At 69.8% G+C, this 94,263-nt stretch carries 86 protein-coding genes and 9 pseudogenes; 51 read left to right on the forward strand and 44 right to left on the reverse strand.

What is annotated here, in order from left to right:
- The first annotated feature begins 1,062 nt into the window (after positions 1-1,062).
- Positions 1,063-1,599, forward strand: a complete 537-nt coding sequence (locus QRN89_RS34945; protein WP_290353427.1) for an SMI1/KNR4 family protein — start codon at positions 1,063-1,065, stop codon at positions 1,597-1,599.
- A complete protein-coding gene (gene lepB, locus QRN89_RS34950; RefSeq protein WP_290353429.1) occupies positions 1,596-2,246 on the forward strand; it encodes a signal peptidase I in 651 nt (216 codons plus the stop codon). The genes QRN89_RS34945 and lepB overlap by 4 nt, the downstream gene beginning before the upstream one ends.
- Positions 2,247-3,072: 826 nt before the next feature.
- Here lepB and QRN89_RS34955 read toward each other — a convergent pair.
- Positions 3,073-3,945 (reverse strand): serine hydrolase, encoded by an 873-nt coding sequence (locus QRN89_RS34955; protein WP_290353430.1) that lies wholly within the window; start codon positions 3,943-3,945, stop codon positions 3,073-3,075.
- Between the two features lie 1,444 nt (positions 3,946-5,389).
- Here QRN89_RS34955 and QRN89_RS34960 point away from each other — a divergent pair.
- Entirely contained in the window at positions 5,390-5,728 is a 339-nt protein-coding gene (locus QRN89_RS34960) for a MerR family transcriptional regulator (protein ID WP_290353431.1), read from the forward strand.
- 205 nt (positions 5,729-5,933) lie between these two features.
- Here QRN89_RS34960 and QRN89_RS34965 read toward each other — a convergent pair whose 3' ends face one another.
- Complete coding sequence (locus tag QRN89_RS34965) at positions 5,934-6,356, reverse strand: hypothetical protein (protein ID WP_290353433.1); 423 nt, start codon at positions 6,354-6,356, stop codon at positions 5,934-5,936.
- Positions 6,357-6,601: 245 nt separating this feature from the next.
- Between QRN89_RS34965 and QRN89_RS34970 the strand changes: the two genes are divergently transcribed.
- The 3 genes and pseudogenes from QRN89_RS34970 to QRN89_RS35925 all read left to right on the forward strand — a co-directional run.
- On the forward strand, positions 6,602-7,564 hold the full coding sequence (locus QRN89_RS34970) for an AraC-like ligand-binding domain-containing protein (RefSeq protein ID WP_290353435.1): 963 nt from the start codon (positions 6,602-6,604) through the stop codon (positions 7,562-7,564).
- Between the two features lie 840 nt (positions 7,565-8,404).
- Positions 8,405-9,052, forward strand: coding sequence for a dihydrofolate reductase family protein (locus tag QRN89_RS34975; protein WP_290353437.1), 648 nt, complete (start codon positions 8,405-8,407; stop codon positions 9,050-9,052).
- A gap of 86 nt (positions 9,053-9,138) precedes the next feature.
- Positions 9,139-9,401 (forward strand): annotated as a pseudogene (locus QRN89_RS35925) (IS21 family transposase); the annotation flags it as partial.
- Between the two features lie 196 nt (positions 9,402-9,597).
- On the opposite strand, the gene QRN89_RS34980 reads toward QRN89_RS35925, so the two are convergent.
- A complete protein-coding gene (locus tag QRN89_RS34980) occupies positions 9,598-10,851 on the reverse strand; it encodes an MFS transporter (protein WP_290353439.1) in 1,254 nt (417 codons plus the stop codon).
- 38 nt (positions 10,852-10,889) lie between these two features.
- On the opposite strand from QRN89_RS34980, the gene QRN89_RS34985 reads away from it, so the two are divergent.
- The gene (locus QRN89_RS34985) at positions 10,890-11,489 is read left to right on the forward strand and encodes a CGNR zinc finger domain-containing protein (protein WP_290353441.1); all 600 of its coding nucleotides are present in this window, start codon (positions 10,890-10,892) and stop codon (positions 11,487-11,489) included.
- Positions 11,490-11,736: 247 nt separating this feature from the next.
- Positions 11,737-12,008: pseudogene (locus tag QRN89_RS34990) on the forward strand (DUF6584 family protein); the annotation flags it as partial.
- A gap of 14 nt (positions 12,009-12,022) precedes the next feature.
- Here QRN89_RS34990 and QRN89_RS34995 read toward each other — a convergent pair.
- From QRN89_RS34995 to QRN89_RS35025, 7 genes and pseudogenes are all read right to left on the reverse strand, one after another.
- On the reverse strand, positions 12,023-13,042 hold the full coding sequence (locus QRN89_RS34995; RefSeq protein ID WP_290353442.1) for a Gfo/Idh/MocA family protein: 1,020 nt from the start codon (positions 13,040-13,042) through the stop codon (positions 12,023-12,025).
- Positions 13,039-14,061 carry a Gfo/Idh/MocA family protein gene (locus QRN89_RS35000; protein ID WP_290353443.1) on the reverse strand — a complete coding sequence of 341 codons (1,023 nt, stop codon included), beginning with the start codon at positions 14,059-14,061 and terminating at the stop codon, positions 13,039-13,041. The genes QRN89_RS34995 and QRN89_RS35000 overlap by 4 nt, the downstream gene beginning before the upstream one ends.
- Positions 14,058-14,822 carry an HAD family hydrolase gene (locus tag QRN89_RS35005; protein ID WP_290353444.1) on the reverse strand — a complete coding sequence of 255 codons (765 nt, stop codon included), beginning with the start codon at positions 14,820-14,822 and terminating at the stop codon, positions 14,058-14,060. Before QRN89_RS35005 ends, QRN89_RS35000 begins: the two co-directional genes overlap by 4 nt.
- Positions 14,819-15,283 (reverse strand): PTS sugar transporter subunit IIA, encoded by a 465-nt coding sequence (locus tag QRN89_RS35010; protein WP_290353446.1) that lies wholly within the window; start codon positions 15,281-15,283, stop codon positions 14,819-14,821. Before QRN89_RS35010 ends, QRN89_RS35005 begins: the two co-directional genes overlap by 4 nt.
- Positions 15,280-15,510, reverse strand: coding sequence for a PTS sugar transporter subunit IIB (locus QRN89_RS35015; RefSeq protein WP_093659907.1), 231 nt, complete (start codon positions 15,508-15,510; stop codon positions 15,280-15,282). Before QRN89_RS35015 ends, QRN89_RS35010 begins: the two co-directional genes overlap by 4 nt.
- A 249-nt stretch (positions 15,511-15,759) precedes the next feature.
- Positions 15,760-16,222, reverse strand: a pseudogene (locus tag QRN89_RS35020) (helix-turn-helix domain-containing protein); the annotation flags it as partial.
- 159 nt (positions 16,223-16,381) lie between these two features.
- A complete protein-coding gene (locus tag QRN89_RS35025) occupies positions 16,382-17,110 on the reverse strand; it encodes a GntR family transcriptional regulator (RefSeq protein WP_290353449.1) in 729 nt (242 codons plus the stop codon).
- Positions 17,111-17,422: 312 nt separating this feature from the next.
- Between QRN89_RS35025 and QRN89_RS35030 the strand changes: the two genes are divergently transcribed.
- From QRN89_RS35030 to QRN89_RS35060, 7 genes are all read left to right on the forward strand, one after another.
- Positions 17,423-18,658: a PTS transporter subunit EIIC gene (locus QRN89_RS35030; RefSeq protein WP_290353450.1), complete on the forward strand. Its 1,236-nt coding sequence runs from the start codon at positions 17,423-17,425 to the stop codon at positions 18,656-18,658.
- Positions 18,659-18,703: 45 nt separating this feature from the next.
- Positions 18,704-18,970, forward strand: coding sequence for an HPr family phosphocarrier protein (locus QRN89_RS35035; RefSeq protein ID WP_290353451.1), 267 nt, complete (start codon positions 18,704-18,706; stop codon positions 18,968-18,970).
- A 17-nt stretch (positions 18,971-18,987) separates the two neighbouring features.
- Positions 18,988-20,655 carry a phosphoenolpyruvate--protein phosphotransferase gene (gene ptsP / locus QRN89_RS35040; RefSeq protein WP_435833313.1) on the forward strand — a complete coding sequence of 556 codons (1,668 nt, stop codon included), beginning with the start codon at positions 18,988-18,990 and terminating at the stop codon, positions 20,653-20,655.
- A gap of 1 nt (position 20,656) precedes the next feature.
- On the forward strand, positions 20,657-21,436 hold the full coding sequence (nagB, locus tag QRN89_RS35045; protein WP_290353453.1) for a glucosamine-6-phosphate deaminase: 780 nt from the start codon (positions 20,657-20,659) through the stop codon (positions 21,434-21,436).
- The gene (locus QRN89_RS35050; protein ID WP_290353454.1) at positions 21,436-22,398 is read left to right on the forward strand and encodes an ROK family protein; all 963 of its coding nucleotides are present in this window, start codon (positions 21,436-21,438) and stop codon (positions 22,396-22,398) included. Before nagB ends, QRN89_RS35050 begins: the two co-directional genes overlap by 1 nt.
- A gap of 64 nt (positions 22,399-22,462) precedes the next feature.
- A complete protein-coding gene (locus QRN89_RS35055) occupies positions 22,463-23,455 on the forward strand; it encodes a hypothetical protein (protein WP_290353455.1) in 993 nt (330 codons plus the stop codon).
- A 169-nt stretch (positions 23,456-23,624) separates the two neighbouring features.
- Positions 23,625-24,125 (forward strand): ATP-binding protein, encoded by a 501-nt coding sequence (locus tag QRN89_RS35060; protein WP_290353456.1) that lies wholly within the window; start codon positions 23,625-23,627, stop codon positions 24,123-24,125.
- On the opposite strand, the gene QRN89_RS35065 is transcribed toward QRN89_RS35060, so the two are convergent.
- Positions 24,097-24,387, reverse strand: a complete 291-nt coding sequence (locus tag QRN89_RS35065) for a hypothetical protein (protein WP_290353457.1) — start codon at positions 24,385-24,387, stop codon at positions 24,097-24,099. The two genes, QRN89_RS35060 and QRN89_RS35065, sit on opposite strands and share 29 nt — an antisense overlap.
- An 880-nt stretch (positions 24,388-25,267) precedes the next feature.
- Between QRN89_RS35065 and QRN89_RS35070 the strand changes: the two are divergent.
- Positions 25,268-25,428 (forward strand): annotated as a pseudogene (locus QRN89_RS35070) (SDR family oxidoreductase); the annotation flags it as partial.
- 567 nt (positions 25,429-25,995) lie between these two features.
- Here QRN89_RS35070 and QRN89_RS35075 read toward each other — a convergent pair.
- A complete protein-coding gene (locus QRN89_RS35075) occupies positions 25,996-26,664 on the reverse strand; it encodes a peptidase E (protein WP_290353458.1) in 669 nt (222 codons plus the stop codon).
- Between the two features lie 140 nt (positions 26,665-26,804).
- Between QRN89_RS35075 and QRN89_RS35080 the strand changes: the two genes are divergently transcribed.
- From QRN89_RS35080 to QRN89_RS35090, 3 genes are all read left to right on the forward strand, one after another.
- Positions 26,805-27,611, forward strand: a complete 807-nt coding sequence (locus QRN89_RS35080; RefSeq protein ID WP_290353459.1) for a MerR family transcriptional regulator — start codon at positions 26,805-26,807, stop codon at positions 27,609-27,611.
- Positions 27,608-28,621, forward strand: coding sequence for a BtrH N-terminal domain-containing protein (locus QRN89_RS35085; RefSeq protein WP_290353460.1), 1,014 nt, complete (start codon positions 27,608-27,610; stop codon positions 28,619-28,621). The genes QRN89_RS35080 and QRN89_RS35085 overlap by 4 nt, the downstream gene beginning before the upstream one ends.
- Positions 28,622-28,961: 340 nt before the next feature.
- A complete protein-coding gene (locus QRN89_RS35090) occupies positions 28,962-29,114 on the forward strand; it encodes a DUF4158 domain-containing protein (protein WP_290353461.1) in 153 nt (50 codons plus the stop codon).
- A gap of 798 nt (positions 29,115-29,912) precedes the next feature.
- Here QRN89_RS35090 and QRN89_RS35095 read toward each other — a convergent pair.
- The 3 genes and pseudogenes from QRN89_RS35095 to QRN89_RS35105 all read right to left on the reverse strand — a co-directional run.
- Positions 29,913-30,530 carry a hypothetical protein gene (locus QRN89_RS35095; protein WP_290353462.1) on the reverse strand — a complete coding sequence of 206 codons (618 nt, stop codon included), beginning with the start codon at positions 30,528-30,530 and terminating at the stop codon, positions 29,913-29,915.
- A 123-nt stretch (positions 30,531-30,653) separates the two neighbouring features.
- Positions 30,654-31,004, reverse strand: a complete 351-nt coding sequence (locus QRN89_RS35100; protein WP_290353463.1) for a hypothetical protein — start codon at positions 31,002-31,004, stop codon at positions 30,654-30,656.
- A gap of 174 nt (positions 31,005-31,178) precedes the next feature.
- Positions 31,179-31,521: pseudogene (locus tag QRN89_RS35105) on the reverse strand (DUF2267 domain-containing protein); the annotation flags it as partial.
- 450 nt (positions 31,522-31,971) lie between these two features.
- Here QRN89_RS35105 and QRN89_RS35110 point away from each other — a divergent pair.
- The 8 genes from QRN89_RS35110 to QRN89_RS35145 all read left to right on the forward strand — a co-directional run bounded on the left by QRN89_RS35110 (position 31,972) and on the right by QRN89_RS35145 (position 42,408).
- On the forward strand, positions 31,972-33,552 hold the full coding sequence (locus tag QRN89_RS35110) for an AbfB domain-containing protein (protein WP_290353464.1): 1,581 nt from the start codon (positions 31,972-31,974) through the stop codon (positions 33,550-33,552).
- A 66-nt stretch (positions 33,553-33,618) separates the two neighbouring features.
- Positions 33,619-34,251, forward strand: coding sequence for an RICIN domain-containing protein (locus QRN89_RS35115; protein WP_290353465.1), 633 nt, complete (start codon positions 33,619-33,621; stop codon positions 34,249-34,251).
- Between the two features lie 32 nt (positions 34,252-34,283).
- Positions 34,284-34,898, forward strand: a complete 615-nt coding sequence (locus QRN89_RS35120; RefSeq protein ID WP_290353466.1) for an RICIN domain-containing protein — start codon at positions 34,284-34,286, stop codon at positions 34,896-34,898.
- Between the two features lie 145 nt (positions 34,899-35,043).
- Positions 35,044-36,138, forward strand: a complete 1,095-nt coding sequence (locus QRN89_RS35125) for a hypothetical protein (RefSeq protein ID WP_290353467.1) — start codon at positions 35,044-35,046, stop codon at positions 36,136-36,138.
- 330 nt (positions 36,139-36,468) lie between these two features.
- A complete protein-coding gene (locus QRN89_RS35130) occupies positions 36,469-40,458 on the forward strand; it encodes an ALF repeat-containing protein (RefSeq protein WP_290353468.1) in 3,990 nt (1,329 codons plus the stop codon).
- 2 nt (positions 40,459-40,460) lie between these two features.
- Positions 40,461-41,042: a hypothetical protein gene (locus QRN89_RS35135; protein ID WP_290353469.1), complete on the forward strand. Its 582-nt coding sequence runs from the start codon at positions 40,461-40,463 to the stop codon at positions 41,040-41,042.
- Between the two features lie 545 nt (positions 41,043-41,587).
- Positions 41,588-41,749 carry a hypothetical protein gene (locus QRN89_RS35140; protein ID WP_290353470.1) on the forward strand — a complete coding sequence of 54 codons (162 nt, stop codon included), beginning with the start codon at positions 41,588-41,590 and terminating at the stop codon, positions 41,747-41,749.
- A gap of 23 nt (positions 41,750-41,772) precedes the next feature.
- The gene (locus QRN89_RS35145; RefSeq protein ID WP_290353471.1) at positions 41,773-42,408 is read left to right on the forward strand and encodes a hypothetical protein; all 636 of its coding nucleotides are present in this window, start codon (positions 41,773-41,775) and stop codon (positions 42,406-42,408) included.
- A gap of 7 nt (positions 42,409-42,415) precedes the next feature.
- Here QRN89_RS35145 and QRN89_RS35725 read toward each other — a convergent pair.
- From QRN89_RS35725 to QRN89_RS35225, 19 genes and pseudogenes are all read right to left on the reverse strand, one after another.
- Positions 42,416-42,667, reverse strand: a pseudogene (locus QRN89_RS35725) (hypothetical protein); the annotation flags it as partial.
- 44 nt (positions 42,668-42,711) lie between these two features.
- Positions 42,712-42,900, reverse strand: a complete 189-nt coding sequence (locus tag QRN89_RS35150) for a transposase (RefSeq protein ID WP_290353472.1) — start codon at positions 42,898-42,900, stop codon at positions 42,712-42,714.
- A gap of 68 nt (positions 42,901-42,968) precedes the next feature.
- On the reverse strand, positions 42,969-43,883 hold the full coding sequence (locus tag QRN89_RS35155) for an ABC transporter permease (protein ID WP_290353473.1): 915 nt from the start codon (positions 43,881-43,883) through the stop codon (positions 42,969-42,971).
- On the reverse strand, positions 43,870-44,691 hold the full coding sequence (locus QRN89_RS35160; RefSeq protein ID WP_290353474.1) for an ABC transporter ATP-binding protein: 822 nt from the start codon (positions 44,689-44,691) through the stop codon (positions 43,870-43,872). Before QRN89_RS35160 ends, QRN89_RS35155 begins: the two co-directional genes overlap by 14 nt.
- Before the next feature lie 30 nt (positions 44,692-44,721).
- Positions 44,722-45,828 carry an aliphatic sulfonate ABC transporter substrate-binding protein gene (locus QRN89_RS35165; RefSeq protein WP_290353475.1) on the reverse strand — a complete coding sequence of 369 codons (1,107 nt, stop codon included), beginning with the start codon at positions 45,826-45,828 and terminating at the stop codon, positions 44,722-44,724.
- A gap of 192 nt (positions 45,829-46,020) precedes the next feature.
- Positions 46,021-46,122 (reverse strand): putative leader peptide, encoded by a 102-nt coding sequence (locus QRN89_RS35730; RefSeq protein ID WP_356948687.1) that lies wholly within the window; start codon positions 46,120-46,122, stop codon positions 46,021-46,023.
- Positions 46,123-46,259: 137 nt separating this feature from the next.
- Positions 46,260-46,718, reverse strand: coding sequence for an RrF2 family transcriptional regulator (locus QRN89_RS35170; protein ID WP_290353476.1), 459 nt, complete (start codon positions 46,716-46,718; stop codon positions 46,260-46,262).
- A 103-nt stretch (positions 46,719-46,821) separates the two neighbouring features.
- Positions 46,822-47,721 (reverse strand): TauD/TfdA dioxygenase family protein, encoded by a 900-nt coding sequence (locus QRN89_RS35175; RefSeq protein WP_290353477.1) that lies wholly within the window; start codon positions 47,719-47,721, stop codon positions 46,822-46,824.
- Between the two features lie 54 nt (positions 47,722-47,775).
- Positions 47,776-48,144, reverse strand: a complete 369-nt coding sequence (locus tag QRN89_RS35180; protein WP_290353478.1) for a 4Fe-4S dicluster domain-containing protein — start codon at positions 48,142-48,144, stop codon at positions 47,776-47,778.
- Complete coding sequence (locus QRN89_RS35185; protein ID WP_290353479.1) at positions 48,141-49,754, reverse strand: FAD-dependent oxidoreductase; 1,614 nt, start codon at positions 49,752-49,754, stop codon at positions 48,141-48,143. The genes QRN89_RS35180 and QRN89_RS35185 overlap by 4 nt, the downstream gene beginning before the upstream one ends.
- Complete coding sequence (locus tag QRN89_RS35190; RefSeq protein ID WP_290353480.1) at positions 49,751-51,106, reverse strand: LLM class flavin-dependent oxidoreductase; 1,356 nt, start codon at positions 51,104-51,106, stop codon at positions 49,751-49,753. The genes QRN89_RS35185 and QRN89_RS35190 overlap by 4 nt, the downstream gene beginning before the upstream one ends.
- Positions 51,107-51,175: 69 nt before the next feature.
- Positions 51,176-52,183: an ABC transporter permease gene (locus QRN89_RS35195; protein WP_290353481.1), complete on the reverse strand. Its 1,008-nt coding sequence runs from the start codon at positions 52,181-52,183 to the stop codon at positions 51,176-51,178.
- Complete coding sequence (locus QRN89_RS35200) at positions 52,180-53,028, reverse strand: ABC transporter ATP-binding protein (RefSeq protein ID WP_290353482.1); 849 nt, start codon at positions 53,026-53,028, stop codon at positions 52,180-52,182. Before QRN89_RS35200 ends, QRN89_RS35195 begins: the two co-directional genes overlap by 4 nt.
- 4 nt (positions 53,029-53,032) lie before the next feature.
- A complete protein-coding gene (locus QRN89_RS35205) occupies positions 53,033-54,076 on the reverse strand; it encodes an ABC transporter substrate-binding protein (protein ID WP_290353483.1) in 1,044 nt (347 codons plus the stop codon).
- A 162-nt stretch (positions 54,077-54,238) separates the two neighbouring features.
- Complete coding sequence (locus tag QRN89_RS35735; protein WP_354670109.1) at positions 54,239-54,331, reverse strand: putative leader peptide; 93 nt, start codon at positions 54,329-54,331, stop codon at positions 54,239-54,241.
- A 151-nt stretch (positions 54,332-54,482) separates the two neighbouring features.
- Positions 54,483-55,265, reverse strand: coding sequence for a sulfite exporter TauE/SafE family protein (locus QRN89_RS35210; protein ID WP_290353484.1), 783 nt, complete (start codon positions 55,263-55,265; stop codon positions 54,483-54,485).
- 181 nt (positions 55,266-55,446) lie between these two features.
- Entirely contained in the window at positions 55,447-56,676 is a 1,230-nt protein-coding gene (locus tag QRN89_RS35215; protein WP_290353485.1) for an acyl-CoA dehydrogenase family protein, read from the reverse strand.
- A gap of 13 nt (positions 56,677-56,689) precedes the next feature.
- A complete protein-coding gene (locus tag QRN89_RS35220; protein ID WP_290353486.1) occupies positions 56,690-57,259 on the reverse strand; it encodes a winged helix-turn-helix domain-containing protein in 570 nt (189 codons plus the stop codon).
- Between the two features lie 331 nt (positions 57,260-57,590).
- On the reverse strand, positions 57,591-58,370 hold the full coding sequence (locus tag QRN89_RS35225; RefSeq protein WP_290353487.1) for a helix-turn-helix domain-containing protein: 780 nt from the start codon (positions 58,368-58,370) through the stop codon (positions 57,591-57,593).
- Between the two features lie 138 nt (positions 58,371-58,508).
- On the opposite strand from QRN89_RS35225, the gene QRN89_RS35740 reads away from it, so the two are divergent.
- From QRN89_RS35740 to QRN89_RS35250, 6 genes and pseudogenes are all read left to right on the forward strand, one after another.
- Entirely contained in the window at positions 58,509-58,589 is an 81-nt protein-coding gene (locus tag QRN89_RS35740) for a putative leader peptide (protein WP_351078001.1), read from the forward strand.
- Positions 58,590-58,777: 188 nt separating this feature from the next.
- Positions 58,778-59,905, forward strand: a complete 1,128-nt coding sequence (gene sfnG / locus QRN89_RS35230; protein WP_290353488.1) for a dimethylsulfone monooxygenase SfnG — start codon at positions 58,778-58,780, stop codon at positions 59,903-59,905.
- A gap of 49 nt (positions 59,906-59,954) precedes the next feature.
- Positions 59,955-61,172 (forward strand): annotated as a pseudogene (locus QRN89_RS35235) (acyl-CoA dehydrogenase family protein).
- 11 nt (positions 61,173-61,183) lie between these two features.
- Positions 61,184-61,741 carry an NADPH-dependent FMN reductase gene (gene ssuE / locus QRN89_RS35240; protein WP_290353489.1) on the forward strand — a complete coding sequence of 186 codons (558 nt, stop codon included), beginning with the start codon at positions 61,184-61,186 and terminating at the stop codon, positions 61,739-61,741.
- Positions 61,738-62,934, forward strand: a complete 1,197-nt coding sequence (locus tag QRN89_RS35245) for an SfnB family sulfur acquisition oxidoreductase (RefSeq protein WP_290353490.1) — start codon at positions 61,738-61,740, stop codon at positions 62,932-62,934. The genes ssuE and QRN89_RS35245 overlap by 4 nt, the downstream gene beginning before the upstream one ends.
- 26 nt (positions 62,935-62,960) lie before the next feature.
- A complete protein-coding gene (locus QRN89_RS35250) occupies positions 62,961-64,121 on the forward strand; it encodes an LLM class flavin-dependent oxidoreductase (protein WP_290353491.1) in 1,161 nt (386 codons plus the stop codon).
- 101 nt (positions 64,122-64,222) lie between these two features.
- Here QRN89_RS35250 and QRN89_RS35255 read toward each other — a convergent pair whose 3' ends face one another.
- The 6 genes from QRN89_RS35255 to QRN89_RS35280 are packed head-to-tail and all read right to left on the reverse strand — an operon-like array spanning position 64,223 to position 71,029.
- Positions 64,223-66,997: a fumarate reductase/succinate dehydrogenase flavoprotein subunit gene (locus QRN89_RS35255; protein WP_392858723.1), complete on the reverse strand. Its 2,775-nt coding sequence runs from the start codon at positions 66,995-66,997 to the stop codon at positions 64,223-64,225.
- An 11-nt stretch (positions 66,998-67,008) separates the two neighbouring features.
- The gene (locus QRN89_RS35260) at positions 67,009-67,776 is read right to left on the reverse strand and encodes an ABC transporter ATP-binding protein (protein WP_290353492.1); all 768 of its coding nucleotides are present in this window, start codon (positions 67,774-67,776) and stop codon (positions 67,009-67,011) included.
- Positions 67,760-68,623: an ABC transporter permease gene (locus QRN89_RS35265; RefSeq protein WP_290353493.1), complete on the reverse strand. Its 864-nt coding sequence runs from the start codon at positions 68,621-68,623 to the stop codon at positions 67,760-67,762. Before QRN89_RS35265 ends, QRN89_RS35260 begins: the two co-directional genes overlap by 17 nt.
- Positions 68,620-69,963, reverse strand: coding sequence for an ABC transporter substrate-binding protein (locus QRN89_RS35270; RefSeq protein WP_290353494.1), 1,344 nt, complete (start codon positions 69,961-69,963; stop codon positions 68,620-68,622). The genes QRN89_RS35265 and QRN89_RS35270 overlap by 4 nt, the downstream gene beginning before the upstream one ends.
- 14 nt (positions 69,964-69,977) lie before the next feature.
- Entirely contained in the window at positions 69,978-70,205 is a 228-nt protein-coding gene (locus QRN89_RS35275) for a 4Fe-4S dicluster domain-containing protein (RefSeq protein WP_055491243.1), read from the reverse strand.
- A 35-nt stretch (positions 70,206-70,240) separates the two neighbouring features.
- Positions 70,241-71,029, reverse strand: a complete 789-nt coding sequence (locus QRN89_RS35280) for a GntR family transcriptional regulator (RefSeq protein WP_290353495.1) — start codon at positions 71,027-71,029, stop codon at positions 70,241-70,243.
- 142 nt (positions 71,030-71,171) lie between these two features.
- Here QRN89_RS35280 and QRN89_RS35285 point away from each other — a divergent pair, with 142 nt between their 5' ends.
- On the forward strand, positions 71,172-71,516 hold the full coding sequence (locus QRN89_RS35285; RefSeq protein ID WP_290353496.1) for a hypothetical protein: 345 nt from the start codon (positions 71,172-71,174) through the stop codon (positions 71,514-71,516).
- A gap of 274 nt (positions 71,517-71,790) precedes the next feature.
- Positions 71,791-72,054 (forward strand): annotated as a pseudogene (locus QRN89_RS35290) (glutathione S-transferase family protein); the annotation flags it as partial.
- Positions 72,055-72,240: 186 nt separating this feature from the next.
- Here the strand turns inward: QRN89_RS35290 and QRN89_RS35295 are convergent.
- Positions 72,241-72,408: pseudogene (locus QRN89_RS35295) on the reverse strand (IS1380 family transposase); the annotation flags it as partial.
- A gap of 109 nt (positions 72,409-72,517) precedes the next feature.
- Here QRN89_RS35295 and QRN89_RS35300 point away from each other — a divergent pair.
- From QRN89_RS35300 to QRN89_RS35330, 7 genes are all read left to right on the forward strand, one after another.
- Positions 72,518-73,387: an IS3 family transposase gene (locus QRN89_RS35300; protein ID WP_290353497.1), complete on the forward strand. Its 870-nt coding sequence runs from the start codon at positions 72,518-72,520 to the stop codon at positions 73,385-73,387.
- Between the two features lie 373 nt (positions 73,388-73,760).
- The gene (locus tag QRN89_RS35305; protein WP_290353498.1) at positions 73,761-74,093 is read left to right on the forward strand and encodes a trypco2 family protein; all 333 of its coding nucleotides are present in this window, start codon (positions 73,761-73,763) and stop codon (positions 74,091-74,093) included.
- Positions 74,094-74,171: 78 nt separating this feature from the next.
- Positions 74,172-77,525, forward strand: a complete 3,354-nt coding sequence (locus tag QRN89_RS35310) for a tetratricopeptide repeat protein (protein ID WP_290353499.1) — start codon at positions 74,172-74,174, stop codon at positions 77,523-77,525.
- 391 nt (positions 77,526-77,916) lie between these two features.
- Entirely contained in the window at positions 77,917-78,234 is a 318-nt protein-coding gene (locus QRN89_RS35315) for a hypothetical protein (protein ID WP_290353500.1), read from the forward strand.
- A protein-coding gene (locus QRN89_RS35320) for an IS5 family transposase (RefSeq protein WP_435833291.1) occupies positions 78,209-79,005 on the forward strand; the annotation gives its coding sequence in 2 pieces (ribosomal slippage) (positions 78,209-78,539 and positions 78,539-79,005; 798 coding nt in all). The genes QRN89_RS35315 and QRN89_RS35320 overlap by 26 nt, the downstream gene beginning before the upstream one ends.
- Before the next feature lie 55 nt (positions 79,006-79,060).
- Positions 79,061-79,777 (forward strand): acyl-CoA dehydrogenase family protein, encoded by a 717-nt coding sequence (locus tag QRN89_RS35325; protein WP_290353501.1) that lies wholly within the window; start codon positions 79,061-79,063, stop codon positions 79,775-79,777.
- A 153-nt stretch (positions 79,778-79,930) separates the two neighbouring features.
- Positions 79,931-80,371: a nuclear transport factor 2 family protein gene (locus tag QRN89_RS35330; RefSeq protein ID WP_290353502.1), complete on the forward strand. Its 441-nt coding sequence runs from the start codon at positions 79,931-79,933 to the stop codon at positions 80,369-80,371.
- 2,115 nt (positions 80,372-82,486) lie between these two features.
- Here QRN89_RS35330 and QRN89_RS35340 read toward each other — a convergent pair.
- From QRN89_RS35340 to QRN89_RS35350, 3 genes are read right to left on the reverse strand one after another with little or no spacing between them, the layout of a single operon-like run.
- On the reverse strand, positions 82,487-82,861 hold the full coding sequence (locus QRN89_RS35340) for a hypothetical protein (protein ID WP_290353503.1): 375 nt from the start codon (positions 82,859-82,861) through the stop codon (positions 82,487-82,489).
- Positions 82,862-82,900: 39 nt separating this feature from the next.
- Positions 82,901-83,665 carry an IS21-like element helper ATPase IstB gene (istB, locus tag QRN89_RS35345; RefSeq protein ID WP_290353504.1) on the reverse strand — a complete coding sequence of 255 codons (765 nt, stop codon included), beginning with the start codon at positions 83,663-83,665 and terminating at the stop codon, positions 82,901-82,903.
- Between the two features lie 12 nt (positions 83,666-83,677).
- Positions 83,678-84,331 carry an LLM class flavin-dependent oxidoreductase gene (locus tag QRN89_RS35350; protein WP_290353505.1) on the reverse strand — a complete coding sequence of 218 codons (654 nt, stop codon included), beginning with the start codon at positions 84,329-84,331 and terminating at the stop codon, positions 83,678-83,680.
- A gap of 83 nt (positions 84,332-84,414) precedes the next feature.
- Between QRN89_RS35350 and QRN89_RS35355 the strand changes: the two genes are divergently transcribed.
- The 9 genes from QRN89_RS35355 to QRN89_RS35395 all read left to right on the forward strand — a co-directional run.
- Entirely contained in the window at positions 84,415-84,798 is a 384-nt protein-coding gene (locus QRN89_RS35355; RefSeq protein WP_290353506.1) for a winged helix-turn-helix transcriptional regulator, read from the forward strand.
- 819 nt (positions 84,799-85,617) lie between these two features.
- A complete protein-coding gene (locus tag QRN89_RS35360; protein WP_290353507.1) occupies positions 85,618-86,451 on the forward strand; it encodes a DUF4397 domain-containing protein in 834 nt (277 codons plus the stop codon).
- Between the two features lie 100 nt (positions 86,452-86,551).
- The gene (locus tag QRN89_RS35365) at positions 86,552-87,244 is read left to right on the forward strand and encodes a sortase domain-containing protein (protein ID WP_290353508.1); all 693 of its coding nucleotides are present in this window, start codon (positions 86,552-86,554) and stop codon (positions 87,242-87,244) included.
- A 47-nt stretch (positions 87,245-87,291) separates the two neighbouring features.
- Positions 87,292-87,837, forward strand: a complete 546-nt coding sequence (locus QRN89_RS35370; protein ID WP_290353509.1) for a sigma-70 family RNA polymerase sigma factor — start codon at positions 87,292-87,294, stop codon at positions 87,835-87,837.
- Positions 87,834-88,565, forward strand: a complete 732-nt coding sequence (locus QRN89_RS35375) for an anti-sigma factor (protein ID WP_290353510.1) — start codon at positions 87,834-87,836, stop codon at positions 88,563-88,565. Before QRN89_RS35370 ends, QRN89_RS35375 begins: the two co-directional genes overlap by 4 nt.
- A 1,015-nt stretch (positions 88,566-89,580) precedes the next feature.
- The gene (locus tag QRN89_RS35380) at positions 89,581-90,735 is read left to right on the forward strand and encodes an FAD-dependent monooxygenase (protein ID WP_290353511.1); all 1,155 of its coding nucleotides are present in this window, start codon (positions 89,581-89,583) and stop codon (positions 90,733-90,735) included.
- Positions 90,736-90,760: 25 nt separating this feature from the next.
- Complete coding sequence (locus QRN89_RS35385) at positions 90,761-92,299, forward strand: hypothetical protein (RefSeq protein ID WP_290353512.1); 1,539 nt, start codon at positions 90,761-90,763, stop codon at positions 92,297-92,299.
- A 510-nt stretch (positions 92,300-92,809) separates the two neighbouring features.
- On the forward strand, positions 92,810-93,484 hold the full coding sequence (locus tag QRN89_RS35390; protein ID WP_290353514.1) for a hypothetical protein: 675 nt from the start codon (positions 92,810-92,812) through the stop codon (positions 93,482-93,484).
- Positions 93,485-94,019: 535 nt separating this feature from the next.
- Positions 94,020-94,263, forward strand: a 244-nt coding sequence (locus tag QRN89_RS35395; RefSeq protein ID WP_290353515.1) for a hypothetical protein, incomplete at its 3' end; no start/stop codon positions are given.

Genomic DNA, 94,263 nt, shown 5'->3' on the forward strand with positions numbered 1-94,263 from the left:
GCTCCGCGGCCGGTCGGGGACGGCGATGCGTTGCGCGCTGATTCCGCCTTCGACCGAAACCGGACTGCTCACGCGGCGCGACCGTGGCGGCGAGACCTTCGACCTGCGGCAGCCGCACATGGACGACCGGTCCCTTCCCGCGGCCCCTGGTCGATGTCGCGGCCGGTCGACCGCGACGAGGAGGGTGCCGAGTTGCTCGCCGCCCAGATCCCGATCGAGCACTGGTGCGACAGCCCGTGGTGCTGCCATGGCCTCGACCACGACAGGCGTCCTGGGGTGCGGTTTCACCCCTCGCCATCGACGGGGGCAGTTCGCCGGTGCACGTGGCGCGACCGAACACGCCCATGGCGGTGGCACGTTGGATGTACTTGCCGCGGATCGCCAGTGTGCAGGCCGCTTTTCCGCCCTTCCCGTCGAGGACGACGGCGACGGTGGGGGCCTTGCCGAGGGGCACCAGAACCGACTTCCGCCACGGAAGCATGACGCCGTTCTCGACCGTGGCCGTGCCGGCCTCGCTGCGGGAGAGGTAGGAGATCTCTGCGGTCCCCGACCCCGTGACCTCGTACGTCACCTCGGCCGTTGGCGCAGCTTGCGGCTTCGGCGGCTTCTCGGTGCTGAACATGCCGTAACTGACGAGCCCGAAGCAGGCGAGGAGGGTGACGCCGGCGATCAGCAACCCCCGCCGGTCCGGGGAGCGCTCGACGCTCTCGCGTTCGTTCTCTCCTTGTACGGCGTCTTCCGTGGGTTCATTGGACGACATGTAAGAGCTCGGCTTTCGGTGAGCTGACAGGTGAACCGGGCGGTTGTACACCACCCCGCCGATCCGGCGCGAATGGGCAGAAGAATCGGACGAACGTCACTTCATGCGAGCATCGATTGTCCTGTATGTCACGTGAATTGACTGGACGTCAGAGGCCTGATTAGAAAGCACGCTGCGACTCCGCAAGCTCGTGTTCTTCTGCTTCCTGCGGTCAGCTCGCATTGCTGTAAGCCGGACGGAAACATTCGGTGCGCCCCCCGGGTCCCAGTCTCTTCAGTGTCCTGAGCCTTTTCGATCGGAGTGTGGAAGGAATGTGGGTCGAGCGCCTCGCCGCGGCCACGAACTGGGAGCCGCTTCGGCTGGAACTCCCCTGGAGCAGCATGGAAGAAGACCTCGGCACGGCGCTGCCCGAGGACTACAAGAGACTCGCCGAGACATTCGGCACGGGGGAATTCTCGGAGTTCATGAGGGTTCTGAGTGTCGATGCCACGCGCCAGTTCGACCTGACGCACATCTGGCACACATACCTCGACACCAGCCCCGAGGACGGTCCCGATCCCGTCCTCAAGCCGTACCAGACGTACCGGCCCGGTCGCCGAGGCCTGATCCCGTGGGCCTTCGCGGAGATGGAGTGCAGCTACTTCTGGCTGGCCTCCGCTGAGGAGGATCCGGCGACCTGGCCGATCGTCACACGGGGCAACCCGTACCCCTGGCACGAGGTGAGTATGTCCACCTCCGAATTCGTCTACCGTGTCCTGACCGACCCGGAGTTCGAACCCTTCTCCATCGCGCGATTGATGCCGGAGCCGGACTTCTACCCGATCGGCCAGGTGTCATGACGGGCCGCCGTCGACCGCGACTCGCCGGACGGATGCTGGGCGCAGCGGGGCTGGCCGCGGCCGTGGGCGCGATCGTGGTCCTCAGCACCGGATACACGACCGTCACCGTCAGCGGCAATTCCATGGACCCGACGTACCCGCGGGGTGATCGCGTCTTCTTCGAGCGAATCGACGCGGGGGAGGTCGGGCGGGGCGACGTGGTGCTCCACCGGGCGGAGGACCGCTACGAGGGCAGGCCCGTGCTGCGTCGTGTGATCGGCATAGGCGGCGATCACGTCCGTCAGAGCTCCGGCGGGCCGGTGACCGTGAACGGCAGGCCGCTGACGGAGCCGTACATGAAGGACGGCGACCCGTCCGGCACGGCCCCCGCGTACGACGTGGTGGTGCCCGAAGGGAGGCTGTTCCTGCTCGGCGACCACCGCGCGAACTCCAACGACTCCCGCTTCTCGCTCAGCGCGCAGTCAGGCAGCGTCGCGGCCACCACGGTCCAGGCCCGGGCCCTGGACGACCACATGGGGCTGCTCCTGCTAGTACTGACGGCGCTGTTCGGGCTGCTCGGCACCGTCGGCGGGCTGGCGATGGAGATCGCTGCCCGGGTCACGCGGCGGGGGAGTCGGTTGTCCCATCCACCTGCCCTGTCGGGGTGAGTGTGATGACGGTCGGTGTGCGTTCGGCAGGTCTGCGGGCTGTGGGGACTGCTGAAGCCGTACTCGGCTGTGGGAGCGGAGGTGTTCTCGGCGGTCACGTCGGGGCGCCGGCCCTTTCAGGGCGACGCCGCGCGGCATGGCCGTCTCGCCTGTGAGGATGGCCCGCTGGGTGGGTGCCCGGCAGGCTCACACCGTGTCGCGCCCGCGGGGGATGGTCCGGGTGCCAACAGGGAAGCGCCGGATTGGGGGAGGGGAGGGCATCAGCGTCGCCGACGGGCTCTCGGCTGCGGTTCGGCGACGCCGGATCCCGTCCCGGTGGCGGCATCCGTAGGTTCCCTGCCCGACGTGGGCAGTCGGATGTGAAGGCCTCCCCTCCCCGTGAAGGTCATGGGGGAGGCCTTCCTCGCTGATCACATGCCACAGGGCGGGCCCGGGATGTTGCGAGCGACCGGCCGCGGCCAGCCCGTCAGCACGGTGCTGGAGTGGCGGTGCCGCTCGGACAGGCCCGGCACCTGCTCGACGAACGTCCTGCGGGAACAACTCTTCCGGTCACAGAAGTACCGGCGGACCCGCAACCGGACCATGCCCCGTCGTGCGCCCAACGTCCCTTCATCCAGGACGCGTTGGTAAGAGCGGTGTCTACGCCTCGCCTGTTTCCGGCAGTCCGGGCACCGGCGCGGGCGCGCGGTGGACACCGCCTCCACCCAAGGACGGGGAGGAGTCGCTGACGCGCTCCACTCGCACATCGACCCCGGGAAACAGCACAGCCTCGACCGCAGCCCGCGTAACGAGCCGGGCGGTCGCCTCGGCGATCCGGGTGGCGCAGTCAGCCCGTACTGGTTTCGAGGGCGTTCGCCGTGGGGTTGAGGCCCTTGTGGATCGCGCGGGCCACCGCTTCGGTGGTGGCGATTCCGGCGGCCATTGTCTCGTTGTCGTGGGTGAGCACGGTGATGGTGTAATCGTGCCCGCGGCCGGTGAAGGCGCCCAGGCCGTGCACCCGCCAGCCGTGTGTGGCGCGCGACAGCCAGCCGTTCTTGACATGGAACACCGCGGAGTTCGGCGCGCCTGCCGGTGTACCCCAGCGCTGTGAAGGGACGACCTTGTTCATCAGCTTGAGGGCGTAGGCGCGCGCCTCGTCGCTGAGCACGCTGTTGCTGCCCGTGATCAGGTTCATCAGCTTCTGCTCGTCACCGGCCGTGATCTGGGTCAAGCCCCAGTGGCCGTTGCTGCCCGGCACCGTCCGGGTCATGTCCGCCGCAGACAGAAAGTGCTTGATCTTCGGCACTCCGAGCTGCTGCCACAGCGCGGTCGTCGCGTCGTTGTCCGACTTCGTGATCATCGCGGTCGCGAGTTCGGTCTCACGCGGAGTGAGGTGGCGGTTGTGCCTGTGCACGTCCCACAGCAGTGTCGCCAGGACGGTGACCTTGACCGTGCTGGCGGAGTCGAACTTCTGGTCCGCCCGCAGCGTGCACACGGTGTCCGTCGTGCGATCGTGCAGCGACACGGCAGTGATGGCCGTGCTGCCCCTGAGCGCGGTCGTGATGTCCCGCTGCAGTTTCGCGGCCAGCCCAGCCTTCGCCGAAGTGCACCTCACCTTCGGCGCGGCCGCGACGGCGTCCGCTGCTTCGGCCCCCACGAACACGGGAACGGCCGTTCCGGCGACGACCGCGGCGGCCAGGACACGTCGTGATGCCCGCATACGTACCAAATCATCTCACCCCTTCCTGATGTCGACCGATTTGCCTGACCAGTGTTGGTGAAGGGGGCAAGAGATGGGATGTGATCTCGGCCACGGAGGGGCTGGAGGGCCAAGGCCGCGACCCTCCTTCCGGATGCGGCGGACCGCCCTACGCGGTCCCGTACCGGGCCACGCCCTTCCCCCCTCTGTGGTCGCAGCACAGCCCGGCTGTGACGAAATACTCATCACGCTCGCGGGCCGGGTGTACCGCTCCGAGTCTCCGCGCCGTCGCGGAGTGTCAGCCGCACGCCCGGCGAGGCGGGAGACGCGGAAAGAGCGCCTGCCGCTGCTCGCCGGAGCCGGCGTCTTGCTGCTGCCTCGCTGTCCGGCCGCCCCCGCCCTGGCCGCCGGCTCGCTGGAACTGCGGCCTCGGCCACGGAACTGGCCCAGCCGACCATGGCGCGGTCGAGGTCGCCGTCGACGGACACTCCGCTGCCGAGAGGGCGCACCTGGTGTCCTCCCTCTCCCTGTACGACGCGACCGGCACGCGGGAGCCGTGGGTGAAGGCCCGGGTCGACGGTGCGTCGTCCGTGATGGCAGCGGGCGGTGTAGGAGGCGGTCGGGCCTTCATGGCGTTCATCGGTCGGGCGTCACGGCACTTCAGCCCAGTCGAGGGACGGTCGCGGTCTCTGGGCAGCTGAAGCCGCCGACGGCGCACCTGCTGCGTTCGACGCCGATTACCTCCCTACCGGACACGCGAAAATCTATGCTGGCTGGAGTAGACATTCGGGTGTGATGCGGTTATGGTTTTTCTCGTAGTCGAGAAAGACCGTAGGGCCTGGCAGAGACGACCTGCCGGGCAGCAGTACCGCAGTACAGGTAGTCGAAGTACGCAGGACGGTGCGGTGGTGGAGTCCGAAGCCACAGCAGTAGCAGGACGGCGACGGGACTGACGACCGTACCCGGGTGGCCCGCAGTGACAGGGGCTGTCGCGAGCAGTACCGAAGTGCCCGATCGGTAAGTGCAGTGCGAAGTACCAGCAGTGTGGTGACAGTGGTTCCTCGGTAAAGGCGTCAGCTGCAGCGCGCGTACCGGGGAGTTCGGCAGTGGTCCAAGTCGAGCAGACGCAGGACGGGCACGGGGCCGACTGTCGAAGAGCGGCGCTGTGACAGGCCGTAGCAGTACCAGCAGAAATCAAGTGATTGATCCCAGAGGAAGAACGGAGGGGCAAGCACCATCAGGATCGCCCGGGTGGCAAGCCTGAGCCCGGGTACCGCAGGACATCGTTAGCGAGGTGGTCTCCGGTCAAGCAACCGCGATCCCCGCACACCCGACAGCATCTCGGTCGGGTCTGCGGAAACAGAATGCCGGCGCAGTATCAGGGCCGGCAGATGGTGTAGTTCCTTCGGGGCCCTGGTGCCGTGCGGCACCAGGGCCCCTCCGGCGTGTTCCACAGAGAGGTGCAATGACCGCAGACGACTCGTTCGGCCGTCTCGATGACGACGATTACCCCGCCTACACCATGGGCCGGGCCGCCGAGATGCTCGGCACCACCCAGGGCTTCCTCCGCGCCATCGGCGAAGCCCGTCTGATCACGCCGCTTCGCTCCGCCGGCGGCCACCGCCGCTACTCCCGCTACCAACTGCGCATCGCCGCCCGCGCCCGCGAACTCGTTGATCAGGGCACCGCCATCGAGGCCGCCTGCCGCATCATCATCCTCGAAGACCAGCTCGAGGAAGCCCAGCGTCTCAACGCCGAATACCGCCGCGCCGCCGAATCGGCGAGCCCGCCCCCTGAAGCCTGAGGCAGATGAGACCTGCACCGCCCCGGGTGGTCGGGGCTGTGAGGGTGCCTGTCGCGAAGGCCCCTATCAGGACACACCGGCCGGGTCGGCAGCGAGTTCCGCACGGGGCCTGGCCGACAGATCGGTCTTCAGGACGCCTTGGCCAGCCGAACGCCGTGCAGTCCGGCCCCGGTCCGCGGCCGGACCGGCGCCGGACCGGGGATGCTCAGTCGTTGTCGTAGTACCAGCCAGTGCAGAAGCTCGCCCCGTTGAAGCGGGCGCACGCCCGCATGGAGTAGTGCAGGTTGTTCAAATCGTTGGAGAACTGCCTGTTGAACGGGCCGCACTGCGTCCAGTTCTTGCCGCCGTCAGTGGAGCGGTCCACCCAGGTCTGGTCCCCCGACCGGTAGCCGCTCCGGATCGCCGCAAACGAGTGATCGCTGAGTCTCTGATTGACCAATGCGATCTTCACCGTTCGTCCACCGTGCGTCACGGTTCGCGTCTTCACGTCATGATGGGCGATCCCATTGCCCGGCCAGCTCCCGCAGTTCGTGTCGGCCGTGGCGGACGGCGCTCCGACCACCAGCAGAGACAGAGTGAGCGACGCCCCCACGGCAATCGCCCCGGTGCGTCGCGGAATGTATGACACCAATGACCGTCCTTTCTGGACCTCGGCAGAAGGAGACGCCGGACGACCCAAGGTGCGGTCCGGCGTCGCGAACAGTCTTGCGGGTGTGCCTGGTCGTGTCCTTGTCATCGAGTGCCAGGTGCTTGTCGCCGTGTGCCTGCTGGGTTACATGGGGCCGCCCGGCGGCACCGCTTCAGAGTCCCCCCGCAACCCTCGAGCGGCCCTGCCCGTCTCAGTGACCGACCGGTTCAAGCGGGGGTGTGCAGATGTACAGCGTGATCAACATGGACGGACTCGCGCCGGCCGACCGCTTCTCGTTCTGGTGGGAGGCCGTTGCACGATCAGTGGTGCCTGTCCACGCCTCCAGCGAGGATGTCCTCGGTTTCTGGGCCGAGATGACTGCGGTCGATCTCGGGACGGTACAGATCTCCCGGGTGCGCTGCCTGTCGTTCGAGGCGCGCAGGACACCGCGGCTGATCCGTCGCGCCGACCCAGGACTGCTGCAGTTGTCGCTCACCCTTCGCGGTAGATCTGGGATCGAGCAGCATGACCGGCAGGCGTGGCTCGCCCCGACCGACATTGTCCTATACGACACTTCCGCGCCGTTCAAGGCGCGGGCCCTCCCGGATGTCACGGCGGACGGGATCGTGGTGCAGTTCCCTCATGACACGCTGCGTCTCCCCGCCGGCGCGGTCCGGAGCCTGACCGCTCGCCGGCTTTCCGGACACAGCGGAGTAGGCGCACTGCTGGCGACTGCTGTTCGCCAGACCCTGCGGCAGGCCCCGGCCCTCACCCGTGCCGACGCGGGGCGCCTCTCCCGGATTGTCGTGGACCTCGCCGCTGCCGTGCTGGCCCATGAACTGGAAGCCGATTCGGCGGACACACCGACCTGTTCGCGGCAGACGATGCTCTTGCGCATCCAGGACTACGTGATGCGGCATCTTGCTGACCCAAGCCTGTCGCCGGCGGCCGTCGCGGCCGCGCACAGCATGTCGGTGAGGTCGCTGCACCGGCTCTTCGAGGCGGAGGGTGACACGGTTTCAGCGTGGATCCGCAAGCGCCGCCTGGAACACTGTCGTTGCGACCTGGCCGACCCCTCGCGTGAGCGGGAGCCAGTCCGGGCCGTGGCGGCCCGTTGGGGGTTCACTGATCCGGCGGGCTTCAGCCGGGCCTTCCGCCACGCGTACGGCCTGAGCCCGCAAGAGTACCGTCGGCAGGGCAGGGAGTGAGCGCCACGGCGCCGGAAGGCCCTGATACTCGACGCGTCCCACCGTCCGCCGCAACCTCGCACGCCCGCGGCAGGGTGCGGGCCTGCGGAAACGTCCGGCTGTGTGGTGAGGACGGGTCACGTGCCGCATCGGCCGGTACCTGGTGGCGGGGCGGCGTTGTACGGCGACGTGCTCTGGGGCGAGCGCTGCGGATCGCGTCGTATGCGGGCGCGTCCCTGATCTCGTCCCGGGTCCGGTTGACGATCAGCTTTTCCCCGTCGCGGTCGACGCGGACGACGGTGCCGGCCGGTGGCAGCACGTGCCTGCCGGAGATCCACGGGCCGCCACGGGCCGGTGTCGACGACCACGTAGGTGGAGCGGAGCTCTTCGGTGGACTCTTCGACCGTGCCGATGGGCCCGTCGGTGGCCACGACGGTGTAGCTGGTCAGGCGCATACCCGGCCGGTGGTGGGCTTCCGGGTGTTAACTCCACATGTCGTGGGTCATACGTCCTCGACTTCCGGCACGGACGCCGACTCGGGCAGGGCTGGGGACAGACGGCTTTGTTGTGGTATGTGCCGGGTCGTCAGCGTCGCTTCAGCATCTTCAGCCGGTTGCTGTTGCCCTCGACGGCACCGGAGCTGTGGGGCAGGGACAGCTCCACCTGGCGATCAGGGAGGCCGTGAAAGGCTCGACGGATGGACTATGCGGTTGATGATACCGACAGGCGGTCAAGGGGCTCAGGGCCAAGCTGAGCTGCCGGGCGCCGGACGACGGAATTCTGGCCCGTCCTGGACACAGCGATGAGTGTTCGCGGCTTGGAGAGTCTCATCACCGTCATTGACAACGCAGGAGGAAACACGTGACTCAGCTACTGAGGGTTCAGAACTTCAACATCTCAAGTGACGGCATCGGTGCCGGTGAGGACCAGACCTTCGAGAATCCGTTCGGCCACGGCGTCGATCCCGCGAAGCTGTTCGCGTGGGCTGGCGCCACGGCGAGCTGGCCCATGCGCACGGACCCCGGGGGCAGCCGTGGCCTCGACGACCACTTGACGCGGGACTACGCACGCAACATCGGAGCAGAGATCATGGGCCGCAACAAGTTCGGGCCCCAGCGCGGGCCCTGGGAGGACCATGAGTGGTGCGGCTGGTGGGGAGACGAGCCCCCGTTCCGCACTCCGGTGTTCGTCATGACCCACCACAAGCGTCCTTCGTTCACGCTCTCCGACACCACGTTCCACTTCGTCGCCGGCGAACCGGCCACGGTCCTCGAACAGGCGCGGGAGGCGGCTCAGGGCAAGGACGTCCGACTGGGCGGCGGGGTCACCACCATCCGGCAGTTCCTCGACGCCGACCTCATCGACACCATGCATGTGGCGGTCTCACCGGTGAAGCTCGGATCCGGACTGCGGCTCTGGGACTCCCCCGAAGAGCTGCTCGACCGGTTCCACCTTGAGGTCGTGCCCAGCCCGAGCGGCGTGACGCACCATCTGTTCTGGCGAAAGTGACACGAGGGCTCCCCGCTCCGCGCCCGCGCCTCGGCGCGACGCGCCCTCTTGGGTGTGAATGCGCTGCTCCGTCCACCCGGCGACGGCAGGGTTTGCCCGGAGCGATGGCGGATCGACCGCACTGGTCACCGCTCGGCAGAATGGTTCGTTCACCGAGGTCCACGAAGCGTTCTGGGCCGCGGCCCGGGCCACCCATGCGGACGCTGCCGGGACTCGGGCGCTGATCGAGGTTGTGCTGCTGCACCGGCGGATGCCTGCGGCCGCCGTCGAGCAGGGCGTGGCCGCCGCGATTCGCGGGGGCGCCACCAGTGCCGACGTGGTCGCCGTTGAAGCCCACAGGGCAGCCGCGCAGATCCCGCCCCCGGAGGCGGACCTGGACGACGCCGACGAACCGCCGCCCTGGGCAGAGCCCAGCGGCGTGGTCTCGCTGACGGCCCGCCGGGCCCAGCCGCCGGAGGACAGGCGGCGGCTGCCGACCGTCGCCCACCACAACCAGCTCCTGACACGTCAACCAAGAGACACCGCATGCCGCGACCGACCACGGCTCAGGTTCCTCCGCCCCGCCGTGACACGGGGCCGGAGGAGGCCGTGGACACGGCCGAGCTCCCGGCAGCGGCGTGAGGGCCCAGACGCCTTCGTGCCGGGATCGTGAAGAACGCCAGTGCCGCGAGGGCCGCCACACTCGCTGCGAGCGCCAAGGCGCCTGGAAGGGACCACACCACGATCGGTCCGGCAACTGCTGCCCCCAAGGCGAATCCGGTGATCTTCAGGCTGGCGCCGGTGGTGAAGATCTGGCCGCGCAAACGTTGTGGGGCCTCCCGGTGACGGATGGCGAACATGGCGGCCAGTTGAGGTCCTTCCCCAATCCCCACTATGGCTGCGGCCACGATGAGCACGACGGGTTGACTCCATGTTGCCAGTGCCAGCGCGACAGCCTGGACGAGGGCACCGGCCCAGATGATCGTGTCGGGGGCGGCCGAACGCGGGAATCGGGCGAGTACAGCGGTAGCCACCAGTGCGGAGACCGCCGTGCAGGAGAGCAGCATCGCGCCGCGGCCGGCTCCGCCTAGAGCGTGCTCACCCAGGAGCGGGACGCACGCCGTGAGCATGCCCTGAGCGATACAGGCGATGACCGAAGTGAGGGTCGCTCGGGCCAAGGCCGGCTTTCCGACGATGATCCGCATTCCGGCAGCAAGATCGCTGATCAGCGGGGTTGTCTGAGCGTCCCGAGCCCCACCGGGGCGGGTGGGCAGCATCCACGCGGCGGGCAGCGCCAGGGTGATGAGCGTCGCGGAGACCACTACGGCCGTTGGGGCTCCCAGCGTCTCTGCTGTACCTCCAGCGAGAGCCGGACCGGCCAGACTCGCCACGCTGAACGTCATGGAGTCGAACGTGTTCGCCCGGAGCAGGCGGTCGCCATGCACCACTTCGGGCAGTTGAGACGTCCATCCGCCCGACAGGGCCGGCCCCAGCAGTCCCGTCACCACGGCGATCAGGACGGTGACAGTGAACGGCAACCGGCTGAGGCCCACGAGAATCGTCCCCAGCCCCGCCGCATAGATGACGAGGGCCCCAGCCAGCAAGCGTCCCGGCCGTGCCGCCCTGTCGAGGAGCGCCCCGAGTACCGGCCCGCCTACCGTGGCGGAGATCGTTATGCCCGCGAGCAGCATCGACGCGTCGGTGGCCGATCCGGCCAGGGCGAACCCTGCCAGCATCAGCGCCGGTCCTGACATCTCGTCCCCGGCACGGGCTGCCACGGCTCCGGCTAGATAGGAGGGGAGTGAGTAACTCTTTTTCACTGGTAAGACGTTACGGAGGTAACCTAAAACTCAACAAGATGCGTTACATTCCTTCGGTGTCCTCCAACAGCAACGACTGGTCCACCCGGCACTCCGTGCTGACCACGGCGCGGCGGACCGCCGCGCTGATCAACGCTCTCGCTGACGACTGCCCAGACCCGGCTGAGGTCGCCGACGTGCTCCGCACCTACGGTGAGACAGACCCCATCGACCTCACCACCCGCGATATCGCCGGGATGCGTGCAGCCGCCGCCCTGCTGCGGCAAGTCTTCGCCGCCGAGCATGCCGATGACGCCGCAGCCACTCTCAACCGCCTCCTGCAGGAGCACACGGGCCCGCTCCGCCTGACCTCGCACGGCGGCAGCACCCCCTGGCATCCTCACCTCGACCACGACGACAACGCGCCCTGGGATGAGTGGTTTCTCGCTTCGTCGTGCATGGCTCTGACCGTCCTCGTCTGGGACCGTCAGTGCCCGCCCGGCAGGATTTGCGCATCACCCAGCTGCCAGAACGTTTTCATCACGCAGGGCAGCGGCCCGGAACGCCGCTACTGCTCCCGACGATGCGCAACCCGAGAACGAGTCGCAGCCCATCGACGCTCGCACTCCGCCGGCCAACAGCAGAGCGGAATCAAGTAGGGCGCGCAGGAGCAAAATCGACCACTCGAAATTCGATGACCATCACTCAAACCTCGCTGCAATAGATCATGCGCCGTCGAACGTCGGGCCTGAAGGACACGCACCAGGGGACTCGCTCGCTGAGCTCTGTCCCGACAAGCGATGGCGTCCCGTCTCAGTGGGGTTTCGTCGATGCCGTTGAGAGCGAGCGAGTGCTGAGCGGCAAACCAGGTCGACGTGGATCAGTGCGGTACCCGATCATGTGCTCATGTCCTTGAGAGAGACCCTTGCCCGAGTCGATGCAGACCTGGCCACCGGCCGGGTTCCCGTAGCGCGCCAGCGTTTGCGCGGTCTCGTCTCATCCTTCCCCCACGACCTGACGCTCCGTCGGCGTCTGGCCGAGGTGTACCGGCTCTAGGACGACGCCGAGGCCGGACGCTGGATGTACCTCGAAGAGGACCGCAACGCTGACGAGACCGCCACCTTCGAAGCGCGGTACAGGTGTCCCGGGTGGCGGTGAAGGCCCTCGCCTGGCGCGGCATCTTGTGGGCTGGTCAGGTTCCTGTGATGGCGGCGGGTTGGCCGGTGTGGAGCGAGGCGTAGGCGGCGAGGGCGGTTTTGAGGGTGCGCAGGCCTGTCTCGCCGTCGGGGTGGGCGCGTTGTCCGGTGCGGGCGGCGCTGAGGAAACTCTCGAGCATGGCGGCGTCGAGGTCGATGGCGGCGGGTTCCCAGCGGGCGGCGGCCTGGGCGGTGTCGTAACCAGTGAGGAGCGGTGGGAAGGCGTCGAATTCCGCGAGTGCGCGCTCGCCGACGCAGGTGAGGGTGAGACCGCCCCAGGTGGGGTGGGTGGCGGGATGACTCCAACTGCAGTCGATGGTGGCGACGAGCCCTCGCGGGTAAGTGAGGGTGAGTAGCCCGGCGGACTCCACTTCTGGTCCGTCGGTGCTGGAGGTGAGGAGGGAGTTGGCGACGGCGTGGACGTGGGTGGGCTGCTCGCCCTCGAGGAGGACGTCCAGGAGGTCTGCGATGTGCAGGGTGTGGTCCATGATGGCGCCGCCTCCGGCGAGAACGGGGTCGGCGAACCAGGGGCGCACCAGGCCTGGGGGGCGGGAGTTGTTGACGCCGTGGATGCTGAGGAGGGGCCCGAGGGTGCCGTCGGCGATGGTGTGCCGGAGGGCTGCGAAGGCGGGGTGGAAGCGTACGGGGTAGGCGGTCATGAGGCTCACGCCGCCCTGTTCGCAGGCGTCGATCATGGCGCGTGCGTCGTCCTCGGTGGTGGCCAGGGGTTTCTCGCACAGGATGTGAGCACCTGCGGCGGCGGCCTGCTCGACGAGTGTGCGGTGGCGGGCGTTCTCGCTGGCGACGATGACGGCCCGGGGACGCTCTGCGAGGGCCTCGTCGTAATCGGCCCGGTAGGAGACACCGAGTTCGTCGGCCAGGGACTTGCCGCGGGTGGGGTCGCCGGGGTCGGCGTCGGGGTCGGTCACGATGAGCTCGATGTCGCTTCGGTCGCGCAGCAGCTGGATGTACGTCGCTGCGTGAACGTGGGCGAAGGACAGGAGGGCGACCTTCATCGGGGGCTTCCTTCCGTGAGCGTGCGCGGGGCTGCGTCGTGGACGGCGACGGCCAGCCCGGTAGCTGCGGAGCGGCGGGCGGCTGCGGCGATCCGGACTGCCGCCACACCGTCCAGGGCGTTCACCCGCGGGGCGGGGCCGCCCTGGAAGGCGGACGCGAACTCGCGGATCTGAGCGGCGAAGGGGTCTTCGCCGAAGTCGCCCGTGGGTACTGCGCCCGCTTGGGCGCCGGCTGAACCGGTCAGGTGCAACGACGGGTGGGCGAGGGAGTCGTGGGTGAGGGTGCCGTTGGAGCCGGCGACGTGGAAGGTGTAGCGGAACGGACTGGCGGGCGGGCCCCACACACCCAGGACCTGGGAGATCACGCCGGATTCGTGGGTGAGGGTGGCGCTGCCGGTGGCGACGGGCGCCTCCGGGGCAGGTGCGGTGAGGTGGCCGCGCTGGGTGGCGTGGATGCCGACGACCTCCCCGAAGAGCCACCGGGCGATGTCCATGTCGTGGAGCATCTGGTCGGTGACGATGCCCCCCGAGAGGGCGGGATCGGCGAACCAGGGGCTCCACGTGGGATAGCGGCCGGTGCGGGTGAAGCGGGCCACGGCCACGCGTCCGACCGCCCCGGAGGCGAGGGCGTCGCGGAGCCGGCTGTAGGCGGGGAAGAATCGCACGACGTGTCCGGGGTAGAGCAGGCGTCCGGCCTTGTGGGCGGCTTCGGCCATCTCTTGGGCGTCCTGCGGTGTCAGGGCGAGGGGTTTCTCGCACAGGACGTCCGCTCCGGCCGCGAAGGCGGCCAGGGCGATGTCGCGATGGGTGGCGGTGGGGGTGCAGATGTCGGCGACCGATGCCCCGTCCAGGGCTTCATCGAGGCAAGCGGCCTTGGTGAGGCCGAACTCCTCTGCGAGCAGCGCGGCTTGGTCGTCGGTGGAGAAGATGCGGATACGTGCTCCGAGGGCGATCCAGGCCGGCACGTGGGTGCGGGCGATGAATCCGGCACCGATCACGGCCACCTCGAGTCTTTTCATGCTTCGGTCTCCTCGTCGTTGCGTCCCGCATTCGGGGAGTGTGTTCTGAGGGCGCCGCGGATGCTGCGCACGCTCGCGGCGGTGAGATCGGGGACGGTCCAGCGCGCTCCGGCCAGGGTGAGGTCGGCCGCGGCGGTGGTGGTGGTGACGCCGACGATGTCCCGGACACCGGCGGCGACCAGAGCGCGGACTCCCGACGGTGAGTCCTCGAAGGCCAGGCAGTGCTCGGGCCGCGCCCGCAGGGCGGTGCAGGCCCTGAGGTAGCCCTCGGGGGAGGGTTTCCCGGACGTGGTGTCCTCTGCCGTGATGACCACGTCGACCAAGTGGCGTACGCCGAGGACCTTGTCGAGGAGGTGCTGGGCCCACAGCGCACCGGCGCTGGTGATGACGGAGACGGGATACTTCACGCGCAGCCGCCGGATGAGTGCGGCAGCACCGGGAACGACCTCGACGCTGCCGGCGTGCTCCAGCGTGAAGGCGGTCATGGTGGACAGCACGGTTTGTGCGTCGGCGCCCGTCCAGGGCCCGGGAACGCCGACGATGACGTCACCGGGCCGTCGCCCCATGTACTGCTGCTCGTAGTCGGCGTCGGTCACCTCGACGCCCCAGGTGTCGAAGAACGCCTGCCAGGCGAGGCGGTGGACCTCTTCGCTGAGGACCAGGGTGCCGTCCAGGTCCAGGAGGACCGCTTCGCACGGCGGACGGGAGCCGGGCCCCTGGCCGCCGGTCCTCTTCGGGGGACGGGCGTCGGCCGTTGTCACAGCGCCGCCCAGCTGAACAGCAGGGCCCCGGCCGGTACCGGGCCGGTGACGGACGGCGGCTGCGTCGATCCGGGCCGGCTGTCGAGGACCACAACCGGGCAGATGGCGGACAGGCCGAGTGCCCGGACCGCGCTCGGGTCGAAGGTGATCACAGTCCGGCCGACCTCTACCTGTTCTCCTTCGGCGACATGCGCGCGGAACCCTTCTCCCTTCAGCCGCACGGTGTCGATGCCCAGGTGCACGAGGACGGCCGCCCCGCTGCTGGTATGGATCACGAACGCATGCGGGTGCAGCGTGGCGACCGTGCCGGCGACCGGCGCTACGACGTCGACGGGCCCGGCGACGTGGGGAGGCTCCACCGCCACTCCAGATCCCACCATCTGAGCTGCGAAAACCGGGTCGGGGACTTTGCCGAGTGCCGTGAGGGTCCCGGCCAGTGGGGCGTAGACGGCAAGACTCACAGCAGCTCCTTGATGTCCTCGGCCAGGGAGTCCGCCTCGGGGCCGACGACCACCTGGACGACTCCGGCCGACACCAGGACCCCGTGGGCGCCTGCTCTCTTGAGGGCGCCCACGTCAACGACGCCCGGGTCGTTCACCTCGGTGCGCAGCCTGGTGATGCAGGCCTCGATGTCGGCGATGTTGTCTGCTCCTCCGAGCCCTTCGACGATGAGTCGGGCTTTGGACATGGGTGCCCCTCCTGATCAGCGGAGTGATGCGGCGCCGCGCCGAAGTGAGGAGCACGCCGCAGGGAAGTGGTAATTACCAGTTATGACCAGAAGGGTAGCCCAGGGGGGCGGGGCGGGCAACCCTGAAAAGCGTGTACATGTCAAACAGTTGGCTAGGTGTATTGACTCGTAGCGTTGTTCACACGACTGATCGGGGGGTGGCCGCGCCGAGTGCGGTGGCGGCGGCGTCCCGTCAGAGCTGCCGACCGTGCGCCAGCCGCCGCCGTTGGGGATGCTGCCGAGTTTCTTGATGTCGACGTGGACCATTTCGCCGGGCCGGGCCCGTTCCTGGTGGCGGACGGGCTCTCCGGTGGGCCGGTCGGGCCAGGATCAGCCAGCTGAGACCGTGCCGGGTCAGGATGCGGTGCACGGTCGAGGCGGGCGGTCCGAGGGTCGGGCCGATGCGGGCCGGGCTCAGCCTGCGGGTCTGCCTCAGCTCACAGACACGTGCTTCCACCTCGGGCTCCGTGCGGTGCGGGATGGTGCGTGGCCGGCTGGAGCGGTCCTGCAGGCCGGCCTCGCCCTCCGCCCGCCATCGGCGCATCCGCTTGTGAGCCGTGGCCCGCGAGCGCCCCATCTCGGCGGCCACAGGAGCGACCGGACGTCCGGAACGCGCACGTTCGACCAGCAGCCGCCTCCCGAAGACGGTCAGCCGGGCATCACGGTGGGACACGAAGGCCTCCGTGCGGTGAAGATCCGACACCTCCACCACACACGGAGGCCTTCAGCACGATCAAGACCCTGCGTGTCGACAACGCTCGTGATCAATACGGCTAGTGGCGTGCGTGCAGGTCAATGCATGACTCCCGCCCGGGATGCCTCGGGCCGGGGTTCAGTGCTCGGTGAGGGTCATGTGCAACTGGTAACGGTCGGCGCGGAACCACGAGTACGCGTGCTCGACGGGCTGCTCGCCGCTGTAGGCGATGCGGTCGAAGGTCATGACGGCAGTGCCCTTGCGGATGCCCAGGAGGGCGGCGGTCTCCGTGGAGGCCGACCCTGCCCCGACCGTCTGCTCCGCACGGTCGACGGGATATCCGAACCGTGAGCCCAGGGTGTCGTAGATCGAGGCGGTGAAGTCCACGCTGTCCAGCTCCGGCAGAAGGTCGGCGCTGTACCAGGCGTCCTCGACGCAGATGGGCGTCCCGTTGGCCAGCCGGAGGCGGCGGACGTGCCATGACTGCTGCTTCTCGGTCATCCGGAGAGCCGCGGCGGTGGCTGAGGTGGGGGCCTTCTTGTCGGTCGAGAGTACGACGGTGCCCGGCTCCAGGCCGAGTCGGCGCATGTCCTCGTGGAAGGAGGCCAGGCCGAGTTCCGAGCGGTGTGTCCGCTCGGCAACGAAGGTGCCGCGCCCGTGTACCCGCACGGCCAGTCCTTCGGCCACGAGCTGACTGAGGGCTTCGCGTACCGTCACCCGGCTGACCCCGTGGTCGAGGCACAGTTGGCGCTCACTCGGCAGTGCGTCGCCGGGGGAGAGTCGGTTGGTGCACATGTCGACCAGAATCGCGCGCAGCTGTGCGTGCTTGGGCACCATGCTCTTGGCGGCGATCTGCTGTGTAGCCACTGCGACCCCACTCTCGGTTCCGGGAGGCTTCATCGCACCTCTCTGACTGGTTACTACCAGTATGCAGCATGCGCCAGGCCTCGATTTCATCACGGCAGCGCCTGTGCCCGCTCGTGGCGGATTGCACGCGCCGCGGCGTTCTGCTGCGTCGAAGCATTGACATGCCCCGGGTGCGGGGCCATGCTGAGGGTCAACTGGTCATTACCAGTCACTACCAGAGCTGATGGTTCGGCCAATCCGGCAGCTTCGGGCTGCCACGTACCCGTCCGGCTCTCCGCGTCCCGCCCCCCTGCACACGCCTTTGAGGTTGTCATGAGCACCAGTACATCCACGTCCGCAGGCCGCCGTCCCGGCCTGGCGGGCCTGCAGAAACTCGGCCGCAGCCTGATGCTGCCGATCGCCACGCTTCCGGCCGCCGGCCTGCTGCTCCGGCTGGGGCAGGACGACGTCCTGGGCCGCTTCTCCGCCCTGAAGGACACCGCACACGTCATCTCGGCCGCCGGCGGAGCGCTGTTCACCCACCTGCCGTTGATCTTCGCCGTGGGTATCGCGATCGGGTTCGCGAAGAAGGCGGACGGTTCCACCGCCCTTGCCGCAGTGGTCGGGTATCTCGTCCTGGACGGTGTCTTCAAGGCGATGTCGCCGGTCGTGCTGGAGGGCGAGAAGGACTTGGCCGGCGAACAGGCGGTGGTCAACTTCGGAGTCCTGGGCGGTATCGTCATCGGCCTGCTCGCCGCCGTGTTGTGGCAGCGCTTCTACCGCACGGTGCTTCCGCCCTATCTCGGCTTCTTCAGCGGCCGCAGACTCGTGCCCATCCTGACCGCGGTCACCGCTCTCGTGGTGGGCGTTCTGATGAGCCTGGTCTATCCGCTGTTCAACAGCGGTCTGACCGCGGTCGGCGAGGCCGTCGACGAGAACAGCATCATCGGCGGAGGGATCTACGGCACCGCGAACAAGCTGCTCATCCCGCTGGGCCTGCACCACATCCTCAACTCCGTCGTGTGGTTCATCCTCGGCGACCACAACGGCACCCACGGCGACCTGAACCGATTCTTCGCGGGCGACCCCGAGGCGGGCATCTTCATGACCGGATTCTTCCCGATCATGATGTTCGCCCTTCCCGCCGCAGCCCTGGCGATCTGGCGCGAAGCCCGCCCCGAACACCGCAAGGCCGTCGGCGGGATCATGCTCTCCGCCGGACTCACCAGCTTCCTCACCGGCATCACGGAGCCGATCGAGTTCGCCTTCCTCTTCGTCGCCTGGCCCCTGTACCTGATACACGCCGTGCTGACCGGAACGTCCCTCGCCCTGGTGAACGCCCTCGACATCCACCACGGGTTCACCTTCTCCTCCGGTCTCATCGACTACGTACTCAACTGGGGCAAGGCCACCAACCCGCTGCTGCTGATTCCCATAGGCCTGGGCTACGCCGCCCTCTACTACGTGCTGTTCCGCTTCGTCATCCGCCGCTGGAACCTGCGCACCCCCGGCCGCGAGGAGGACAACCCGGAGGCCGATCAGGAACGCCAGCCCCAGCCCGCGGCCTGACACGGCCCCACGCACTCCGACAGCCCTTCGAAAGGAAAACCGTCCATGGCGCAGCGCGTCGTCTCCATCGGCTCACACAGCGGCCTGCACGCCAGGCCCGCCGCCGCCTTCGTCCAGGCCGCCTCCCGGGCGCCCCTGTCGGTCACGATCGCTGTCGACGGCAAGCCCCCCGTGGCCGCCGACAGCATGCTGGGAGTCATGACGCTCGGCGCCGGCTACGGCGACCGGGTCACCCTGTCCGCAGAAGGCCGGCAGGCGGAGACCGTCCTGGAGGAACTGGCGGCCCTGCTGAGCAAGGAGCTCGACGCGTGAGCCCCACCTCGATCACGATGACCGGCTACGGCGTCAGCCCCGGGGTGGCATGTGCCCCCCTGGCCCGCATGACGCCGCCGGTCATCACCGACCCCGACGAAGCACCGGGTGAGAACTCGGCCCACGAAGTCCAGCGGGTACGCCAGGCCCTGACCGAAGTGGCCGCGCAACTCTCCGCCATCGCTACAGGCGGCACGGCAGGCGCCATCCTGGAGGCCGGCGCCGCCATGGCCGGCGACCCTGCCCTGGTCCAGGCCGCCGCCCACCACATCGGCCGAGGCGTGCCCACCGCCCACAGCCTCTCCCTCGCGATCGACGCCTACTGCACCCAACTTGAGCAAGCCGGCGGATACATGGCCGAACGCGCCGCCGACCTGCGCGACATCCGCAACCGCACCGTCGCACTCCTGATGGACGTGCCCATGCCCGGCATACCCCGTCCAGGACACTCGTTCATCCTCGCCGCAGAGGACCTCTCCCCGGCCGACACCGCGCAGCTGGCCGGCGGTGACGTGGTGGGCCTGATCACCGAGAAGGGCGGCCCGACCGGCCACACCGCCATCCTCGCCCGCGCACTCGGTCTGCCTGCGGTGGTCGGATGCCCCCAGGCCGGCGCCCTGCAGGACGGCATCCCCGTCCTCCTCGACGGCCGGGCCGGCACCGTCGAGGCCCACCCCTCGCCCCAACGTCGGCAGCAAGCCCTCGACGACGCCCGGACCCGCACACAGTCCCGCACCGAAGGGCCGGGCCGCACCGCCGACCATCACGCCGTTCAGCTCCTGACCAACATCGGCACTCCCGCGGACGCCGTCCGCGCGGCACAGGCCGACAACGAAGGGGTGGGGCTGTTCCGTACCGAGTTCCTCTTCCTGGACCGCCGCGAACCCCCCACGCTCGAGGAACAGATTCGGGCCTACTCCCAGGTCTTCGACTCCTTCGAGGGGCGCACGGTGACGGTGCGCACCCTGGATGCCGGCTCGGACAAGCCCCTTCCCTTCCTGCACCTGCCCCGTGAGGACAATCCCGCTCTCGGGCTGCGGGGGCTGCGCACGGCCACGCTGCGGCCGGGCATCCTCGAAACCCAGCTCGCAGCCCTTGTTACGGCACAGCGCCGCACCAGCGCGCGGATGAGGGTCATGGCGCCGATGGTCACCACTGCAGAGGAAGCCGCCCACTTTGCCGGCCTCGCCCGCAGCTGCGGCGTACAGAACGTCGGAATCATGATCGAAGTACCGTCGGCGGCCCTGCGCGCGCACGATCTGCTGCCTCATGTCGACTTCGCCAGCATCGGCACCAACGACCTGGCCCAGTACAGCCTGGCCGCCGACCGGACCTCCCAGACCCTCGGCCATCTCCTGGACCCCTGGCAGCCGGCCCTGCTCACCCTGGTCGCCACGGTGTGTGGCGCGGCCGAGGCCCTGGGCCGGCCCGTGGGTGTCTGCGGAGAGGCGGCCGCCGATCCGCTGCTGGCGCCCGTTCTGGCCGGACTCGGGGTGAGCGGCCTGTCCATGGCCGCCCCAGCCGTCGCCGACGTCCGCGACGCGCTCGCCGAGCTCACGCTGGAGCAGTGCCGCAGCCTGGCGGCCGCCGTGCTCGACGCCACCAGCTCGGCGGCGGCGCGTGCCACCGCCCAGGAGATGAGCGAGACATTCCGCGCGGTGGCCCCGAACGGCGAGGGGCTGTGACATGGAGGTGGTGATCCGCCCTGATGCGGAGGACGCCGGCCGCACGGTCGCCGGCATCGTCCACCAGGCGCTGGCGGAGGGCGTGAGAACGCTGGGGCTGGCCACGGGCTCCTCCCCCCTGGGGGTCTATCGGGATCTGGCCCGGCGCCACCGTCACGAGGGCCTCAGCTTCAGCGGCATCGAGGCTTTCCTGCTCGATGAGTACGTAGGGCTCCCGGCCGCCCATCCGCAGTCCTTCGCCCAGGTGATACGACGCGAGCTGGCCGACCATGTCGACCTCGACCCCGCGCGACTCCACCTGCCCTCCGGCACGGCACCCGACCCGGCTGCGGAAGCACGCCGCTTCGAGCGCTGCCTCGCCGAGGCAGGGCCCGTCGGGCTGCAGATACTCGGCATCGGGGTCAACGGCCACGTCGGTTTCAACGAGCCGGGCTCCTCACTGGCCTCACGCACCCGGCTCAAGACCCTCACCGACGACACCCGCCGCGACAACGCCCGTTTCTTCGGCGGCATCGAGGACGTTCCCCGCCACGTCATCACCCAGGGACTCGCGACGATCGGCGAGGCGTCCCACCTCGTGCTGATCGCCACCGGCCCGCACAAGGCCCGCGCGGTGGCTGCTGCCGTCGAGGGCCCCGTGACCGCGGCCTGCCCGGCCTCGGTCCTCCAGTTGCACCCCCACGTCACCGTCGTGGTGGACGCGCTCGCCGCCTCCCGGCTGGAACAACGGGCCTACTACCGCTCCATTGCCCGCCACAAGCCCGCCGGACAAAGGTACTGATGACACGCCCCGCCCATGTTGTCGCCGTCGATCTCGGCGGCACCACGATCAAGGCAGCCCGCTACGACGCCGAAGGGACGGCCGAGGAAACCCTGCGACTTCCCACGCCCTCAACGAGGGGACCAGACGCTGTCGTCGCCGCGGTCGTGCAGGCGGCCACCGCCCTCGTCCGGCCCGGCGTCAGGGCCGTCGGCCTCTCCGCTCCAGGGCTGATCGACACCGACGCCGGAATCGTCCGCTTCGCATCGAACCTCGGCCTGCGCGACACACCTCTGGCCGCAGCCGTGGCCGCCGCCGTGCACCTGCCCGTCACCCTCGAGCACGATGTGAGGGCCGCCTGCCTGGCGGAGCGGCAGCTCGGGCTCGGAGCCGGCGTGAGCGACCTGCTCGTGGTCGTGCTCGGTACCGGTCTGGCTGCCGGCATCGTCAGCGACGGCCGAGTCATACACGGCGCAAGCGGCATCGCCGGGGAGTTCGGCCACATCCCCGTGCACGCCGACGGCGAGCCGTGCCCCTGTGGTCAGCGCGGATGCGTCGAGGCCTACGCCGCAGCCAGCGCCCTGGTCCGTCGCTACCGCCGCACCGGCAGCAGTGCGGACACCGCCGCCGACATCACCGCACGCCTCGGCACCGACCCGGACGCCGCCCGCGTCTGGGCCGAGGCGACGGACGCCCTCGGCAGGGCACTCGTTACCTCGACGGTCCTGTTCGACCACCAGCGCATCGTCCTGGCGGGCGGTATTGCAGCGGCCGGAGACCTCCTCACGACCCCGGTCCGTCGGAGCCTGCAACGGGGACTGGCCTGGCGGACCGCACCGACCGTGGAGATCTCTCCTCTCGGTGCGGACGCCGGGCTCCTCGGAGCAGCTCTGCTCGCCGTGACGGCCACAGACACGACCTCCGCCCTGGGGGAGTCTGCCGGGACGTCCCTCGCTGAGGCACAGACGCCTCGCACGGCCTGACAGCTTTCGTGCGGCAGCGGCCCCGGCACCCGCTGCCGCACGGACACAACGGAGGAAGGAGCAGGTGACCATGTGGACCCGAAGACGACAGAGACCACCCCGCCGACTGTGCCCACAACTGGACGACAGCCAGCTCACCCGCACTCTGACCCACCTCGAAGCCCAGATCGCCGCCCAGGGCGACAACCTGGCGGAAGCCAACGACCGCGGGGCCCTCACGTACCCCATCGAGCAGGTACTGCGCGATGCGGCAGACGACTGGGACCGGCGCATGCACCGCCTGCTCGTGCTCAGCACCATCCCCGAAGCCTCCGTCCTGGCCCACCATTGGCGAAGCCGGGAACCTGCCGGCGCCGACGCCCTGCTCCTCCAGGTCTTCGCCGACATCCACAGGGCCCGCGCCACCGGTGCGGCTCTCGACATCGACGCCACCATGCGTCTGTGCCGGCACGCAGCGGCGCTCGCGCCCCCGGACCCCGCCCCCTGGGTTGCCATGCTCAGCTGCCACCGGATGCAGCGGGCCTCCGGCGCGGCGGTGCAGCCCGTGTGGGAGGCCGTCAAAGAGCGCGACCGCTGGAACCGGGAAGCACACCGCGAGATGCTGGGCTACGTTTCCCCGGAGGAATGTGGATCCAGTGCCCTGACCGTGCAGTTCCTCGACTCCGTCGCCATCGCCGCGCCCCCCGGAGCCCCCGTGGCGGCCCTCAGCCTCACCCACTCCCTCGCCCGGTACCGCAGAGCTCTGGCAGCCGGCGGGATCGAAGCGCTGACCGCACACCGGCACTGGAACCAGCCGCACGAAAGCGCCCTTGTCGACCACGCTGTCGCCACCTGGCCGCAGCCCGGATTCCTCAGGCACGCAGCAGCACTCGCCGACCTCAACCTCCTCGCCTACGTACTGACGAAAGCCACGCGCCCGCGCGACGCCTGGCCGGTCTTCGAGGCCATGTCGGCAGTCGCCACCGCCTGGCCGTGGGAGATCGACGGTGATCCGTTGGAGCAGATGCAGGAGTCCCACCGTCGGGCTTTCCGCGCCCGGAACCGGAGCGGACGCTGATGCATGCGATCCCCCTCCGCGCCGTTTCGCCCTGAGGCCTGCCGAAAATCTCCTTGGACCCAATTGACAACCTCTCCACCCCGGGTTCAGTCTGGTCATATCTGGTTATTACCAGTTTGGGGCGGGGTCGGAGTCCGCTCGGCCCCCACGCGGAAGGCGCGAGGTTGTCATGACTACCCAAGTGCTCCCTGAACCGGCCGGGCCGGTGCAACTGCTCGACGCGGATCCCGGCGCCACGGCCCCTGGTTCCGGTCAGGGCCAGCGCCACGGACCCTGGCCCGACACGGATGACAAAGAAGCCAGGTACCTCGTCGTGGTAGGCGCCGGCGCCGAAGACGTCAGCCGGATCCGCCGCCTCGCGCACGACTTCCTGGCGCGTCTGCGAGTGCCGCCCTCGGCATGCGAAGACGCGCTTCTCATCATCTCCGAGCTGGTCACCAATGCCGTCGTCCACGCTCTCCCGCCGGCAGCCCTGCGGGTCCGCTGCATGCGATGCGGCGCCCTTCGCATCGAGGTCATCGACGGTGGCTCGCAGTCCCCCCTGCCGTCGCACACCGACGCGGAGGACGAGCACGGCCGCGGGATGTTCATTGTTGCCACCCTCGCCACTCGGCACGGCACCGTCACGCACGAAAGTGGCGCTATGCGATGGGCTGAACTTTGTCCTTGACCACGGCTTCCACCTGCCCGGGGATGGCCTGGCTTGTGGCGCCGGCGCCATGCGTGCGCGCTGAACAGATGTGCACGCAGCACTGGTTGACGAGAGGAAAGCGGAAGTTCCCCGTGATGCCGGACAGACGTGTTTGCGCTGCGAAGATGTGTTGCTGCTCGTGTCGCTGTCGGATCTCCAGCGGGGTGAGGCACCCCCAGGCCGGATGCTTCCGGAGCCCTCTGCGGTTGTGGAAGGTTTCGATGAAGGTGAAGATCTCCACGCGTGCGGTGGTCCGGTCGGGCGGCGGCGGGTGTTGATCTCCGGCTGCAGCAGCGCGAAGAAGCTCTCGGCGGCGGCATTGTCACAGCACGAACAGGTCCGGCCCACGCTCTGCCGTAGTCCCAACCGGCGTATCTCGCAGCGCGGTTCGTAGGAGGCGTACGCCGACCCGCGATCCGGGTGCACGATGCGGCCGGGCTGGAGCCGGCGACGGTCGGCAGCCTCGGCCCACCGGCCTTCATCGGAAAGCCCGGCGGCCCACTCGTACAGCCCCATGACCACGGGGCCTCCGGACAGTTCGGCCTGCGCACGGCCGATGGCGAGCATCTCGGCGCGCATGGCAAGTCCTTCGTCGCGTCGGCCCACGACGCACAGCTCTCGCTGGCAGGTGTCGAGGGCCTCGTACAGAACGTCGGCGCGGGCAGGCATGGCCGGATCGATGGACCGTGCCACGGCCACCGCCTCCTCCCGCAGGGCGGGACAGGCCACATGCTTGTTGCCCGAGCGGCAGTCGTAGCTCAGACGTTGCGGCGCCCTGGCCAAGAGGGGCAAGTACGAGGCGGGGCTGACCTGAGCGAGCACCTAAACATGCGTCGAATTCCTCACGCGGAGTGCGGCGTCCCGAGGCGAGCAATCCATTCCGCGCTCGCACGATGTCGTCCTGATCGACTTTCCCCGATTGCTTCACAACGGAGATTCTGAGTGTCCCGCAGAGGGCGGAACAGGCTGCTCGCCTGTGCTGTTCCTCCTACGCAAACACCCTCTGACCTGTCATGATGGAGGTGACATCACTTTCGGTTCGGCGCGGCCGAAGAGTGGGGCGTAGCCGGAGGGGAGCTGTTGAAGGCTGCTGGTCAGAAGGTCGGCGCCGGCATAGGCCGCGACGGCGGAACGTGCGGGAGGTCGCCGCGGCCGTCGCCTTCCTCGCCGGGCCCGAATCCTCACATGTCACCGGGCCTCATGGGCCGTGGAAGGGGGCATGCTACGGATGGGACCGATGGCAGGCTCCCACCTCGACAATGACTCCTGGTGCCGCGCCTGACAGCCGGAAGGTCGCCTCACTGACGACGTGACACTTCGGATCGCGGCCAGCGGCGGGTCCGGGTGGAAGCATCCAGGGGCTTGTCGCGCGCGCATTCCGGCTCCCGTGGTCCTCGCTGCAGGGCTCCGGGGTCATGGCCGGGGCCGCGATGCCCATACGCCTCCCCGGGACAGTGCGGTCCCGGGAGGCCGTCGAGAAGAGATGACCGCGTCCCACCGGCCGGCGACCCTGCGCAGGCGACGCGAGACCGCATCACGCCCAATGCCCGTATGGCGAGCAGCGATCCGCGTCCCCGTCTCGGGGAGCGGTGTACGGGTACCGGGGGCGTGGATCATGCGCGCCCGCCGGCACTGCCTCGACCACGAACGCCCCCCGGGGGATGAGCGAGTCACTGATCACCTGGACCGCATCACGCCGAGGCTTGGCCGCTCATCCGCCGCAAGCACCGTCCCGCACGGCACAACGTCACTCCCGACCACCTCGCGCAAGCGGCTTCGCCCCGCCGCTCCGCATCAGTTCGCCCTGGGCGCAGCACTGACCTGTCCGAACCCCGCCGCGTGTGCTGAGTCACGGATGGAACCGCCACCGGCCTTCGGAAACGACATCCACCTTGCCGTCCCTGACGCGAACGGCCGTCTCGTCGTCGATGAAGTAGATCGGGAAGTCCGCGCGCGCAACGACGCGATCAGCCCAGGCGTCGTCCCGCTCGGGGAAATCCGGTGAGTACAGGTGAGGCTTGAGATACCAGTCGAAGAGGCCGAACGGCGGCTCCACGGACGTCGCGCCGAGTGCATGGAGGTCGGTGGTGTCCCCGATGACGTCGGCAGAGTGTCCCGTGAGATTACGGCTGAAGATCATTGAACCGGCGCTGACCCCCACGTAGACCCGACTCTCCAGGGCCTCCAGGAAGCCGTCGGACAGGCCGTTGCCGGTGATGCTGCGCGCGAGGTGGTACTGGTTGCCGCCCTCAACGTAGATGACGTCGGCGTTAAGCAGTCGGTCGAGGATCATCTGCCGGGGCAGGCCATTCAGCTCCAGCACGTCGAACTCCCGCCAGCCCAGCCCGTGCAGCCGGTTCATGTCCGCGACGAACCATCCATGGTCCCCGGGCTCGGCGACTGATGCGGTGGGAACGAACACGACGTTCGCTGATCCGAACGGCCTACCCAGCATGTCCCGCAGCGCATCCCGCAGCGTCTCGTTACGGAGGCCACTCGCCGTCAACAGAAAGTTCATCGGGGGAGCCAAGCACGACTCCAGTGCCCGCGCAACGAACGAGTCTCCCGATACCGTCATGGAATGCGGCATCAGGAAGTTGGTGAGCTCACTGTCGCAGCGCTGGACTCTCCCACCGGGGGAGAGTCCACCATGATGGCGTGCAAGACGAACTCCTCACCATCGGGCGCTTCGCCCGGCTGTGCCGACTCAGCATCAAGCAGCTACGGCACTACGACGACATGGGGCTGCTGGCTCCCATCCGCGTGGACGCCGGCTCTGGCTACCGCTACTACGCACCCGCACAGGCCCGTGATGCCCTGACCATCGCCCTGCTGCGCGAAATGGATCTTCCCCTGGCCGTGATCGCCCAGGCCCTGCGTGCCGAGCCTGAGCGCATGGCACAGATCCTACGCGCCGAGCGGGATCGTCTTGCCGAGCGGATCAGCAGGGACCAGGCCCGGCTTCAGGTACTGGAGCGGCTGGCAGCGGACGGCCTGCCCGGCTATGAGGTGACGATGAACAGGGCGCCAGAGCGACGGCTGGCAGTGGTGCGAACGGTATGCACTCCCGCGGAGATCGGAACCAGCGTCGAGAAGTGTGTAGGTCGACTGCTGCCCGTGCTCGGCAAGACGGGCATTGCGTGGGAGCCACCGCTGTGGGGGCTGTACCCGCTGGACCTCGAAGACCGGATGGAGATCGCCGTCGGAGCGCAGACCACGCAGGGGGAGGGCTCACCCGGCCTGGAATTCGAGGTGCTGCCCGGTGGGCTCGTTGCCGAGACCTTGCACGCCGGGCCCTACGCCCAACTGCCCTTGGCCTACAACGCGCTCTTCGCCGCCATCCACGAGCGCGGACTGCGCCCGCAAGCACCTGTACGCGAGGCCTATCTCGTCGGACCGGAAGAGGCACCACAAGAAGTGCTGATGACCCGACTGATCATCCCTGTCCAGGAGAGTACGGCATGACCACGGTGACAGACATCGACGCCCGCGGTACGCAGCACTGCGAGACGACAGCTCTGGGGGTGCTGCTGCGGCACCAGGGATTTGATCTGTCCGAGCCCATGCTCTTCGGTCTCGGCTCCGGTCTGTCGTTCATCTACTGGGACAGCAAGAACATGGGCTTCCCCTTCCTCGGAGGACGGGTCAAGCCTTTCGACATCACCAGAAACCTGGCCCACAGGCTCAAGCTGGAGCTCCTGATCCAGGAGACCACATCACCGCGGAAGGCATGGGACAGCGTGGCGGCCGCTATTCGGGCCGACCATCCCGTCGGTCTACAGCTCGACAGCTACTACCTGGACTACTTCGGCTCGAGGATCCACTTCGGCGGCCACGTCGTGGCCATGTACGGCTACGACGACCACAAGGCCTACCTGGTGGACACTGATCAGCAAGGGGGAGCGGTATCCACCAGCCTGACCAGTCTCGCGCAGGCCAGAGCAGCACGTGCCCCGATGGCCGCCAGGAACCGCTCTTTCACTCTCACCACACCGACGAACCCGCCCTCCCCGCACAGCCACATCATCCCCGCCATCACAGCCTGCGCCGACGCCTTCCTCCACCCGCCCATCGCCAACCTCGGCCACCGAGGCATCGAGAAGGCCGGCAAGCTGGTACCCACATGGTTCCAGCGCAGCGACGCCCCGCAGCGAGACCTGCCACAGGCTGCCCTCCTGATGGAGAAGGCCGGCACCGGCGGCGCCCTATTCCGCAACCTCTACCGCGACTTCCTCGCCGAATGCGCCGATCTGCTCGACAGCAGCCACCTACGCGTCGGCCTCACGCTGTACACCGAGGCGGCCACCCTGTGGACGGAAGTGGCAGGGCTGATCAAGAAGGCCGGCGAATCAGGCGAGACGCAACTTCTCCAGCAAGCCGGTACCATCCTTGGCGATCTTTCGCACATGGAGCGCGAGGCCATGCAAGCGCTGAGCTGCCTAGGACGCGAGGCAGGAAGCGCGCCCCAGCCCTAATCCCACCGGCACCCGGACGCCGCCCCTGGGCATCGCGGCCCGCTACGTACCCGCCCGCACCTCCGGAGAAGTCGGCGGCGACTGGTACGACTGCTTTCCCTCCCGGACGGCGCGACAGTCCCGATCATCGGAGACGTCACCGGCCACGACCTCCCCACCGCCGTGACGATGGGACCACGGAATGTGCTCCGCGCCGTCGTCTGCGACCGGTTCGAGCCACCCGCGACATCCTGCGCCGCCTTGATGCGATCACCCACACCCTCTACGGCGGTCACACCGCAACCTGCCTCTACCCCCACCAGCCCCGCTTCCCAGAAAGGGTGATGAGGGGCCGCGGATCGTGGTGGACTTGGGGCCCGCGCGCCCGGAGCTGGAGCGGTTCTTCTTCCTCGGCGATGACGACCGTCATCTGATCGCGCTGTGCCGTACGGACGCGCCCCGGCTGTACATGGCGGTGCAGGTCTGCAAGCTCCGCACGTCGGCCGGTTCTTGAGCGAGGACCCCCTGCGCACGCCTTCGGCCAGCCTCCGCCTCATCGATCGGTAGCACGGTCAGTGCACCGCTGACGGCGAGGATGCGCAGGAACGTACGGCGGATCATCTCGTGGGGGTCGCCGGGCCTTGTGCCCCGCTTGGAGAGCTCCCGCGGCGCGAGGCGTTCAGGCTCAGCCGCACGTCCGTGAAGGCTGCCTCGGACCCGCTCAGAACGAACCGTACCGCCTCTCGACCTTGCTCCGGTCGCTCGAAGCCGGACGCGCTGGCGGTGTCATGGATGCCTTTGTCGCCTACCGTGACATGAACGCGCATGTGCATTCGTTGGCGAGTGCGGAAGACGTGGCATCTGTGTCCCCTGCCTTACGCCTGGGGCGTGTTGAAGGCTGGGCAGCCGGGTTGTCCCTACGGTGCTCGTGATTCCTCGTCTCTGGAGACGTCATGAGAAGCCTGCGCCCTGTTGGCCTTGGGCCTCGTCGTCGTACCAACCCAGTCTGACCGCCCCGGGTTCCATAGAGATCTCAGACTGTGGTTGTGACCTGGGGTTTCGTGAGTTCGGTGTAGTGGTTGGCTTCGTATTCGACGGGCGGAACGTGGCCTATCTCGCCGTTGAGTCTTCTGTGGTTGTACCAGTCAACCCACTCGGGGCGGCCAACTCGACCTGGTCACCGTCGAAGTACCCGCGAGTTCCTCAGGACTACGCCGCCTGCGGGATTCGCCTGGCTGAGGTCCCAGGCCGGACGGCGGGTCGAACCGGCCTATTGACCTCGGCCCGAAGCACATCCGCAGGACGACGATGCTCACTGGGTCAGCAAGGTGAACTCCATGGTGTCCCCGTCTCTGACAAGCGAGGAGTTTTCGCGTTTCATGGCCGTTACGGTCAGCCGCTGCCCCGCACGGACCACGGCCAGCATCAACGGTGACGTGAGCTCTTTGCTGAGGTGACCCACTTGTGCATCAGGTTCTTGTGTGCGGATGTCGAAGTCGATGAAATCTGGACTCTCTCCGACGAGCACAGTCAGCACACGAACGGATTCGTATCCTTCTTCGTGCTCAGAACCGGTGTACACGAGGGCCTCCGACTCGGACACGACAGCCAAGGGGGAGTCGGTCAGCACGGAAGCGACAGCTGCGAAGTCCGCGAGGTCGAACGCAAGCGTCCCGCCGCTAAGTTGATCACAATCGAGCCAGTCTCCCGTCGCCGCGCGGATGGAGTAGTACAACTCCTCAGCGAGGAAGCCGTCGTCACGCCGGTATACCACAAGGGCGAACCCGAGATTGCCGTCGATCCATACATCGGCGGCCGTGGGTCCCTTGGCGAGTCGAGCAGGCAGAGAGTTTCTGGCACCGTCGCCAGGCGGGTGCTTTCCTTCCCGGAGGGCTTCCCGGGCAACGTGGGCCATGGTTTGTCGCATCACGAATCCACTGCTCCTCTGATGTTCGTGCGGCCAGATGCATGGTGTGGCGCGCCTCTCAGGGACGCGCCACACTGCGCTGTTTCCGAGGGACGAGGTCAGTCAACCCCCGTCACTGGTTGTCGATCACCTGGCGATACAGGAGTAAGGCATGTCGGCCACGTAGCCGTTCCGGCCGAACACACCGACCATTCCATACGACCAGACCCTGGTGCCGGGCTTCACCTGGACGGCTACGTGCACAGCCCAAGTGGTCTTTACCCGGTTGTACCAGTTGGCCTTGGCCTGCAGCTTGCGCATCTTGCCGCGGCGACCCGGCGGGGCACCGTGGACCTCGACGTAGCTGGCGTTCTTGGCCACGTAGCGGTTGAAGAAGCCCATGACCTGTACGTTGACGTAGTAGCCGATGTACGGGTACCCGTTCTTCGCTGTTCCCGGGGCGGCATTGCCGGACAACGTGCCCCGCACAGACCGCACACGTCACGACGCCCCTCAGACGTCTCGCCGGTGCCCGGCCCACCGTCACTCACCCTCCCTGTCTACCGGACCCCGGACGCACACGCCTCCCCGGCACCCGGGGGCCGCTGCCCCGCAGCGACCCCGCCGGGCCACGCCGACGTCGGGAACCCGCATGACCACCCTCGCCACCACCCCCAACATCACCATCCGCCCCGTGCGGACCCCGTGGAGGATGCGGGTGAGAAGGCCGGGGCCGGCGTGGGTGGCGACGGCCGCGAAGATGGGATCCGGTGTCCCAGCGGGTGGTGGCCGGAGAGGCGCCGGTGCGGGCGGCGAGGTCCTCGACGAAGGCCCACCCGGTCAGCGGCTGGGTGGCGGGGATCTGCGCGGTGAGGGCGCGTGCGGCCTCCAGGGAGAGGCGGGCGGCCAAGTCGACACGTTCGTCGCCGGTCAGCTGTCGTCCCAATCCCGCGAGGGCGAGACGGACGGCTTCCTCGGCCTTCTCGCGGGTGGGGTACGCGCCCTCGTAGCGGACTCCGCCCGTGTCATCTGACGTTGGGATCGGCGGATGATACGGCATCAGAAGGAGTGCTCCGGCTGATGTGTACCGGCCCACATTTTTTCCTCACGCCTCCCTCACGGAAGTGAACCGTCGGAATCCGGCCGCACCTCAGGCCCCGAGTGCCTTGTGCCGCCCGGGGCGGAAGCGGGTCGGAGGAGTGGCCCAGTGGCGTACTCCCTGCTGGTGCCGCATTCGGAATGAAGTGCTCCGCGTTACTGGCGAGTTGCCCGATGCTTCCCGCAAGTCGGCTTTCAGTCAAAAATTGGCCTCAAGGTGGGCTTTGAATGGCGATATCAGCGAGTGATGGCACAGGAGCTATCAATTCCACTTTGACTACCCCTGGGTGATCTCCAAGACTGCGCCCCGACCACGGCACGCGATCGGGAACCGCGTGCGGGACCTGACAGGGGGACCGAAAACAGCATGAAGAAGAGCAACCCGAACTCCGCCCGTGTGCGGAGAGCCGTCACTCGCGGACTGGTGACCGCCACGGCGCTCGCCTCCGTGACGGCCGTGGCCGCGCCGCAGGCCGCCATCGCCGCCCCGCCGGCTGCCCCGGCCGCCGCGGCCGGCATCGGCACCACCGACACGCAGCGGGTCGACGCCGCCGCCGTGGTGCGCCTGGACCCGAGCCCGGACGTCCTGCTGCTCAGCGACCACGACTTCATCCACGCCCTCTGGCAGAAGGCCCGCGACGGCGGGGACACCTTCGACGCGGTGCGGCAGGCCGCCGAGGCCGCCATGATGAGCGAATCGGCCGACGACCACGTGCAGTTCATCGTCACCGGCATCCACGAGGCGTACGCCGTCGACAAGCAGCGCGAGAAGGACAAGGCCGACGCCGAGCGCGCCGCCCGGCTCGCCAAGTCCCAGGCGCTGATCGCCCTCGGCATCCCCAACAGCCCCGACCTGCTCGACCTGAGCGACGACAACTTCATCCGCGCCGTGATGCGTCACGAGGCCGCCGGGCCCGAGGTCCGCTCCGCCGCCGCGACGGCCCTCGCCGGGGACCCGGCCCGCTGGCAGGAGTTCATCGCCAACGGGGCCCGCGAGGCCCACCAGCGCGACATCGCCAACGAGCTGAAGGAGCTGGAGGAGAAGGACCGCGCGGAGGCCGAGCGCCGCAAGGAGCTCGCCGCCCGCACCAACGCGGCCGCCCTCTTCCGTATCACGCCCTCCGAGGCCATGCTCGCCCTCAGCGACGACAACTTCATCCGCGAACTGTTGCGTGTCGCCCCGGCCGACGCCAAGGGCAGCGAGCTCTACGCGGCGGCGCAGCGCGCCGTCCTCAGTCCCGACCCGGCCGTGTGGAAGCAGTACATCCACACCGGTGCCGAAGAGGCGTACAAGAAGGACGACGAGGCGCGCCGCAAGCAGATCGCCGACGCCAACCGCCGGCTCGCGCTCCAGGTCCAGGCCGCCGCCGAGAAGACCGGCGTCAACCCCCACCTGGTCGCCACCGCCAAGAAGGCCCTGGCCGGCACCGACGAGGACGTCGCCACCTTCCTCAAGGCCGACAGTCAGTACCGGGCCAAGCGCCAGTCGTTCCAGCCGGCGAGCGGCAAGCCGGCCGGCTTCTACGTCCGCCAGTCCGCGCCCGACGCCGGGGAGGCGTTCCTGGCCCCCCTGTCCACCGCGTCCAAGCAGACCGACCGTGAGGACGGCACCTGGGTGGTCGTCCCCGCCCTCGACGGCAAGCCGGGCTGCTACTCCTTCGAGTCCTCCCGCAAGGCGGGCCACTACCTCGCCCACAAGGACCTCCGGGTCCGGATGGCCGCGAGCGACAACAGCACGCAGTTCCGCAAGGACGCCACCTGGTGCGCCAAGAAGGGCCTGAGCGGCTCCGGCACCTCCTTCGAGTCGTCCGCCCAGCCCGGCCGCTACCTGCGCGAGTACTACGGCGACCTGTACGTCGCCAACAAGACCGCCAAGAACCGCTTCGACGTCGAGAAGGACTTCGCCCAGGACGCGTCCTGGAAGATCGTCACCCCGCTCGCGCGCTGACCGCGCGGGCGGTGACCACCCCGCCCGCGCCCTCTCCCTTCAGACTTGAGAAGAACGGAAGCATCCATGTCCCGGATCGCCCGATCCGCCCTGGCCGTCGCGGCCGGTGTTGCCGCGCTCGCCGGCACCGTGACCGTCGCCGTCGCCGACGAGACGCGCCCCGAGCCGACCCCCGCCCCCACCGCCGTGGCCACGTCCGCAGTGGACGCCGCCGACGCCCGCGCCGCCGCGGTCGCGGCCTCGGCGCCCTCGGCTGTCCAGCTCAGGGCCGTGCACAGCGACAAGTGCCTCACCACTCCCAACGCCAGCCTCCGCAACGGCGTCAACAGCGTCCAGTCGGCCTGCGTCGCGGACGCCGAGAACCAGCGCATCGACCTGGTGCCCACCGGCGCCGGCACCTTCGAGCTGCGCTTCGGGCACAGCGGCAAGTGCCTCGACGCGGAGGGCGCCGGCACCAAGAGCGGCACGGCCGTCCAGCAGTGGTGGTGCGTCGGAGCGCAGAACCAGCGCTGGCGCATGGTGATGGTCGACATCACCAAGGAGGCGTACGAACTGCGGCCCGCCCACGCCCCCCTCACCTCGAACCTCTGCGTGGACATCGAGTCAGCGAGCAAGACGGACGGCGCCTTCGCCCGGCTGTGGGCCTGCAACGGCACGCCCGCCCAGCAGTGGCGCATCCACCCGGTCACGGCCGCCTGAGCCCCGTACCCGCGAGAGAAACGGAACTCCCCATGTCTCGGACCATCCGGGCCCTCCTGACCGCGGGGGCGGCCGTCGCCGTCCTCGCCGGCACGGCCACCGCCGTCCAGGCCGACGAAGACCCCACCAGGGCCACCGCCTCGGACGCCGCCGACGCGGCCCGCCAGGCCGCGGCCGCCGCCGCGGAGGCCGTCGCCCGTGCCCAGGTGCCGCAGCAGGCCGTCACCTTCACCGCAGCCCACAGCGGCAAGTGCCTCAAGACCGAGGGCGGCAGGACCACGGACGGCATCAACGTCCAGCAGTACGCCTGCAACGGCACCGACTCCCAGAAGTGGAACGCCGTCGCCACCCGCGGCGGAACCTTCGAGCTCCGCAACGCCAAGAGCGGCAAGTGCCTGGAGATCCAGGGGAAGAGCGTCAAGACCGGCGCGGCGGTCCAGCAGTTCGCCTGCGGCCAGGGGGACCACCAGCGCTGGCGGATGATCCTGGTCGACCCGGTGCGCAAGATGTACGAGCTCCAGCCCGCGCATGCCGAGGGAATGTGCGTCGACGTGCCCGGCCAGAAGCAGGACAACGGCATCGACGCCCAGCTCTACAGCTGCAACCGCACCCTCGCCCAGCTGTGGCAGGTCCGGCCGGTCGCGTGAACCGGCCGGACGGGCGCGCACGGGCGCGCCCGTCGACCACCGCGAAGGGCGGGGCCGTGCGCACGGCCCCGCCCCGGCGGCCGTGCACCCAATCTTCTTTCCCGAGGGGGATCCTGAGTTGAGTCGTCAGTGGAGATGCGCGCGGGTGGTGACCGCCGGCGCGCTGGCCGGCGCGATCGCCCTCATGGGCGGCGTACCGGCGTGGGCGAGCGCCGGCGCCGCCCCCGCCGCCCCCGCCGCCGTACCGTCACAGCAGGCCCAGGCGCAGCAGACCCTGTCGCCGGAGATGGCCGCCGCCGTCGAGGAGGCCCGCAGGCGGGTGACATCGATGGCGAAGACCCACCCGGCCGCCGAGGTGCGGACCTCGGCGTGGAACGCCTTGCGCAGCACCCGGGGGGCCCAGGCGCTCCTGGAGTGGCTGGCCCCCGGCGGCGGCTTCGACGGCGCGAAGCAGCGGGCCCGGGACACCCGCGCCCGCAACAAGGCGTTCTGCGAGCGGGTGATCGCCACCCACACGGCGCAGTTCTCCCCGCAGGTGCGGGCCGCCGCGACCCGCGCCCTGAAGGGGGGCGCCGCCGAGCAGGCCGCGTTCGTCGCGACCGGCTACGCCGAGGCGCAGCGCCGCGACCGTGCCGCCCGCGAGGCCGGTGAGCAGCAGCGGCTGGACGTCGCCGCCGCCGACCGCGAGTTCGTCCGCGCCCTCGGCACCGAGGACCCGGGCGAGCAGGTGCGCGTCGCCGCCCAGTGGGCGCTGCGGCCGGGAGCCACGGACGCCGACGTGGCGGAGTTCTTCGGATACGGCTGGGCCACCGGCGCCACGCTGGACCTGACCGCGTACCGCACCCGGGTGGCCGACGCCGAGGCGGTACGCCACCACACGCTGACCCGCCTGATCGCCGAGGCCACGGCGGCCGAGGCAGCGGTGGACGGCGCGGCCGATGCCGCACGCGCGCGAGCGGAGGCGGAACGCGCCTGGCAGGCGGTGTCCGAGCACGCCGGCGCGGCACAGCGCGCCTGGCAGGCCGAACAGGCCGCCGCGGCCGCCCAGGCGGAGAACTGGCGGATCGTCGCCCAGCTCTCCCGCGAATCCGCCGAGCGCCTCTGGCAGGCGATCGCCGGCACCGCCGACGACCACGAGGCCGCCTGGTCCGGGGAGCGGACGGCGGCGGACGAGGCTGCCGCGTTCTGGAAGGCCATGTTCGACCGCGCCCAGGACGGCGAGAACCGCACCCGGGGCTGACCCGGGGCGTATGACCGGCCCCGTCCGCACCCGGGGCGGGGCCGGACAGCCCGTGGCGCCCGTGAGCGGGGACGTGACGGGGGCGTGCGGCCGGGGGAATGCCCGTCGGGCCGGGCCGGGGTCCGGAAATCCGGCCCCGGCGCCCATGAATTCCGGCCCTGGCACCGCCCGGATCCGGTCGCGTAACGCCCGGAGATCCGGTCCGGCACCGGCTCAGGACTCAGGGTGTCCGGCCGGCCCGTGACCGGGGCCGTCCGGACGGCACACCGACCACCCCGCCCCCCGACCAGGGGCCGGGGTTCTTCCAACCACTCGTCGAGGGGGATTCCCGTGAGGGGAAGATTCCGGCCCAGAGCCGAAGGGCTGCGCGTGGGCGTGGCCACGCACGTACGAAAGGCCGTGTCCGCGGCGATCGCCGTGGCGGTGCTGGGCACCGTCACCGGCGAGGCCGCCGCCGCGACCTCCGTACGCACCGAGCAGGCGTCGCTGACTCGGACGCTCCAGTCGCTGGACCGGCTCGCGGCGGCGGTGACGCCGCAGAGCGACCCGGCCCCGGCCCCTGCCGCCACGTCCGAACTCGACCGCATCAGCGACGAGCGCGATCGGCAACTGGTCGAGGACTTTGCGGAGTTCGACGAGGAGGAGGAAGTCCGCGAGGCCGCCAGGAAGGCGCTGGAGAGCACCGACCCGGACGCCATCCGCACCTTCCTGGAGCGCGGGGAGGCCGAGGCGCGCCAGCGCGCCAAGGACAAGCGTGCCGACGTCGACACGGGGAACCGCCGCCAGATCGAGGGGCTGCGCGGCACCGGCGGCCCGTTCTTCAACGCGGAGGTCGAGCGCGTCCTGAAGGGTACGGCGCAGGACCGCGCGGACTTCCTGGCCTTCGGCGCCGACATCGCCCGGCAGCGGGACAAGGCGACCGAGCAGAACGAGAAGGAACGCGCGGCGGAGAACCGCAAGCGGGTCGAGATGCTCGTGGCCGTGGGCGGCCCCGAGGTGAAGAGGGCCGCGCAGGCCGCCCTGGACACCGGCGACGACAAGGCGATCGCCGAGTTCCTGGACAAGGGCTACCTGGTCGCCGCGCAGAAGGACGCGGACGACCGGGCGGCCCACGAGAAGGCGCAGAAGGAGGCGCTGGAGGCGGCGGAGCGGCTGCGGAAGCTGGCGGAGAACGCCGCCCGTGCCGCCGAGGCCCGTACCAAGCTGATCGCCGCGCACGGAAGCGCGGTGAAGGCGCTCAAGACCGCGTCGAACGCGATGAACGCGGCGGCCGCGCAGTCGCGCGAGGCCGACCGGATGCTTGCGGCCGACCGGGCCGGAAAGCGCGTCTCCGACTACGGGCCGGTCAAGGTGGAGATTGCCCGCCAGGTCGGTATCGCCGAGGACGCGTCCAGGCAGGCGCAGGTCGCGGCTCTGCAGGCCAAGGTGCAGGCGGATGTGCTGGTCGACACCGGGCTGACCCACGGCGTCCAGTGGTCGGAGGTCGCCTCCGGTATCGCGGGTGCGGCGGACGCGGCGGCCAAGGCGGCGGCCACCGCGCAGCACGCGGTGGACGCCTCGGCCGCCGACGCCGCCGGGCTGAACGCCAAGAACCAGGCCGAACTGCACGAGCAGCAGGCCAAGAAGTGGCGGGCGAACGCCGAGGAGCATGCGAAGGCCGCGGCCCGGCTCGCCGAGGCGGCGGCCAAGCAGGCGAAGATCGCGGCCGATGCGGCGGCCAAGTCCCGCCAGGCCCGGATCGCCGCCGAGCAGGCCGAGAAGGAGGCGTGGGAGCACGCCCGCAAGACGCGGGACGCGCGGATCGAGGCACAGCGCCAGGCACGGATCGCCGCCGAACAGCGGGCCATCGCCGAACGCGAGCGTGACCTCGCGGCGGCCGCCCGGGCGCGTGCGGAGCGGGAACGGGACATCGCCGCGGCGGCACGAGCACGTGCCGAAGCCGAGGCCCGTACCGCCTCCGCCCGCCGGGCCGACGCCCAGGCCGCCGCCGCCGTGGCGGCACAGAAGCGGGCCACCGCGCAGACCCAGGAGGGCATCGCCGCCAAGGCCGACGAACAGGCCCGGGGCGAGGAGACCAAGGCCCGCACCGCCCGCAACAAGGCGGTCGAGGCCGAACGCGTCCACAACGCCGAAGCGGCCAGGGCCCGGGCGACCGAGGCGATGGCCGCCAAGGCCGCAGGCACCGAGCACGCCGAGACCGCCCGCGCGGCGGCCACCGAGGCGCGCTCCGCGGCCAATGCCGCCGGCACGGCGGCCGGTACGGCACGGGGCGCGGCCGACCAGGCGTCGGCCGCGGCGGTACGTTCCCGCTCGGCGGCCATCGAGGCTGCCGGAGCGGCGGCACGCGCCCGCGCGGCGGCCGCCGAGGCCACCGCGCACGCGGCACGCGCCAACGCCGCCGCCAACAAGGCCGAAGCGGCCGCCTTCGCGGCGAACGCGGCGGCGAACCGGGCCGAGGCCGAGGCCGCGCTCACCCGCGCCGCCGCGCAGCGGGCCAATGCCCAGGCGGCCGAGGCCACCGCGCAGGAAGCCCGCGCGGGCATCGCGGCCCACGAGGCGTCCCGGCTGGCCGGACTGGCCGCCGTCCACGCCAACCAGTCGCTCCAGGCGGCCAACCGCACCCGTGACGAGGCCGACGGCGCCACCCGTGAGGCGGCGATGGCCCGCCTCCAGTCCACGATCGCGCTCCAGGCCGCCGCGTCGGCCCGTACCACCGCGGCCGGCATCGCCGACCCGGCGAACACCGCCATCGCGCTCACCGCGCCGTTCACCGGCACCGACGTCGACGCCGACTTCGCCGCCGAGGTGGCCAAGGCCGCCCAGGTGATGGGCCAGGCCGAGGTCACCAAGGCCGACTCCAGGGCGGCCGAGGCGGTCAAGGCCGCCGAGGCCGCCGAAGCCGCCGCCAAGCGGGCCAACGCCCAGGTCGCCCCGGCGTTCAAGGCGGCTGCAGCCGCCGCCCGTTCCTCCGCCGACGCGGCCCGCTCCTCGGCGGCGGCGATGAAGTCCGCCGCCCAGGCGGCCGAGGACGGCGCCAAGGCCCGGGCCGCCGCGGCACGGGCCAACGAGGCCGACGCCCAGGCCCAGGCCGACGCCAAGCTCGCCCGCCAGGCCGCCAACCAGGCGTTCGCCGACGCGGCCGCCGCCCGCAACGCCGCCACCCAGGCGGAGGCCGAGGCCGCCCGCGCCCGGGGCGCCGCCGCCGACGCCGAGAACCACGCGGCCGCCGCCAACAGCGCCGCGAACCTGGCCGAGCAGGAAGCGAGCGTCGCCCAGGGCGCCGCCGCCCAGGCGGAGAAGGACGCCACCGACGCGAACAAGTTCGCCGAGTCCGCCGAGAAGCACGCCACCTCCGCCGAGACGGCCGCCAAGAACGCCGGCACGTACGCCAAGGAGGCCGACGAGGCCGCCAAGAAGGCCGAGGAGTACCAGCGCGAGCTGGAGCGCAAGGAGCGCGAGGAGGCCGCCAAGAGCAAGGAGAACGGCGACCCCTACTCCCTGGACGAGGCGGAGCGCAAGGCTCTCGAAGCCGCGGGCATCAGTCCGGCCGAGTACGAGGCTGCCCGGGCGCTGTCACAGCAGAACCTCCTCGACTACCTCAAGGAGAACGGCGCCGAACTCCTCGTCGAACTCGCCGCCGAGGAGATCAAGGAATGCTGGGACGACCCCGACATCCCGACCTGCCTCTGGGCAGTCGTCAACAACCTGCCCTGGACGAAGGCAGCCTCCCTGGTCACCAAGCTCCCGAAGCTCGGCAAGGCCATCTTGGGCATCAAGGACTTCCTCGACAAGTCGGCCAAGGCGAAGAAGCTCGTCGACAAGGGCGAGGAGATCCTCGACGACGTATGGAAAAAGCTGCCGGCCTGTGCAACGGACAAGAAGAAGAACGGTGCCGCAGCACGCTCGTCCGCGTGGTCCGCGGCGGACGGCAAGCGCCGGTCGTTCGTGATGACGGCCGACGGCGATGATCCGGGAAGTCTGGGCCTCAAGCGCGAGGAGTACATCGCTAAGCTGCTCGGCGGCAAGGTCGCCAAGGACGACAAGGGCCAGGACATCAAGATCGTCATGCCCAACGTCGGTTCGAGCGGCCTCGATGTCATCGGACCGAACGGTGAATACGTCTACGTGGGCGGAGGCGCCAAGGCAGCCAATCCGTCCAAGTTCGGAAAGGCCCTCAAGATCAACAAGTACGCGGCCGACGAGGCGGGTGTGAAAGCGATCTACTACCTGGCCGACAACACACCGGAGTCGGCCATCAAGCAGGCCAAGAAGGTATTCGGAGAAGAGAATGTGCACATCTTCACGCTGCCGAGCTGCTAGCCATGTCTGACGGATACATCCGGTGGTACCGCGAATCGGCGGCCACATCGACCTTTGCCGAACAGGCCGAGCTCTTCGAGGCATACGGGCTCGGGCTCGTCCACCCGGCGAGGGGAGCAGCCGTGGTGCTCGACGTCGAAGGGGACGATGTCCTCATGGACCCGGAGGAGCTCGGCCGGCTCCTGGGTCTGCGTATCGCGTCCATCACCATGAACTGGTGGTTCTCCGCCGACATCGACGTGGTCGACCAGTACGCGTACCAACCGCTCGGCTGCGAGATCCAGACGCTGTGGCTCGACGGCCTCACGACGGAGCAGGCCGACACCGTGGAAGCCGCCGTCGTCGCGGCGGCGACGGCACTTCCGGTGCCGACCCGCGCCGTGATCATCGACCGGGAGGGCGTGAGCGACCCCGACGACTGGGACGCGCCCGTGCTGTACGACGGCGAGGTACTGCCGATCTTCCCGGATCGGCTGCTCGCGTGCGACCCGCTCGCGGGCCGGCTCCTGAAGTCCTCGCCCGAGCTGCGCGGTGAAGAGGCTGGGAACGGCATGACCTCCCTGTCCCCTTACCGCCGGCTCTGACCACCGCCCGTCGGCCCGAGGAGGCCCCGCTGGACACACGTCCTGCGGGGCCTTCACCCGTGCAGGCAGTGCCCCGGCGGCGAGAACGTCGCACGCATGGCCCCACGCCCGCAGAACCCAAGCCACCGCTGGAATGCTGCCGGTTCTCCCAGGGCGTGCTGTTGATGTGCGACCAGCACACGCGCCACGGGCTGTCTCTCGCCCTCCCGCCGATCTTGACCACCGGCGCCACTGCCGCGCCGCCGCTCCGAGTCGACAGAGGACCATCCGAGGTGGAGGATCCAGGCCTCACACGTGCTCCGGCCTCCACGCGTACTACGTCGCCGCCGGGTCCGCGACCGTCCTGGTGCACAAAGCCAAGAAGAAGAAGTGCAACTTCCAGATCGACCACGTCGGCCAGGTCGACCAGGACTGGGTCACCAAGGGCGCCCACCTCAACATGAAGGACGGGATGGAGGTCGCCCTGCGCCCGGACGGCAGGGGGCATCACCGGCGAGGCCATCCGTCTGAGCAAGGGCACCGCCACCCAGAAGCAGGTGGACGCCGTGATCGACACGATCCAGTCGAACCCGAAGCTGCGAGAGGACATGATCTTGGTGACGAAGGCCGCCAAGGAGGTCTTCGAGTCGAGCGCCAAGACCATGAAGGAAGGCCGCAATCCTCAGTGGCGTTTCAGCAACGACCGGACAGAGGAGGTTCGGCGTTGATCGACGCCACGGAGAAGGTGTAGATGCCCGATCTGGATTTCTACGCCCATGTCGCCGCCCGCGGCGACGCGCTGGGGGCCGGAACCGGCTCGGAGCCCGCCGAATGGGAGGCGGCGCTGGGACCGGACTACCTCGACGACCGTTCCGAGGACCTGCTGCGCCGGGACTACGGACTGGTCGAGCTGTCCTTCCAGAAGAGTGATGACACATGGCCGTGCTTCGGCGTCAGTATCCAGGTGCACCGCCTGCTCCCGGGAGCGGCCGCTGTACCGCGCCCCCTCCGGGACGCCTACGGTGAGTTCGCTCGCCGGGTGCGTTTCGACGAACTGAGGGACATGATCACCGGCCTGGGCCACACGGTCGAGCCGGACGACGCCCCTCCGGTCACGGACATGCACCGGTACCGGGTGTCCGTTCCGGCGCCCGGATCGTCGTCGTCGCGGATCCCGACCCGTACGGATAGGGCGACCCGGACCCGCACGACCCGGACGAACGCCAGGTGGGCGACGTCTGGTCGATCGGCCGCTCCCCGGCCTGGTGGTCCGCGAAGGACTGAGCCGGGCCGCCCCCCGGGGGCAGACGCACGGCGCGGCGGGCGCTCCTCGGAGCACTCGCCGCGCCGTGCGCGACGACGCCCTTGCGCCGCAGGGCGCGGGTGATCCGGCGGGCCCCATAGGTGGCCCCGGACCCGGCGTGGATCCCCTCGATCAGCGGCATGGGCTGCTCGCCCCGCAGCCGGCGGGCGGACTTCGGACGCTTTTTGCGGGCGAAATGGATGGACGGTGACAACTCCAGCACCCGGCAGACGGGATCACCCCGAGGCCCCGTTCGCGCAGGTGGTCGATCACTTGCTCGGCCTCGTCCGGGGACGGTCGATCTCCTGGGCAAAAAGCACGCTGGCCGCTTTGAGGATCTCATTCGCCTGCTTCAACTCCGCGGGTTCTTTACGGAGTTGCTTGAGCTCATCGCGTTCGGCGGTAGTCAGCCTCGTCCCGCTCGCCGCCGTCGGCCTCGGCCTGGCGGACCCAGCCGCGCAGGCCTTCGGGACGGATGCCGAGATCCGCGACATGCGTGACGGGCCGGCCGGTGGCCCGGACCTCACGGATTGCGCGCTCGCGGAGCCCGTCGGGGCACTTACGCGGTGCTGCCATGGTGCTGGTGGACCTCCTTCGCCAGGATGGAACCCGGGCATCGGGGACTCCACGAAACGGGGTGCAGCTCACAGGCCCCGGCCGCGCAGCACCCGCCGCTCCAGCGGGCTGAAGATCAGCAGGTCGATGGCGATGCCGACGAGCAGGATCAGGAAGATTGCCAGGAACACCTGCGACATGCTGGCGTTGTTGCGCCCGTTCTCCAGCAACTGGCCGAGGCCGACGCCCAGATCGGGCGAGGAGGCGATGATCTCGGCGGCCATCAGCGATCGCCAGGAGAATGCCCATCCCTGCTTCAGTCCGGCGAGGTAGCCGGGGAGCGCGCCCGGCATCACGATGTGCCAGCCGCCGCGCAGGCCGGTCGCGCCCAGGGTGCGTCCGGCGCGCAGGAACAGCGGGGGGATCTGGTCGATGCCCGCGACAAGGCCGTTGGCGATGGAGGGGACCGCGCCGAGCAGGATCACGGCGTACATCATCGAGTTGTTCAGTCCCAGCCAGAGCACGGCGGGCGGCACCCAGGCCACGGATGGCAGCGACTGCAGACCGGACAGGACGGGGCCGACGGCCGCCCTGACGAATTTCACCCGGGCGACCAGCAGGCCGAGCGGCGTACCGATGGCGAGTGCCATCAGGAAGCCGAGCAGGCCGCGCGAGACGGATGTCCAGATGTAGTCGAGGAGCGTGCCCTGCCGCCAGGCGTCGGTCACCTCGTCCCACACCGCGGACGGCGACGGCAGCTTGTAGTCGGGGGCGACCTCGGCCCACACCAGCAGCTGCCAGACCGCCAGCACCAGTGCGACGGCGGTGATGGGCGGGAGTACTTTGCGTATCAGCGTCTCGCGCAGCGGTGTACGGTCGGTCTGTACCGAGTCCAGCGCGTCGAGCCCGGCCTCCAGCCCCGCCAGATCCTGCGTGTCCTGGGACTCCCCGGCTGCCGATGAGCCCTCCCTCGTGGCGTCGGTGCCGGTGTCAGTGCTGGCCATGGCGGCGGATCTCCCTGCGCAGTTCTTCGGTGATCTCGGCGGACAGCTCGGCGACCGCGCTGTCCTCGATGCGGCGCGGCTGCGGGATGCCGACGGTCCACTCCCGGGCGATCCGTCCCGGCCGGGAGGACAGCAGCACCACCCGCTGCGCCAGCTTCACCGCCTCGCGCACGTTGTGCGTGACGAACAGCACCGACAGTCCCGTCTCGTGCCAGATACGGGTCAGCTCGTCGTGCAGCACGTCACGGGTGATGGCGTCCAGCGCTGCGAACGGTTCGTCCATCAGCAGCAGCCGGCTGTCCTGCGCGAGCGCCCGGGCCAGGGCGACGCGCTGACGCATACCGCCGGACAGTTCGTGCACCCGCTTGCCGTGCGCGCCCTGCAGGCGTACGAGTTCCAGCAGTCGTTCCGCCTCGGCGCGGCGCTCCGCCTTGGCGACCCCGCGCAGCTTCAGCGCGAGTTCGATGTTCTTGCCCGCGGTCAGCCAGGGGAACAGGGCGTGCTCCTGGAACATCAGGGCGGGCCGGCCCTCCGTGCCGATGGAGCCGGCGGACGGCAGGTCCAGTCCCGCGACCAGGTTGAGCAGGGTGGACTTGCCGCAGCCGGAGGCACCCAGGAGGGTGACGAACTCGCCCGGTGCGACATCGAGCGTGATGTCGTCCAGCACGAGCTGCTGCCCGCCGGGCGTGCCCGGAGCGGGGAAGGACTTCGAGACGTGCTCGATACGGGCGGCGTGCGTCACCGCCGTGGCGTCCTGGACAGCCTTGGCGACCGTGGTGGCCAAGGTCGTCACCTCCTGGGTACTCATCGGGGCGGTTGTCGCTTGTCAGCTGTTCGGCTACTTGGCGCCGAGGCCGGCGTCGTCGACGTCGTCCTTGCCCTCGGCCTTGAGGACCTTGTTGAGCGGTGCGAGGTCGTAGATGCCCTTCAGGTCGGGCTTCTCCAGCAGGCCGGCCTTCACCGCGTGCTCAGCCTCGGTGTTGAGGGTCGAGGCCAGCGGGTCGTCGAGGAAGGTGATGGACTTCCAGGCCGGGTCGATGACCTCGGCGGGCAGGGCCTTGCCCGACTCCGCCTTCAGTGCCGCGTTGGCTGACGCCTTGGCCTTGTCCGGGTTGGCGTTGATCCACTCGTTGGTCTTCACCGAGCCGCGCAGCACGGCCTCCACGACGTCCGGGTGATCCTTGAGGAAGCTCTGCGACACGATGATGTTCGTGATCACGAACTTCTTGTCGGGCCACAGGTCGGCCTCGTCGAGGATCACCTTCGCGCCCTCGGCGACCAGCTTGGAAGCGGTCGGCTCCGGCACCCAGGCGCCGTCGATGGAACCGGACTTGTAGGCGTCCGGCGTGATCTTGTTGTCCGTGCGGACGACGGAGACATCGCCCTTGCCGCTCTGCGCGTCGACCTTCCAGCCCTTCTCCGCGATCCAGTTGAGGAACGCGACGTCCTGGGTGTTGCCGAGCTGCGGCGTGGCGATCTTCTTGCCCTTGACGTCGTCCAGGGACTTGATCTTCTTCGGGTTGACGACGAGCTTCACGCCACCGGAGGCGGAACCGCTGATGATGCGCAGGTTCCTGCCGCCCGACTTGGTGTAGCCGTTGATGGCGGGGGAGGGGCCGATCCAGCCGATGTCGATGGAGCCGGCGTTCAGCGCCTCGATCTCGGAGGGGCCGGCGTTGAAGGTGGACGCCTTGATCTTGGTGCCGCCGAGCTCCTTCTGGAGCAGGCCCTCCTGGACGCCCACCAGGGCGGTGGCGTGCGTGAGGTTGGGGAAGTAGCCGATCTTGACTTCGTCGGCGGAGAGCTTCTTGGCGTCCGCCGCGACCTCGGTCTGCTTGTCGTCGTCGGTGGCGTCGGATCCGTAGCCGCAGGCGGTGAGCAGGAGGGGGAGCGCTGCTACGACGGCGATGGTGCGCAGGGTGGTGAGCGGTCTTGCGGCAGACACGGAGGTGTCCTCTCGGGGAATGGGTTGATCACGAAGATGCCGAAAGCGCGAGGCACACAGCTCATGGGCATGCGCCTGCGCTCCATTCGGCGGCCCTCGGCGGCTGGGATGCCGTTGCGGGTCCGGGGCGGCTGTGCGGGGATGGGCGGGCGCGGGTGACGCTGCCGACCGAAGGATCTTCTGTCGACGGCCTCAGGCGGGCCGACAGATGGCGCTGGACGTGCGGCCGAGGTCGATGTGGCGGCGCGAGGTCAGCCGGGGGAGCGACAGGTCTGTGCGGTTGCGCGTTCGCATGGCCCCCCACGGATCCCTAGTTTTCCTACCTAGCTGATAGGGATCGTGGCAGAAGGCGGCGTTCACCCCAAGGGTGTGTTCATGTGATGGACGCGACTATCTCACTCTTTGGGATATCCGGTCGATGGCCCAGCGTGTCAGGGGTTGACCCAGGCTTTCGGGGCGTCGGTCAGTGCGGCTACGTAAGCGGGTAGTTGGGCCGATGCGACGTCGGCGAGCGACACGCCCTCGAGGATCTCGCGCACGTTGGACCGCAACGCGATCCACAAGGGGAGCAGTGACTCGGCGGGGCCGGTGTAGGACAGCTCGGGCGGGCGGACCCCGCGCACCGAGACCAGAGGTCCCTCCACGACGCGGATGACGTCGGCGATGCTGATCGACTCGGCGGGCTTGGCCAGCCGGTAGCCGCCGTTGCCGCCGCGCTGGCTGAGTACGAGACCGCCCCGGCGCATGTCGTTCAGGATGCTTTCGAGGAACTTGTGCGGGATGTCCTGGGCGTCGGCGATGGCCTCGGCCTTCAGTGGTGCGTCGTCGCGTGACGCGGCGAGCTGCAGTGCGGCACGTACCGCGTAGTCCGCCCTGGCTGAGATCCGCATGCGTCCATTATCCACCAAGGCTTCGGTCGATATCCGCTGCCGGCAGGCCGCCGGGCGGGAGCGGATACCCCTGCCCGGCGGCCGTGCGTGGCGGGTGCGGTGCTCAGGCCGCGGCCCGGGTGTAGTGGGCGGCGTCGTCGCCCTCGATGACGCGGCTGAGAGTGCCGTCGACACCGGCGGGGACGTCGCCCGCGACGGTCACCCGGTGCAGCAGTCGCGGCAGGTCGCCGTAGTCGTCGGGGGCGTAGTGCTGGGTGATGCGGTTGTCGAACAGGACGAGGTCGCCGGGCGTCCAGGCCACGCGCACGATGTTCTCGGGACGCGTGACGTACGACTGGAAGATGCGCAGCAGGTCACGGGAGTCGGACGGGCCGAGGCCCACGATGCTCTGGGCGAAGCCGCCGACGAACAGCCCACGCTCCCCGGTTTCGGGGTGGACGCGGACGACGGGGTGGGCGGTTCGGTACTTCCGGGAGACGAACCGCCTGCGGTGCTCGGCCGCCTTCTCGCTCTTCGGGGCGGCGTAGTCGTAGTCGTTGGTGTGCACCGCCCACAGCTTGTCCGCCAGCTCCCGCAGCGGCTCGGGCAGATCCCGGTACGCGCCGGCCGAGTTGGCGATGAGTGTGTTGCCGCCGTAGGGCGGGACCACGATGCTGCGCAGCGTGGATGCCTTCGGGGGCGTACGGACGAAGGTGACATCGGTGTGCCACTGGTTGGCGCGGATCCCCTCGTCGCCGTCGACCGGCAGGATGTTCGGCTGGCCGTCGACGGAGGGGACCGTCGGGTGCGCGGTGGTCAGCTCACCGAAGAGGGAGGCGAAGCGGAGCTGGCCCGCGTCGTCCAGGTCCTGGTCGCGGAAGACGAGCGCCTTGTGGTCCAGGAGTGCGGAGTTGATCTCGGTGGCGACAGCGGGGTCGAGGCCGGTGGAAAGATCCACGCCGAGGATCTCGGCGCCGATACGGCCGCCGATCCTGCGGATGTCGAAGCCGGTGCTGGTGGTCATGCGCGGGTGTCCTTTCGGGGGTGATGAGCGGGAAGGTGATCGGTCGGGAGGTCGTCAGGAGGTGATGGGCAGGGAGCTTCCCTGGGACCCCGGAGGGCTGAGGGGAGGGCCGACGGCTCGCAGGGAGCCGGGTGTGCGGCCTCGTCCCCAGCCGATGTGCCGGCGGTAGCTGCCGAGCAGGCCGGTGCGGTCCAGGTGGTCCTCGTCCCGGGCGGTGGAGTCGTCGGGCAGCGGGTGGGTCAGGGGTGCGACGAACAGGGCGTCGGCCGGGCAGTTCGCCTCGCACTGGAAGCAGGTCTGGCAGTCGTCGCGGCGGGCGAGTACCGGGATGCCGTCCTCGCCTCGGTCGAAGACATCGGTCGGGCAGACCTTGATGCACTTGTCGCAGGCGATGCAGCGTTCCTCCGAGACCAGCTCGATCACGAAGCCACCTCCAGGGGTGCGGCTGACGTGGCCGACGTGTTCGTCAGGGGCTCGACGCGGGTCCACACCCGGTCCAGACCGCCCGTCGTGATGCGGTGGTGCTGGCCGGGGTCCTGCGCGGGGAAGTCGAGCCGTTTGGCCATGCCGCGGGTCTCGGTACGGGCCAGTGCGGCCGCGTACATCCAGCGGGCGTGTGCCGCCATCGCCGCCGCCTGCCTCGCCCGTACGGTGTCCCCGCCCACGGCGTGCAGGGAGGCCCGCGACTGCTCCCAGACGCTGTCGAGGACCTCCAGCGAGGCGGTGAGCCGATGGCCGTGGCGCAGGTAGTTCTTCTCGTACGGCAGCACCTCGGCCTGGACCGCGGCGACGACCTCGCGGAAGCCATCGGCCGGACCCGCTGCCCCGGTGGGCTGCAGCCCGGCCCCACCCACGGCCACCAGGCGCCTCGTGGCGGCGCGTGCGCCGAGCGAGCGGGCGTGGCGGGCCGCGCCCCGGCCCGCCCAGATGCCGGAGGAGATGGCCCAGGCGGCGTTGTGGCTGCCGCCGCCGGTGAAACCGCCGCAGATCAGCTCACGGGTCGCCGCGTCGCCGGCCGCGTACAGCCCGGGGACGGTGGTGGAGCAGTCGTCGCCGGTGATGCGGATGCCGCCGGTGCCGCGCACGGTGCCCTCGGCGAGGAGCGTGACGGCGAAGCGCTGGGTGAAGGGGTCGATGCCGAGCCGGTCGAAGGTGAGGAAGAAGTTCGGCTGGGCCAGCCGCATCGCCTGCCGGGCCGCCTCGTCCGCGCGGTCGAGGCGGCAGTACACCTTCTCGCTGAGCAGCGCCCGCGCGATCACGGACCGGCCGCCCTGGCTGGCCGCGCTTTCCAGAACCGTGCCGTCCTCGTGGTAGAAGGTGGCGAACGAGTAGAACGCGGTCTTGGTCACGGAGGTGCCTTCGGGCGCGATGCCGTAGGCGTTGGAGAACTCCATCCCGGACAGCTCCGCGCCCGCCTCCGCAGCGAACAGTGCACCGTCGCCGGTGTTGACGTTGCATCCCAGTGCACCGCTGAGGAACGCGCAGCCGCCCGTGGCCAGCACGACCGCCCCGGCGCGCACCCGGTACGGCTGACCGGCCTGCCGCCGGTGCCCCCGGGCCCCGGCGACCGCCCCGGAGGGGTCGGTGAGCAGTTCGGTGACCGGGCTGTGGTCGAGGACGCGCGCCCCGGCCCGCTGCACGCGGATCCGCATCCTGCGCATGTACTCCGGCCCCTGGAGGCCGTTCCTGAGCTGCCTTCCGTCCGGCCCTGTGGGGAAGGGGTAGCGTCCGGCCGCCGCAAGCTCGTTCATGCCCGCGTACGTCTGGTCCAGCACCCGGGCCATCCAGCGCCGGTCGGCCAGGTAGCCGCCCAGGGCCTCCCTGCTCGCCATGGCCGCCTCGCGCGCGGCGGGTTCCGGGGGGACGTACCAGACGCCTGTTCCGGCGGAGGCGGTGGCGCCGCTGGTGCCGCAGTAGCCCTTGTCGGCGAGGACCACGTCCGCCCCGTCCTGGGCCGCCTTGAGCGCGGCCCAGGTGGCGGCAGGGCCGCCGCCGACCACCAGAACGTCCGTAGTGAGGTCGAGACCGGTCATACGGCCACTTCCTCTCCTGCGGCGGCCGGTGCCAGCCGGTTGGCGGGGCGGGCCAGGCCGTAGTTCTCGCGCAGGGTGCGGCCGGTGTACTCGGTGCGGAACAAACCGCGCTGCTGCAGGATCGGCACGACGTGGTCGACGAAGTCCTCCAGGCCGCCCGGCAGATGGGGCGGCATGATGTTGAAGCCGTCGGCGGCACCCTCGGTGAACCACTCCTCGATCTCGGCCGCTATCTGCTCCGGCGTACCGGCGAAGACACGGTGACCACGTCCGCCGCCGAGGCGGGCGATGAGCTCGCGCAGGGTGAGGCCGTCACGGCGGGCGAGTTCGGCGACGAGCGTGAAGCGGCTCTTGTTGCCGTTGATGTCCCGCTCCTCGGGCAGCTCGGGCAGCGGCCCGTCCAGCGGCAGTCCGGTCAGATCGGTGCCGAGCATCCCGGACAGCTGGGCCAGCCCGTACTCCGGGACCTGTAGTTCCGTCAGCTCCTGCTCCAGGGAGCGGGCTTCCGCCTCCGTCGAGCCGATGACGGGCGCGATGCCGGGAAGCACCAGCAGCTGGTCCCCGGTGCGGCCGTAGCGGGCGAGCCGGGACTTGAGGTCCTTGTAGAAGGCCTGGCCGTCGGCGAGGGTCTGCTGGGCGGTGAAGACGGCCTCGGCGTACTGGGCGGCGAACTCCTTGCCGTCCTCCGACGAACCGGCCTGCACCAGCAGCGGGTACCCTTGCGGGCTGCGCGGTACGTTCAGGGGGCCCTGCACCCCGAAGTACTCCCCGCGGTGGTTGATCTCCCGCACCTTGGCGGTGTCGGCGTACACACCGCGCTCCCGGTCGAGCAGGATCGCGTCGTCCTCCCAGCTGTCCCACAGCTTGGTGGCGACCTCGACGAACTCCCGCGCCCGCTCGTAGCGCAGCGCGTGCTCCAGGTGCTCGTCCTGCCCGAAGTTGCGGGCCTCGTTCACGGTGCCGGAAGTGACGATGTTCCAGCCGGCCCGGCCACCGCTGATGTGATCCAGGGAGGCGAACTTGCGGGCGATGTGGAAGGGCTCGTTGAAGGTGGTGGACACGGTGGCGATCAGGCCGACGTGCTCGGTGACCGCCGCCAGCGCGGACAGCAGGGTGAGCGGTTCGAAGCCGCCGAGGGCGTTGTGCCGGACCTTGCCCCACAGGGCGAGGCCGTCGGCGAGGAATACGGAGTCGAGCCGGCCGCGCTCGGCGGTCTGTGCGAGGTGCTGGAAGTAGCGCAGATCGGTGACCCGTTCGGGCTGGGTGCGCGGGTGCCGCCAGGCGGCGTCGTGGTGGCCCGCGTTCATCAGGAAGGCGTTGAGATGCAGCTGACGGGGTCTGGGCGCGGTCATGGGGTTCCTCGGATCGGGGGGTGCGGGGCGAGCGGGTGGCGGGAGAGAGGGGGGAGTGATGGCGGCGGGTCAGCCGCCCGCGGGTACGCGCCAGGAGCTGAGGCGTCGCTCGACGGTCACCAGGAACTGGTTGAAGATCACGCCGATGGCGGAGATCGTGATGATGCCCGCGTACATCTGCGGGATGGCGAAGTTGTACTGCGAGGCGTTGATCAGATAGCCGAGGCCAGCCTTGGCGCCGATCATCTCGGCGGCGACCAGCACCAGGATCGACACCGCTCCGGCCAGCCGGATGCCGGTGAACATCACCGGCACCGAGGCCGGCAGGATGACCTTCTGGAACAGGCGGGGTGCGGACAGGTCCATCGACTTCGCCAGCTTCAGCAGGGTGGGGTCGACGTGGCGGACCGCGCTGATGGTGTTGAGCAGGATCGGCCAGGTGCACGCGTACACCACGATGGAGATCTTCGAGGTCTCGCCGATGCCCAACAGCAGGACGAACACCGGCAGCAGGGCCAGCGCCGCGGTGTTGCGGAACACCTCCAGGAGCGGTCCGAGGAGGTCGGCGATCGGACGGTACCAGCCGATCAGCAGCCCGAGCGGTACGGCGACGGCTACGGCGATACCGAATCCGCTGAACGAACGCGCCAGACTGGCGCGCGCGTTGTCGGCGAGCTGACCGTCTGCGGCGAGCCCCCACCAGGCGTCGGCGACCTCGCTGAACGGCGGCAGGAAGGTCCGGTCCACGAGACCGGCTCGTGGCGCGATCTCCCACAGCAGGAGCAGGGCCACGATGGCCGCGGACTTGGTCGCCCCCTTCAGCAGCAGGTACGGCAGTCGGCGGACCGTCCGCAGCACCGTCCGTCGGACACGGGCCGTGAGGGAGGGAGCCCGGCGCGCGTCCGGGGGTGATGAGGTGCCGGGCGCGGGCGCGGTCGATGTGCCGGCTTCAGGGGACGTGGCGGACTCGGTGGACTTGGTGAGGGAAGGTGCCTGGACGGTTTCTGTCGTGTTCGCCGCGTCGGTCGCGAGGGTCGCGTCGGCCTTCTCGGCGGTCGTGCCGGTCGTGGAGCTCATACGGAGGCCTCCTCCTTCTCCAACTGCTGGGCCCTGGCCACCTCGTCGTGCAGCAGCGACCAGATCTCGTGGCGGTGCCGTGCGAACCCGGGACTGGAGCGGAGGTCGTCCGTCGCCGAACGGGAGCCGAGGGAGACCGGCACGATCTGCTTGATCCGGCCGGGCCTCGACGTCATCACGGCGACGCGCTGTCCCAGGTAGACGGCCTCGTCGATGCCGTGGGTGATGAAGACGACGGTCTTGCCGGTGCGCTGCCAGATGCGCAGCAGTTCGTCCTGCAGCGACTCCCGGGTCTGGGCGTCCAGCGCGGCGAACGGCTCGTCCATCAGCAGCACATCGGGGTCATAGGCGAGGCTGCGGGCGATCGCCACCCGCTGCCGCATTCCGCCCGACAGCTCGTGCGGATGGCGGTCCTCGAACCCGGTCAGGCCGACCAGGTCCAGGAACTCCCGGGCACGTGCGGCACGTTGGCGCCGTGGGAAGCCGGTGGCTTCCAGACCGAACTCGACGTTGCCCTGCGCCGTGCGCCACGGCAGCAGCGCGTACTGCTGGAACACGATGCCGCGGTCCAGTCCGGGCCCCGTGACGGGCTCGCCGTCCAGCAGGATCCGTCCGCCAGTTGGCTGGGCGAGGCCGCCGAGCAGCTCCAGCAGCGTGGACTTTCCGCAGCCGCTGGGACCGACCAGGACGACGAACTCGCCGTCCGCTATCTCCAGGTCGATGCCGTCGAGGGCGGTGAACCGGGTGGCCTGCCCGGCCCCCGTTCGGTCCTTGACGGTGAAGTCCTTCCGTACGTCCTCGAACACGATCTTGGGCGTCGTGGATTGCGTGGTGGCTTCCGGCATGGGCTCAGCTCCCGCTCTTCGCGGCGGAGGACTTGCTGTAGTCGTTGAACTCGTTGGTGTAGAGGTCCGACAGCGTGCCCTGGCCCTTCTTGATGTCGCCCCGCTCGCCCAGCCAGTCGATCCACAACTGGAGTTCCCTGCCGGTGATCCGGCCCGCCGTCTCGGCGACGCCGTAGGACCGCCAGAACTTCAGCGGTGCGGTGTCCTCGTTGCGGCCGCGCTTCTTCACGATCTCCGTCATCCGGTCGACGACCTCGTCGTGCGGAGTGGAACGGGACCACTCGATGGCCCGCCCCACGGCGGTGACGAAGGTCCGGGCCGTGTCGGGGTTCTGCTTCAGGAAGCGGTCCGTCATCACGTACGTGCCGGCGCTGAACGCGCCGAGCAACTGGTAGTCCGTGAACAGTGGGCGGATGCCGCCAGTCTCCAGTGCCTTGTCGCGCAGGATGCCGCCGAGTACGGCCACGTCGATCTGCTTCTGGCGCAGGGATTGCTCGGTGTTGACCGGGGGCACCACGAGCGGCTCGACCTTGTCGATGTCCGTCTGGGACAGACCGCCTCGCTGAAGGTAGATGTCGAGCATGGCCTCGGCGTGGGCTCCGAGGGTGTTCATCCCGACCTTCTTGCCGATCAGGTCCCGGGCCGAGCGGAGCGGGCTGTCCTTGAGGACGTAGAAGCCGTTGTAGGCGTACTTGTCGGCGCCGTAGTAACTGATGACGGCCTTGATGGGAGCGTTGTTGGCGGCCAGCTTGACGACCGCGCCGTTGAAAGCGCCGCCGAAGTCGACCTGCCCCGTGGCCGCGGACTGGATGTCCTGCGGTCCGCTGATCGTGTTGCCGACCCACTTCAGCTTCACGTCCTCCAGATAGCCGAGATCCTCGGCCAGTTCGGGCAACGTGACCTGACCGGCCCAGCCCTGGTATTTCAGCGTCTTGGTCTGGTCCTTGGCGGACGGTGTTCCGGACGCGGTCGTGCCGCAGCTCGCCGACACCGCCGAAAGACCGAGCAGGGTGAGGAAGTGACGTCGGGTCGATGCCCTGGTGGCCATGGCAGGTTCCTGTTCGGGAAACGGGGAAAGGAAAGGGCAGACGTCGAACGGCGGAGAAGAGGCCTCAGTAGAAATGACTATGGCGAGGGCCGACGTCTGTCGAAAAGGCAGCGGCTTGCGTAGAAGCCGACTGTGAAGTGGAGCGAGGGGGAGCTGTGCCTGTCAGTGAGTGCGGCGACCGACGGCACAGATGGCGCTGGCCTGACGTCGCAGATCGACGTGCAGGCGCGCGGCGAGGGTCTCGGACTTGCTCACAGCACGAGAGTTGCAGCGAAATCCGGCCAGGTCAATGTCGCTTGCGTATGCGTCTTATGTTCTCAACAGTCCGACATGCCAATGAAGCGCGGCGTTCACAATTCTCTGGACGGGGGTGGCGTGGTGACTGCCGTTTGTGTCGCCACCGCCGTCAGCGCAGAGATTGCACGGCGTAGAGGGCACCGAGGGCGGTGGCCAGGGCGCCGAGCAGGAGACGCAGTGCCGTTTCGGGCAGCCGAGGTTGCAGGTGTGCCCCGAGGTAGCCGCCGATCAGTCCGCCGAGGCCGCAGGCCAGACCGAGGTACCAGTCAGGGGCGATGTCACCGGAGCCCGTCAGGGACAGCAGCGCGAAGGCCGCGGCCCCGGTCACGGAGGTGGTGAACGTGGAGGCGAGGGCGGCTGGTGCCACGCGGGCGACGGGCATACCCCGGCCGACCAGTATGGGGCCGAGGATGGATCCGCCGCCGATCCCGTAGATCCCGCCGACGACCCCGACGACTAGGGCCATTCCGGTGATGGCCCGGGGTGAGGGTTCCGCAGCCCGGGTCGGCCGGGCGGGCCGGAGGGTGCGTCCGATGAGCCACAGGCCCAGTGGCATCAGCAGAGCGGCGACCAGGAGGCGGAAGACGGTGGCCCCCGGGACGGCGAAGACCCGTAGCACTGCGCCGATGACCACCCCGGGCAGCGTGCCGGTCACCAGGCGCCGCGTCAGCGGACCGTACAGCAGGCCCTCGCGGCGGTAGCGCAGCAGGGCGCCGGGCCCGGCCACCACGTTGAACAGCAGATTGGTGGGCGTGATGGCCGGGCTGGGCACCCCGAGGACGCTCAACTGCACGGGGAGCAGGAACACCGCACCCGATACCCCCACGGGCGCGGTCACCACCGCTATGAGCAGGCCGACCGCCAGCCCGGCCAGCCCTGTGGACCATGTCACGGCGGGCCTCCGCTTGGAATGTCCGGCCGGTATCGTCGCCGTGGTCCCTGTTGCCGGCCCACAGGGCTGCTGAGCACCCCGGTAGCGAGGGGTCCTGGCAGCAGGTCGGTCCGCTCAGGCATGGGCGGGACTGCGGAATCGATCTCCGGAGTCGGTCTCCCCGATCGTCCCCGCCTCCCGGTCAGGCGGGCAGGACGAACGGAGGATGGGCGCCGTTGAGGAAGTACTCCCCGACATCGCGGAGCCGGTGGGCGACGGGCTCGTACAGGGCGTGGGTTCGGGCATTGCGCCAGAACCGGTCGAAGCCCAGCCGCGTGGAGGTGGAGCGGGCGCCGATGATGTCGAGGGCGCGGGTGGTGGACTCCTGTGCTGCTCTGGCCGCGGCTGTTTCGGCCATGGCCACGAGGGCGGAGATGTCCGCGCATTCGTCGTAGGTGAGGTCTTCGCCGCGTTCAAGGCCGCCTCGCACGGCTTCCAGTGCTTGATCGGTGAGTGCGGACACGGAGCGGGTGAGGACGGCGAGTTCTCCGTAGGCGGTCTGCACCTGCGGGTCGTGCGGGGTACCGGCCGGCCAGGCGGGGTGCCAGGGTGCGTGGCCCGTCCTGCTGTACTCACGGGCTTCCAAGAGCACGCCCTCGGCCACGCCGAGAAGGAGCTGGGCGGAGAAGAGACGCCCGACCGGGGATGCCAGGGCGGCCCGGGGCGACAGCAGGTCCTCGTCCGCGGACAGGGAGCCGAGCACGTCGTCGGCACCCACCGGTACGTCGTCGAACTCCACGCTGCCGCCAGCCGCGAGCCGCTGGCCGAAGGTGTCGGCATCGCCGTCGATCACCACACCGTGACGGGCGGGATCCACCACGACGGCGAGCGGTTCACCCGTGTCCTCCCGCACGGCGCGCACGGCGAGACGGTCGGCGATCAGGACCCCGGTGGTGTAGCTCTGCCGACCGTTGAGCACCAGTCCCTTGGAGGTCCTGGCCAGCATCAGAGGCGGCTCCTGACGCGCGAATCCGCCGCCCCAGCACCACTGTTCGGCTGCGGACCGCTCTTCTGTCTGCGCGGCGAGTGCGGGCCTGGCGAAGAACCGGGCGCTCCACGACAGGAAGTAGTGACAGCCGAGCAGCTGACCGATCGCGCCGTCGGCCGCGGCGATCTCCCGGACGACGGCGTAGGCCGTGGGCCAGTCCGCGCCGCCTGACTGGGACTCGGCCGGCGTCAGGAGCGTCAGCAGTCCCGCCTCGCGCAGCCGGGACACCTCGTCGATCGGGGCCTTGCCCGCCTGCTCCCTGGCCACCGCGTCCGTGGCCAAGTCGTCCGCCGCCTCGCGGGCCACGCGCAGCCAGTGCGCTTGGCCGGGCCCGGTCCGGTCGGACAGCGAGGCGGGGTGGGAGGGCGCGGAGGCAGGGCCCATGGAAGTGATCTCCTCAAAGTCGGTCGTAGAGCGCGGCGTTGGAGCTCTCCTGCTGGTCGGGCACGTACTTGTAGCCCACGCGCCGGACGGTGACGATGCGGTGCCGGTGAGTTTCGCCCAGCTTGCGGCGCAGGCGGGCGATGTGGACATCCACGGTGCGGCCGTCGCCGATGTGGTCGTAGCCCCAGACGGCGGCCACCAGCCGATCACGCGTGTGCACGTGGTGGGGATGGTGAACGAGATGCGCCAGCAGCTCGAACTCCAGGTAGGTGAGGTCGAGTTCACGTCCGTCGACCGCGGCGACATGCCGCGCCGGATCGATGCGGACGACGTCGTCCGCCGTCCGCCGGACAGGGGCCGAGCCTGCGGCGGCGACCGGTCGGATCTCCGGCCGCGGCCTGTCCTTGGCGAAGAGCTCGGTGGGATCGGTGCCCTCGGGGACGAGCACGAGGTAGCCGACGAGCGGCGCGGAAGTGCGTCCCTGGGTGTCTCTGCGAGCGGAATCGCCCACCAGGCGAAGACGGGGCGTGCCGGAGAGGAGCGGATCGTGTGGGGTGGCCTGGGTCGGAAGTGCCGTGGTCATGGCGGTTGTCCCTCAGGAGTGTGTCGGGCCATCAGGCGCAGTGGGTGAATTCGCCGGATCGCCTGGGAAGGGGGAAGCGGAGCGGCACGGGCGAAGGTGCGAGCCGTGTGCCTTACGAGCGGCAGCAGGCGGCACTGACGACGTGACCAAAGTCGACATGCCGACGACGAACGAGTCGTTGCTGCTTACGGGACATGTTCATCATCCTGTGCACCCCCGACGGACGCAGTCAAGGCTTCCCTAGTAATCCAATAGGAAAAGTAGGGAAGGTCTCACACTCTGAGAGGTCGGCCGTCCACCGGAGACGTAGCCGTCTCAGCCTCGGTGGCGCTCAGGGCAAGCAGGAGCGCGCGGGCGACCGCGTCGTTCTGGCGGAACGCCGGCGCGTTGGTGCGGGGGCGGGCGAATGCGGCGACGGCCCGGCTGTTGGTGGGGGCGCCAAGGGCGATGCGGCGGGGGTGGGGCTGTCGAGGGACGGGGCGAGGACGTGGCCGTCCGTGGGGGAGACGGCGAGCAGGCCGGAACGGTGTGTGTGGGTGGGGTCGGCAATGACCTCCTCGGCGAGTGCGCCTTCCCGGTACAGGCCTCGCAGGAGTGGGTCCTCGGTGTGGGCCAGGGAGGGGCCCGGCAGGTACGCCTCGATCAGGGCCGTGGCGTGGGTGGTGTGGGCGGACACGGTGGGGCTGGTCGCGGTGAAGGTGCCGCTCGTCTCGTCGGTGGCGATGCGGATACCCGCCCCCGGGAAGTGGACGATGCCGGCCCGGGACAGCGCGAGGAGTTGGCGCAGGCGGAAGCCGGGCGGACCGGAGGCGAGGAAGCTGAAGAAGCCGTGCCACCAGCCGTCGAGGTCGTCGGCGACCGAGCGGGCGGTGAGCCGGCCGGAGGCGACGAGGCGGGGCAGTTGGCCGTAGACGGAGAGCAGTTCCCGGCCCTCGTCGCTGATCTTCGCCCCGGAACGCTTCCGCTCCAGCAGGTCCACGCCGAGTTCGCGCTCCAGGTTGCGTACGGTCTCGCTGAGCGCGGGCTGGGACAGGTGCGTTTCTTCTGCGGCGCGCCGCAGCAACCCCGACCGCGTGACGGCAGCGATGTATTCGAGCTGTTCGATACGCACGGCTAGGAGACTGCCGCTCACCGCGCGCCGCGTTCAAGGGAATCCCTGTCACAGCCTCGTGAATACCGACTCTCAGCATGTGAAATGACATCCGGGCATTCTTGACCGGCCGGCCCCCCCGCTGCTTTGATCGAAGGCATGAAGCGACAGGACCTCACGCGGCGACGCCACGTCGACCTCGCGCGTGTCTCCAGCTCCTGCTGTCGCTGTCGGGTCTGAGCGCACCCGAGGTAAACCCTCGAACCTGCGCCGGTACCCCCTTCCCGGATTCCACTGCCGGTCTTTTTCGTGGTGATTTCTGCCGTCCCGGGAACGTCGTCGCCGCACGCCTGAATCCCGATCACTGAACACGTTTCCCTGTCACCGCACGCGCCTTATCGCATGCGCATTCCCGCCAGGAGTTCCCCATGCCCGTACCGCCCGGACCCGACCCCGTCCGCTTCGCCTACTGGGTGCCCAACGTCAGCGGCGGCCTGGTCACCAGCACCATCGAGCAGCGCACCGACTGGAGCTACGACTACAACCGCGAACTGGCCGTGCTGGCCGAGAACAACGGCTTCGACTACGCCCTCAGCCAGGTCCGCTACATGGCCAGCTACGGCGCCGAGTACCAGCACGAGTCGACCAGCTTCAGCCTCGCCCTGCTGCTCGCCACCGAGCGGCTGAAGGTCATCGCCGCCGTCCACCCCGGCCTGTGGCACCCGGGCGTCCTCGCCAAGCTCGGCGCCACCGCGGACCACCTGTCGAACGGCCGCTTCGCCGTCAACGTCGTCAGCGCCTGGTTCAAGGGCGAGTTCACGGCCCTCGGCGAGCCCTGGCTGGAGCACGACGAGCGCTACCGCCGCGCGGAGGAGTTCATCACCGCCCTGCGCCAGATCTGGACCGAGGATCACACCGAACTCGCCGGTGACTTCTACCGGTTGCGCGACTTCTCCCTCAAGCCCAAGCCGCTGAACACCCCCGAGCGTCCGCACCCGGAGATCTTCCAGGGCGGCAACTCCACCGCCGCCCGAACCATGGCGGGCCGCGTCTCCGACTGGTACTTCAGCAACGGCAAGGACTTCGACGGCGTCACCGAGCAGATCGAAGACGTCCGCGCCGCCGCCGCCCAAGCGGGTCGCACAGCACCGAAGTTCGGACTCAACGGCTTCCTCATCGCCCGCGACACCGAGACCGAGGCCCGCGACACGCTCCGCGAGATCGTCGCCAAGGCCGACACCCCGGCCGTCCACGGCTTCCGCGACGCCGTCCAGCAGGCCGGGCAGTCCACCGCCGACGGCAAGGGCATGTGGCAGGACTCCGGCTTCGAAGACCTCGTCCAGTACAACGACGGCTTCCGTACGGGCCTGATCGGCACGCCCGAGCAGATCGCCGAGCGGATCGTCGCCTACAAGCGGCTCGGCGTCGACCTCTTCCTCCTCGGCTTCCTGCACTACCACGAGGAGGTCGAGTACTTCGGCAAGCGGGTGCTGCCCCTCGTACGCGAACTGGAGGCCCGGCAGTTCGAGCCGGAGCCCGTCACCGCCCGTGCCTGAGCGCACGCCCCGAACCCTCCCCCCCACCCGAGACCGAAAGGGTCCCACCATGAGCACCGCCGCACCGGCCGACTGGAAGACCGCCCCCGACCCGACCGACGCCGCCGGCTGGATCGCCCGCGCCGCCGAGGCCGCAGCCGTCCTCGCCTCCGACGCCGCCGCCCGGGACAAGGCCGCCGCCACCCCGTACGCGGAGGTCCGGCTGCTGAAGGAGTCCGGCCTGGTCACCCTCCTCGGCCCCGTCGAGCACGGCGGCGCGGGCCAGGACTGGCCCACCGCCTACCGCGTCGTCCGCGAGGTCGCCAAGGCGGACGGCTCCATCGGCCAGCTGCTCGGCTACCACTACCTGTGGAACTGGGCCGCCCGGCTGGTCGGCACCCGCGAACAGTGGGAGCACGTCGAGGCCGAGGCCGCCCGCAACCAGTGGTTCTTCGGCGGCGCGGTCAACCCGCGCGACGAGGACGTGGTGGTGAAGGACGAGGGCGACACGCTCACCTTCACCGGTCGCAAGTCCTTCTCCACCGGCAGCAAGGTCTCCGACGTCACCGTGCTGGAAGGCGTCCTGGACGGCACCGACGACCACGTCTTCGCCATCGTCCCGTCCGACAGCGAGGGCCTGACCTTCCACGACGACTGGGACAACATCGGCCAGCGCCTCACCGAGAGCGGCGGCGTCACCCTCGACGCCGTACGCGTCCCCTGGTCGGCCGCGGCGGGTTAGGTGGACAAGCGGTTCCGGCCGCGCCTCTACAACACCCTCAACGTGCCGACCATCCAGCTCGTCTTCGTCAGCTTCTACCTCGGCATCGCCGCCGGAGCGCTGGAGACCGCCGCCACCTACACCCGTACCAAGTCACGGCCCTGGCTGCACGGCGGCCATGAGCACGCCGTCGACGAGCCGTACGTCATCGACATCTACGGCGACCTCACCGCCCAGCTGTGGGCCGTCGAGGCTCTGGCCGACGCCGTGGCCGCCGAGGGTCAGAAGCTGCACGACGACCCGGACGCGGTCACCGAACAGGCCCGGGGCGAGTTCGAGGTCCGGGTGGCCGCGGTGAAGGCCCGCGCCACCGAAGTGGCCCTGGACATCACCAACCGCATCTTCGAGGTGACCGGGGCGCGTGCCACCGCCTCCGCGGAAGGCCTCGACCGCTTCTGGCGCAACATCCGCACCCACACGCTCCACGACCCCGTCGCCTACAAGCGCCGCGAGGTCGGCCGCCATGTCCTCACCGGCGAACTGCCGCAGCCCACGTGGTACTCCTGAAAGGTCCTCGCATGGCCACCATCCTCTCCGTCTCCGGCAGTCCCTCCGCCACCTCCCGCACCGCCCGGCTGCTGCGCCATCTGGACGACCGGCTCGCGGCCCAGGGCCACGAGGTGATCCCGTTCGACGTCCGCACGCTGCCGGCCGAGGCCCTGCTGCACGCCGACTTCGGGCACCCCGCGATCGTCGAGGCCACCGCCCTGGTCGAGCGCGCGGACGGCATCGTCATCGGGACCCCCGTCTACAAGGCCGCCTACTCCGGGCTGCTGAAGTCGCTGCTCGACCTCCTCCCGCAGTACGCCCTGGCGGGCAAGACCGTGCTGCCCCTGGCCACGGGCGGCTCCACCGCCCACGTCCTGGCCATCGACTACGCCCTGCGTCCGGTCCTCGCCTCCATGGGACCCGCGCACATCACGCCGGGCTGGTTCACGCTCGACAAGGACATCACGGTCGGCGACGACGGCTCGCTGATCGTCGCGCCCGCCTCGGCCGAGGCGCTGGCCCAGGTCACGGACCAGTTCTCGCTCGCGCTGGACGGCCGGACGACGCTGCTGGCGGCCACCGGATGAGCGCCCCGGCCCTGATCGGCGGCGACGGCGAGGCTCTCGCCGCCGCCGCCGAGCTGGCCGCGGAATTCCGCAAGGGAGCCGCGGAGCGGGACGCGGTCCGCCGACTGCCGTACGCGGAGCTGGAGCGGTTGTCCGCCTCCGGGCTGCTCGCCGTGACGGTGCCCGCGGAGTTCGGCGGCGCGGACGTCCGTACGGAGACACTCGCCGAGATGTTCCGGCTGCTGGCCTCGGCCGACGCGAGCCTCGCCCAGATCCCGCAGAGCCACTTCGTGTACGTGGGCGTGCTGCGCCGGCAGGGGACGCAGGAACAACAGGAGTTTTTCTTCGGCGAGGTGCTGCGCGGGAAGCGGTTCGGCAACGCTCAGTCCGAGGCGGGTACCAGCCATGTACAGGACATCCGGACGCGGCTCGCGCGGGGCCCCGACGGGTCGTACGTCCTCGACGGCGTCAAGCACTACTCCACCGGCGCCCTGTTCGCCGACTGGATCCCCGTCCTCGCCCGCGCCGACGACGACAACCTGCACGTGGCGTACGTACCGAGCGACGCGCCCGGCCTCACGGTCGTGGACGACTGGGACGGCATGGGGCAGCGCACCACCGCCAGCGGAACCGTCCGCCTGGAGTCGGTGCCCGTGCCCGCCGACCGGGTCGTGCCGCACCACCTCACCTTCCAGGGGCCCCAGCTCCACGGCGCCGTCGCCCAGTTGCTGCACGCCGCCGTCGACGCCGGGATCGCCCACGGCGCGCTGGCCGAGGCAGTGGACTTTGTCCGCACCAAGAGCCGCCCCTGGTTCGAGAGCGTCGCCGAAGGACACGAGAGCGCCACCGAGGACCCCCTGCTGATCCAGCGCTTCGGCGAACTGGCGATCCGGGTACGGGCCGCCGACGCGCTGCTCTCCACCGCGGCGCGGTCCGTGGACGCCGCCCGCGCCGACCTGACCGACGACTCGGCCGCCGCGGCCTCGATCGCGGTGGCCGCGGCCAAGGTGACCGCCGCCGAGGCCGCCGTGGAAATCGGCAGCGCCCTCTTCGAGGTCTCCGGCACCCGCTCCGCGCTCGACTCCCTGGGCCTGCACCGCCACTGGCGCGACGCCCGCACCCACACCCTGCACGACCCGGCCCGCTGGAAGGTCCAGCACATCGGCCGCTACGTCCTGAACGGCACCCAGCCGCCGCGCCACGGTCTGCTGTAACGGACGATCCCGATCGGAGAGCCCGCATGTCCCTCACCTTTCACTGGTTCCTGCCCACCAACGGCGACAGCCGCCACGTCGTCGGCGGCGGCCACGGCACGCCCGCCACGGAGTCCGGGCGCGACCGGCCCCCGACGGTCGCCTACCTGAGCCAGATCGCCCGCGCCGCCGAGGACCTGGGTTTCACCGGCGCGCTCACCCCCACCGGAGCCTGGTGCGAGGACGCATGGCTGACCACCGCCATGGTCAGCCAGAACACCGAGCACCTGAAGTTCCTGGTGGCCTTCCGGCCCGGCTTCGTCTCCCCGACACTCGCCGCGCAGATGGCGTCCACCTTCCAGCGGCAGACCGGGGGACGGCTGCTGCTCAATGTCGTCACGGGCGGGGAGAGCCAGGAGCAGCGTGGCTACGGCGACTTCCTCGACAAGGACGCCCGGTACCGCCGTACCGGTGAGTTTCTCCAGGTCGTACGGGAGTTGTGGCAGGGCAGGACCGTCGACCTGGTCGGCGAGCACCTCCAGGTCGAGGGCGCCGGGCTGGCCCGGGTGCCCGACCCGGTTCCGGAGGTGTACTTCGGTGGCTCCTCGCCGATCGCCGGTGAGATCGCCGCCCGGCACGCCGACGTCTACCTCACCTGGGGCGAGCCGCCCGCCCAGGTCGCCGGGAAGATCGCGTGGATCCGGGCGCTGGCCGAGAAGGAGGGCCGGAGCATCCGCTGCGGTATCCGGCTGCACGTCATCACCCGCGACACCGCCGAGCAGGCCTGGGCCGAGGCGAACCGGCTGCTGGACGGCTTCGACCCGGAGACTGTGAAATCGGTGCAGGCCGGGCTCGCCCGCAGCGAGTCCGAGGGCCAGCGTCGCATGCTCGCCTTGCACGGCGGCGGCAGTCGCGAGCGCCTCGAGATCCACCCCAACTTGTGGGCCGGCATCGGCCTGGTGCGCGGCGGCGCAGGCACCGCCCTGGTCGGCAGCCACGACGAGGTCGCCGAGCGGATCAAGGAGTACCACACCGTGGGGATCGAGGAGTTCATCTTCTCCGGCTACCCGCACCTGGAGGAGGCGTACTGGTTCGGCGAGGGCGTCCTGCCGAGGCTCCAGGCCCAAGGCCTGTGGCAGCACCCCTTCGGCAAGCAGGCCGCCCCCTCGGCGCAGATCCCCTTCGCGGGCGCCGCAAGCCCACGCTGAACCACGTGAACGTCGACGACGCCGAGGCGGTCCCCGCAGGCACCCGCCCCGGCGTCGTCGGCCAGCGCACGGACGCATTCCCGGCGTGTTTTCCCGTGCCGTCACAGTGCCCGGGCCGCATAGGCCCTGACGTCCGCGTCCGGGTCCGTCGTCGCCGTGGCCAGGGCCACTCGTGCGTCCTCGGTGGCACCGTGCCGGATCAGTGCCGTCACGGCGGCCTTGCGGACGTCGGCGTTCGGGTCGGCGAGGGACTTGGCGAGGGCAGGTACGGCGAGGCCGGGAGCCGCCAGGGACAGGGCGGTGGTGGCGCCGGCCCGCACCTGCCAGGCGGGGTCCGACAGGGCTGCCTCCGCGCGGGCGGCCAGTGGTGCCGGGCAGCCGGTCGTGCCCAGTGCTTCGTAGGCGGCCGCACGCACCAGGGCGTCGGAATCGTCGATGAGCCCGGCGAGGGCGGAGAGGACCATGTCGGGTCCGGGGCCGTCCGACGTGATGCCGTCGGGCTGTCCCGCGGTCACGGTGGCCAGGGCCTTGGCGATGGTGACGCGGACCTCGCGGGAGGGGTCGGCGGTTGCCGCGCGGGCCAGTTCTCCGGCGGCGTCGACCGACACGAGTGCTCGCACGGCCGCGATGCGAACGGCGATGTCGGAGTCCGACAGGGAGGCCGTGAACAGCCCGGTGTCACCGAGGCGCAGGACGTGCAGAGCATCCAGTGCGGCGGCACGGACGACGGGGTCGGCCTCGGACAGGGCGGCCGCGAGGCCGTCGCGCAGGGCCGGTTCGGGGGCGAGCGTCTCGACCAGTTCGCGCAGTGAGGCGGCTGCGGTGGCGCGGACGCCGGCGTCGGTGTCGGCGAGCGCCGCCGCCAGTGCGGGGCCGGTGCCCGGCGGCACCGTCTCCGTCAGGACCGTGACGGCCGTTCGGCGGACGGTGGGCTCGGGGTCGGTCAGATAGGGGGTCAGTGCGGAGAGCGGGGGCTCGTCCTCCGCGAGGGAGAGCAGTTCGAGCAGGCGCGGTGTGGCCGGCGTGTCCGTGTCGGTACCGGGGCGGGCGGTCGTATCGGTCAGGGCGGGCTCCTCCCGTATCGCCGCCGGCGCCGCTTCCCGGGCCCCGGCGGTCGCCACCTGTTCCGGGTGGACCTCGCCGAGATGACGGGAGGGTCCGCCGGCCGGCCTGAACTCGTCGACCGGGACGAGATAGGGAGCCACGGGACGTGCCGTGAACTCCATCGCCCCCGCGGGGGACTTACGCAGATCGAGGTGGTGGAACCAGGACGCGTCGTCACGACGCGGATGGTCGAGACGGTCGTGGTAGAGGCCCCAGCGGGACTCGGTGCGGGCCAGGGAGGCCCGGGCGGCCATCTCCGCGCAGTCACGGATGAAGCTCACCTCCGCGCAGCGCATCAGCTCGTGCGGAGTGCGGGCGCCCATCGCGGCGATGTCGGCGCGCATCCGCTCGAACGCCTCCACGGCCAGCGACAGCCGGGCGCCGGACTTCGGCGGAGCCACGTAGTCGTTCACGAAGCGGCGCAGCTTGTACTCGACCTGGGGCTGCGGCGGGCCGTCGGGATTGCGCAGCGGGCGGTAGACAAGCTCGTGCGCCTCCTGGAGCTGGTCGAGGGGCAGCTCCCCTTCGTAGGACGTGTACTGGGACGCGTCCGCCCCCGCCAGATCCCCGAAGACGAACGCGCCGATCATGTAGTTGTGCGGGACACAGGCCAGGTCCCCGGCGGCGTACAGTCGGGGAACGGTCGTACGGGCGTGGTCGTCGACCCGTACGCCCGAGGCCGAGTGGCCGCCGCACAGGCCGATCTCGGAGATGTGCATCTCGATGTCGTGGGTGCGGTAGTCGTGGCCGCGGCCGGAGTGGAACGTGCCGCGCGTCGGGCGTTCCGTCGAGTGCAGGATCGACTCCAGGGCCGAGATCGACTCCTCCGGCAGATGGCTCAGCTTCAGGTAGACCGGACCCCGGTCGCTCGCCACCTCGGCCGCGAACTCGGCCATCATCTGGCCCGACCAGTAGTCGGAGTCGACGAAGCGTTCGCCGTGCCGGTTGACCTGGTAGCCGCCGAAGGGGTTGGCGACGTACGCGCAGGCCGGGCCGTTGTAGTCCTTGATCAGCGGGTTGATCTGGAAGCACTCGATTCCGGTCAGTTCGGCGCCTGCGTGGTAGGCCATCGCGTAGCCGTCACCCGCGTTGGTCGGGTTCTCGTACGTGCCGTACAGGTAGCCGGAGGCGGGCAGGCCAAGCCGTCCGCAGGCGCCGGTCGCGAGGATCACGGCGCCGGCGCGTACGGTGACGAAGGCGCCCGTGCGGGTGTGGAGGCCGACCGCGCCCACAGCCCGGCCCGCTGCGGTGAGCACGCGTACCGGCATCACCCGGTTCTCGATCCGGATCCGCTCGCGCATCTCGCGTCGGCGCAGCTGCCGGTACAGGACCTTCTTGACGTCCTTGCCCTCGGGCATCGGGAGCACGTAGGAGCCGGAGCGGTGGACCCGGCGGACCGCGTACTCGCCGTGCTCGTCCTTCTCGAACTTCACGCCGTAGGACTCCAGCCGCTGCACCATGTCGAAGCCACGGGTGGCGGTCTGGCGGACGGTGGACTGGTCGACGATGCCGTCGTTGGCGCGGGTGATCTCGGCGACGTAGTCGTCGGGCTCGGCACGGCCTGGGATGACCGCGTTGTTGACGCCGTCCATGCCCATGGCGAGCGCGCCGGAGTGGCGGACGTGCGCCTTCTCCAGCAGCAGGACGTCCGCACCGTGCTCTGCTGCGGTCAGGGCGGCCATGGTGCCGGCGGTGCCGCCGCCGATGACGAGGACGTCGCAGGTCACTTCCTCGGCGTCGGTGAGGGCCGGGATCTGCAAGAGGGTGTCCACCAGGGTGCCTTTCAAGAACCGAGTGACGTGAGGATGTCGCGCCGCAGGGCGATACGCGTCGGATCGTCGTGGGCGGCGCGCTCGCGCGGGCGCGGTACGTCCCGTACGGCCAGGAGGCGGCCGGCGCCGAGCAGGGCCACGCGGTCACCGAGGAACAGGGCCTCGTCCACGTCGTGGGTGACGAAGACGACGGTGGCGCCTGTGCCGTGCAGCACCTCCACCAGCAGGTCCTGCATGCCGGCGCGGGTCTGGGCGTCGAGGGCGCCGAACGGTTCGTCCATCAGGACGGCACGGGGCGCTCCCGCGAGGGCCCGGGCCAGTTGGGCGCGCTGGCGTTGCCCGCCGGAGACGCGGTGCGGCAGTTGCCGGGACTGTTCGGTCAGCCCGACGCGGGTGAGCCAGGCATCGGCCTGGGTACGGCGTGCGGAGCGGGACAACCCCTTGATGGCGAGGGGGAGTTCGACGTTCGCGCGCAGGGTGCGCCAGGGCAGGAGGGCGTCCTCCTGGAAGATCAGCGCACGGTCGGCGGAAGGCCCCGTCAGTGGGCCCCCGTCCTGGGTGACCTCTCCGGCCAGGGGCGACAGCAGCCCGGTCAGCGTGCGCAGCAGCGTCGACTTGCCGCAGCCGGAGGGGCCGACGAGGGTGAGGATCTCGCCGGGGGCCACCTGGAGGTCCACCTCGGCGAGCACGGGCGCGCCGGGCCGTCCGAGGCTGGCATCGCGCAGGGCCAGTCCCGCACCGGTGTGAGCGGGGGAACGCACGTCAGACGAGCTGGTCATGGGGCACGTTCTCCTTGGTACCGGGTCCGGCCGGCGTGAGGGCGGTGGCGCCGCGCACCCGTCGCGGGGGCCGTCCGCCGGGGACGTACGACGTGCGGGGCAGCCAGTGCGTCAGGCGGCGGCCCAGCAGTTCGACGGCCGTAGAGGTGAGCCAGCCGAGCACGCCGATCGTGACCATGCCGACGAACACGCCGGGGTAGTCGACGACTGTGTAGTCCTGCCAAGTGCGGTAGCCGACCCCGTACTGGCCGGAGATCATCTCGGCGGAGATCACACAGATCCACGAGACGCCGATGCCGACCGACAGGCCGCCGAAGATGCCGGGCAGCGCGCCCGGCAGGACGACCGAGCCGAGGATCCGCCACCGGCCGCCGCCCATGGTGCGCACCGCCTCCTCCCACACGGGGGTCAGTGCGCGCACCGCGTGCCGGGTGGAGACCAGGACCGGGAAGTAGGCGGCGGTGAAGGTGATGAAGACGATGCCCTGTTCATTGGAGGGGAACAGGAGGATCGCCACGGGGACCAGGGCGATGGCCGGGATGGGGCGGACGACTTCCAGCAGCGGGCCGAGCAGGTCCTCGGCGAGCCGTGAACGGGCCACGAGCACACCCGTGGCCACACCCAGCACTGTGGCCAGCAGGAAGCCGGTGAGGATACGGGTGAGGCTGTCGGTCAGATCCGTCCAGTAGTCGGGACCGGACAGCCGGTCGGCGAAGGCGCGGGCCACGTCGGTGACCGTGGGAAACTGCGAGAAGCGCAGCCAGACGTCGACGTTCAGGCTGGTCAGCAGCTGCCAGAGGCCGAGGCCGACGGCCAGGGACAGCCCGCGCAGCGCGCACCGGGTCACGACGCCCGCTCCAGCGCCTCGGCATAGGTGACGACGCTCGCGCCGCCGTGACCGTCGACGTAGGCCTGCGCGGTCGCCGGTGCGACGAAGGGCAGCAGCTTCTCGCCGTCGGCCACCCACACCGCCTTGTCCGCGAACCACAGGGTGCCGGTGGTGGCGTCGGGGACGTAGGCGGCGCGGATGGTGTCGCGATGGGCGGACACGTAACTCAGCAGTTCGGCGGGCGACTTGAAGGTCCGCGTCTGCCCGGAGCCCTTCGGCCACACCTCGCTCGCGGCGGCCGGGGGCGTGGCGGCGAGCCGCTCGGCGTACGTCGTCCCCAGGGCCTTCTTCACGTACTGGTCGTCGACGAAGGAGTCCACGTCCACGTCGCCGGTCAGCTTCGCGGACTTCAGGATCGACACGTCCTGCTTCAGGGCGGAGACGAGCTGTGGCTTGAGGGCCGGGTCGAAGGTGGCGATGCCGTGGGCGCCGTTGTAGAGGTAGACGACCTCGGCGGGCAGACCGGTGGCCTCTGCGACCTTCTCGGCGGCGGTGACGGGATGGTCGTTGAGGTAGTCGGTGGCCTGTGCCTGGGCCTTGAGGAACGCCTCCAGGACGGTCGGCCGGTCCTTCGCGAAGTCCTCGCGGGCGGTGACGCCGTGGAAGGTGGGCAGGTTCAGCTGCGCCCCGTCGTACAAGGCCTTCGCCTTGCCTTGGTGGGCGAGCAGGCCCGGCCAGGCGACGAACTGCGACAGCGCGTCCGCGCTGCCCGCGGCGAGGGCCGAAGCACCCACCGCGGGCTGCTGGTTGAGCTTCTCGATGCCCTTGTCGGGATCGATGCCGGCGCGTTGCAGGGCCCGTACGAGGGTGCCGTCGGCGGCGGAGCCGACGCTCGTGGAGACCTTCTTCCCCTTCAGGTCCTTCAGGGAGGTGAGCCCCGAGTCGGGCGCCGTGACGATGGTGTTCAGGCCGCCGCGCAGGTTGTAGCCGGTGACCGAGACCAGATGGGTGGGGCGGCCGAGTTGCTTGCCGCGGGCGGCGTTGATGAGCAGCGGGAAGTCGCCCATCGACCCGATGTCGATCTTTCCGGCGGTCATCTGGGCGGTGATAGGGGCACCGGTGGCATAGTCCTGCCAGGCGACCTTGTAGGTGACGCCGTCGCCGAGCGAGTTCAGCTGCTTCTCGAAGTAGCCGAGGGAGCGGAGCAGGGTGCCGGCCGTGACCGTGTTGATGGTCTTGGACTGGTAGCCGACGGTGACGGTGACCGTGGAGCCGTCGCCGGCCTCGGCGTCACCGCCGCAGGCGCTGAGCGGGGGCAGAAGGACGACCGCGGATACTGCGACTGCAGTGCGTTTCATGGTGGTGGCGCCTTTCACCGGAGCAGGTAGGGCATGTTGACCGTGACGGCTCCGGTGGGACAGCGGGCCGCGCACGGGCCGCAGTACCAGCACTCGTCGACGTGCATGTACGCCTTCCCGCTGCTGACGTCGATGGCGAGGGAGTCCAGCGGGCACATGTCCACGCAGAGCGTGCAGCCGTCGATGCACTTCGACTCGTCGATGGTCACGGGCACGTCGGCCCGCTGGGGCGCCAAGGGCATGGCTGTCTCCAGGAAGGTGCTTGAGTGAGGTGGTGTCAGAGGGAGCGGTGCAGCAGGCCGCTCATCGTGATGCGGTCGCCGCGGAAGCGGATGAACTCCAGGTCGACGGGTCGCCCGTCGGCGAGGTGCGTGAGGCGTTCCAGCATCAGGACGGCTGCAGCGCGTGGGGCCTGGAGCACGGCGGCGGAGTGGGCGTCCGCGCTGACCGCCTCCAGGGTGATCTCGGCGTGACTCAGAGGCTGGCCGGTGACGGCTTCCAGGAGGCGGAAGACGTCCGTGTTCTCCAGGTCGCAGCCGAGCAGAGCGGTGCCGATGTCCAGGGGGATGTAGGTGAGGTCCAGGGACAGGGGCAGGCCGTTCAGACGGCGAAGGCGTTCGATGTAGAGGACGTCGGTGCCCGCTGGGACGCGGAGGCGATCGGCGACGGGGAGGGGCGCCGGGGCGGGGCCCATGGTGCGGACCTCGTTGGTGACCCTGCCGTGCTCGTGGAGGGTTTCCGCGAGGCCCATCAGGCGGTCGAGGCCGTGGGGGTACTTGCGGGCCACGACCACGGTGCCCACACCGGGCTGGCGTTCCACGAGGCCTTCGGCGCGCAGGAGGTCCAGGGCCTCGCGGACGGTGTTGCGGGAGGCGCGGTAGTCGGTGGCGAGGGTGGACTCGTGGGGGAGGGCGCCGGAGGGGAAGCCGTCGGCGAGGATCTGGTGGCGGAGGAGGTCGGCGAGCTGGCGTGCCCGGTCCGCGCGCAGCCGGCGTCGCGCGCGGTGGGCGGCTACGGTGGTCGCGCCCTGGCCGACGTGGTCTCGGATGCGGTCGGTCGGAGGCATGGCCGGAACCATACCCATCCGGTAGGGATAGTGGTGTTGCGAAACTGTTGCGCCACCTGACACATCGCCGAGTGCGCCGCTGACCTGGGCTTTCGGCAGGCAGGAGGGGAGATCTGCCAGGGCCCTCGCCGCTGGGAGTGGCATGCCGGCAGCAGGAAGGGCGTCCTGGACGCCGCCCGCCGGGCTCGGCGCAGCGCTGCTCGCCGTGCCCGGCGGCCAGCACCCCGAGGGACTGACCCCGGTCGAGGGCTTGCCCACCGTTTCGCCGGTACGGCTCAGCGCGCGCCCCCGGTACGGCGCGGACACCCCGGTGACCGGCACCGCTGTCGAGGCGGTCCCCGCACTGCTCGCCGCCTGCGAGACCGGCGCGGCCTGCCGCACCGGCGGGCCCGGGACCCTCTCGCGTGGTGAGACGTCCCGGTGCGGCATGACCGGCCCTCTTGACGCGGCTTGGACGCGGCCCGACACTCCACTACAGGAATCCTAGTGAACTGGTAGGGAATCATGGGCCGTGCTGCGCTGAAACCCGGCAGTGACGTTGTCCGTACCGCCGTCCGCCGGCTGCCCCTGCTGACGTCCCGCCGCCACATCGACCTCGTGCGTGTGTGCAGTGCGGCAAGTTCCCTGCGCGCCGGCGGCCCAGCCCCCGTTCACGCCTGACCCTCCCGCGTAAGTACCGCCGCCCCGGCCGTGCCGAAGCCGCCGCGTGCCGTCGCCTCCGTGTGCCCGTATGCCTGTGACCGAGCACTCCAGGGAGACGCATGCCCGCCACATCCCCGACCGCCGTGCCGTCCTTCCGGAACAGGATCGGCTGTGACGCGCGCAGCGGTTACTACCCCGCGCAGCACCGCTACCGGCTCCACCTCTCGCCGGCCTGTCCGCACTGTCTGCAGATCGCCGTCACACACAGCTTGCTCGGCCTCGACGACACCCTGCCGGTGATGCTGCTGCCCGCCGTGCCCGACGCACCCGGCGGCGGACACCGGGCGTTGCGTCCGCTGTACGAGGCCAGCTCGCACCAGCACCTGCTGAGCGTGGTGAGCATCTCGCCGAACGAGCCGGTCGGCTCTGCAGTGGACGCGGGTTCCGGGCAGCGGTCGAGTACGGCGCCCAAGCTTCTCACAGCGTGACTGAGCGCCGGGGTGCGGGCGGGATCCCCGCCGTCCGGCTCGACGGCCACCGCCACCCGGCGGGCGGACCTTGAGGGCGGCCTGGTGGATGGCGCCGGTGATGGTCATGCCGACCGAGTGCGACAGCCACCGGCCGCGCCGGGCGAGCCAGGTGACGAACTCGTGCGTTCCGCCTCCGGAATCGGTACGGATCAACCTCTGGTGTCCGCGTCGGTACTTCTTCGGCAGCTGGGCCACGGCGAGTTGGACTGGTGATGTGTTAAACGGCGGTGTTGCTGCTTCAGTCGCACCCCATGGCGAGGCGCTCCCCACAATCCCGCTATTGAAAATGAGTGTCATAATCGCATAACTGCTGAAGGTGGCCCGGTCCTCCTTTTACTCCTGGTTGGCCGGCGAGCAGGCCCGCGCCGCCCGCCGGACTGCCGACGACGCCCTGGCCCACGAGATCACCGGGTTGCACATCGCCTCCCGGTGCGCCTACGGGGTGCCGCGGATCCATGCCGAGTTGCGCAGGCTGGACCGGCGGGTCAACCGCAAGCGAGTGGAGCGGATCATGCGTCAGCGCGACATCGCCTGGGTCACCCGGCGCAAGCGCCGGTCGCTGACCCGTCCGGCGAAGAGGGCAGTGCCCGCCGCAGACCGGATCGGCCGCGACTTCACGGCCGACGCCCCGGGCCGGAAACTGGTCGGTGACATCACCGACATCCCCACCGACGAGGGCTGGCTGTATCTGGCGACCTGGCTGGACCTGGCCACCCGCGAGATCGCCGGCTACTCGATGGCCGATCACCGCCGCGCCTCCCTGGTGGTCGACGCGCTGACGATCACCGTCGGACGCGACCGGCTCCAGCCCTGCTGCGTCGTGCACTCGGACCGCGGAGCGGAGTACACCTCTGACGAACTCCGCCGGGAATTACGCAGGTTGGGACTACGGCATAGCATGGGCCGAACCGGATCGTGCTGTGGCAATGCCGCCGCCGAGAGCTTCTTCGCACTGCTCAAAGACGAGATCGGCACCCGCCGCTGGCCCGACCGGACCACTGCCCGCGCGGAGATCTTCGCCTTCATCGAGAGACCCGCAACAGGGTCATCGAGACCTTCTACAACCGCAGACGACTGCGGAAGCATCCGGCCTGGGGGTACCTCACCCCACGGGAGATCCGACAGCGACACGAGCAAGAACACGCCCTCGCAGCGTAAGCAACGAGTGTCCAGCGTCACGGGGTAGTCCAGGCATGGACTGCTGGAGCTGTGCTGCTTCTTCGCATCGCGGCCCATCCGCTAGGACGACACGCGTGGACGTGTGGCCCGAACGTCAGCGGCCGGCCATCGTGACACCGTACTGGAACGAACGAACAGGTCGGTGGTTGTTTGGGAGCCATTCCGGCGGTGGGTTCGGGAGCCAGTCCTGGAGGTCGGTGGTCTTCTGCGGCGGGGTAGGAGTTGGTCCGTTTGGTCGGCTCTCCGAGGTGGTGGGCGCTCGGTGTTGGTGGGCGTGTTCGCTGGGCCGGAAGTTGGCGGGTTTGGCTGCGGGGGGTTTAGCGATGGTTCTACGGTATCCGTGTTGATGTGATGACTGCTCAGGTCATGGGGTGGGTGTGGTGGACATTCCGCTGGTAGATGCGGTGGCGGCAGTGCGTGACGAGCTGATCGCGGCGGCGGCGTTGGGCGCAGACCATGCGGATGTGGTGTTCGCGGTCGGGCCGGTGGCGATGGAGTTCGAGGTCGAGTTGCGGGCGGACGCGAAGGCGACGGCCGGGTTCAAGCTATGGGCTGTGGGCGCCGGCACGGAGGCGAGGGTGTCGCGCGGTCGCACGCATCGGGTGTCGTTCACGTTGACGCCTAGGAACGTTCACGGCGGAGACCTGCTGGTCAGCGGTGCATCGGGACGCCCGTCCGGCCCGGGGGACAACTCCGACCGTCTTCCGGACTGACACAGACACCGCTGGGTAAGGCCATCCGTCCCTGGCCGGGGGACGCCAGGTATGCCGCACTTTATGGGGAGCTGAGGGGTGGAGCGGGCACGTTTGATGGGGGTGACCTGGCAGGGGCATCCCGGCTCGGGGTACGCGGTTGGCGGGCGGCTGGTGCTGACGTCGGCGCACCTTGTGACCCGGGTGGGCGAGCGGGTGGAAGTGTTCCAGCCGGGGGGCAATCGCACGTTCGACGGGCGGGTGGTATGGTGCGGCGCGCCGGACGGCCGCGACGACGCCGCGCTGGTCTTGGTCGACGACGATCCCCTGTGGCGGGCGCCGTCAGGGCCGGTGCGGTGGGGGCGTCTGGTGACCGACCGGCCCGGCACCGGCTGTGAGACCTGGGGCCTCCCGGACGTGGCCCAGCGCCCGGTGGCTACTGCCAACGCCCCTGTGGGCAACACCCTACGGTCCGAGAGCAGCTCTGAAACCGACAGCCCTGAAACCGAGCAGGTTCGGGGCGAGGTGAACCCGGGTACCGGGATGGTCGGCAACAAGTACGTGATGTACCTGCCCCGGGACACCCCGCAGTGGTCGCGCCCGGGCTCGCCGTCGCCGTGGGGTGGCCTGTCCGGGGCAGCGGTCGTCTGCGATCGCCTGCTCATCGGTGTAGTGGCCGCCGACCGGGCACATTCCGCGCACGGGCAGCTCAACGTCGTGCCCGCCTACGTTTTGCATCACAACCCCGCCTTCCGCAACGCGCTCGCCGAACACAGCGGCGGTGGGCAGGGCCTGGAGGCGGTGGAGTTCCAGAACCTCGCCGATGTCGCGGCAACCACGCCCCCGGACGGGTTGGCCTCGCCCGCGGCGCTGCTGCAGGCCGGGCGACAGACCGTCCCCTTCCTCGGTCGTGAGGATCTGTTGAACGAGCTGAAGTCGTGGTGCGCTCGTGCCGGCTTCGGGGCGTGGCTGCTGCACGGGCCCGGCGGACAGGGCAAGACCCGCCTCGCCCACCAGCTCGCCAGCCTCCTGGCCGAAGACAGCTGGGCCGTGCTGTGGCCGCGCCCCGGCGCCTCCCCTGACCAGCTGCGGGAGATCCGGCATGCGGCGAAACCCCTCCTGGTCATCCTTGACTACGCCGAGAACCGCCTCGAGCAGCTCACCGCCCTGATCGAGGCCGCCGCCGAACACCCCGGCACCACACCGCTCAAGGTCTTGCTGCTGGCCCGTACCGACGGCGACTGGTGGGCCCGCGCGAAGACCGTCAGCCGACTCGCCGAGGACTACCTCGGCACCGCCCCCGCCCGTCTCTTGCCCCCGCTGGAAGAGCAGCCGACCGACAGGCCACAGGCATACCGCGCGGCCGCCCTCGCCCTCGCCATCGCCCTCCCTCAGGTGCAGGGCTGCGCCCGGGACGACTGGCCGGCCAAGGCCGAGGGTCTCTCAGCACCCCGGCTCGACGACGACGGCTACGGCAACGCGCTCACCCTCCACATGACCGCTCTCGCAGACCTCCTCGACACCGTCGCACCGGCGGGATCGTCAGCACGTGCCGAGGGCAATGTGGTGCCGCAGGGGGCGGAGGGCGTGGAGGACCGGCTACTCGGCCACGAGAGCCGCTACTGGCACCAGACTGCCGCCACCTGCGGCCTGTCACCCGGGTTGAGCCCAACCTCCCTAGAGACGGCGCTCGCTGCCGCCCACCTGGTCGGCGCCGCCGACCGCGAACAGCTCGACCAGACCTGGCGCCGACTCCCCGCACTCGCCGACCAGGCCCGGGACCTCCGCGACTCCGTCACTGCCTGGATCGCCGCTCTCTACCCGCCCTCCGCCCCGGGCGGGTCCTGGGGCAGCCTCCAACCCGACCGTCTCGCCGAACGCCACATCGGGCGCGTCCTGGACGCCGGCCCCGCCCTCGCCGAGCACCTCCTCCACGGCGCCGACGACACACAAACAGCCCAGCTACTGACCCTCTACAGCCGTGCCGCCGCCCACCGGGTCTTCCACGGCCGGCTCGACACCCACCTAACGGGTCTGTGCACACGCCACCACAAAGAACTCGCCAGCCAGATCATCGCCACGGCCACCCGGACCAACCATCCCGAGCCCCTGATCACCGCCCTCGACGTCATTGCCACGGACCCCGCCACTCCCCTCGACGATCTCACCGCCTTCTCCCGCCTGTGGCCAAACTTCAGCAGCCGCCTCGCCCCCTCGGGTACCCGTCTCACCCGGGCCATCACCGACCGGTACCGCCAGCTCGTGGGAGAGGACCCGGACACCCCCCTGCCTTCCCTGGCCCAGTCCTTGCACAACCTCTCCCTCCGGCTGGGGGAGGTAGGGCGCCACAAGGAGGGCCTGGCCGCGATCCAGGAGGCGGTCCGCATCCGCCGCGCGCTCGCCGAAGAGGACCCGGTCACCTTCCTGCCCGACCTCGCCATGTCCCTGAACAGCCTCTTCGCCCGGTTGATGGGGGTAGGGGGCCACGAGGAGGCACTGGCCGCGATCCAGGAGGCCGTCCGCATCCGCCGCGCGTTCGCCGAGGAGGACCCGGACGCCTTCCTGGCCGATCTCGCCATGTCGCTGGATAACCTCTCGTGCGGGTTGGGGAAGGTGGGGCGTCACGAGGAGGGCCTGGCCGCGGCCCAGGAGGCCGTGAGCCACTACCGCGTTCTCACCCAGGCAGACCCGAATCCGAACATTCACCTGCCAGCATTCGCCCGATCCCTGCACAACCTTTCCACCCGGTACAGGGAGGTAGGGCCGCAGACAGAGGGCTTGACCGCGATCGAGGAGGCCGTGCGCATCCTCCGCACACTGGCCGAGGCCAACCCGGACGCCCATCTGCCTGACTTCTCCGCATCCCTGGACTTCTTCTCCGTCTACTTGGGGGAGATGGGGCGGCAGGAGGAGGGCCTGGCCGCGATCCAGGAGGCCATCCGCATCGACCGTGTTCTCGCCGAGGCTAATCCCGACGCTTTTCTGCCTGGCTTCGCCATGGGTCTGAACAACCTCTCCCTCCAGTTAGGGGAGGCGGGGCGCTGGGAGGAGGGCCTGGCCGCGGTCGAGGAGGCCGCCTGTCATTTCTCTGTGCTCGCCCGAGCGGACCCGGACGCCTTCCTTCTCGATCTCGTCAGGTCCCTGAACAACCTCTCGCGACTATTGTGGGAGGTGGGGCAGTGGGAGCAGAGTCTGGCCGAGGCCCAGGAGGCCCTGCGCTACATCCGCGTTCTCGCCCAGGCGTACCCGGACGCTCACCTGCCAGGCCTCGCCGAGTCCCTGCACAGCCTCTCCATCAACCTTGGGAAGGTGGGGCGGCAGGAGGAGGGCCTGGCCGCAATCCAGGAAGCCGTTCGCATCCGCCACGTCCTCACGCGGGCTTGCCCGGAACTGTTCGAAGACGAGCTGCGGAATTCGCTGGGGGTAGCTGCCTGGTTTGAGTCCCTTCAGTAGCCAGGTGGTGTCGTCCAGCGGAGGCGTGCGCAACCATTCCGGCCGATGCCAGCCGTCAGCCTGCCAACCGTTCCACGCCCCCACGCATGTTCGAGTGAATCTACAAGCAGCCACAGCTGAATTCACAAGTTCACTAATGGCTCTCACTCGGTCTGCCCGAGTGGCTCTCATTCAGCCTCTCGCAAACACCGGATGGCGCCCGACGGTCTACCCGGCCGAACTCGCCCAAGCGAACCGCAAGACCTCAAGCACACGCCGACGGCGAAGTGGGGCTGGACGAGGCCAGGTACTTCACGCCCTACCAGAACATCTTTCCGGTGCCCCCTCTTACGAGGACTGCGCGCTTGTCGAGTACGACCCGGCTGCTTTGGCGATCGGTGGCGACCTGCTGGTGCCGACCCAGTTGAGCGCCGTGGACAACATGCCCAACGAGCCGCTGCGCAAGACCATCGAGACGGCGCAGAAGGAGTACGACATCACGGTCCGGGCCGCAGCGCTCACCGCGTGGGCCGAGGCCCTCATCTCCCGCGACATCGGCAATGAGATGGCCGAGCACTACCTGGGCGCGCTCGTCTCCCCCTCCACCGGACGGTCGATGCGGCCACCGCACCCAGGGGCAACCAGGCCATCCGGGCCTAAGAGGTCGTCTCATTTGGCCTGTTCGATAGTCTGCGGTCGTGGGGATCGTGGAGCGTCTGGTGCCGGATGAGTTGTGGGAGTTGTTCGAGCGGGTGGTGCCGCCTGCTCCGACGCGGCCGCAGGGTGGCGGCCGACGACGGTACGGGGACCGCGAGGTGCTGGCGGCGATCGTCTTCGTGGCCACGTCGGGCTGTACATGGCGGCAGTTGCCGCCATCGTTCGGCCCGTCCGGGCCGACGGCCCATCGCCGGTTCACCGAGTGGAGCAAGGCGCGGGTGTGGGCCAAGCTCCATCGCCTGGTGCTGGACGAGCTCGGCGCGCGGGGCGAGCTGGATTGGAGCCGGTGTGCGATCGACTCGGTGAACATGCGGGCCCTGAAAGGGGGGACCTGACAGGTCCGAATCCTGTCGACCGGGGCAAGAAGGGTTCGAAAGTACACTTGATCACCGAGCGGACCGGTCTGCCCCTCTCCATCGGCATCTCCGGCGCCAACCTGCACGACAGCCAGGCCCTCGAACCCCTCGTCCGAGGCATCCCGCCGATCCGCTCCCGACGCGGGCCCCGCAGGCGCCGACCGGGCAAGCTCCATGCCGACAAGGGCTACGACTACGACCACCTGCGCCGATGGTTACGCGGACGGGGCATCACCCATCGCATCGCCCGCAAGGGCATCGAGTCGTCCACGCGGCTCGGCCGCCACCGCTGGACCGTCGAACGGACGATGGCCTGGCTCGCCGGCTGCCGCCGCCTCCACCGACGCTACGAGCGCAAGGCCGACCACTTCCTCGCCTTCACCAGCATTGCCTGCACCCTCATCTGCTATCGCAGACTCACCAAATGAGACGACGTCTAACTCCGGTGCTCCTTACGCAACCTGGGCGGCCGTCGGCGCACTGTTGAAGGACGACAACGGTGCGGTCGCAGATCAGGCTTTGGTGCTGATTCCCGCGTCACAGCTGGTCATGGAGGACACCTGGCATACAGCCGGGATGCGGGGCACCGCCAGTAACACCCTCGTGGGTGAATCCGTCTTCGTTCCAGAGCACCGAGTCCTGTCTGTTCCGGCAGCTTCGGAGGGCCACTACCCGCGTACGGCCCGCGAGGAGGTCCTGTACGGCGCTTCCTTCGGCCCCATGTTGCTGCTGTGCCTGCTCGGCCCGCTGCTTGGACTGGGCAAAGCGGCTCTGGACGTTGTGGTGCACGCTGCCGCCTCCAAGCCACTGTCGTTCACCGTCCACGGCCGGCAATCGGACTCGGTGGGTATTCAGCTGCAGGTGGCCGAGGCCGCGATGAAGATCGAGACGGCCCGGCTGCATACACACCAGGCGACTGTCCAGGTCGACCAGGCCGCCGCAGCCGGTCCGTTGGACTACCCAGCGCGCACCCGGCTGAGGGCCCAGGCGGGCTACGCGGCTCGGCAGATAATCGAGGCCATAGCCATCCTGCTGGACGCGCACGGAGCCTCCGCCTTTGCCGAGACAAGCATTCTGCAGCGCATTTGGCGCGACGCCAACACCGCGGCACGACATGCCGGGCTGATCCCCGCCGTCGGCCTGGAGGTCTATGGCAAGACATTGCTCGGTGTGAACGAGCGCGTGAGTCTCATGGTTTGACATCAACTGGTCGGCCTCGATGAGCCTCACCTGAACCGGGGGATTGGCCGCATTGCAGCCAAGATCATCGTGAATGGCGGGGTCAGGGCGGCGATCAAGTCGACAAATCCCACTCTGCTGAGCCAAGACATCAGAACACCGACGGAGAATGCCATGTCCGAAGAGACGCTGTCAGACATCGAGGAGATCAAGAAGCTCAAGGCGCGCTACTGCCGCTTCGTCGACACGCGCAACTGGGAGGGTCTGCGGGCCCTGTTTACCGACGCTGCTCGCTCCACCCTCGGGGGCGACGATCAGTCCGTCGAGGAGTTCGTCTCCCTCGCCCGGGAGTGGCTGGCCGATTCGACGAGCGTGCACAGCGTGAGCATGCCGGAGATCGAGATCACCGGCACCCACACGGCCCGTGGAATCTGGGGTATGGAAGACATAGTGACCTTCCCTTGTCGCCCCGGCGAGGCGCCCAAAGGCATCCACGGCTGGGGACACTACAAGGAGGAATACCGCAAGGTGAACGACCACTGGTTGATCCACCGGATGGACCTCCAGCGTCTGCGGCTCGACCCCCTTGAGGGCGGCTTCCCCGACGACGACTGACGGCTGGAAACCGCTACGGCACGGCAGTCGGGAACGGAGCACGGTGCGCGACCGCGTGACCTGCGCGGCGGCCTGGGGTACCTGCTGGGAATTCCATAGCGGGCTGGCTAGAAGCCCGGGGGCCGGCAGGCGTAGTCCCGTCGTGCTCACCGCGCGGCAGACGCACCGTCCGGTGTCCTGGACGGTGCGCGGCCGCAGCACCATGGGCGGCGCGGGCTTTCGTTGGTGCGCTTCGGGCGGTCGCCACGTCCCGCCATCGCGGAGCATGTGCACTCATCCGCTCATCCCGCCCAACCCGTAAGCGGCGGACGCGGATCAGCGCTTCGGGCCCCGTGCTCGCGGTCGACCGGTTCGATCTGAAAATCTCGCCGGGGATGTTCTGCGGCATCCTCTGCCCCCTGCGGCAGGCGCCAGTCATGAACTAGTACACCGGACGGGAGATCGGCGGCTGACGGATGTGGGCGGGCGATCCGCAGGAGATCCTCAAGGGCACTTATCATCGCGTCCGCCGATTGGAGTTGGGCGCTGCCTCTGTCAGGCCCGCGGATGCGGTGTTCGGCGCGCTGATCGCAGTCAACGCCCAGGCCTGGACGGCACGACCCCGTGGCAGTCTCGCGTACCCGATCCCTTACCGGATGCTCGGTGCGGGACGCGGCGCGATCGCGAACGCCGGAGCCTGCTTCAGGGAGGCCGGGGAACCGGTCGGCGGGGACCGTGCGCCCGTCGCGTCCACTTGCATGCGGTGAACACGCCGGCTGGTGGTGAGTCGCCACTGCCAGCGACTCATCACCACACTTCAAACCGCTACTTCAACCCGAAGTGCGAGCCAGCGTCTGACTCATGCTGTTTCCCTTCGTGTCATGCGCAGTGGTACGCAGGCTTGCGAAACGAGCCTTGTGCGGGCCGTCGAGTTGTGCCTTCCGGCCGCCGCCGGATTGCCGTAGCGTCGTCTTGCGCCACTGGCACCGTCGTCATCTGAGATCTCCCGCGGCACCGGGCGGATCGCTTCCACGCCCGCGGCTCCCTCCATGTGCGAGGGAGTGACCGCCAGCCCGGTCCGCCGGTGCGCCTTGCCGGACAGGTCGGTGGGCACCACGTAGTCGAGCTGCACCAACGGCAGAGGCGTGGAAGCCGTGTGGTCCGTGGTGCCGGAAGTGAAGTCACACTCGGTGCGCGTGCGGGTCGAGTACGGACGATCAGGCAGATTCCGCCGGCCCTCGAGTACAAGGCGGTAGGGCAGGGCTCGGGTGCCACGCCGTCGTCGGTGATGATGTGTTCGTTGACGTCCTTGCCGAGGAGCCGGTCGCCCTGGTACAGGGAGATCTTTGAGGTGTCCCCGGCGGCCGAACCGACGCCCGCGTGAGCGCCGGAGTCTCCCCAGGCTGGCAAGACGGACGTCCTGATGATGTCGCTGGTGCGGAAGGGAGCCCGCAACCTGATGCCATCGTTGACGGGCCTCGGACGCTGGATGGGTGAGAACCAGTTCGCGCTCGTGCTACCGCGCGGCTTGTGGGGGCGCACGGCGCTCCGCTGGCCGAGGTCGGCCGTGGTCGCGTCGGGGACCAGCGGACGGCGGGCCGGCTGTTATCCATGAGGTCAATGTCCCCTGCCTCGCGACCGGGGTGGCGTTGCCGCGCGGTGGCATATGAGGGTCACGGGGTTGGCTGTGAAGGCGAGAGAGTGTTCCCGCTTGCGCTTGTAGCGACGGTGCCGGACAGCCAGGACACGGTCCGCTTCACGTCACCGCGCAGCTTGCTGAGCCGTCTGCCCGCCGTGGGCTGCGCCGTGAGCAGATGGGCGGGGTCTCGCCGACGAGTGGTTTCAGGCGGAGGCTGTCGTGCATGTTGGCGCCAAAGATGCCCAGCGACAGCAGCACCCCGTCTCGGTCGGTGATGAGGTGGATAGTCGATCCAGGCTTGCCGCGGTCGGTCGGGTTCGACCAGCTGCCGGGCCCGGTGCTGCCCCACACCAGGATCAGTCGATCGCGCGCTGCGGCCGGTGGCGCTCGCCCCGAACGCCGAGTTCGTCGAACATCACCGGTGCGGCCGGACCCTGTCGACGACGGCGTAATTCCCCGGGGCTCTGTTCACGTAGTTCCCCAGGTGCCGCCCCTCTTCAGCGGTCGATCGACCACGCAGTGAGAGGCGGCGGGGCACCCGTGGTCAGGATGTGTTCGACGACCTGAAGTGCGTCCGCCAGGGGCAGTGTGTCCTGATTCGGATACTCGTCGTGTTGTCCGTTCTCCAGGACGAAGCCGTCGCTGGAGCCGCTGGCTCCTGGGTCCATTGCGTGTTCGCCGGGATCGTCCTCGTCGTCAAGCAGCATCACCATGGCCCGCTCGGTGTTGCTGATGAAGGCCAGCGACCGGCCGGACGCACTGGTCAGCCATGTTTCAAGCTGTCCGGTGCTGATCCGTTCCCGCAGCACTGCAAGCGCCGCTGCGGCTGATGCCGGCGCGGTGCCATCACTGAGGACCCAGGGCTCGATCATGTGGGCGACCCTCTCACGCTGGAGTGCGAGAAGGTCGTTCTAGCTGGTCGGCGGCTTGTCGGTCGGGTTCTTGGGGCGCTTGTTGGGCCGGTAACTGGGGCCGTCCATGATGACCTGGTGGCTGGCGTTGATCAGCCGGTCCAGGAGTGACTCGGCGACGACGGGGTTGGGGAAGAGGGGATACCAGTCGCTGGGCGCCCGGTTGCTGGTGATGATCACGGACCGGCCCTGCCGCTCGGAGATGAGTTCGTAGAGGTCGTCGGCCTGCGGGGCGGTCATCTGACGCATGGCGAAGTCGTCGAGGATCAGCAGGTCGGGGCGGGCGATCTCGCGCATGCGCCGGTCCCAGGTGCGGTCCGCGTGGCCGCCGGCGAGCTCGGCCAGGATGCGGCTGGTCTTGGCGAAGCGGACGTTGGCGCCCTGGCGGATGGCGAGGTGTCCGAGGGCCTGCGCGACGTGTGTCTTTCCGACCCCGACCGGTCCGAACAGGATTACGGACTCGCCGGCGTGGAGCCAGCGCAGGGCGGCCAGGTCGCGGATCTGGGCTGCGGGCAGCTTCGGGGATGCGTTGAAGTCGAAGCCCTCCAGGGTGACTTGCTGCTCGAACTTGGCCTTGCGCAGGCGGCGTTCGAAGGCGACGGCCTCGCGGCGGGTGATCTCGTCCCGGCAGAGGACCTGGAGGAAGTCGAGATGGCCGAGTTCGCCGCCGTGTGCCTGGGCGAGGCGGGCGTCCAGGGTCTCCAGCATCCCTGACAGCCGCAGGGTCTTAAGCGATTCACGCAGTGCGGTGTCCATCACGCTCATCGTGCGGCCTCCTCAGCGCCGGTGTCCTCCTGGTGATCGTGGCGTTCGACCGAGGTCTGGGTGGGGCTCGGGCGGTACGTAGATGTTTAGTGGGGAGATCCATCCGTCGGCCGCCCGGCCTGTCACGGCGAGCATCTTCGGCTTCTGGGCGCCCAGCCACAGCTGCACCGGCGCGGACGCCACAGGGCCGGCGCGGTAACCCGTCACGGCGTGGTGAGGGGTCTGCATCCTCACCACGCCACCGGCCAGAGCCTGGTGCATAAGGAGGAGGGACTCCTCGGTGAATGCAACCATCTCCGCACCGCGCCGGGGCAGGCCGCCCATCGAAGCAATCGCATCGGCGAAGGCGCCGCCGCCGACTCCGAGCTGCACGCGGCCATCCGTGAGGATGCTCAGGGATGTGGCGGCCTTGGCGAGCATGGTCGGGGGTCGCAGCTGGAGGTCGGCCACGTCAGTGAGGAACGAGATACGGTTTGTCACTGCTGACAGGTGACTGATCAGCGTCCAGGTTTCCAGGTATCCGGGTTGGTACGGGTGGTCCTGGACGGCAAGGTAGTCCAGGCCGTCGTCGTCGGCCCGGTGTGCGAGCCGCCGGGTCTCTTCGAGCGCATCCGCTGTCGGGTTGAGGCTCAAGCCGAACGACAGCTCGTGTCCGTAGTCAGTCATGTCATCACAGTGCGGCAGCCACCGAACCCCGGCAAACGACCCATAAGGTGCTAACATTTAGTAAGCCGCTAAGGGGTGATCGCATGTCTCAACAGCTTGAGCGCGGATCCATTCATGACGAAACCTGCCCGAGGTTCCAGGAGGCTCTCGAAGTCGTAGGCCGCCGCTGGACGGGCTCGATCCTGGGCGCAGCCGCCCAGGGTGCCAGGCGATTCGTGGAGTACCGCGCGATGATTGACGGCATATCCGACCGCCTGCTCTCCCAAAGGCTCAAGGAGCTCGAACGCCAAGAGCTCATCAGGCGGAACGTGGTCCCGACCACGCCCGTCCAGATCACCTACAGCCTCACGCCCCTAGGCGAAGCCCTGATCGACGCGTTGCAGCCCTTGGTGGAGTGGAACATGCGAAGGGCCGCCGAGGGCGTCCATGCCCTCGTCCGTGAGGGCATGGACGGCAAACCTGCCTGAAGCCTTCCGCTGATTACCTCGCGCATGCGGGCATCCCGGTGGCGCGGTGACATCGGCGCCGTATGGCAAGGTGCCGTGCTGGGCGGGGGAGGGCTTCAGAGGCAATGACTCTCGAGTCATTGAGATCCGGGCGGACCGGGAGACGGGCTGCCGTCGCCCTCCAGGCCGCAGCTGGCCGGGACCTCGATGCCGTCACCACGTTCGCCGGCATCGTCTACGTCGCCTTCGTCGTGGACACCTTCTCCCGCTCTTCCCCTCGCCCGGCTGCATCCGCAGCGCCCGGCTGACGGTCTGGATCAACCAGGACGGGGACCTGCCTGAAGAGGGCGGCCTGTTCCCGGTGTGTGAGCGGACTCGGCGTGCTGGAAGTCGAACGCGAAGCCGCGCGGGAGGGGGAGCGTAGGGGCATCATGGCCTGGCTGCGAGCCCGGGCCGCTGAAAGTAGCGGCAGCGTCGTACGGCGTGAGAGGGGAGGGCCCCTGGCCGGGGCTTCGCCGTTTTCCCGTACCGGCTCGCAGCGCTGCAAGATCAACCACATCGCCCGTAGAGGGCCACCGGCGTCGGCGGCATCCCCGCCAGTCGGCAGGTCTTCGACATCGCCCCCCTCAACCCTTCGAGTGGATGGCGGCCTGGACCGTGCGGCACATGCTGGTCGCTGGCCGGGCTGAGATCGTGTCCGCCGCGGGGCTGTTCGAGGCTGCTTGTGCGGGCGTCGTCGAAGATTCAGGCTCGGGGTGAAACCGATCTCCCGAGTTTGGAGGAATGCCTTCCCACAACAGGGTTCGAGACCTTCTCGACCGGATGATGGGGATGATGGGTATGACCGCTCGTACTGCAGGTACGGCTCTCGCCGCCGGCGTCGCCGTCGTGCTGTCCGTCGTCGTTGGTGCTCCTGCGTTCGCGCAGCCGAAGGCGGCGGGCGGACAGGCCACGGTGTCGGTGCTGCACGCTGTGCCCGGCCTGACCGTGGATGTCTATGCCGGGGACAAGGAACTGCTGCCGGACTTCGCGCCGGGGACGCTCACCGATCCGATGAAGCTGGATGCGGGCTCCTACGACATCAAGATCTTCAAGGACGGTGAAGGCCCGAAGGGCACTCCGGCGATCGAGAAGACGGTCGAGGTGCCTGCCGGTGCGAACGCCACGCTGGTGGCTCATCTGACGGCCGACGGCAAGCCCGCGCTCAACGCTTTCGTCAACGACACGTCCAAGGTCCCCGCCGGCAAGGCGAGGGTCACCGTCCGGCACGTCGCGGCGGCGCCCGCCGTCGACGTCCGCGCGAACGGCACCGCGGTCTTCAAGAACCTGCAGAACCCGAAGGAGGCCAAGGGCGAGGTGGCGGCCGGCAAGGTGTCGGCCGACGTGGTCCTGGCCGGCACCGACACCGTGGCGATCGGCCCCGCCACTCTGGACCTGGCCGAAGGCAGCAACACGATCGTCTACGCCTGGGGCAGCGCCACCGACAAGAACCTCGCACTCAAGACCCAGACCATCAGCGGCATGCACTCTGCACCCTCCGGCGTCCCCGCCGGCGAGACGGGCCAGGCCGCAGCCCACAACCAGAACATGATGGTGGGAGCCCTGTCCCTGGGCGCGGTCCTCGCCCTGGTCGGCGCAGGACTCCTGCTGCGCCGGCGTGCCGACGCCAGCTGACCCCGCGACACCACCACTCTGCCTGCGCCGTCAGGTGCGCCTGCTTGCGGCCCGTCCGCGGCGGATGCACCTGACGGCCCTCACGGAAGGACTACCGACCATGGGCACGCCCCGAGCAGGGCACCGCACGACACTCGGGGCGGCCGCGGCCCTTGTCGGCATCCTGCTGTCTGGAGCAGCGATCCTCTTCGCTGTCCGGCCCGACGAGTCCTCAAGCGCCCTCGACTTCGGTTCTTCGGACCCAGGTACGACCACCTCGGTCACGGCACAGCCCCAGTCGCCCGCAGCGGTGCGCCCTCAGCCTGCCCAGCCCGCGAGCCGGTCCGGGGCCCCCGGGGCCTTGGCGCCGCCGAGCGAGCTGTCGATTCCCCGGCTCGAGCTGCGTGCCCCCGTAGAGGCGGTGGGCGTGGCCGGCGACGGGCAGATGCAGGTGCCGGAGGATCCGGACCGGGTGGGCTGGTACCGCTTTTCACCGGTGCCAGGTGCCGGGGAGGGGTCCTCGGTCATCGTGGGTCATGTCGACGCCGAGGGACGCGGTGTGGGTGTCCTGGTCGGCCTCAATGAGGTGCGCAAGGGAGACACGGTTGAGGTCAGGCGGAAGGACGGCGGCACCGTTGCGTACCGGATCACCGCCCGCCGCACGGTCAGCAAGACCGCTCTCGCCGACTCCGGTGCGTTCCGACGCGACGGCCGGCCCGTGCTGACCCTGATCACCTGTGCAGGACCCTACTTGCCTGACGATGGTGGATACCAGAACAATCTCGTCGTCACGGCCGTCGAGGTGACGCAGTGACGGCAGTCTGGGGCGGCGCGCAGGTTCTTGCGGCTAATGTTGCTGCCGTGACCACCGTGTCGGAGGACCAACTAGGCGAGGGGTTCGCCGACGGTGACGAGTCGTGCCTGCAAGAGGCCTACCGTTGCTGGGGAGCACTCGTCTACACGATCGCGGCCCGCAAGATCGGAGACGCCGAGGAAGCCAAAGACGTCACCCAGCAGGTGTTCGTCGGCGCCTGGAACAGCCGCAAGACCTATGATCCTCACCGCGGATCTCTCAAGACCTGGCTCATGGGCATCACCCACAAGAAGGTGGCTGACGCACTCGGCCGCCGCTCCCGGCACCTGCGCGATGTCGAAGCGGTTGCCACGGCGGCAGGCATGTCCGAGCAGTCGACGGCCGTGACGGAGTCGCTGCTGGACTATGTCGTGCTGACACGCGAGATGGAGAGCCTCACCGAGCAACAGCAACTCGTGCTGAAGTTGGCCTTCTACGAAGACCTGAGCCAGTCACAGATCGCCGAGCGCGCTGGACTCCCGCTAGGGACGGTCAAATCCCATACTCGGCGCGGTCTGATGCGTCTGAAGGAACGGTTGGAGGTGGACCGGTGAAGCACACCGATGAAGAAACCCTCGCGATGATGGCACTCGGAGAGGACACCGACCCCACCGTCTCGCTCCACCTGCACGAATGCGATACGTGCCGCCGCGAGTACGACACCCTCCGTCGTGTCGTGTCCGGGATGCCGACATCCACCGTCCCAGACGGCGACCTGCTCACGCCGCCGAACGACATCTGGGACTCCATCGCCGCAGAACTGCACATTCCCAGCCAGCCTCAGTCTTCAGTGCGCGACGACGACCGCCCCCTCAGTGTGACCCGCCCCAGGACGCTGCGGCGCGCAAGCCGTTTCACCGTCGCTCTCGCGGCATGCGCCGCGCTTCTCGGCGCTGCCTCGGGCAGCGCCATCACCTGGTGGGCGACCCACACCGAAACCAATGCGCCCCAGACCGTCGCCGACGGCAAGCCCCTCGATTCGCTGCGCGCCAGCTCGGCCGGCTACGCCAGCCTCACCGACCAGAGCGGGAAACGGTCGCTGGACATCACCGTCAAGGGCTTGCCCGAGACCTCCGGCTACTTCGAGGTCTGGCTCATGGACAGCAGCCACACCAAACTGGTCTCCATGGGCGTCCTCGGCCCCGACGGCCACGCCACCCTGCCCGTCCCCGACAACATCGACCTGAGCGAGTACTCCGTCGTGGACGTCTCCGTCCAGCCCTACAACGGCAAACCCGACCACTCCGGCGACAGCATCGTCAGAGGCGTCTACGCCGGCTGACCGCCGCAGAACAGCCGACAGAAACCGACCCGTCACCCAGCCGCCCGAGCTGAGTTGACCGGAGCGGTTGTGCAGAAGTGGCCATGTTCCGGCAAGCTGCGGGTATTGCCGGTGCATGTTGACGCGGTGCCTACCCGGCTGGCCCACGGGAGATGCGGTGAACCCGCTCCGGCCGACGACATCACCGACGACCGGACGTCCACCGGCCGGCAGCAGCGGGCTGTCACCCACGGATGTCCACCCATCCTGCGTCATCTCGTCGCCGCTGGTGCCCGCGAGGAACCCCCGCGCCTTGACCGGGGAGAGCTGAGTCCGGACTCGGACGAGGACGGGGGTTTCGCAGCAAGCGGCCGGCCGATCCCGCAGAGCGAGCGTGGTCGGGATCCACGGCGTGGAGCCGGGAGCCATCACAGGGTGGTCCCCCTGCAGTTCCAGGCCTGCGCTCTGCAAAGCTCGTGCTCGGTTCGTTCCTGGCGGGGACGCCTGGCGAAGCACGACGCGACGCTGCGACAAGGTCTTCGTGGCCGGTGGCACCGGTCGGGGGCGTCAGTCCCGGGTCAGGATCCGTGTGCGGAGGAGGCCGAAGGACACTCGGGGCGTACATGGCTCTCCCGAGTGCTCCCACGTGGTGGACGTGGCCTTCCGCGACGCCTGAACTCCAGGCCAGGGCAAGACGGTGTCCTGGGCGGTGCCGGCTCCTTGGACGGTTGATGGGGGCCGGGTAGCCGGTTGCCCGAACCCCAAGGAGACCGCGTCGGCCTGAGCCCTCACCAGGTCGTCCGCGAGATGCAGATGCTCCTCATGGTCCGAACCGGCGCCTGCCCCATCTGTCGCCGCGACATACCCACCGATACCAACCCGGCCCGGTCCGCTCCTCGCCGCATTTGACATGCGCCTGTCGGCATGTTGCTATGAGGCGCTGCTCAGCCGGACCTGGCTCACATGGCATGCCGCTCGAGCACCGCATGGCGGCCACTTGACCGGGGGTGGCGCCCCCGAACCAGAGCGAGGACCCATGCCGCAGCGCGCCGCGACCATCGTCGGCGGCGGGATCGGTGGGCTCGCGGCAGCCATCGCCCTCCATCGCCGGGGCTGGCGCGTCGAAGTGCTGGAACGGGCCCCGAAGTTCACTGAGATCGGAGCCGGCATCTCCCTGTGGCCGAACGCGCTGCACGCGCTGGAGGCGCTGGGCCTGGCCGACGCCGTCCGGGCGCTCGGCACCGCCGAGGCCACAGGCGGCGTACGCGACCGCCAGGGCCGCTGGCTGTCCCGCACGGACAACGCGGAGCTGGCACGCCGCTTCGGCCATCCCCTGGTGGTCCTGCATCGCGCGGACCTGCTGCGGGCGCTCACCGAGGCCCTTCCCGGTGACAGTCTGCGGCCGGACAGTGAGGTGTCCGCGGTCCGCGACGGCGGCCGCTGCCCGGTCGTCGATCACCGCGGGGGCGAGTCCCGGCCCGATCTCGTGGTCGGCGCCGACGGGCTGCGCAGTGCGGTCCGCCGCACCCTGTGGCCCGACGCGGCCGGCCCCCGGTACGTCGGCTACACCGCCTGGCGCATGGTCACCGAGCCCCTCACCGACACGCCCGCCCAGGGCGCGGCGATCTGGGGCCGCGGGGCGAGGTTCGGCTACACGTCCCTACCGGGAGGGCGTATGTACTGCTTCGCGACCGCCTCACTCCCGGCGGGAGCTGCCTCGGGCCCGTCCGAGTACACAGAACTGCTGCGCCGGTTCGAGCGCTGGCCGGATCCCGTCCCCGCCCTGCTGGCCGCAGTCCCCGCGGACACGGTGCTCCGACACGACCTGTACGACCTGCCACCGCTGCCCTCCTTCGTCCGCGGTCGGGTTGCGCTGCTGGGCGACGCGGCCCATGCCATGACCCCCAACCTGGGCCAGGGCGCATGCCAGGCACTGGAGGACGCGGTCACCCTCGCCCACTGCCTCGACGACACCCCGGACGTGGCCGCCGCGCTGCGCTCGTACGACCTGCTGCGCCGCCCGCGGACCCAGTCCGTCGCGCGCCGCTCCGCCCGGCTGGGCGCAGTCGGCCAGTTGTCGTGGCCGCCCGCGGTGCTGCTGCGCGACACGGCCGCCCGGCTGATGCCCACGCGGGCGACGCTGCGTTCCATGACGCCGGTGCTCGGCTGGACCGCGCCCGGTGACCGCTGACCGCGACGGAGAGCGAGAGCGACCGATGCCCGACTGGACATATCACCCGCTGCGCGGCCTGGCCGCTGCCGTAATCGGTCGGCGCCGTTCGCAGCGAACCGCCCTGCGCCTGCTCGCCTCGATCGGCTCCCGTCCCGCCGGCGCGCGGCTGATCGCCCGGGGGTTCGGCCACCGCCATCCGCCCAAGGGGCTCGCCGGCGACATCGCCGGGGTTCCAGTGACCGTCCGTCTCGGCATATCCGTCCCGCCCTCGCTCGCCCGCGAAGTGGTACGCGCCATGCCCCCGCTCGGGGCTGGTGTCGTCGAGGTGGCGCCCGTCTCGGCCGCCGACGCCGACACCGTACGTGAGGCCGCTGCCGGCCGCTCGATCCCACTCGTTGTCCGCGCCTGCGACCCGGAGGCCGAGGCCGCCCTCAAACCCTATGTCGACGGGTTCACGAGCAGCGACGACCCGCACGTGGTCCACGTGTCCGACCCCTCGGTCACCACCGCGGCCGCCGCGCTCGAGGAGCCGGGCGCCGTCGTGCTCGCCCGGCCCCGGGTGCTCGTCGCGGCCGGACCCGGCTGGTTCCAGCGGGTCACCGAGGCAGCCACGCCCACCGCGCCCGCTCCGGGGCTGCGGGACGTCGGCCGCGATCCACGCCGTTGGCCCACCTGGTGGTGGGCGCTACTGGTCGGGCTCGGTATGACGGGCGCCGGACTCGGTGCTGCGGCGATCACGCTCGGGCCGGTCCTGCTCTGGTACGACCGCGACTACCTCCGCATGACGGTGCACGAACTGCATGCCGCCAACCCCCACCTCGTGCACTTCCTCCAGCACGACCGGATCACGATGGCCGGCACGATGGTAGCGATCGGCGCCCTCTACACCGGCCTCGCCTGGGGCGGGATCAGACGCGGCTGGCCCTGGGCCCGCGAGGTGTATCTGCTCTCGGGGGCGATCGGCTTTCCCACCGTGTTCTACTTTCTGGCCACCGGCTTCGTGGAACCCCTGCACACGGCCACCACCATCGTCCTGTTCCCGATGTTCGTGGCCGCGGTCCGTCGGACCCCGCCTGCGCCGCGGTGGCGCCCGGCGCACGAGGGACCGGAGCCGCAACGCCGGCGGTCGCTGGTCGGCCAGCTGCTGCTGATCGTCACGGGAGCGGGGCTGTTCGTCGGCGGAGCGGTGATCTCGGTGGTCGGTCTGACCGGTGTCTTCGTGCCGACCGACCTGGCCTTCCTCGGCGCCGGCACGCAGACACTGCAATCCGTGAACCCCCGGCTCGTGCCGTTCGTCGCCCACGACCGGGCAGGGTTCGGCGGCGCCCTGATGGCCGCCGCGGTGGCCATCATCCTGCTCAGCGCGTGGGGTTGGCGGCGGGGGGAGGCCTGGGTGTTCTGGACCCTGGCCGCGGCCGCGGTCGCCGGCTTCCTGCCGGCTGTCGCGGTGCACGCCGCGATCCACTACACCGACTTCATCCACCTCGCGCCGGTCTACCTCGGCATCGCCACGACCGGCATCGGTCTGCTGCTCGCGCGTCCGTACCTCTGTGCCAAGGCGCCGGCGAGGCCGAAGGACTGACGGACCGCACCTCCGCACGGCCCTGCCCCGGGCCGACGTGCTCGCCTGGCCGCCACGCCACCACCCCCAGCAGACCGACGAGACCCCCCTCGGGCGCGCAAGGCGCTGCACGACAGGCCGCGCCGCAGCCTCGCGGGCGACAGGGCCGAGCAACTCGTCTTCGACAGCGGCTGTGCGCGCCGCGAGTGCGTACGCCTCCTTCGGGCCGAACTCGGCCTCGGCGACTCGGCTGGAAGCAGTCGCCCGCGGTGATCTTCTTGCCCTGTGAGGGGCTCCCGCGTCAGGGGCGGCCACTGACGGCCGACGGCGGCTCCGACCGCCGACCACTACCAGTCGGACGACGCGGTCCCGCCTGCGCTGGTCGGTCGCCCGGCGGCAGCGTCCTTCGCTTGACGGTGACAAGGGAAGCGAGGTGTACTCACGGTTCTTCAGTGATCTTGCATGGGTGGGGTGGCCATGGGGTGGGGGCAGAGACGTCCGTGGTACGGACGTGGAGCGGCACCGGCGTGCGTGACAAGCATGCTGTTCGCGGCGGGTTGCGCAGGGGAGGCCAAGGAGCCCCGGGCGAATGAGAAGCCGGCACGCCCGGCTGCCCCGGCTGCGGGCGGCAAGGTGCTCGGGCAGCAGGCTCTGCAGCGGGCGACGGTCACGGGGAAGGATCTGCCTGGGCGTGACTTCGATGCGCTGCCCGGACCGGCCCGGGCGGACAGCGCACCGGTCATGCCGGCGGTGTGCCGGCCGGTCGCGGACGCGGTCGCTCTGGCCAGTCCGGTTACGCCCAAGGCCCGGCTCAGGCAGGTGATGAGCGCCCTCGAGGGCGATCACGGGGGCTCCATGGCACTGGCCTCCTACACGCCGGACCAGGCCGCGGAAATCATCGCCAGACTGCGGACCGCGCTGCGTTCCTGCACGGCCTTCACCCCGGTGTACGGCTTCGCCTACGAGGGCGTCACTGCGCTGCCGGATCCCGGACTCGGCAGTGAGTCGGTGTCCTTCCGACTGCTTCAGCTGGTCTCCTTGGACGGTGAGGAACCGCTGAAGGTACCGGTCACGGTCACCGCAGTGCGGGTGGGCACGACCCTGGCGACTTTCCAGTCGGCGAACACAAGGCGCGACGGCCAGGCCGTCGTCCCGTCCGACGTCGTCTCCAAGCAGGTCACCAAACTCACTGAGGCGACCCCCTGACCGACCGCCGCAGCAGTTGTCCGGTCTCAGGCCCGGCAGTCGCTTCCCGGGGCCCGGTGGGTGCGCCTGCTGGTGGCCGGAGGGGCGGCCAGCGCGAGCGGGCCACCAACAGCGCGGTCCCCGGTGCGACCTCGCTGGGCCAGGTCCGCCGCACCCTGCAGACTCGGCGTTCCACCACCGACCAGCGCGTGCGCTCGGAGCGTGCGGCGCTGGCCCGGGCCGACGCCGTCACCGACAAGCTCAATGCCGAGGTCCGCTTCCGTGAGCGCCTGCCCGACCACGCCCCGCACCGCCCCTACCACCGCGGGGCAATTCCCGACTGGACGGCCGACTCCCACGCTCTCGTCCATCCCGACACCCCCGGGCACTGGGCCGGCCGCCTCTCCGAGCGCCTCCGCATCCTGGCCCGCTCGCTCGCCGACCGCGGTCACACCCTGGCAGGCTTTCCGCCCGCCTGGGCGCCCCGCTCGGGACTCCGCCGCCGACCAGCGCCCCCCCCGGGCGCCGTCACGCGTGGGCCACCACGGCTGCGCTGGTGGAACTGTGGCGCACCCGCCACACCATCACCGGCGTGCCGGGGCTGGGTCCGCGCCCCACCGACCCGAACGGCGCGGCGGCCTGGGACGGCCTGGACGCCCGGTTGCGCGCCTTGACCGGACGCCGCCGCCCAGCACACCTTGCGCCGCTCGATGCGCCCGCCTCCGTCATGATCGAGGCGGCCCTCGGCCACCTCGACACACCACCCCCCGGCGGCCCACTTCCCGACCATCCGGCCCTGC

Source organism: Streptomyces sp. HUAS CB01 (genome assembly GCF_030406905.1).
In the GTDB taxonomy this organism is placed as follows: domain Bacteria; phylum Actinomycetota; class Actinomycetes; order Streptomycetales; family Streptomycetaceae; genus Streptomyces; species Streptomyces chengbuensis.

Excerpts from the sequence above, each read along its gene's own strand:
- lepB (WP_290353429.1), top strand. The coding sequence starts at position 1,596 with ATGACGGGCCGCCGTCGACCGCGACTCGCCGGACGGATGCTGGGCGCA.
- QRN89_RS34955 (WP_290353430.1), bottom strand. The coding sequence starts at position 3,945 with ATGCGGGCATCACGACGTGTCCTGGCCGCCGCGGTCGTCGCCGGAACG.
- QRN89_RS34960 (WP_290353431.1), top strand. The coding sequence starts at position 5,390 with ATGACCGCAGACGACTCGTTCGGCCGTCTCGATGACGACGATTACCCC.
- QRN89_RS34970 (WP_290353435.1), top strand. The coding sequence starts at position 6,602 with ATGTACAGCGTGATCAACATGGACGGACTCGCGCCGGCCGACCGCTTC.
- QRN89_RS34985 (WP_290353441.1), top strand. The coding sequence starts at position 10,890 with ATGCGTTACATTCCTTCGGTGTCCTCCAACAGCAACGACTGGTCCACC.
- QRN89_RS34995 (WP_290353442.1), bottom strand. The coding sequence starts at position 13,042 with ATGAAGGTCGCCCTCCTGTCCTTCGCCCACGTTCACGCAGCGACGTAC.
- QRN89_RS35000 (WP_290353443.1), bottom strand. The coding sequence starts at position 14,061 with ATGAAAAGACTCGAGGTGGCCGTGATCGGTGCCGGATTCATCGCCCGC.
- QRN89_RS35015 (WP_093659907.1), bottom strand. The coding sequence starts at position 15,510 with ATGTCCAAAGCCCGACTCATCGTCGAAGGGCTCGGAGGAGCAGACAAC.
- QRN89_RS35030 (WP_290353450.1), top strand. The coding sequence starts at position 17,423 with ATGAGCACCAGTACATCCACGTCCGCAGGCCGCCGTCCCGGCCTGGCG.
- QRN89_RS35035 (WP_290353451.1), top strand. The coding sequence starts at position 18,704 with ATGGCGCAGCGCGTCGTCTCCATCGGCTCACACAGCGGCCTGCACGCC.
- ptsP (WP_435833313.1), top strand. The coding sequence starts at position 18,988 with ATGACCGGCTACGGCGTCAGCCCCGGGGTGGCATGTGCCCCCCTGGCC.
- nagB (WP_290353453.1), top strand. The coding sequence starts at position 20,657 with ATGGAGGTGGTGATCCGCCCTGATGCGGAGGACGCCGGCCGCACGGTC.
- QRN89_RS35050 (WP_290353454.1), top strand. The coding sequence starts at position 21,436 with ATGACACGCCCCGCCCATGTTGTCGCCGTCGATCTCGGCGGCACCACG.
- QRN89_RS35060 (WP_290353456.1), top strand. The coding sequence starts at position 23,625 with ATGACTACCCAAGTGCTCCCTGAACCGGCCGGGCCGGTGCAACTGCTC.
- QRN89_RS35075 (WP_290353458.1), bottom strand. The coding sequence starts at position 26,664 with ATGAACTTTCTGTTGACGGCGAGTGGCCTCCGTAACGAGACGCTGCGG.
- QRN89_RS35085 (WP_290353460.1), top strand. The coding sequence starts at position 27,608 with ATGACCACGGTGACAGACATCGACGCCCGCGGTACGCAGCACTGCGAG.
- QRN89_RS35110 (WP_290353464.1), top strand. The coding sequence starts at position 31,972 with ATGAAGAAGAGCAACCCGAACTCCGCCCGTGTGCGGAGAGCCGTCACT.
- QRN89_RS35115 (WP_290353465.1), top strand. The coding sequence starts at position 33,619 with ATGTCCCGGATCGCCCGATCCGCCCTGGCCGTCGCGGCCGGTGTTGCC.
- QRN89_RS35120 (WP_290353466.1), top strand. The coding sequence starts at position 34,284 with ATGTCTCGGACCATCCGGGCCCTCCTGACCGCGGGGGCGGCCGTCGCC.
- QRN89_RS35135 (WP_290353469.1), top strand. The coding sequence starts at position 40,461 with ATGTCTGACGGATACATCCGGTGGTACCGCGAATCGGCGGCCACATCG.
- QRN89_RS35145 (WP_290353471.1), top strand. The coding sequence starts at position 41,773 with ATGCCCGATCTGGATTTCTACGCCCATGTCGCCGCCCGCGGCGACGCG.
- QRN89_RS35150 (WP_290353472.1), bottom strand. The coding sequence starts at position 42,900 with ATGGCAGCACCGCGTAAGTGCCCCGACGGGCTCCGCGAGCGCGCAATC.
- QRN89_RS35155 (WP_290353473.1), bottom strand. The coding sequence starts at position 43,883 with ATGGCCAGCACTGACACCGGCACCGACGCCACGAGGGAGGGCTCATCG.
- QRN89_RS35160 (WP_290353474.1), bottom strand. The coding sequence starts at position 44,691 with ATGAGTACCCAGGAGGTGACGACCTTGGCCACCACGGTCGCCAAGGCT.
- QRN89_RS35730 (WP_356948687.1), bottom strand. The coding sequence starts at position 46,122 with ATGCGAACGCGCAACCGCACAGACCTGTCGCTCCCCCGGCTGACCTCG.
- QRN89_RS35170 (WP_290353476.1), bottom strand. The coding sequence starts at position 46,718 with ATGCGGATCTCAGCCAGGGCGGACTACGCGGTACGTGCCGCACTGCAG.
- QRN89_RS35175 (WP_290353477.1), bottom strand. The coding sequence starts at position 47,721 with ATGACCACCAGCACCGGCTTCGACATCCGCAGGATCGGCGGCCGTATC.
- QRN89_RS35185 (WP_290353479.1), bottom strand. The coding sequence starts at position 49,754 with ATGACCGGTCTCGACCTCACTACGGACGTTCTGGTGGTCGGCGGCGGC.
- QRN89_RS35190 (WP_290353480.1), bottom strand. The coding sequence starts at position 51,106 with ATGACCGCGCCCAGACCCCGTCAGCTGCATCTCAACGCCTTCCTGATG.
- QRN89_RS35195 (WP_290353481.1), bottom strand. The coding sequence starts at position 52,183 with ATGAGCTCCACGACCGGCACGACCGCCGAGAAGGCCGACGCGACCCTC.
- QRN89_RS35200 (WP_290353482.1), bottom strand. The coding sequence starts at position 53,028 with ATGCCGGAAGCCACCACGCAATCCACGACGCCCAAGATCGTGTTCGAG.
- QRN89_RS35205 (WP_290353483.1), bottom strand. The coding sequence starts at position 54,076 with ATGGCCACCAGGGCATCGACCCGACGTCACTTCCTCACCCTGCTCGGT.
- QRN89_RS35215 (WP_290353485.1), bottom strand. The coding sequence starts at position 56,676 with ATGGGCCCTGCCTCCGCGCCCTCCCACCCCGCCTCGCTGTCCGACCGG.
- QRN89_RS35220 (WP_290353486.1), bottom strand. The coding sequence starts at position 57,259 with ATGACCACGGCACTTCCGACCCAGGCCACCCCACACGATCCGCTCCTC.
- QRN89_RS35740 (WP_351078001.1), top strand. The coding sequence starts at position 58,509 with ATGAAGCGACAGGACCTCACGCGGCGACGCCACGTCGACCTCGCGCGT.
- sfnG (WP_290353488.1), top strand. The coding sequence starts at position 58,778 with ATGCCCGTACCGCCCGGACCCGACCCCGTCCGCTTCGCCTACTGGGTG.
- ssuE (WP_290353489.1), top strand. The coding sequence starts at position 61,184 with ATGGCCACCATCCTCTCCGTCTCCGGCAGTCCCTCCGCCACCTCCCGC.
- QRN89_RS35245 (WP_290353490.1), top strand. The coding sequence starts at position 61,738 with ATGAGCGCCCCGGCCCTGATCGGCGGCGACGGCGAGGCTCTCGCCGCC.
- QRN89_RS35250 (WP_290353491.1), top strand. The coding sequence starts at position 62,961 with ATGTCCCTCACCTTTCACTGGTTCCTGCCCACCAACGGCGACAGCCGC.
- QRN89_RS35260 (WP_290353492.1), bottom strand. The coding sequence starts at position 67,776 with ATGACCAGCTCGTCTGACGTGCGTTCCCCCGCTCACACCGGTGCGGGA.
- QRN89_RS35270 (WP_290353494.1), bottom strand. The coding sequence starts at position 69,963 with ATGAAACGCACTGCAGTCGCAGTATCCGCGGTCGTCCTTCTGCCCCCG.
- QRN89_RS35275 (WP_055491243.1), bottom strand. The coding sequence starts at position 70,205 with ATGCCCTTGGCGCCCCAGCGGGCCGACGTGCCCGTGACCATCGACGAG.
- QRN89_RS35280 (WP_290353495.1), bottom strand. The coding sequence starts at position 71,029 with ATGCCTCCGACCGACCGCATCCGAGACCACGTCGGCCAGGGCGCGACC.
- QRN89_RS35285 (WP_290353496.1), top strand. The coding sequence starts at position 71,172 with ATGCCGGCAGCAGGAAGGGCGTCCTGGACGCCGCCCGCCGGGCTCGGC.
- QRN89_RS35330 (WP_290353502.1), top strand. The coding sequence starts at position 79,931 with ATGTCCGAAGAGACGCTGTCAGACATCGAGGAGATCAAGAAGCTCAAG.
- QRN89_RS35340 (WP_290353503.1), bottom strand. The coding sequence starts at position 82,861 with ATGATCGAGCCCTGGGTCCTCAGTGATGGCACCGCGCCGGCATCAGCC.
- istB (WP_290353504.1), bottom strand. The coding sequence starts at position 83,665 with ATGAGCGTGATGGACACCGCACTGCGTGAATCGCTTAAGACCCTGCGG.
- QRN89_RS35350 (WP_290353505.1), bottom strand. The coding sequence starts at position 84,331 with ATGACTGACTACGGACACGAGCTGTCGTTCGGCTTGAGCCTCAACCCG.
- QRN89_RS35355 (WP_290353506.1), top strand. The coding sequence starts at position 84,415 with ATGTCTCAACAGCTTGAGCGCGGATCCATTCATGACGAAACCTGCCCG.
- QRN89_RS35360 (WP_290353507.1), top strand. The coding sequence starts at position 85,618 with ATGACCGCTCGTACTGCAGGTACGGCTCTCGCCGCCGGCGTCGCCGTC.
- QRN89_RS35365 (WP_290353508.1), top strand. The coding sequence starts at position 86,552 with ATGGGCACGCCCCGAGCAGGGCACCGCACGACACTCGGGGCGGCCGCG.
- QRN89_RS35380 (WP_290353511.1), top strand. The coding sequence starts at position 89,581 with ATGCCGCAGCGCGCCGCGACCATCGTCGGCGGCGGGATCGGTGGGCTC.
- QRN89_RS35385 (WP_290353512.1), top strand. The coding sequence starts at position 90,761 with ATGCCCGACTGGACATATCACCCGCTGCGCGGCCTGGCCGCTGCCGTA.